The organism is Seonamhaeicola sp. ABD4_175, assembly GCF_056160885.1.
Genome location: NZ_JBSWYC010000005.1, coordinates 1 through 97,744, shown reverse-complemented (window position 1 = coordinate 97,744; position 97,744 = coordinate 1). Strand labels below are relative to the sequence as shown.

At 32.7% G+C, this 97,744-nt stretch carries 74 protein-coding genes and 1 pseudogene; 40 read left to right on the top strand and 35 right to left on the bottom strand.

Annotated features, from left to right (window positions below; genetic code table 11):
- Window positions 1–490 (top strand): hypothetical protein (locus tag ACXAG4_RS15170; RefSeq protein WP_475296939.1); only part of this gene is annotated, 490 nt, incomplete at its 5' end.
- Here ACXAG4_RS15170 and glmS read toward each other — a convergent pair.
- The 3 genes from glmS to ACXAG4_RS15155 all read right to left on the bottom strand — a co-directional run bounded on the left by glmS (window position 451) and on the right by ACXAG4_RS15155 (window position 4,935).
- Complete coding sequence (gene glmS / locus ACXAG4_RS15165; RefSeq protein WP_475296938.1) at window positions 451–2,298, bottom strand: glutamine--fructose-6-phosphate transaminase (isomerizing); 1,848 nt, start codon at window positions 2,296–2,298, stop codon at window positions 451–453. The two genes, ACXAG4_RS15170 and glmS, sit on opposite strands and share 40 nt — an antisense overlap.
- A 133-nt stretch (window positions 2,299–2,431) precedes the next feature.
- A complete protein-coding gene (locus ACXAG4_RS15160) occupies window positions 2,432–4,102 on the bottom strand; it encodes a DUF4270 domain-containing protein (RefSeq protein ID WP_475296937.1) in 1,671 nt (556 codons plus the stop codon).
- Between the two features lie 23 nt (window positions 4,103–4,125).
- Window positions 4,126–4,935: a glycogen/starch synthase gene (locus tag ACXAG4_RS15155; protein WP_475296936.1), complete on the bottom strand. Its 810-nt coding sequence runs from the start codon at window positions 4,933–4,935 to the stop codon at window positions 4,126–4,128.
- A 189-nt stretch (window positions 4,936–5,124) separates the two neighbouring features.
- Here ACXAG4_RS15155 and panC point away from each other — a divergent pair, with 189 nt between their 5' ends.
- The 10 genes from panC (at window position 5,125) to ACXAG4_RS15105 (ending at window position 23,469) form a co-directional block, all read left to right on the top strand.
- Window positions 5,125–5,976 carry a pantoate--beta-alanine ligase gene (gene panC, locus ACXAG4_RS15150; protein WP_475296935.1) on the top strand — a complete coding sequence of 284 codons (852 nt, stop codon included), beginning with the start codon at window positions 5,125–5,127 and terminating at the stop codon, window positions 5,974–5,976.
- A 13-nt stretch (window positions 5,977–5,989) separates the two neighbouring features.
- Window positions 5,990–6,340: an aspartate 1-decarboxylase gene (panD, locus tag ACXAG4_RS15145; RefSeq protein WP_475296934.1), complete on the top strand. Its 351-nt coding sequence runs from the start codon at window positions 5,990–5,992 to the stop codon at window positions 6,338–6,340.
- A 52-nt stretch (window positions 6,341–6,392) separates the two neighbouring features.
- Window positions 6,393–7,322 (top strand): lysylphosphatidylglycerol synthase transmembrane domain-containing protein, encoded by a 930-nt coding sequence (locus tag ACXAG4_RS15140; RefSeq protein WP_475296933.1) that lies wholly within the window; start codon window positions 6,393–6,395, stop codon window positions 7,320–7,322.
- 52 nt (window positions 7,323–7,374) lie between these two features.
- Window positions 7,375–8,523, top strand: coding sequence for an alpha/beta hydrolase (locus tag ACXAG4_RS15135; RefSeq protein WP_475296932.1), 1,149 nt, complete (start codon window positions 7,375–7,377; stop codon window positions 8,521–8,523).
- A gap of 41 nt (window positions 8,524–8,564) precedes the next feature.
- Complete coding sequence (gene radA, locus ACXAG4_RS15130; RefSeq protein WP_475296931.1) at window positions 8,565–9,923, top strand: DNA repair protein RadA; 1,359 nt, start codon at window positions 8,565–8,567, stop codon at window positions 9,921–9,923.
- A 234-nt stretch (window positions 9,924–10,157) separates the two neighbouring features.
- Window positions 10,158–14,540, top strand: coding sequence for a lectin-like domain-containing protein (locus ACXAG4_RS15125; protein WP_475296930.1), 4,383 nt, complete (start codon window positions 10,158–10,160; stop codon window positions 14,538–14,540).
- 414 nt (window positions 14,541–14,954) lie between these two features.
- Window positions 14,955–18,743: a LamG domain-containing protein gene (locus ACXAG4_RS15120; RefSeq protein WP_475296929.1), complete on the top strand. Its 3,789-nt coding sequence runs from the start codon at window positions 14,955–14,957 to the stop codon at window positions 18,741–18,743.
- A gap of 133 nt (window positions 18,744–18,876) precedes the next feature.
- Window positions 18,877–22,362, top strand: coding sequence for an isoleucine--tRNA ligase (gene ileS, locus ACXAG4_RS15115; RefSeq protein WP_475296928.1), 3,486 nt, complete (start codon window positions 18,877–18,879; stop codon window positions 22,360–22,362).
- A gap of 4 nt (window positions 22,363–22,366) precedes the next feature.
- A complete protein-coding gene (locus ACXAG4_RS15110; protein WP_475296927.1) occupies window positions 22,367–22,747 on the top strand; it encodes a TraR/DksA family transcriptional regulator in 381 nt (126 codons plus the stop codon).
- 101 nt (window positions 22,748–22,848) lie between these two features.
- Window positions 22,849–23,469, top strand: a complete 621-nt coding sequence (locus tag ACXAG4_RS15105) for a lipoprotein signal peptidase (RefSeq protein ID WP_475296926.1) — start codon at window positions 22,849–22,851, stop codon at window positions 23,467–23,469.
- Here the strand turns inward: ACXAG4_RS15105 and ACXAG4_RS15100 are convergent, their stop codons facing one another.
- From ACXAG4_RS15100 to ACXAG4_RS15080, 5 genes are all read right to left on the bottom strand, one after another.
- Window positions 23,470–24,456, bottom strand: a complete 987-nt coding sequence (locus ACXAG4_RS15100) for a PAS domain-containing protein (RefSeq protein ID WP_475296925.1) — start codon at window positions 24,454–24,456, stop codon at window positions 23,470–23,472. It lies immediately after the preceding gene.
- A 101-nt stretch (window positions 24,457–24,557) separates the two neighbouring features.
- Entirely contained in the window at window positions 24,558–25,124 is a 567-nt protein-coding gene (locus ACXAG4_RS15095) for a 5-formyltetrahydrofolate cyclo-ligase (RefSeq protein ID WP_475296924.1), read from the bottom strand.
- Window positions 25,111–26,088: a succinylglutamate desuccinylase/aspartoacylase family protein gene (locus ACXAG4_RS15090; RefSeq protein ID WP_475296923.1), complete on the bottom strand. Its 978-nt coding sequence runs from the start codon at window positions 26,086–26,088 to the stop codon at window positions 25,111–25,113. The genes ACXAG4_RS15095 and ACXAG4_RS15090 overlap by 14 nt, the downstream gene beginning before the upstream one ends.
- 22 nt (window positions 26,089–26,110) lie before the next feature.
- Window positions 26,111–26,986 carry a 30S ribosomal protein S6--L-glutamate ligase gene (rimK, locus tag ACXAG4_RS15085; RefSeq protein WP_475296922.1) on the bottom strand — a complete coding sequence of 292 codons (876 nt, stop codon included), beginning with the start codon at window positions 26,984–26,986 and terminating at the stop codon, window positions 26,111–26,113.
- Window positions 26,983–27,408, bottom strand: a complete 426-nt coding sequence (locus ACXAG4_RS15080; RefSeq protein WP_475296921.1) for an ATP-dependent zinc protease family protein — start codon at window positions 27,406–27,408, stop codon at window positions 26,983–26,985. The genes rimK and ACXAG4_RS15080 overlap by 4 nt, the downstream gene beginning before the upstream one ends.
- Before the next feature lie 101 nt (window positions 27,409–27,509).
- Here ACXAG4_RS15080 and uvrC point away from each other — a divergent pair, with 101 nt between their 5' ends.
- The 12 genes from uvrC (at window position 27,510) to ACXAG4_RS15020 (ending at window position 45,662) form a co-directional block, all read left to right on the top strand.
- Complete coding sequence (uvrC, locus tag ACXAG4_RS15075) at window positions 27,510–29,306, top strand: excinuclease ABC subunit UvrC (protein WP_475296941.1); 1,797 nt, start codon at window positions 27,510–27,512, stop codon at window positions 29,304–29,306.
- A gap of 43 nt (window positions 29,307–29,349) precedes the next feature.
- Window positions 29,350–31,596 (top strand): patatin-like phospholipase family protein, encoded by a 2,247-nt coding sequence (locus ACXAG4_RS15070; RefSeq protein WP_475296920.1) that lies wholly within the window; start codon window positions 29,350–29,352, stop codon window positions 31,594–31,596.
- Between the two features lie 208 nt (window positions 31,597–31,804).
- The gene (locus ACXAG4_RS15065; protein ID WP_475296919.1) at window positions 31,805–32,962 is read left to right on the top strand and encodes a homogentisate 1,2-dioxygenase; all 1,158 of its coding nucleotides are present in this window, start codon (window positions 31,805–31,807) and stop codon (window positions 32,960–32,962) included.
- Between the two features lie 112 nt (window positions 32,963–33,074).
- A complete protein-coding gene (gene hppD, locus ACXAG4_RS15060) occupies window positions 33,075–34,235 on the top strand; it encodes a 4-hydroxyphenylpyruvate dioxygenase (protein WP_475296918.1) in 1,161 nt (386 codons plus the stop codon).
- Between the two features lie 202 nt (window positions 34,236–34,437).
- Complete coding sequence (locus tag ACXAG4_RS15055) at window positions 34,438–35,217, top strand: DUF3108 domain-containing protein (protein WP_475296917.1); 780 nt, start codon at window positions 34,438–34,440, stop codon at window positions 35,215–35,217.
- A complete protein-coding gene (locus tag ACXAG4_RS15050) occupies window positions 35,217–36,140 on the top strand; it encodes a tryptophan 2,3-dioxygenase family protein (RefSeq protein WP_475296916.1) in 924 nt (307 codons plus the stop codon). Before ACXAG4_RS15055 ends, ACXAG4_RS15050 begins: the two co-directional genes overlap by 1 nt.
- The gene (locus ACXAG4_RS15045; protein WP_475296915.1) at window positions 36,122–37,417 is read left to right on the top strand and encodes a peptidoglycan DD-metalloendopeptidase family protein; all 1,296 of its coding nucleotides are present in this window, start codon (window positions 36,122–36,124) and stop codon (window positions 37,415–37,417) included. The genes ACXAG4_RS15050 and ACXAG4_RS15045 overlap by 19 nt, the downstream gene beginning before the upstream one ends.
- A 3-nt stretch (window positions 37,418–37,420) precedes the next feature.
- Window positions 37,421–39,040, top strand: a complete 1,620-nt coding sequence (gene pgi / locus ACXAG4_RS15040; protein ID WP_475296914.1) for a glucose-6-phosphate isomerase — start codon at window positions 37,421–37,423, stop codon at window positions 39,038–39,040.
- A 171-nt stretch (window positions 39,041–39,211) separates the two neighbouring features.
- Window positions 39,212–41,755, top strand: a complete 2,544-nt coding sequence (locus tag ACXAG4_RS15035) for a TonB-dependent receptor (RefSeq protein WP_475296913.1) — start codon at window positions 39,212–39,214, stop codon at window positions 41,753–41,755.
- A gap of 13 nt (window positions 41,756–41,768) precedes the next feature.
- Complete coding sequence (locus tag ACXAG4_RS15030) at window positions 41,769–43,439, top strand: hypothetical protein (protein ID WP_475296912.1); 1,671 nt, start codon at window positions 41,769–41,771, stop codon at window positions 43,437–43,439.
- 67 nt (window positions 43,440–43,506) lie between these two features.
- Window positions 43,507–45,132, top strand: a complete 1,626-nt coding sequence (locus tag ACXAG4_RS15025) for an Ig-like domain-containing protein (protein WP_475296911.1) — start codon at window positions 43,507–43,509, stop codon at window positions 45,130–45,132.
- Window positions 45,133–45,227: 95 nt separating this feature from the next.
- A complete protein-coding gene (locus ACXAG4_RS15020) occupies window positions 45,228–45,662 on the top strand; it encodes a hypothetical protein (protein ID WP_475296910.1) in 435 nt (144 codons plus the stop codon).
- A gap of 2 nt (window positions 45,663–45,664) precedes the next feature.
- Here the strand turns inward: ACXAG4_RS15020 and ACXAG4_RS15015 are convergent, their stop codons facing one another.
- Entirely contained in the window at window positions 45,665–46,717 is a 1,053-nt protein-coding gene (locus ACXAG4_RS15015) for an endonuclease/exonuclease/phosphatase family protein (RefSeq protein WP_475296909.1), read from the bottom strand.
- A gap of 130 nt (window positions 46,718–46,847) precedes the next feature.
- Between ACXAG4_RS15015 and ACXAG4_RS15010 the strand changes: the two genes are divergently transcribed.
- Genes ACXAG4_RS15010 through ACXAG4_RS15000 form a run of 3 tightly spaced genes read left to right on the top strand, consistent with a single transcriptional unit; the run spans window position 46,848 to window position 51,864 of the window.
- Complete coding sequence (locus ACXAG4_RS15010; protein WP_475296908.1) at window positions 46,848–49,646, top strand: carboxypeptidase regulatory-like domain-containing protein; 2,799 nt, start codon at window positions 46,848–46,850, stop codon at window positions 49,644–49,646.
- Between the two features lie 3 nt (window positions 49,647–49,649).
- Window positions 49,650–51,074: a DUF5689 domain-containing protein gene (locus tag ACXAG4_RS15005; RefSeq protein ID WP_475296907.1), complete on the top strand. Its 1,425-nt coding sequence runs from the start codon at window positions 49,650–49,652 to the stop codon at window positions 51,072–51,074.
- 7 nt (window positions 51,075–51,081) lie between these two features.
- Window positions 51,082–51,864, top strand: a complete 783-nt coding sequence (locus tag ACXAG4_RS15000; RefSeq protein ID WP_475296906.1) for a hypothetical protein — start codon at window positions 51,082–51,084, stop codon at window positions 51,862–51,864.
- 23 nt (window positions 51,865–51,887) lie between these two features.
- On the opposite strand, the gene ACXAG4_RS14995 is transcribed toward ACXAG4_RS15000, so the two are convergent.
- A complete protein-coding gene (locus tag ACXAG4_RS14995) occupies window positions 51,888–52,856 on the bottom strand; it encodes an endonuclease/exonuclease/phosphatase family protein (protein WP_475296905.1) in 969 nt (322 codons plus the stop codon).
- 75 nt (window positions 52,857–52,931) lie between these two features.
- On the opposite strand from ACXAG4_RS14995, the gene hflX reads away from it, so the two are divergent.
- Both hflX and ACXAG4_RS14985 read left to right on the top strand, forming a co-directional pair.
- Window positions 52,932–54,155, top strand: a complete 1,224-nt coding sequence (hflX, locus tag ACXAG4_RS14990; RefSeq protein WP_475296904.1) for a GTPase HflX — start codon at window positions 52,932–52,934, stop codon at window positions 54,153–54,155.
- 19 nt (window positions 54,156–54,174) lie between these two features.
- On the top strand, window positions 54,175–56,427 hold the full coding sequence (locus tag ACXAG4_RS14985; RefSeq protein WP_475296903.1) for a penicillin-binding protein 1A: 2,253 nt from the start codon (window positions 54,175–54,177) through the stop codon (window positions 56,425–56,427).
- A gap of 9 nt (window positions 56,428–56,436) precedes the next feature.
- On the opposite strand, the gene ACXAG4_RS14980 is transcribed toward ACXAG4_RS14985, so the two are convergent.
- The 16 genes and pseudogenes from ACXAG4_RS14980 to ACXAG4_RS14905 all read right to left on the bottom strand — a co-directional run bounded on the left by ACXAG4_RS14980 (window position 56,437) and on the right by ACXAG4_RS14905 (window position 71,237).
- The gene (locus tag ACXAG4_RS14980) at window positions 56,437–57,135 is read right to left on the bottom strand and encodes a hypothetical protein (protein ID WP_475296902.1); all 699 of its coding nucleotides are present in this window, start codon (window positions 57,133–57,135) and stop codon (window positions 56,437–56,439) included.
- Window positions 57,136–57,257: 122 nt separating this feature from the next.
- Window positions 57,258–58,187, bottom strand: coding sequence for a DUF3078 domain-containing protein (locus ACXAG4_RS14975; protein ID WP_475296901.1), 930 nt, complete (start codon window positions 58,185–58,187; stop codon window positions 57,258–57,260).
- 73 nt (window positions 58,188–58,260) lie between these two features.
- Complete coding sequence (locus tag ACXAG4_RS14970) at window positions 58,261–58,767, bottom strand: DUF2480 family protein (RefSeq protein ID WP_475296900.1); 507 nt, start codon at window positions 58,765–58,767, stop codon at window positions 58,261–58,263.
- A gap of 39 nt (window positions 58,768–58,806) precedes the next feature.
- Window positions 58,807–59,133, bottom strand: a complete 327-nt coding sequence (locus tag ACXAG4_RS14965; RefSeq protein WP_475296899.1) for an SUF system Fe-S cluster assembly protein — start codon at window positions 59,131–59,133, stop codon at window positions 58,807–58,809.
- 82 nt (window positions 59,134–59,215) lie between these two features.
- The gene (locus tag ACXAG4_RS14960; protein WP_475296898.1) at window positions 59,216–59,638 is read right to left on the bottom strand and encodes a SufE family protein; all 423 of its coding nucleotides are present in this window, start codon (window positions 59,636–59,638) and stop codon (window positions 59,216–59,218) included.
- Window positions 59,639–59,677: 39 nt separating this feature from the next.
- On the bottom strand, window positions 59,678–60,472 hold the full coding sequence (locus ACXAG4_RS14955) for an META domain-containing protein (RefSeq protein ID WP_475296897.1): 795 nt from the start codon (window positions 60,470–60,472) through the stop codon (window positions 59,678–59,680).
- Between the two features lie 146 nt (window positions 60,473–60,618).
- Window positions 60,619–61,833, bottom strand: a complete 1,215-nt coding sequence (locus tag ACXAG4_RS14950) for an aminotransferase class V-fold PLP-dependent enzyme (protein WP_475296896.1) — start codon at window positions 61,831–61,833, stop codon at window positions 60,619–60,621.
- Window positions 61,834–61,987: 154 nt separating this feature from the next.
- Window positions 61,988–63,301 (bottom strand): Fe-S cluster assembly protein SufD, encoded by a 1,314-nt coding sequence (gene sufD, locus ACXAG4_RS14945; protein ID WP_475296895.1) that lies wholly within the window; start codon window positions 63,299–63,301, stop codon window positions 61,988–61,990.
- Between the two features lie 90 nt (window positions 63,302–63,391).
- A complete protein-coding gene (sufC, locus tag ACXAG4_RS14940) occupies window positions 63,392–64,141 on the bottom strand; it encodes a Fe-S cluster assembly ATPase SufC (RefSeq protein WP_475296894.1) in 750 nt (249 codons plus the stop codon).
- A gap of 47 nt (window positions 64,142–64,188) precedes the next feature.
- Complete coding sequence (sufB, locus tag ACXAG4_RS14935; RefSeq protein WP_475296893.1) at window positions 64,189–65,637, bottom strand: Fe-S cluster assembly protein SufB; 1,449 nt, start codon at window positions 65,635–65,637, stop codon at window positions 64,189–64,191.
- A gap of 27 nt (window positions 65,638–65,664) precedes the next feature.
- Window positions 65,665–65,994, bottom strand: a pseudogene (locus tag ACXAG4_RS14930) (four helix bundle protein).
- Between the two features lie 84 nt (window positions 65,995–66,078).
- Window positions 66,079–66,408 (bottom strand): HesB/IscA family protein, encoded by a 330-nt coding sequence (locus ACXAG4_RS14925; RefSeq protein ID WP_475296892.1) that lies wholly within the window; start codon window positions 66,406–66,408, stop codon window positions 66,079–66,081.
- Window positions 66,409–66,802: 394 nt separating this feature from the next.
- Window positions 66,803–67,852, bottom strand: a complete 1,050-nt coding sequence (locus ACXAG4_RS14920) for a cytochrome-c peroxidase (RefSeq protein WP_475296891.1) — start codon at window positions 67,850–67,852, stop codon at window positions 66,803–66,805.
- 6 nt (window positions 67,853–67,858) lie between these two features.
- A complete protein-coding gene (locus ACXAG4_RS14915) occupies window positions 67,859–68,623 on the bottom strand; it encodes an MbnP family protein (RefSeq protein WP_475296890.1) in 765 nt (254 codons plus the stop codon).
- A gap of 7 nt (window positions 68,624–68,630) precedes the next feature.
- Window positions 68,631–69,965: a hypothetical protein gene (locus ACXAG4_RS14910; protein WP_475296889.1), complete on the bottom strand. Its 1,335-nt coding sequence runs from the start codon at window positions 69,963–69,965 to the stop codon at window positions 68,631–68,633.
- Window positions 69,966–69,971: 6 nt separating this feature from the next.
- A complete protein-coding gene (locus ACXAG4_RS14905; protein WP_475296888.1) occupies window positions 69,972–71,237 on the bottom strand; it encodes a choice-of-anchor B family protein in 1,266 nt (421 codons plus the stop codon).
- A 111-nt stretch (window positions 71,238–71,348) separates the two neighbouring features.
- Between ACXAG4_RS14905 and thiL the strand changes: the two genes are divergently transcribed.
- Window positions 71,349–72,395, top strand: coding sequence for a thiamine-phosphate kinase (gene thiL, locus ACXAG4_RS14900; protein WP_475296887.1), 1,047 nt, complete (start codon window positions 71,349–71,351; stop codon window positions 72,393–72,395).
- On the opposite strand, the gene ACXAG4_RS14895 is transcribed toward thiL, so the two are convergent.
- The 3 genes from ACXAG4_RS14895 to ACXAG4_RS14885 all read right to left on the bottom strand — a co-directional run bounded on the left by ACXAG4_RS14895 (window position 72,385) and on the right by ACXAG4_RS14885 (window position 73,811).
- Window positions 72,385–72,627, bottom strand: a complete 243-nt coding sequence (locus ACXAG4_RS14895; protein WP_475296886.1) for a hypothetical protein — start codon at window positions 72,625–72,627, stop codon at window positions 72,385–72,387. The genes thiL and ACXAG4_RS14895 overlap by 11 nt on opposite strands.
- Before the next feature lie 81 nt (window positions 72,628–72,708).
- A complete protein-coding gene (locus tag ACXAG4_RS14890; protein WP_475296885.1) occupies window positions 72,709–72,975 on the bottom strand; it encodes a hypothetical protein in 267 nt (88 codons plus the stop codon).
- Between the two features lie 56 nt (window positions 72,976–73,031).
- A complete protein-coding gene (locus ACXAG4_RS14885; protein WP_475296884.1) occupies window positions 73,032–73,811 on the bottom strand; it encodes an alpha/beta fold hydrolase in 780 nt (259 codons plus the stop codon).
- Window positions 73,812–73,983: 172 nt separating this feature from the next.
- Between ACXAG4_RS14885 and ACXAG4_RS14880 the strand changes: the two genes are divergently transcribed.
- Window positions 73,984–75,663 (top strand): FAD-dependent oxidoreductase, encoded by a 1,680-nt coding sequence (locus ACXAG4_RS14880; RefSeq protein WP_475296883.1) that lies wholly within the window; start codon window positions 73,984–73,986, stop codon window positions 75,661–75,663.
- 13 nt (window positions 75,664–75,676) lie between these two features.
- On the opposite strand, the gene ACXAG4_RS14875 is transcribed toward ACXAG4_RS14880, so the two are convergent.
- Entirely contained in the window at window positions 75,677–76,333 is a 657-nt protein-coding gene (locus tag ACXAG4_RS14875) for a hypothetical protein (RefSeq protein WP_475296882.1), read from the bottom strand.
- Between the two features lie 146 nt (window positions 76,334–76,479).
- Between ACXAG4_RS14875 and ACXAG4_RS14870 the strand changes: the two genes are divergently transcribed.
- Complete coding sequence (locus ACXAG4_RS14870; RefSeq protein ID WP_475296881.1) at window positions 76,480–77,802, top strand: aspartate kinase; 1,323 nt, start codon at window positions 76,480–76,482, stop codon at window positions 77,800–77,802.
- Window positions 77,803–77,881: 79 nt separating this feature from the next.
- Here the strand turns inward: ACXAG4_RS14870 and ACXAG4_RS14865 are convergent, their stop codons facing one another.
- Window positions 77,882–79,174 carry an aminopeptidase P family protein gene (locus ACXAG4_RS14865; protein ID WP_475296880.1) on the bottom strand — a complete coding sequence of 431 codons (1,293 nt, stop codon included), beginning with the start codon at window positions 79,172–79,174 and terminating at the stop codon, window positions 77,882–77,884.
- 197 nt (window positions 79,175–79,371) lie between these two features.
- Here ACXAG4_RS14865 and ACXAG4_RS14860 point away from each other — a divergent pair, with 197 nt between their 5' ends.
- The 6 genes from ACXAG4_RS14860 to ACXAG4_RS14835 all read left to right on the top strand — a co-directional run bounded on the left by ACXAG4_RS14860 (window position 79,372) and on the right by ACXAG4_RS14835 (window position 86,964).
- Complete coding sequence (locus tag ACXAG4_RS14860; RefSeq protein ID WP_475296879.1) at window positions 79,372–81,108, top strand: T9SS type A sorting domain-containing protein; 1,737 nt, start codon at window positions 79,372–79,374, stop codon at window positions 81,106–81,108.
- A 195-nt stretch (window positions 81,109–81,303) separates the two neighbouring features.
- Entirely contained in the window at window positions 81,304–81,975 is a 672-nt protein-coding gene (locus ACXAG4_RS14855; protein WP_475296878.1) for a succinate dehydrogenase cytochrome b subunit, read from the top strand.
- Between the two features lie 12 nt (window positions 81,976–81,987).
- Window positions 81,988–84,003 (top strand): fumarate reductase/succinate dehydrogenase flavoprotein subunit, encoded by a 2,016-nt coding sequence (locus ACXAG4_RS14850; RefSeq protein ID WP_475296877.1) that lies wholly within the window; start codon window positions 81,988–81,990, stop codon window positions 84,001–84,003.
- A 22-nt stretch (window positions 84,004–84,025) separates the two neighbouring features.
- Window positions 84,026–84,766, top strand: a complete 741-nt coding sequence (locus ACXAG4_RS14845) for a succinate dehydrogenase/fumarate reductase iron-sulfur subunit (protein ID WP_475296940.1) — start codon at window positions 84,026–84,028, stop codon at window positions 84,764–84,766.
- Between the two features lie 92 nt (window positions 84,767–84,858).
- A complete protein-coding gene (locus ACXAG4_RS14840) occupies window positions 84,859–86,037 on the top strand; it encodes a carboxypeptidase-like regulatory domain-containing protein (protein WP_475296876.1) in 1,179 nt (392 codons plus the stop codon).
- Between the two features lie 24 nt (window positions 86,038–86,061).
- Window positions 86,062–86,964, top strand: coding sequence for a M28 family peptidase (locus ACXAG4_RS14835; RefSeq protein ID WP_475296875.1), 903 nt, complete (start codon window positions 86,062–86,064; stop codon window positions 86,962–86,964).
- An 11-nt stretch (window positions 86,965–86,975) separates the two neighbouring features.
- Here ACXAG4_RS14835 and ACXAG4_RS14830 read toward each other — a convergent pair whose 3' ends face one another.
- Window positions 86,976–90,389, bottom strand: a complete 3,414-nt coding sequence (locus tag ACXAG4_RS14830; protein ID WP_475296874.1) for a hypothetical protein — start codon at window positions 90,387–90,389, stop codon at window positions 86,976–86,978.
- 251 nt (window positions 90,390–90,640) lie between these two features.
- On the opposite strand from ACXAG4_RS14830, the gene ACXAG4_RS14825 reads away from it, so the two are divergent.
- The 3 genes from ACXAG4_RS14825 (at window position 90,641) to ACXAG4_RS14815 (ending at window position 93,653) form a co-directional block, all read left to right on the top strand.
- Complete coding sequence (locus ACXAG4_RS14825) at window positions 90,641–91,408, top strand: exodeoxyribonuclease III (protein ID WP_475296872.1); 768 nt, start codon at window positions 90,641–90,643, stop codon at window positions 91,406–91,408.
- A 25-nt stretch (window positions 91,409–91,433) separates the two neighbouring features.
- Window positions 91,434–92,393: an OmpA family protein gene (locus ACXAG4_RS14820; RefSeq protein ID WP_475296871.1), complete on the top strand. Its 960-nt coding sequence runs from the start codon at window positions 91,434–91,436 to the stop codon at window positions 92,391–92,393.
- Between the two features lie 222 nt (window positions 92,394–92,615).
- Window positions 92,616–93,653 carry an aldo/keto reductase gene (locus ACXAG4_RS14815; RefSeq protein WP_475296870.1) on the top strand — a complete coding sequence of 346 codons (1,038 nt, stop codon included), beginning with the start codon at window positions 92,616–92,618 and terminating at the stop codon, window positions 93,651–93,653.
- A gap of 59 nt (window positions 93,654–93,712) precedes the next feature.
- On the opposite strand, the gene ACXAG4_RS14810 is transcribed toward ACXAG4_RS14815, so the two are convergent.
- The 3 genes from ACXAG4_RS14810 to ACXAG4_RS14800 all read right to left on the bottom strand — a co-directional run.
- A complete protein-coding gene (locus tag ACXAG4_RS14810; protein WP_475296869.1) occupies window positions 93,713–95,968 on the bottom strand; it encodes a response regulator in 2,256 nt (751 codons plus the stop codon).
- 79 nt (window positions 95,969–96,047) lie between these two features.
- Window positions 96,048–96,974: a PorP/SprF family type IX secretion system membrane protein gene (locus ACXAG4_RS14805; protein WP_475296868.1), complete on the bottom strand. Its 927-nt coding sequence runs from the start codon at window positions 96,972–96,974 to the stop codon at window positions 96,048–96,050.
- Window positions 96,975–96,977: 3 nt separating this feature from the next.
- A partial coding sequence (locus ACXAG4_RS14800) for a gliding motility-associated C-terminal domain-containing protein (RefSeq protein WP_475296867.1) occupies window positions 96,978–97,744 on the bottom strand: 767 nt, incomplete at its 5' end.

The window sequence follows — 97,744 nt, the reverse complement described above, 5'->3', positions numbered from 1 at the left end:
AAAAACTAAGACAACTATTGAAAGAGGTCTAGTAGAAATTGAATCACGGAATATATTACAAGAGTTTTCTTCTGAACAGGTTTATAAACTTTTAAAAAAAGACCTCGCCATAAAGCTTAAACAAGTCAAATTGAAGATTGAAGGTTTGAGAAGTAAACTGAGGCAATTAGGAACTGAACAGAAATGGTTTGACTGGGTTGACAATTTCTCAGAACATATCAAAACTCAAACCAATATTTCAGACGAGATGAAAAAGGAGTTTCTCAAGGTTATAATAGATAAAATAACAGTGAACTATGATAATGAGAATAAACTGCACCTTTTAAATATTAATTTTAAAATACCTGTCGTATTAGAAAAAGAAAAGGGTTCCGAAAACGGAACCCAAATATCTATTATGCCAGTTAAACGAGGTCGTAAAAAGTCAAATCAACTCACCCCCGTTCGTGACTACTCCACCGTTACAGATTTTGCTAAGTTTCTTGGCTGATCTACATTTTTATCAAGTAAAACAGCAATGTGGTATGATAATAATTGTAGCGGTATGGTTGTTAACAGAGGTGTTAAAGGTTCTAATGTTTCAGGAACTTCAATAACATGATCAGCAAGTTCTTTTACTTGTTCATCACCCTCAAAAACAATACCTATAATTTTTCCTTTTCTAGATTTTATTTCTTGAATATTACTTACAACTTTTTCGTAATGGCCTTTTTTTGTGGCTATTACAATAACAGGCATGTTTTCGTCAATTAATGCAATAGGGCCATGTTTCATTTCGGCAGCAGGGTAACCTTCGGCGTGAATGTATGATATTTCTTTAAGTTTTAAAGCGCCTTCTAAAGCAACAGGGAAGTTGTAACCACGCCCCAAATACAAGCAGTTTGTAGCTTCTTTATATATATCTGCAATGTATTTAATATGTGCATCAGATTTTAAAGCTTCTTCAACCTTATTTGGTATCAACTCTAATTCTAATAAATGATGACGATAATCTGAACTGCTAATAGTACCTTTTGCTCTGGCTAATCTTAAAGCCATTAAAGTAAGTACTGTTATTTGTGTTGTGAAAGCTTTAGTTGATGCAACACCAATTTCTGGTCCGGCATGTGTGTAAGCTCCTGCATGTGTTTCTCTTGCAATAGTTGATCCTACAACATTACAAACACCAAAAACAAAAGCGCCTTTAGATTTTGCTAACTTAATAGCTGCAAGGGTATCGGCAGTTTCACCTGATTGCGAAATGGCTATTAAAACATCATTTTCTGTAATAACAGGATTTCTGTATCTAAATTCTGAAGCATATTCTACTTCAACAGGAATTCTTGCTAAGTCTTCAAAAATATATTCGGCAACTAAACCAGCATGCCATGATGTACCACAGGCTACTATAATAATTCTGTTGGCGTTTAAGAATTTTTTCATGTTATCTTCAACACCTGCCATTTTTATAATGGCTTGGTCTCTTAAAAGTCTACCTCTATAGGTGTCTTTTATGGCCTTAGGTTGCTCATGAATTTCTTTAAGCATGAAGTGATCATAACCACCTTTTTCTATTTCTTCTAAGTTTAATTGTAGTTTTTGAATATAAGGATCTACTAAAGAGTCATCTTTAATTTTTCTTATTTTAATACCTTTATGGAATCTTAAAATAGCCATTTCTTCATCTTCTAAATAAATGGCATCTTTTGTATATTCAATAAAAGGTGAAGCATCACTGGCTATAAAAAACTCATCTTCACCAATACCAACTGCAAGTGGGCTACCTAATTTTGCAACTACAACTTCTTCTGGTTTATTTTTATCAAAAACAGTAATGGCGTAAGCGCCAATTACTTGGTTTAATGCAATTTGAACTGCTTTACCTAGTTTTACGCCTTCTTCTTTTTTAACATCTTCAATAAGGTTAACTAAAACTTCGGTATCTGTATCAGATTTAAATGTGTAACCTCTAGCTGTTAACTCTTTTTTTAAAGATTCATAATTCTCAATAATTCCATTGTGAATTAGTACTAAATCTCCTGAGTTTGAAACATGCGGATGTGAGTTAACATCATTGGGAACACCATGTGTTGCCCAACGTGTATGACCAATACCAACGTTACCTGTTTTTGTTATTGTTTCGTTTGAAAGCGCTTCAAGGTCTGCAACTTTACCTTTGGTTTTAGATATTTTTAAATCTGTTCCGTCAAATAAAGCTACACCAGCACTGTCATAGCCTCTGTATTCTAAGCGTTTAAGTCCTTCAATTATAATAGGATAAGCTTCTCTGTGACCTAAGTATCCAACTATTCCGCACATAAGTTTTTTTTAATTTGGGTTATTGATTAATAGCTGCACAAATATGTAAAATAAATACTAAAACACCCTAGTAAATTATATAAAGTAGGTGTTTTATACGATGAAATAACACAAAGCTTTAAAATACAGCTTACTATTGGTTTGGTTTAGTAGTAAATATTTTAAGTTTTAAGCGTTTTTCTTCGGGAACATTTGGATTACTACCATACAAAACAGTGCCTCTTGTGGTAATTATAGAGGCTGTTGGTACAGCTGTTACAGCATCATTACTTTTTAAGATATCAGAGCTTCCTGTTACGTTAACATTAGTTGATAATACCAAACCTAATTGTGTGTTTGTAGAATCTCTTAATAAAATATTGTTTAAATGCTCGGTTAAGCGTATTTTATATTTTTTATTAACAGTATCTCGTTGTGTAAGGTGAAATACAATAGAACTTACAGGTGAAGCTGAATTGCTTGTTGGATCTAGAGAATAATCTATTAGAGGTATGTTGTTTTTTACATCGTAAGCATAAATTCTGTCGTATTTATGGAAATCATCATTACCGCCAGTGTTTAAAGCATCATCTTCATATACTTCTAAATGAGCTTCATTGATAAGTTGTTTTAAAACAAAATCTCCTGTAGTACCCTCAACAATGTATTCGCCTTGGTCGTTTTTAGCTCTAAATCTGTTTTTAAAACATTCAAGAGCATCATCATCTACATTACCATCACCATCACAATCAACTAAACCATCAAATAAGTTAATTACAGCCATTGAACCTTCGGTGCCTTTTAGGTATAATTTCTCATCGCCTAAATTTTTATTACCGTTGGTTAATGTTTTAGTATAATTGTTAGAAAATGTATTTAATCTGTTACCAGAAAAGTTGAAAGTATAGGTTGCTTGTTCTTTTTCGCCTTCGCTATCAGTTTCATTATCTTTTTTATAGTAAATAGTGATAGAAGCATCGGTTGAAGCAAAATTTAAAAGCACCATATTACCGTTATTGTTAACCGGTTCTGCTTTAAAGTATAGACCTCTAAAATAATTTTTAAAGTTGTTTGCGTTAACCAATTCTGGCGTACCTTCTTTGTTTAGTATTGTATTTTGCCAAAAAAGCGAGTCTAGTTTTGCTCTAAAAGCTGGAATAAATCTTGTGGTATCTGTTGTGGTAGTTGTTATAATATTGTTGTTGCTTGGTGTAAATGTTGTGTCTAATAATTGTGCGCCGGCAAAATCATCAAAATTAATTAAAGTATTATCGGTTCTAGCAAAGTTATCAGTAGAAGCGTTACTTGCATGCGAATAGTATTTTTGGGTTTCGCCTAAATTATCTGGGTTAAAATCTCTTAAAAAATAAGTATTTTCAAAAATAGATAATTTTATAGGTGATACTTCATCACCAAACAAAGAGTCGCTAATGGTATATGTAGGGAATCCATCATCATCAAAGCCAACGCTTCTGTTAAAGTATGGAATGCTTAAAACAACAGAATCTAACTTAGGGTTGTTGCCAAAATCTGGGTTGTATGCGGTTGCGTTTATTTGTGTAATAACGCTTGCTGTGGTTGAACCAAATTCGGGGTCGTTATAAAAGCCTAATAGGTTTGATGTTAGGTTGCTTACTTGTAATGAGTCTAGTTTTTTGTTGTAACTTATAATGGGGTAAAAATCTAAACTTGTATCAAAATTTGCATTGTCTTCACCTAAAACATCACTTTCAATGGTGTAAAATTCTTTATCGCAAGCAATAAAAGAAGTTACAAGTAATAGTACAAGTGTAGGTGTAGTAAGGGCTTTTAAAATCTTTTTCATGTATACACTAAATGAATGTGTGGTTAACTTAAAACGGTATTATTAAAAAATGTTGTATAAGCTTCGCCAAATTCATCTTTGTTTTTATATTCTAAAATAGGTTTGTTTGCTGCTTCTAAATAATTTTGTAATTCTTCAGGTATGTTTTCAGAACCTATTATTAATGCATCAGAATAATCAATAGCAACTTTCATAAGGTTGTTGTATGATGGTTCATCTAACACTTTAACAGCATCTTCGTTTATGTTGTCAAATTTAATTTTATTAAGCATGTCTTTATTTAAAGTATTGTTAAAACTTTGGTTGTACACCGAAGTAACAATTTTACTTTCGTTAAATAAAGGTTCATCTTTATAATACTCTTTTAAATACACTGGTAATAATGAAGCTAACCAGCCATGTACGTGAATAACATCTGGAGACCAGTTTAGTTTTTTAACAGTTTCAATAACACCTTTTGCGAAGAAAATAGCACGTTCATCATTGTCTGAAAACAGTTCACCATCTTCATCGGTTAGTGTTGCCTTTCTTTTGAAATACTCATCATTATCTATGAAATAAACTTGAATACGCTCTTTAGGTATTGATGCTACTTTGATAATTAGAGGCATATCTAAATCATTTATCACCAAATTTATACCAGAAAGCCTTATAACTTCGTGTAATTGATGCCTACGCTCATTAATATTTCCATATCGTGGCATAAAAATTCTAATTTGCCCACCTTGTTGATTTACTAATCTTGGGGCTTCAAACGACATTGAAGAAATTTCAGTTTCAGGTAAATAAGGCACTACTTCAGATGATACATACAATATCCTCTTATCTTTCATATGTTTACTTTTATTTGGCTTTTATTAAGCCATTTTAATAATCGGGTTAACGATTTTTTTATTAGGGAACATTTTGTTAGCACAGGTTTTTACAAGTACTTTCAAAATAAAAAACACGCAAAAGTACAAAAATTTATGCAAATTGGCTGTAAAATCTTAAGTTTGCAGCCGTTAATTTTTTATTAAATAGTGGAAGTTTACAATAAAAAACAAGAAATATCAGCTAAAATAAAGGTTTTAAAAGCTGAAAACTTAAACATTGGTTTGGTGCCTACAATGGGTGCTTTACACCATGGGCATTTGGCTTTGGTTGAAAGAGCTTTAAAAGAAAATGATAAAGTTGTTGTTAGCATTTTTGTAAACCCAACACAGTTTGATAACAGTGCCGATTTAGAAAAATACCCTAGAACATTACAAGAAGATGTTAACTTGCTTAAAACACTTTCAGAAAATCACATTTTGGTTTACGCACCAACTATTGATGATGTTTATGAAGGAAATACAGTAGCAGAAACCTATGATTTTGATGGCTTAGAACATGAAATGGAAGGTAAATTTCGTCACGGACATTTTAATGGTGTTGGTACTATTGTTAAACGCCTTTTTGAAATAACTACGCCCCATAATGCGTATTTTGGCGAAAAAGATTTTCAACAATTACAAATCATAAAAAAATTAGTTGAAAAATATAATATTCCTGTAAAAATAACGGGTTGTCCTATTTACAGAGAATCTACAGGTTTGGCTATGAGCTCGCGCAACACACGTTTAAAACCAGCGTATTTACAAGCAGCGCCTTTTATTTATAAAACCTTAAAAAACGCTAAAAAACATTTTGGCACAAAAAGTGCTAGTAAAGTAACAGAATGGGTTGAAAATGAGTTTTCTAATCACGAAATATTAAAGTTAGAATACTTTATTATTGCCGATGCTAAAACCTTAAAACCCGTAACACGTAAGTACAAAAACAAAGCATATAGAGCGTTTATAGCCGTATATGCAGATGATATAAGACTTATTGATAATATAGCTTTAAATTAATTATCTTTGCCCCATGCAAATACAAGTAGTAAAATCTAAAATTCACAGAGTTAAGTGCACAGGTGCTGAACTAAACTACATAGGTAGTATTACCATTGATGAAGATTTAATGGATGCTGCCAATATTATACAAGGAGAAAAAGTGCAAATTGTTAATAATGATAATGGTGAGCGCTTAGAAACCTATTGTATTCCAGGACCAAGAAAAAGTGGTGAAATCACACTTAACGGTGCTGCTGCCCGAAAAGTATCAATTGGTGATACTTTAATTTTAATAACCTATGCTTTTATGGGTATTGAAGAGGCTAAGGTGTTTAAGCCTTCATTAGTATTTCCAGATGAGGCTACCAACCTATTAAAATAAACCGTTGCCATTAAAACTAAAAAACATACTTAAAATAACACTCCCACTTTTATTGGGAGTTTTTTTAGTTTGGTATTCATTATCAAAAGTATCGTTAACACAAATTTACGGGTATTTAAAAACATCCAATTATTCATGGATAATTTTAGGTGTTTTTTTGGGCTTGTTAAGTCATTTGTCGCGTGCATATCGTTGGCGTTTTCAGCTAGCACCATTGGGGTATAACATTAGATTTGGCAACAGTGTTATGGCTGTTTTTGCTACGTATTTAATAAACTATACCATTCCAAGGGCAGGTGAAGTTGCAAGAGCTTCTATTTTAACGAATTATGAAGATGTACCGTTTGAAAAAGGATTTGGTACCATTGTGGCCGAACGTATTGCAGATATGGTTGTTATGTTAGCTATTATAGGTATTACACTTTGTCTTCAATTCGATTTTATTTACAGTTTTTTTGCTGAAAAATTCAATCCTACTAAAATTATAGTAGCCATAGCAATATTGATAGCTTTTGGGGTTATTTTAATAGCTTTTATTAAAAAGAGTAAGTTAAAAATAGCTTTGAAAATTAAAGCATTTGTTAATGGTTTAATTGAAGGTGTTTTTAGCATATTTAAAATGAAAAATAAGTGGGCATATATTTTTCACACACTATTTATTTGGGGTATGTATGTACTTATGTTTTACGTAACATCATTTGCTATTCAGCCTTTGCAAGGTATATCAATGGGTGCTATTTTAATAGGTTTTATAGCAGCAAGTTTTAGTATTGCAGCAACTAACGGCGGTATTGGCTCATACCCACTAGCTATTTACGGCGCGTTTTCAATTTTTGGAATTGCCGAAGAACCAAGCATTGCATTTGGTTGGATTATGTGGGGAGCACAAACATTATTGGTAATTGTTTGTGGAGGCATTTCATTAATATATCTACCAATTTACAACCAAAAGAAAAACCGTAAAGCCAATAATAATTTTTAAAGCTGTTGCATAATTTCTTACCTTACGCTTTAAAACAAAAACCCCTTTAGCCATGAAAACATTTAGTACAATTTGTTTGTTTCTACTCTTATTTTTATCTGCGGAAGCTCAAGTTAAATATGAAAATTTTCAGTCTGCTACTTTAGGCGAAGAGCGCCAAATAAAAATACAATTACCACGCGGTTATAATTCAAATGAAGATAAAGTATTTCCTATTTTTATTGTGTTAGATGGCGATTATTTATTTGAAGCTGTAGCTGGAAATACAGATTATTACGCCTATTGGGAAGATATGCCAGATGCCATTGTGGTTGGTGTAAACCAATTAGGTAAGCGGTTTGATGACTGTTTGTACTCTGAACAAAACTCACTGCCTATTGAAACCGGTGCAGCCTTTTTTGAGTTTATTGGTACAGAACTTATACCTTATATTGAGAAAAATTATAGGGCTTCAAACTTTAAAGTAGCTGTTGGCCACGGAGAAACGGCTAATTTTATAAATTACTATTTATTAAAAGGCGTACCGTTGTTTCAAGCCTATATTGTAATTAGTCCAGAGTTAGCTCCAAATATGTTAGATTATATTCCAGAGCGTTTACAAAATGTAGAATCTAAAATATTTTACTATTTGGCAAATACTGAAAATGATAAAAAATCTATCATACAAATGACGGAAGCTTTACATAAAGACCTTTCGGTAATTGACAACAAAAATTTTACTTACGGTTACACATCATTTCAAGAAACCTCGCATTATTCAGTGCCAACACACGCAATACCCAATGCTATTGAAAAAATATTTAAAGTATTTCAACCTATTTCGAAACAAGAATATAAAGACACTATTTTAGAATTAGAAGGATCTCCTGTTGATTATTTAGTTGAAAAATATGAAACCATTAAAACGCTTTTCGGCCTAAATAAAAAGATTTTAATAAACGATTTTAAAGCCATTTCAGCAGCTATTGAAAAAACAGAGCAATTTCAATATTATGAAGCGCTAGGTAAAATTGCAAGAAAACAATACCCCGAAACACTTTTAGGAAGTTATTACATAGCTAGGTTTTATGAAGAAGGTGGCGAGCCTAAAAAGGCAATGCGCACTTATCAATCGGCTTACATGTTAGATGAAGCTGCTGGTATAACAAAAGATTTGGTGTTAGAAAAAGCCGAAGCAATTAAAAGTGATTTTGGGTATTAATAAAATTCAAAACAATAACTTAAAAGTTTTATAAAACATACATGGCAAAAGTAAAAACAGCATTTTTTTGTCAAAACTGTGGTGCGCAATATGCTAAATGGCAAGGGCAATGTAATGCTTGTAAAGCATGGAACACTATAGCCGAAGAGCTTATTGAAAAGCCTGAAAAAGCAGGTTGGAAAGCAACAACCACTACAAATAAACGCGTTTCAAAACCATTAAAAATTAATGAAATTGATACAACTGAAGATGCTAGATTAAATAGTTTAGATGCCGAGTTTAATCGTGTTTTGGGTGGCGGTATTGTTCCTGGTTCATTAACACTTTTAGGTGGCGAACCTGGTATAGGAAAAAGTACACTACTGCTTCAAATTTCTTTAAAATTACCATACAAAACACTATATGTTTCTGGCGAAGAAAGTCAAAAACAAATAAAAATGCGTGCAGAACGCATAAACCCAAGCAACAGTAATTGTTATATTTTAACTGAAACTAAAACACAAAATATATTTAAGCAAATTGAAGCTTTACAGCCCGATGTTGTAATAATAGATTCTATTCAAACACTGCACAGTGATTATATAGAATCATCAGCAGGCAGTATTTCGCAAATAAAAGAATGTACAACAGAGCTCATAAAATTTGCAAAAGAAACAGCAACTCCCGTAATTTTAATAGGTCATATTACCAAAGATGGCCACATTGCAGGACCTAAAATTTTAGAGCATATGGTTGATACTGTATTACAGTTTGAAGGCGATAGAAACCATGTGTTCAGAATTTTAAGAGCCAATAAAAACCGTTTTGGTTCTACTAATGAATTAGGAATTTACGAAATGCAAGGTGCTGGTTTGCGTGAAGTATCAAACCCTTCTGAGATTTTAATTTCAAAAAAAGATGAAGACTTATCGGGTAATGCCATTGCTGCCACTTTAGAAGGCATGCGCCCATTAATGATAGAAGTACAAGCTCTTGTTAGTACTGCTGTTTATGGCACGCCACAACGTTCTGCCACAGGTTTTAATGCTAAAAGATTAAACATGCTTTTAGCTGTTTTAGAAAAACGCGCAGGTTTTAGGTTAGGCGCTAAAGATGTTTTTTTAAATATAACGGGTGGCATAACAGTAGATGATCCTGCAATAGACTTAGCGGTTATTGTAGCTATACTATCATCAAATGAAGATGAGCCGCTACAAAACAATTTCTGTTTTGCAGCCGAGGTTGGTTTATCTGGTGAAATAAGACCCATTCAGCGTGTTGAACAGCGTATTTTAGAAGCTGAAAAATTAGGATTTTCAACTATTTTTGTGTCTAAATACAGTAAAATATCATTAAAAAATACCGTTATAAAAATTCAATATGTATCTAAAATTGAAGATTTGGTTAGTTTGATTTATTAACCTGTAAATCAATATTTTGTATGTTTATTGAATTTTTTTCATTTGCATTTCATCGATTTTTTGAGTTGTTTAATCGATAAAAAATGAAATTTTATTAGGTTTTCTTCTGCCTATAGTTTAATATTGCCTTGTTAATTGCTTTTTCTCTCAAAAGTATATTAATCCATTTGGAGTAAAACGTAGTGGTTGTTTAGTGTTAGAAAATTAGGTTCTAATACAATTAACAATTAATCTATGAAAACAGTATCTTTTTTAAGAGTAGTGTTTTGGGCTGTATTCTTAACAACAGTAAATTTACACGCACAATATTGTACACCAAGTAATATTGGTAGGTTTAACACTAACTATATTTCTAAAGTAACATTTGGAGGTGTAAATAACACTTCAGCAGGCTCAACGGGAGGTTATACATACTTCTCAAGTCTTCCAACAGAAAATATTGAAATAGGCCAAACTTTAACAGGAACCGTTAGTGTTACCCTCAATAAATGGAACGATCAAAATAATACGGTAGCTATTTGGCTTAATTTTAATGAGAATTCAGATGATGATTTTGAAGATAGCGGAGAGCGTTTCATATTCAATATAAGAGGTAATAGAAATGGATGGCGAGGAAGTAAAACCTTAGATGTGCCATTTTCAATAAATATTCCTCAAGGCGCCGATGTGGGTAATTCTAGAATGCGAGTAGCCTTTAGAACGGGTACTAACACCAATTTTTCTTCTTGTAATTTTAATTGGCAAGCTGGAGAAATTGAAGATTATAACATAAAATTTATTTCAAATTCTGTACCGCTTATTGATACAGATAGTGATGGTATTGCAGATGTTGTTGATGTTGATGATGACAACGATGGAATTTTAGATTGTGTTGAAAAAGGTATAACATATGGCACAATATCTGAAGTCTTTTTACTTAGTGGAACAGCCGTTGAAGTGTCAGATGATGAGTTTCAATTAACAACATCAACCAACTATCAAGCAGGAGCTGCCACAATTAAAGAACGTATTAACTTTGATACAAGTTTTTCGTTTTCTTTTGATGCTTTTTTAGGAGCCTATGATTATGGGGCAGATGGTATTGCTATTATTTTTCATAATGATCCCGCAGGAGCATCGGCAGTAGGAGCATCAGGAAATGGCTTAGGTGCTAAAGGAATTAAAAATGGAATTGTACTAGAGTTAGATACATATTACAACGGATCTTTTTTAGGTGATATATCTCAAGATCATGGCATGATTTGGGATTCAGACAACCAAACCAGCTCAGGTTTTTTAACGGCTTCTACTAATTTAGGGCAGTTAGAAGACAACCAGTGGCATACCGTTACCATTTCATGGAATGTAAATACAAAAACCATAAGTTATTATGTTGATAGCACTTTAGCTGGAATTTATACCGGAGATTTAATAAACAATTATTTTGGCGGTAGTAACCTAGTGTATTTTGGCTTTTCAGCATCTACTGGGGGTTTAAATAATCAGCAAAAGGTTAGATTTAACAGTGTTTGTGATATTCCTTTGTTTGTAGATACTGATAATGATGGCTACCCCAATAGCTTAGATATTGATAGTGATAATGATGGTATACCAGATAATGTTGAAGCTCAAACAACTTTAGGTTATAATTTACCTAGCGGAACAGTAAATACAACAGGAGCTTATAAAGGACTTTGGAGCAACTATGGTATAGGCATTATACCTGTTGATACTGATGCTGATACAATACCAGATTATAAAGATTTAAATAGTGATGATGATGATTTTAATGATATTGAAGAAAATGGTATGCCAAATAGTATTTTAGGTACAGATACTGATAAAGATGGATTAGATGATGCATTTGAAACTAATGGTGTAAATGATACAAACTGGGACGTTAATGAAGCTATTGAAAACCCTTCTAACGCATCTATTTTACCAGATTCAGATACCGATGTTAACACCGGAGGAGATCTAGATTATCGTGATGTGCCCGTAACCGTTGTGTACCCTTCAATAGCATCAGTAGATTTTGATGGTGTTGATGATTACCTTCAGGGAGACAGCGTATTAAATGGCCTAGGCGAATTAACCATTATGGCCTGGATAAAACTTGAAGAAGATGTTAACGGTAATACAAAATTATATGTTCTTGGAGAAGATACAGGGTGTAGGCTTTTTGTTAAAGATGGTAACAAAGTGCAATTTGGTATAAAAACATCAAAAGGTGTTTCAAAAAACCTAAATACAGGTTCTATTAATAAACATGAATGGCATCACGTTGCAGGTTCATTTTCAAACGCTTTGGGTACTGTAAACATATATCTAGATGGTGAAAAGGTTAAAACCTCGCGCAGTTTATTGCTATCAGGCGCTAAAATTAAAACCACTTCTAAATGGAATGGTAATTTTGAAATAGGCCGTATTTCTAGAGATATTACTAATAAACAATATTTTAAGGGTGAAATTGATGAGGTTAGGGTGTTTAATAAAGCATTAACTGATACACAAATTCAAACTATGGTATATCAAGAAATTCAAAACAATAATGGCAATGTTAGAGGTGTGGTTGTGCCAAAAGATATTGTTGATTTTGATACTAAAACTACTGTACCTTGGAGTAGTTTAGTTGCATATTATCCTATGACTGATATTGCATCAAACAAAGTGTTAGATTATTCAAACAATAACAACAATCTAACAATGTTTAACATATCAACAATACAGGAACAAACAGCACCAATGCCTTATGAAACCATTTCAGATGGTAATTGGAGCTCACAAAGTACATGGTTACATGGTAATCTTTGGGATGTTGAATCTGTTCCAAGTGACAGAGAGTGGACTATAGTTAAAATTGAAAACGATATTGAAATAGCATCATCATTTTCTTCATATGGTTTAATAATAAACAATAGAAAAACATTAACTGTAAACGGAAATAATGTTATTAAAAATACAGGGTATTTTGAGCTTAACGGTGCTTTAGATTTAATGAACGATTCACAATTAATTCAAACCAAAACAAGTGATTTAGTAACATCGGCAGATGGTAAAGTGTTAAGAAGGCAAGAAGGTACCCCAAGTGCTTTTTGGTATAACTATTGGGCGTCTCCTGTAGGGAAAGCAAGTGTTACCACCTTGGAAAATAACAATGCTTCAACAAATAACGTAAACAATACACCATTTCAAGTAGGTATGTTAAAAGATGATGCAGGATTTAATATGCAGTTTACATCAAATTACACGGCTAGTGGTAATATTAGTTCATACTGGATGTATACATACAAAAACGGTAAAACCTATTGGGATTGGGCCCGCGTAACACCCACTACAAATATAGAGCCAGGTGTTGGTTACACACAAAAAGGAACCGGTGTGCCTTTTGAATCTCAACAATACGTTTTTGAAGGTAAACCAAATAACGGTACCATACTTGTTGATGTTAAAGATGTTGGTGGACCAGGTTCTGTGCCAGAGGTTTCAAGAACAAATTACTTGTTAGGTAATCCGTATCCTTCAGCTTTAGATATCCATCAGTTTATAAGAGATAATAGAGGTGTTATAAATGGTAATATTCAATTATGGCAGCAATGGAGCGGAAGTTCACATAACTTAAGTGAGTACAACGGAGGTTACGCACAGGTTAGTTTATTAGGTGCAACAAGAGCTTATCAGTTTTCGGGTATAAGCGGTTTAATTAATTTACTGCTGCCTGGTGGTAATTTATTGGCAACTAAATATTTGCCGGTGGGTCAGGGTTTTGTTGCCGAAATTGTTTCAGACGGTAAGGTAGAATTCAATAATGCACAAAGAGCATTTATTTTAGAAAAAGATGCCAGAGGTAGTTTTTACAGCGGATCTGTGTTTTTTAAAAACAATTCAAAATCAAACAAATCATCACAAAATGCTATAGTTGAAAATGTAATAGAAGAAGATAGCCCGTTTAAAAAAATACGATTAGCATTTACAACCGTTACAGGGCCTGAAACAAACCGAGAATTATTATTAGGATTTAGTGATGAAACTACTGATGGGTATGATTACGGGTATGACACTAAATGTGATGAAATTAACAACAACGATTTAAATCTAGCTTTTGAAGGCGAAAACATGAATATGCAAGCATACGCCAATGTAACGCCAGATAAAGTAGTGCCATTAAACTTTAAATCTTCAGGGCAAAACGCCTTTAAAATTAAAATAACCGAATTGATAAATTTTGAAGAAACTGATGAAATTTACATAAAAGATAATTTTACCGGTGAGTATTTTGATTTAAAACATAACGATGCATTTAATTTCACTTCAGAACAAGGGAAATTTAATGACAGATTTCAAATAGTATTTCAATCTCAACAACAATCACTAAGTACAGAAGAAGCACAGGTTGAAGAAAACTTTATTTACTATTTAAATAAAGAACGTAAATTATATGTAAAAAAATCAACCGCACCAGTAAAAAGAATGGCCTTAGTAAGCATGACAGGGCAAACCATTTTAGAAATGAATAATGTTTCACCCGAAACATTATTAAACGGTATTGATGTGCCCAACGTAGCAACAGGAGCCTATGTGGCTTATTTAAGAACCAACGATAACCAAGTGCTTACCAAAAAACTCATTATAAATTAAGCAACCAAAGTTTCCTAAATACATATCAACCAAAAACCATAAAGCTCAAAAATGTTTATTCTGTTTTTGAGCTTTATTTTTTAAATTAAAAATTAGCTAAAACCTTGCTGTTATTCATCTGTTTTTTTTGTGTTTCATATTTTAAAACATACGTAATAACCGTTTTTTACACTGCTTTATCGAAATGAACAATAGTTCTTTTTAATGTATGATTTTTAAGATTACTTTTGAAGTAAATATTTGGTTTATAAACAAAACGTTTTAATCAAGTATTTTATTCCCTCTTAAAATAAATAATCCATTTAACTAAAATTTAAGTGCGTTTTTTCGCTTAAACACTAGCTTTTATCGTTAAGTGTTAGTGACAGTAACGTTGCTTTCGTGTCTAAATAGTACCACAACAAATGAAAGACCATGAAAAACAAATTTTGGATTATTATAGTATTTTGCCTTTGTATTGTTATTAACAACAATGTTTATGCTCAAGATACTGATGGCGATTCTATTGCTGATTCAGCAGATTTAGATGATGATAATGATGGTATTCCAGATTCACAAGAAATTAACTGTGCTGCCTCTTATATAGATCTAAGTCAAACTTTTAATGATAGAACATCAAACCCAGGTGTTGTAAATAATATATATCCTCACGGTGGTGTTACAGTAGACTTTACATATTCATTAGTAGGTACGGCAACATGGGCTTCAGGGGTTAGAAGTATTACAGGCGCAGGTATTAGTGGTAGTTATATACAAACACAGGTTAGAAATTCAGATTTTCCAAATGGAGATGTAGCAGTATACAGGTTTAGTTTTTCAGAGCCAGTTTATAACTTGTCTTTCAAAATGGGTGGTTTTGATAACCAAGATAGAGCCGATGTTTATGCAAATAATAGTGGTGCTAGTAAAACGGTTTCAATAACCGATATAAACTTAAGTGGTGGTGCTGTTTCAGGAAATTCTGCATATGATATTAATGGTGTTAATGGAAATGCACCGTTAAATAGTGTGCAAGTAAATATTTATGGGCCATTAAATGAACTAATTATTGAAATTGCAAAAGATGATGGCGAATCTGCCAATGCAACCATTCAAATGTATGAGTGGCAGTATTGTGCAGCAATACATTCTGACAGTGATGGAATTCCAGATCATTTAGATATTGATTCAGATAACGATGGAATTCCTGATAATGTAGAAGCACAACCAACCATAGGCTATGTGGCACCTAGCGGAAATGGTACAGCCATGACAGATGCCAATAATGATGGTGTTGATGATAATTACGGAGCAGGTTTATTAACACTTGAAGATACAGATAGAGATGGTATTCCTGATTATATTGATCTTGATGCTGATAACGACGGAACTCCTGATATTGAAGAAAACGGTATGCCAAATACAATTTTAGGTGCCGATGCCGATAATGATGGTTTAGATAATGCTTTTGAAACAACCAACACAAATGATGCGGTTTTAGATGCTAATGAAGATATTGAAAATCCATCAGATTTATCAATTCTTCCAGATGCTGATGGTGATTTAGCCTCAGGTGGTGATTTAGATTATCGTGACGTTTTTACACCCAATCCTCCAGTTTCTGCAACTATTGATTTTGATGGAGTTGATGATTATTTGTCTACAACAGCCTTTGTTGGTGGGCAAAATAACATTACAATTATGGCTTGGATAAAGTCTGATTTAGGTAATTCAAGAGATATGATTATTGCAGGCGAAGATACTGGCTGTAGTATTTGGCTTAAAGATGGTGATATTCCAATGTTTACAATTAAAACTACAGCTAATTCAGCTGTAACACTTAGTGCGTCATCTGCTGTTAACTGTAATGAATGGCACCATGTGGCAGCATCTTATAATAGTTTAACAGGTTTAGTGTCATTGTATGTTGATGGTAATTTGGAAACATCTTCAAACTTAAGTGTCATTGGTTCAGCTATTCAAAATTCTGTAAACAGTAACGGTAATTTTGAAGTAGGACGCTTGTCTACAACCTTAGCCGATAAAAAATATTTTAAAGGTGATATTGATGAGGTTAGAGTTTTTAATACAGCCTTAACAACAAGCCAAATTCAAGGTATGGTTTATCAAGAAATAAATGAAAGTGCTGGTAATGTGTCAGGTGCTGTTGTTCCAAAAAATATTCAAGACACCCAAACCAATGCTACTGTTTCATGGGCTAGCCTTATTGCGTATTACCCAATGACAAATATAAAAACAGATAGAACAACAGACTATTCAGGGCATAACAGGTTATTGTATTTAAATAACATAACAACTGTACAAGAACAAACAGCGCCAATGCCATATAGAGCTGTGTCTTATGGGAATTGGAATTCAGTGTCAACATGGGCACATGGTGGTGTTTGGGATATAGAAGATGTTTCAAAAAACAAAGCATGGAGTATAGTAAAAATAGAAGAAGATGTAGTAACAAACAATTCGCATACTAACTATGGTTTAATAATAGATGCAGGAAAACGTTTAACAGTTTCAGGCGATAATTTAATAAAAAACACATGGTATTTAGAACTCAACGGCACCATAGATTTATTAAATGACTCACAATTAATACAAACAGAACAAAGTGATTTGGTTACCACAGCCAATGGTAAAATATTAAGGCGTCAACAAGGAGAGTCCAACCCATATCGATACAATTATTGGTCTTCACCAATTGGGGCACAAAGCGCAACCAGTTTATCCAACAATAACGCATCAACAAATAATACAAACAATACGTCGTACAGATTGAACATGATTAAAGATGATGCTGGTGCAAATTGTTTGTTCACATCAAATTATACAGCAAATGGAAACATTAGTACCTATTGGATATACACTTATAAAAATGGCGTAACATATTGGGATTGGGAGCGCGTAAGTACTTCTAGAGACTTAACTCCAGGTATAGGTTATACCCAAAAAGGAACAGGTATTGCGGCTTCAGAACAGGAATATATTTTTGAAGGAAAACCTAATAACGGCACTATATTGGTAGATGTTGAAGATAAAGGTGGTGCTGGTTCAGAGCAAGATGTTTCAAGAACTAATTTTTTATTAGGAAACCCATATGCTTCAGCTATAGATATTCATAAATTTATTGATGATAACCAAGGCGTTATAGATGGCACACTTCAATTATGGCAACAATGGAGTGGAGATTCTCACAATTTAAATGAATATAACGGAGGTTATGCACAGGTAAATAAAACAGGAGGTGTAAGGGCATTTCAGTTTGTTGGTATTAGTGGTGCGCACAATGGCTCACAAGATGGTACTTTAGTGCCGTCAAGATACTTACCAGTAAGCCAAGGTTTTGTGGTAGAAGTAGTTGCTAATGGCCAAGTAGAATTTAATAATACGCAACGTGTATTTGTAAAAGAAGCCGACGCCGATGGAACTTACAATAACGGATCGGTGTTTTTTAAAGGCGGAAATTCAAAATCAAAAATATCAAAAGCTGTCGCGCAACCTGAAACAGAAAAACCTGTTATGCAAAAAATACGCTTAGAGTTTAGTGCGCTTTCAGGGCCATCAACACATCGTGAATTGTTACTAGGGTTTAGTGATTTTACTACAGATGGTTACGATTATGGTTATGAAGCCAAATCATCAGAAAGCAATAACAACGATTTAAATTTATCGTTAGAAGGTGAGAATATGAACATACAAGCCTACGGTCCAGTAACCGAAGACAAAGTAGTGCCGTTAAATTTTAAGTCTTCGGGAAGCAATAGTTTCGAAATAAAAATTTCTGATAAAGAGCATTTTTCTGAAGAGCAATCAATTTACATTCGTGATAATATGTTAGGCGTTTATTTTGACTTGTCAGAAGGTGAAGCATACAGTTTCACATCAGAACAAGGTAAGTTTAATAATAGGTTTGAAATTGTATTTCAATCTGAACAACAATCACTAAGTACAGAAGAAACGCAGGTTGAATCTAATTATGTGTATTATACAAATACAGACCATAAATTGTATGCAAAAAAATTAAATGATACTGTAAAACGTTTAGCTTTAGTAAGCATAACAGGGCAAATAGTTTTAGAAAAACAAAATGTGTCTCCACAAGTTTTACAAAATGGTATTACTGTACCAAAGGTGGCATCAGGCGGATATGTTGTGTATTTAAGAACAGATGATAACCAGGTAATTACCAAAAAAATTATTGTAAATTAAATTATAACACTTCAAAATAATTATACAAAACAATAAGAAGTCAAAACATAAGGTTTTGGCTTTTTTTGTGTTTTAAAACCAACCTTTTCAGGATAAATTCTTAAATTCGCATCCTTATATGAATTTCGAGTAAATGAGCGCTAAATTTCCTGAATATAAAGGACTTGACTTGCCAAATGTAGCAGACCAAATACTGCAATATTGGCAAGAAAACAATATTTTTGATAAAAGTATAACCTCAAAAGAAGGCAAAGATACCTTTGTGTTTTTTGAAGGACCACCATCTGCAAACGGTTTACCTGGTATTCACCACGTAATGGCACGAGCTATTAAAGATATTTTTTGTAGATATAAAACCCAAAAAGGGTATCAAGTTAAGCGTAAGGCAGGTTGGGATACTCACGGGTTGCCTATTGAACTTGGTGTTGAAAAAGAATTAGGCATTACCAAAGAAGATATTGGTAAAACTATTTCGGTTGAAGATTATAATGCCGCGTGTAAAAAAGCCGTAATGCGTTATACAGATGTGTGGAATGACCTTACTGAAAAAATGGGCTATTGGGTAGATATGGATGACCCTTATATAACCTATGAGCCTAAATATATGGAGTCTGTTTGGTGGTTACTAAAACAAATTTATAGCAAAAATTTACTATATAAAGGGTACACCATTCAGCCATATTCACCAAAGGCAGGAACTGGTTTAAGTTCGCATGAACTTAACCAACCAGGTACATATCAAGACGTAACTGATACTACTATTGTAGCTCAATTTAAAGTTAATGTAAGAGATAAAAAAGCATTAAAGTTATTCAATAATCCTTTCTTTGGAAAGGAAATAAGAACTGTTGGAGATCAATTCTTGAGTAAGGCTAATGTTGAAGTAGGAAAGAATGTTTACTTTTTGGCTTGGACTACAACGCCTTGGACTCTTCCAAGTAATACAGCTTTAACGGTAGGGAAAAATATTGATTATTTGTTGGTGAATACAAAAAATCAATACACTGGTGAAGAAACGAATGTAGTTTTGGCTAAGAATTTGTTTGGAAAGTATTTTGATGCTCCTGCTAATAAAGAACTTATTGCAGTTGGGGGCTACGCAGCTAATGAATTGGTAAATAAAGGTAAAATTTCTCAATATGCAATTCTTGGGGAATTTAAAGGGGCAGATTTAGTTGGAATTACGTATGAGCAATTATTACCTTATGTATTGCCAAATGATAATCCTGAAAATGCCTTTAGAGTAATTTCTGGAGATTTTGTTACTACCGAAGACGGTACAGGTATTGTACACACAGCACCAACATTTGGAGCAGATGATGCCTTGGTAGCAAAACAAGCTACACCAGAAATACCACCACTATTGGTAAAAGATGAAAACGATAATTTAGTACCTTTAGTAGATTTACAAGGACGTTTTCGCCCAGAATTAAAAGAACTTGGTGGCAAGTACGTAAAAAACGAATATTATAATGAAGGTGAAGCACCAGAGCGTTCTGTTGATGTTGAAATTGCCATTAAATTAAAAGAAGAAAATAAAGCCTTTAAGGTTGAAAAATATAAACATAGTTATCCGCATTGTTGGCGTACAGATAAACCAATTCTATACTATCCGCTAGATTCTTGGTTTATTAAAGTAACCGATGTTAAAGACAAAATGTTTGCCCTAAACCAAACCATAAATTGGAAACCAAAAAGCACTGGCGAAGGCCGTTTTGGTAATTGGTTGGCAAACGCAAACGATTGGAATTTATCGCGCTCACGCTATTGGGGTATTCCACTACCAATTTGGAGAACCGAAGATGGTAAAGAGGCGCTTTGCATTGGCTCTGTTGAAGAGTTAAAAACTGAAATGCAAAAAGCTGTTGAAGCAGGAGTTTTAGCTGAAGATATTTTTGCCGATTTTGAAGTAGGCAACATGAGTAATGAAAACTACGCAAAAGTAGATTTACATAAAAACATAGTAGATCAAATAACATTAGTATCGGCTTCAGGAAAACCAATGAAACGTGAAACCGATTTAATTGATGTTTGGTTTGATTCTGGTTCTATGCCGTACGCGCAATGGCACTATCCGTTTGAAAATAAAGATTTAATTGATGAAGGCACAACCTATCCAGCAAATTTTATAGCTGAAGGAGTAGATCAAACACGAGGTTGGTTTTATACGCTTCATGCCATTGGCACAATGGTGTTTAATTCTGTGGCTTACAAAAACGTGGTGTCTAACGGTTTGGTGTTAGATAAAAACGGCCAAAAAATGTCTAAACGTTTAGGTAATGCCGTAGATCCGTTTACAACACTTTCAAAATACGGGCCAGATGCCACACGTTGGTATATGATTAGTAATGCCAACCCATGGGATAATTTAAAATTTGATTTAGAAGGTATTGAAGAAGTAAAGCGTAAATTCTTCGGAACACTTTATAATACGTACTCGTTCTTCAGTTTATATACAAATCTAGATAATTTTAAATATACTGAAACTGATATTCCATTAGCTGAAAGACCAGAACTAGATAGATGGATTTTATCTGAATTACACACTTTAATTAAAAAAGTAGATGCTTTTTATGCTGATTATGAACCTACAAAAGCAGCTAGAGCTATTTCAGATTTCACACAAGATTATTTAAGTAACTGGTTTGTACGTTTAAGTAGAAGACGTTTTTGGAAAGGCGATTACCAAACCGATAAAATTTCGGCTTACCAAACACTATACACTTGTATGCTAACCATAGCAAAGTTGGGTGCGCCAATAGCGCCTTTCTTTATGGATAAATTATACCAAGATTTAAATGCTGTAACTAAAAAAGAAGCCTTTGAAAGTGTGCATTTAGCAGATTTTCCGGTGTATAACGAAAGCTTCGTTGATAAAAGTTTAGAGCGTAAAATGGAAAACGCGCAAACAATATCATCATTAGTTTTATCGTTACGTGCTAAAGAAAAGATAAAAGTGCGCCAACCACTTCAAAAAATAATGATTCCAATTGATAATCTTCAACAAAAAGAAGAAATATTAGCGGTTTCAAACTTAATAAAACATGAAGTTAATGTAAAAGAAGTTGAGCTTTTAGAAGACGCCTCTGATATTTTAGTAAAACAAATTAAGCCTAATTTTAAAGCTTTAGGCCCGCGTTTTGGTAAAGATATGAAGTTGGTGGCCAACGCCATTAAAGATTTTGATGCAAATGATATTAAAAAAATTGAAAAATCTGGTGAATTAGCGCTTGACATTAATGGAAAAAATATTACTTTAGGCCTTGAAGATGTAGAAATTACATCACAAGACATTGAAGGTTGGTTGGTAGCCAATGAAGGCGCATTAACTGTAGCCTTAGATGTTACAATTACTGATGATTTACGTAGCGAAGGCATAGCCAGAGAGCTTATTAATAGAATTCAAAACTTACGTAAAGATTCAGGCTTTGAAGTTACTGATAGAATTGACGTAAAACTTCAAAAAAATGAACATATAGTTAGTGCAATAGACACAAACAAAGCTTACATAAAAACGGAAACATTAGCCGAAGAGCTTGAAATTATTGATAATTTAGAACAAGGTATTGAAATTGCTTTTGATGATATAAATACCAAGTTGTTTATACAAAAACATTAAAATTATGGGATCCACAAGTGCAAGATATTCTGATGCAGAATTAGAAGAGTTTAGAGTTTTAATTCAAGAAAAAATTGATAGAGCACAACACGATTTAGAGCTTATAAAAAGTGCGTATATGAATGACCATAATAATGGTACTGATGATACATCACCAACATTTAAGGCTTTTGATGAAGGTAGTGAAGTTATGAGTAAAGAATCTAACTCGCAATTAGCCATTCGTCAAGAAAAGTTTATTCGAGATTTAAAAAATGCCATTATAAGAATTGAAAATAAAACCTATGGTATTTGCAGGGTTACGGGTAAGTTAATAAATAAAAAACGTTTAGAGCTTGTACCACATGCTACACTTAGTATTGAGGCCAAAAACATGCAAAAATAATTAGTCCTTTATTTAATTAAAGGAGTTTTAAAAAAACGCCAATCATAAATTTAAATGAGTGGCGTTTTTTTTATAAAAACAATTATATAATAATTACTCTAATGTCATTAAAAAAATCTGCTATAATTATTGTTTTAATTTTACTTGTAGACCAAGTTAGTAAACTTTATATAAAAACACATTTTCAGCTTCAAGAAAGTATAAAGGTTTTTAATTGGTTTCAAATATATTTTATTGAAAACGATGGAATGGCTTGGGGTACTAAAATTAGTGATTTTGTAAGTTTTATAAATGATAGAACTGCAAAAGTAGCTCTAACTTTATTTAGAATTGTAGCAATTTGTGGTATTGGGTATTGGCTGTTTGATGTTACTAAAAAACAAAAACCTAAGGTGCTAATTTTGGCGTTAGCTTTTATTTTTGCCGGTGCTTTAGGTAATATTATAGATTCTGTTTTTTATGGTGTTTTGTTTAGTGATAGCCTTATTGATGTAGCTACTTTTATGCCCAATGAAGGCGGATATGATGGTTTACTGCACGGTAAAGTTGTAGATATGCTTTATTTTCCGTTGTGGAAAGGGTATTTGCCACAGTGGTTACCGGTAATTGGTGGCAAATATTTTACGTTTTTTGAGCCCGTTTTTAATATTGCCGATGTAGCAATTAGTACAGGTTTTGTTATGCTTATTGTATTTAATAAAAAAGCGTTTCCAAAAAAATAATTATAAAAATATTTTAAAAGTAGTTGCTATATCTTTTTTGCTTTCAATTACTAAAATATCTTGCATTTTTGTTAGTGTTGCTGTACTCAATTCATTCAAATTAACATTAATACCATTATCTGTAATCTCTAAAACCGATTTGTTGTTTTCTAAATAACTTTGTATTTGTATTTTAGGGTGTTTGTGTGAGTGCCTGTTTTTTATGCCGTTAGTAATTAAATTTAGCAATATGCGCTCAATATATTCTGCTTTTATGTTTATAGATTTAAGTTTTGAAAAATCTGAATCTATTTTCGCATTAGTGTCTATAATTACAGGGCTAATAGATATTAAAACTTGACAAAGTACGTTATTAAAACTAATAGCATTATATGTTGGGGTGTGTTTTATCTCACTTAAAACACTTAAGGTTTCATTAATTACTTTATTAATATTTTTGCGGCTGTTGGCTGTATTATTTTTTTCTTCTGAAATACTAAAGGTGTTAACCAATTCAGACACTAAATTTAAATTATTTATATGCGATTTTACATTATGTAAAGCAATTTTATTATAATTTCTAGGCTTTTTTGGTTGCTGTTTAAAAACATTTGGTGTAGCGTGAGAAATTAAATTATCAATGTAATCTGATGTGTTTTCAGCTTGTTCATAAAAAAACAAATATCGTGAAGTATTGTTGGGTTTTATAAAAAAGGTGTGTTTGCTAGAGCATATAAAATAAGTATAACTGCCAGCGCTGTTTTTTAAACGTATGCGTTGTTTAAAATGGCTATTATTTTTCGCATAATTTATAAAGTTATGTTCAAAACTTGAAGCGTCTTCAAAATGAATAATTTTGTTTAAAAAGATTTCTAACGTTTGATTTGCTTGCAATGAAAAACCTAGATTTGATAAAAAAACTTCAGACCAAAGTAGTTTATCATTATCCTTAAGTTCCCAAAATGCAATATCACTTACTTGTTTATTGATACTGTTATTTAATAGCATTTTACTTTAAGTTATTGAGAGAAATGAGAGTAACTTATTGTAAACATACTAAAAAAAAAGCATTGTAAACAAATAAAAATGTATTTTATCGATTAAAAACATCATTTAAACGCATACGTGTGCGTTTTGGTAACACAAAAGTCTAGTTTAACATCTGTTGGAAAGATGTCTTCAATTTGAGCTTCAGCATCAAAAAAAGACAGTCCAATTTTTATTGTTTCCGGTTTACATTTGGCTAAAAACGTATCATAAAACCCTTTTCCGTAACCAACTCTATGGCCTTGTTCATCAAAAGCTAATAAAGGTATAAAAACTACATCAATGTTATTGGCATCAATTTCAATACCATCAACAGGCTCGGGTATGTTGTAATGGTTTTTTTTAATGGTTGTGCTATCAGTTAATAAAAAATGTGTCATTTCACCAGTATCAAAATGACTTTTTGGTACCACAATGTTTTTGTCTTTACCAGCTAAAATGCTTAAAATAAATTCGGTATTTATTTCTTTTTGTTCTTCAATAGGTAAAAAAATATGATAGAATTTATGTTGCCAAATAGGCATTTTTATTGCATTATTAGCAATGGCAATACTAAATGTTTCAATATCATTTTGAGATAAATTATTGCGAAGCGTTTTGTGTTTTTTGCGTAGTTCAGCTTTTGTCATTTAATTTTGTGCTTATATGAAAAAGCGCATCACCTTGATATACAATAGGCGATTCGTTTACATTAATTATATAACCGGTATTAGGTGCTTTTACAAAAAAATTAAGTTTACCATAAGGGTCTGTAATGTTACCTAATAAATCTCCTTTTTGAACTTTTGAATTTATTTTAGCACTGGCTTTAAACATACCCGAAAATTTGGCTCTAACCCATTTACTGTCTTTAATAAAAACACAGTCTTTTTTTGGGGTTGAAGCTTTAAAAGATACGTTTAACATACCCAAATGTTTTAATACACGTTTAGCGCCATTAACACCAGAGTTTGTAACTACATCGTCAATATGTACAGATTTGCCTCCTTCAAAAAGTAAAAGCGGTTTATTTAGTTTGAAACAAGTGTTTCTAAACGATTTATTTAAGTTTTTTGAATACAAAACAAAGGGAGCGCCAAATATTTTAGCAAGTTGTTTAAGCTCAATTTCACCTTCAATAATTCTAATTTGGGGTGCATTAAATCTACCTGAACCACCTGTGTGAAAATCCATAATGTAATCTACGTGTGGTATAATTTCGGTAACTAATTTATGGGCTACTCTACTGGCTAATGAGCCCTTTGGGCTACCAGGAAACATGCGGTTTAAGTCTCTGCCATCTGGAAATTCACGGGTTAAATTTAAAAAGCCAAAAATGTTAATTACAGGTATGCAAATAATAGTGCCAATTTTAGGTTTGTTAATGCCTTTGGCAATAATTTGGCGTACAATTTCAATACCATTTACTTCATCACCGTGTATGCCTGCGGTAAATAATACTGTTGGGCCAACACGTTTTGAGCGTTCAATAATAATAGGAACATTTACAGGAGTACTGGTGTGTAAGTTGGCAACATCAAAATTTACTTCTTTACTTTCTCCAGGGGCAATGGTTTCATTTAAAATGGTAAGCGTTTTTTTTTCTAAAGTCATAAATCGTCGTCATTTAAAAAACTTAATGTTTGTTGCGTTCAATATACGTAATAATGCTTTTTGCTATGTTTTTACCTGTAGCGGTTTCAATGCCTTCTAAACCGGGTGTAGAGTTTACTTCTAAAAGTAATGGCCCGCGTGCAGATTGTAAAATATCTACACCGCAAACAGGCAGTTTTAATGCACGGGCAGCATTCATGGCAACTTTAATCTCAGCCTCGTTAAGTTTTATAATTTCGGCGCTGCCGCCTCTGTGAAGGTTAGATCTAAATTCGCCTTCTTTACCTTGGCGTTTCATGGCGCCAACCACATGGCCATCAACAACCAGCGCTCTAATATCGGCCCCTTTAGCTTCAGCAATAAATTCTTGCACCAATGCACGTGCTTGTAGGCCGTTAAAGGCTTCTAAAACAGATTCTGCGGCGTTTTTGGTTTCGGCTAAAACAACGCCTAAACCTTGAGTACCTTCTAATAATTTAATAATTACAGGTGTGCCACCAACGTGCGATAGTACTTTTTCAATATCGCGTGAGTAATTGGTAAAAACTGTTTTTGGCATGCCAATTCCTGCTTTTGATAGCCTTTGGAAACTGCGTAGTTTGTCTCTAGATCTAATAATAGCATCTGAGGTTACAGAGGTAAACACATTCATCATTTCAAACTGGCGCACAACGGCACAACCAAAAAATGTAACAGATGCACCAATTCTGGGTATAATAGCATCAACGTAATCTAAATACCTGTCTTTGTAAAAAATAGATGGTTTTTGTTTTTCAATTATTAAATCGCATTTAAGCGGATCAATAACTTCAATTTGGTGTCCGCGTTTTTCGCCTTCTTCAATAAGTCTTTCTGTAGAATAAAGGTTGGTGTTTCTAGACAGTATTACTATATTCATGGTGTTTTTGAGTTAAAAGAAACGTTTTCTAAATCTACATCAACTATAAATTTATGGCTTAAAAATTGCCTGCCTATTAAAACAGGAAACTTCATATCGTCTCTGGTGCTTAAAGTTAAGTTAATCTTATAAGTTTTACCAAAAAATATGACTTCAGATTTTACTTTGTATCTATTTTCTTTGTAGCCATTGCTACTTTTTACGTTAGTTAGTGAAAACGAATCAAAAATAATTTCGGTTTTACCAAAGTTTTGGTGTACATCGCTGTTAAAAATACACAGTAATGCGTTGTCTATTTCTATGATTTCAGAGCAATGAATTGCAGAAGTGTACGCGCCTGTATCTATCTTAACATCAATGTTGTAGAGTTCCAGTTTTGGGAAATCTATTTTGTCTATTCTTCCAATTGTTTTTTTATTCATTTGCTTTTTTAAAAAGAGGCGCAATGTAGTAAATAAGTTAATTCAAATTTTTAGTTTATTAAAATTTAACCATAAAATATTTAATAATTACCTTTGAGATGATGGATGTACCTGCTTTAGAAATACAATTACAAACACTGCCCAATCAACCGGGTGTTTATCAGTACTTTGATAAAGACGATACCATTATTTATGTAGGCAAAGCCAAAAATTTAAAAAAGCGCGTAAGTTCATATTTTACAAAAACTCATGATAGCGGCAAAACACGTGTGCTTGTTAAAAAAATTGCACGTATAAAACATATTGTTGTAGAAACTGAAACCGATGCCTTACTGTTAGAAAACAACTTAATTAAAAAGCATAAACCACGCTATAATGTGTTGTTGAAAGACGATAAATCTTACCCATGGATTTGTATAAAAAACGAACGATTTCCACGTGTATTTTCAACAAGACGTGTTTTTAAGGGTGGCGGCGAATATTTTGGGCCTTACACAAGTGGTAAAACCGTACACACACTACTAGATTTAATAAAAGGCTTGTACCCGTTGCGTACCTGTAATTATGATTTGGCCGAAACAAAAATTGAAGCAGGTAAATATAAAGTGTGTTTAGAGTATCACTTAAAAAACTGTAAAGGTGCTTGCGAAGGTTACGAAACTGAAGAAGCTTACAATGAAAACATAAAAGCCATTAGGCAAATTTTAAAAGGCAATTTTAAAGATTCATTACAACAATTTAAACAGCAAATGAAACAACTTGCTGAAGATATGTTGTTTGAAGAAGCTCAAAAAATAAAAGAAAAAATTGAAGTTTTAGAAAACTATCAAGCACGCTCAACTATTGTAAATCCTAAAATTAGCAATGTTGATGTGTTTTCAATTATGAGTGATGAAACCTACGGTTATATTAATTTCTTGCAACTATCATACGGGTCCATAATTAGGTCTCATACATTAGAAATTAAAAAGAAGCTTGATGAAACTGATGAAGAATTACTAACCTTAGCAATTACCGAAATTAGGCAACGTTTTCATTCAAAATCAAAAGAAATTTACGTGCCTTTTAAAGTGCAATTAGGCGAAAATATAAAGGTTACAGTGCCAAAACTTGGTGATAAAAAGCATATTTTAGATTTATCACTACGCAATGCCAAGTATTACCGTATGGAGCGTTTTAAACAAGATAAAATTGTGGATCCAGATAGGCATGCAAACCGCATTATGGCACAAATGAAAGCCGATTTGCGTTTACATGAAGAACCGCGGCATATTGAGTGTTTTGATAATTCAAACATACAAGGAACAAACCCCGTGGCGGCATGTGTGGTATTTAAAAACGGTAAACCAAGTAAAAAAGATTACAGACATTTTAATATAAAAACCGTTGAAGGGCCAGATGATTTTGCATCTATGGAAGAAGTGGTTTACAGGCGTTATAAACGTTTGTTAGATGAAGATAAGCCTTTGCCGCAATTAATTATTATTGATGGCGGAAAGGGGCAGCTTTCTTCGGCATTAAAAAGTTTAGATGTTTTAGGGCTACGTGGTAAAATTGCTATTATTGGTATTGCAAAACGTTTAGAGGAATTGTTTTATCCAAATGACCCAATTCCACTATATTTAGATAAAAAAAGCGAAACCTTAAAAATAATTCAGCAATTACGTAATGAAGCACACCGTTTTGGTATTGAGCATCATAGAAATAGGCGCAGTAAAAATGCGTTAAATACAGAGTTGGAAACCATTCCTGGTATTGGCGAAAAAACAGTTGTTGAGTTGTTAAAACATTTTAAATCGGCTAAACGTGTTTCTAACGCAAAGTTAGATGAGCTTGAAGTTGTTATAGGCAACTCAAGAGCTGAAAAAGTGTATAATTACTATCATGAAAAGAAATAATTAAAAATTGTCATTACAATAAGGCAAATAAAATGTTACTCACTTGAAAAGAACACTAGCCATATCATTCGTATTTATAATCGCTTTTATTTCCGCGAAAGCGCAAACAGATACACTAAAATCTAAAAAACCTAAAATAGGTTTAGTGCTAAGTGGTGGTGGTGCAAAAGGTTTGGCTCACATAGGTGTGTTAAAGGTTATTGATAGCCTTGGAGTAGAAATAGATTATGTAGCAGGTACAAGTATGGGTGCTATTATTGGCTCTTTGTACGCGGCAGGTTATTCGGGTAAACAGCTTGATTCTATTTTTGTTGAAGCAGATTTTGATAAAATTATTACCGATGATTTACCAAGAGCATCAAAAGATTTTTTTGAACGTAATAATGACGAACGATACGCCATAAAATTACCTTTTAACGATTTTAAACTCAAACTACCGTCAGCGCTTTCAAGAGGGCAAAATGCCTATAATTTACTGCTAAAGTTACACTTGCATGCCAATGAAATTGAAGATTTTACCAAACTGCCAGTGCCGTTTTTTTGTATTGCAACCAATATGGAAACAGGTAAGCAAATACAGTTAGAAACCGGAAATCTTACCCAAAGTGTTATGGCAAGTGGCGCATTACCAACCTTGTTTCAGCCAGTAGCTTTAAATGATAATCTTTTAATTGATGGCGGTGTGGTTAATAACTATCCAATTGATGAGTTAAGAGCAAAAGGAATGGATGTTATTATTGGTGTTGATGTGCAAGATGGTTTAATGGATAGAACTCAATTAATATCTGCACCAGATGTGTTGCTGCAAATAAACAACTTTCGTACCATTAAAGACATGGAGGTTAAAAGCAAAAAAACCGATATTTATATAAAACCTGATATTAAAGATTACAGCGTAGTTTCTTTTGATGCAGGTAAAGAAATTATTGCCAGAGGGCAAACAGCTGGTAATAAAAAAATAAATGAACTAAAAGCTTTGGGTAATTTAAAATCTAATCAATACTCAAAAGCAAAAATAACACCTCATGCTAAAGACAGTATTTTTATAAATAATATAAAAATTAACGGCCTAAACAATTACACCCGTGCGTATGTAAAGGGAAAGTTAAAAATTAAAAGTTTTGAGAAAATTAGCTATGAAAGATTAACAAATGGTATAAATAATATTATAGCTACCAATAATTTTGATGCTTTTGAATATCAATTAAAAACCTCAAAAAACAAAAAAGGTTATGATTTTTTTGCCAACGTAAAAGAAACCAAAAACACCACATTTTTAAAGTTTGGTGTGCATTATGACAATTTATACAAAAGTGGGGCGCTTTTAAACGTTACAAAAAAACGGTTACTTTTTAATAATGATATAGCGGTTTTTGATCTTGTTTTAGGTGATAACATTAGGTATAAATTTGACTATTTAATTGATAAAGGTTTTTATTGGAGTATAGGTTTGCGGTCTAGTTTTAACCATTTTAACAAAAATATTTCAGCTTCATTGTTATTAAATGATACTGAAATTGATGCTATGGGCTTAAATAAAATAGGTGTAGACTTACAAGACCAAACTAATCAATTTTACTTACAAACACTTTTTAGAAAAGACTTTGCTTTAAGTGTTGGTGCAGAACATAAACGTTTAGAAATAACATCTGAGACTTTGGCAACCAACAATGTAGATGAAGAGTTTGTTTTTGAAAATACCGATTATTTTAGCTTATACAGTAATTTAAAACTAGACACCTATGATGATAAATATTTTCCTAAAAACGGTGTCTATTTTAACGGCGATTTGCACTGGTATTTATACGCATCACATTTTAATAAAACATTTGATGCTTTTAGTATTGCAAAAGCAGATATAGGGTATGCTTTTAGTATAACCGATAAATTGGCTGTTAATTTAAAATCTGGAGGCGGCTTTAAATTAGGCGATAAAACTACCCAAACGCTAGATTTTGCCTTGGGTGGTTACGGTAATAATTTAATTAACAATTTTGTGCCGTTTTTAGGGTATGATTTTATTTCTTTAACAGGAAATAGTTACGTAAAAGCTTACGCAGGTTTAGATTATAATTGGCTAAAAAAGCACCACATAACTTTAGAGGCTAATTGGGCAAATATTGAAGATGATATTTTTGATACAGGCGAGTGGTTTACACTACCAGATTACCGTGGTTATGCTCTAGGTTATGCTATTGATACGTTTGTTGGTCCAATACAAGTTAAGTACAGTTACTCGCCAGAGCAAACCAAAGGTTTTTGGTATTTTACGCTCGGTTTTTGGTTTTAACTAATTTTTTTGGAAAAAATATCGGTTTTTTTACGATATTTGTAATTGTATGATACTTTATTTTGAAGATTTATTACAATTTCTACACTATCTTATCAAGAGAAATCCTGAATAAGCACACTTTTTTGTATATTTAAAGGTAACTGAAAATTAAATATTTACAGTTAACCAACAAGCACTAATTTTTTCACATTTTAAAAATTAAAGTATGCCTTTTTATCATAAATTAGGAAGCATTCCGCATAAACGTCACATACAATTTAAAAAACCAGATGGCAGTTTATATTATGAGCAGCTTTTTGGCACTATTGGTTTTGATGGTATGTCAACCAATAGTTATCATGAGCAACGCCCAACACAAGTAAAAGCAATAAAAAAACAATACAGTGTAACACCCAAAATAGCTTTAAAAAACAATATAAAATCATACCGTTTTAAAGGTTTTCAAGTAACGCCTGAAAACGATTTTTTAGAAAGCCGTAAAACCGTATTAATTAATTCAGATTGTGCTATCGTGTTAGCAGCACCAAAACAATCTACCAAAAATTATTTCTACAAAAATACCGATGCTGATGAGCTTATTTTTGTGCACAAAGGCACTGGTAAATTACGCACTATGCTGGGTAATTTAAACTTTAAGTACGGCGATTATTTGCTAATTCCACGCGGAGTAATTTATAAAATAGATTTTGATACTGAAGATAACAGACTTTTCATTGTAGAATCTCATCGGCCCATTTACACACCCAAACGTTACCGCAATTGGTTTGGGCAACTCCTAGAACATGCGCCATTTTGTGAGCGCGATATACGCAGGCCACAAGAGCTTGAAACCTACAACGAAAATGGAGATTTCACAATAAAAGTAAAAAAGCAAGGTGATATTATAGAAATGGTTTACGCATCGCACCCATTTGATGTTGTTGGGTATGATGGTTACAACTATCCGTACGCCTTTTCAATTCATGATTTTGAGCCTATAACAGGCCGTATACACCAACCGCCACCAGTGCATCAAACCTTTGAAACAGATGCCTTTGTGGTGTGTAGTTTTGTACCGCGTTTGTATGACTATCATCCGCTGTCAATTCCAGCGCCATACAATCACAGTAACATAGATTCAGATGAGGTTCTATATTATGTTGATGGCGATTTTATGAGTAGAAATGATGTAGAAGCTGGCCATATTTCACTACATCCGGCAGGTATTCCGCATGGGCCACACCCAGGCGCCACAGAGCGCAGTATAGGTAAACAAAAAACCGAAGAATTAGCCGTTATGGTTGATACGTTTAAACCTTTAATGGTAACAGAAGAAGCCATGAAAATTGCCGATGAAAGCTACCATAAATCATGGTTAGAGTAAAATTATTAGAAGCTATTTCCCGCTATCCGCTGTATCTTTTTCTCGTGCCTCAAAAAAGGATGCCGCTACTATCGGGGCTAAAAACAAATCAACAAAAAACAGATAAATAATTATGAGTAAACATATAGAATCAGTAAACTACGGTTTAGAAAAAATATTTGATGGCGCACAAGATTTTTTGCCACTTTTAGGTACAGATTATGTAGAGCTTTACGTAGGTAACGCAAAACAAGCAGCGCATTATTACAAAACAGCATTTGGTTTTCAATCTTTTGCCTACAAAGGTTTAGAAACCGGTAGTAAAGACACCGTTTCATACGTGTTAAAACAAGATAAAATTCGTTTGGTTTTAACCACACCACTAAATTCTAAAAACACAATAAATGAGCATATTGTAAAGCATGGCGATGGTGTAAAAGTAATAGCGCTTTGGGTAGAAGATGCCAGAAAAGCTTATGAAGAAACAACTAGCAGAGGCGCAAAATCATACATTGAGCCTTATGTTGAAAAAGATGAACATGGCGAGATTGTAAAAGCAGGTATTTACACCTACGGCGAAACCGTGCATATGTTTGTTGAGCGTAAAAATTACAACGGTATATTTATGCCGGGTTTTGTAGCGTGGGAGTCTAATTATAAACCAGAACCTTTGGGTTTAAAATACGTAGACCACATGGTTGGTAACGTAGGTTGGGGCCAAATGAATACCTGGGTTAAATGGTATGAAGATGTTATGGGGTTTGAAAACTTTTTATCATTTGATGATAAACAAATACACACAGAATATTCTGCACTTATGAGTAAAGTTATGAGTAATGGTAACGGACGTATAAAATTTCCAATTAACGAGCCTGCCGAAGGAAAAAAACGTTCTCAAATTGAAGAATACCTAGATTTCTATGAAAGCGCAGGTGTACAACACATAGCCGTGGCTACAGATGATATTATTAAAACCATAAAAGGTATGCGTGCAAGAGGTGTAGAGTTTTTATCAACACCACCCGATGCGTATTATGAAGCTGTGCCAGAGCGTTTGCTAACACACAACCATGAGTTACGAGAAGATATTGAAACCTTAAAAAGTTTAGGAATCATGATTGATGCTGATGAAGAAGGTTACTTACTTCAAATTTTCACAAAACCAGTACAAGATAGACCAACCTTGTTTTTCGAAATTATTCAGCGCATGGGCGCACGTGGTTTTGGTGCAGGAAACTTTAAAGCACTCTTTGAGTCTATTGAAAGAGAGCAAGCAAAACGCGGTACTTTGTAAATTTTTCAAAATAAATACCTTAAAAAGCGCCTTCAAAAAATATATTGAAGGCGCTTTTTATGTAACAAATTATCGTTAAGAACTTCTTACATAAAACAAGCTGTATTGTTTTTTTTATATTTTTGGAATAGTAATTGTAATTTCAGTAGATATAACAATAAAAAATGCTTTAAAAAGTTAATAACATAACCCCACAGTCATCATGAAAAAAACACTACTTATTATAATTACAATATGCAGTTTGCAAATGGTAAAGGCGCAAGAATCGTCATTTGGTGATGGCGAGTGGTTTAAATTTAGAATGAGTTATAGTAATTTTTTAAAAGCAGGTAACGCCACACTTACTGTAATAGATACTAAGCTAGATAACAAAGATGTTTACCATGTTGTTGGTAAAGGCTGGACAACCGGTATGATAAAATGGTTTTTTAAGGTAAAAGATAGATATGAAAGCTATTTTGATAAAAAAACATTATTACCTTACAAATTTGTTAGAAATATTGATGAAGGTGGCTATACCAAAGATATTGAAATAGACTTTGACCAAGTAAACCATAAAGCACACGTAAACGATAAAAAACACAGTAAAAAATATGTTTTAGATACCAGACCAAACATACAAGATATGGTATCAACATTTTATTACTTAAGAAATAATTTAAAAACAGATACCTTAAAAATAGGCGATGAGGTTAGGGTAGATATGTTTTTTGATAAAGAAAACTATGGTTTTAAATTAAAGTATTTAGGCGAAGAAATTATAGATACAGATTTTGGAGAGGTTGAATCGTTAAAATTTAGGCCCTATGTTATGGCAGGTCGTGTGTTTAAAGAGGAAGAAAGTTTAACACTTTGGGTTTCAAAAGACAAAAATAAAGTACCTTTGCGTATAAAAGCAGATTTGGCTGTAGGATCTTTAAGAGCAGATTTAGATGCTTTTAAGGGTTTAAAGCATCCCTTCAATATAGTAGTAAAAAATTAATGGGTTCAGAAAAAAATATTACCAACAAACTTAATGAAAAATATAAGGCTATAGACCAAGATTTAGATGATCATTTAGAAGGTCTATTACACAGCAAACCTATTACTTACTGGGATTATATACATACTGATGCGCTTTTAAATTTACAACTGCCGCGTACTAATTTTCCTGATGAAATGGTATTTATAATGTACCATCAAATCACCGAGTTGCTCTTTAAAATGATACTTACTGAAATAGAGCAAGTAGCAAAAAGCAACCAAATAACCGAAGCTGTTTTTACTGATAAAATAATGCGTATTAGTCGTTATTTTGATGTGCTTACATCATCATTTAGCATTATGAAAGATGGCATGAGTATAGAACAGTACAACCAATTTAGGCAAACATTAATTCCGGCAAGTGGTTTTCAAAGTGCACAATACCGTAAAATAGAGTTTGCTTCAACAGAAATTATTAATCTTATTGATAAAAGATTTAGAGCAAATTTTGATACAGAAACATCTTATGAAAATGCTTTTGAATACTTATACTGGCAAGCTGCAGGTAAAGATTACAAAACAGGAAAAAAAACCTATACTTTAACAGTTTTTGAAGAACAATATAAAGAAGAGTTTCTTAGATTTAGCAAATTTTACAAAACAAACAATCTTTGGTCTAAATTTAAAAGTTTACCCCAAAAATCTCAGCAAAATAAAGCACTAGTAGAGGCAATGCGTCATTATGATTTTACGGTTAATGTAAAATGGGTAATGGCACATTACAATACCGCAAGTCACTATTTAAACATAGGAGGCAAAACAGCCGAAGCTACAGGCGGTAGTGAGTGGGTAAAATACATGCACCCAAAGTATCAAAAAAGAATATTTTTTCCAGAATTATGGACAACAAAAGAAATAGAAGCGTGGGGAACAAATATTTAACATTATTAAGTTTATTATTGCTCATTTTAAATGCTTGCAAAAATGAGCCAAAAGAAGTTACAAAAGAAGACATTGCCGAGGTTGAAGAAGTACAATATGTTTACGAATTTGGCTTTAAACTAGACGATTACATTGTAAAAAGAGATACTATAAAACGAGGCGATACATTTGGTGTTATTCTAGAACGTAACAATATTGGGTATCCTAAAATTTTTCACATTGCCGAAAAAGCAAAAGACACTTTTGATATTAGAAAACTGCAAGTAGGAAAACCTTATACCATTTTATGCTCAAAAGACTCATTGGAGTTGCCAGAATCTTTTATATACCAACCCAATAAAGAAGAATACGTTGTTATAAATTTTAAAGATTCTATTCATGCATTTACAAGCCGTAAACCCATAAAATATATTGAAAAAACAGTTACCGGTGTTATAAACAGCAGTATTTCTGAAACTTTAGATGAAAAAGGTGTTAGCGCCGTATTAACTAATAAATTGGCTGATAATATTTATGCATGGACCATAGATTTTAGAAGACTTCAAAAAGGCGATAGGTTTAAAGTTATTTATACCGATAAATATATTGATGATACTATTTACGGCGGAATACACGATGTAAAAGCGGCTTTTTTTGAGCATAACAAAGAGCCTTTTTACGCCTTTCAATTTGAAACAGATTCTGTTAAAGGTATTATAGATTATTTTAATGAAGACGCTAAAAACTTACGTCGCGCATTTTTAAAAGCTCCAGTTAAGTTTAGCAGAATATCATCACGCTATAATTTAAGAAGAAGAATTGCCGTATATGGCTTTAAAGTGCGCCCACACAAAGGTACAGACTTTGCTGCGCCAATAGGCACGCCCATTATGGCAACTGCAAATGGTACCGTAACAAAATCTGAACGTAGAGGCGGAAACGGAAATTACGTTAAAATACGCCACAATGCCACTTTTGAAACCCAATATTTACACATGAAAAAACGTAATGTAAAAGTAGGGCAGTTTGTAAAACAAGGCGATGTTATTGGTTGGGTTGGCATGACGGGTAATACTGGTGGACCACACGTGTGCTACCGTTTTTGGGTAAATGGCAGACAAGTTGATCCGTTTAAGCAAAAATTACCCGAAGCTAAACCAATATCAGATTCTTTAAAAACAAAATATTTAGAGTTTATAAAACCAATTAAGGCGCAGTTAGATAGTATACATTTTGAAAACCAAGCGTCTCAAGAAAATTTGAACCAAAACCAAAATTTAATTACACAGAATTATTAACACATGGCACTACCAACAGTTAACCCAACCCAAACCCAAGCCTGGAAAAAGCTTCAAGACCATTTTAATAAAGTAGAAAATTTACATATGAAAGATTTATTTGCTCAAGATGCAAACAGAGCAGATAAATTTACCATTAAATGGCAAGATTTTTATGTAGATGTTTCAAAAAACAGAATTACAGAAGAAACATTTAAACTATTATTAGAATTAGCCGATGATGTAAAACTAAAGGAAGCAATAAAAAGTCAGTTTTCAGGAGAAAAAATTAACAAAACCGAAGGAAGAGCGGTGTTACATACTGCTTTAAGAGCTCCAAAAACAGCCATTGTAAATGTAGATGGCGTAAATGTAATACCTGAAATTTACAGTGTTAGAGAAAAAATAGAAGCTTTTACCAATGAGGTGGTAAGTGGTTCAAAAAAAGGGTATACAGGTAAAGCATTCACACATGTTGTAAATATTGGTATTGGCGGTTCAGATTTAGGGCCAGCTATGGTAGTAGATTCACTTCAGTATTACAAAAACCATTTAACAACCTATTTTGTAAGTAATGTTGATGGTGATCATGTAAACGAAGTAATTAAAAAATTAAATCCTGAAACTACGTTATTTGTAGTAGTTTCAAAAACGTTTACCACACAAGAAACCTTGTCAAACGCTAACACCATAAAAGAATGGTTTTTACAATCGGCATCACAAGATGATATAGCAAAACACTTTGTAGCAGTATCAACAAATTTAGAAGCGGTTAAAAGTTTTGGTATAGCTTCAGAAAATATTTTCCCAATGTGGGATTGGGTTGGTGGACGTTTTTCACTATGGAGCGCCGTTGGGCTTTCAATAAGTTTAGCTGTTGGTTATAACAATTACGCTAGTTTATTAGAAGGAGCTCATGAAATGGATGAGCATTTTAAAAATGAAGATTTTGCATCAAACATTCCGGTGGTTTTAGGTTTAATAAGTATTTGGTATAATAACTTTTTTAAAGCTGAAAGTGAGGCTGTAATTGCATATTCGCAGTATTTAAACCAGTTTGCTACCTATTTGCAACAAGGCATTATGGAAAGTAATGGAAAAAGTGTTGATAGAAATGGTAATTTTATAGATTACCAAACAGGTACATTAATTTGGGGAGAACCTGGTACAAACTCGCAACACGCGTTTTTTCAGCTAATTCACCAAGGAACCAAGCTAATACCTGCCGATTTTATTGGGTTTGCAAAATCATTACATGGTAATCAAGATCATCAAGATAAATTAATATCAAACTTTTTAGCACAAACCGAAGCTTTACTTAATGGTAAAACAAAAGAACAAGTAATAGAAGAAGGAACTTCAGAAACTATTTTACCTTTTAAAATATTTGAAGGAAATAAACCAACTAACACAATTTTTGTAGAAAAATTAACAGCTAAAAGTCTTGGGAAACTAATAGCCATGTACGAACATAAGATTTTTGTACAAGGTATTATTTGGAATATTTTTAGCTACGATCAGTTTGGAGTTGAACTAGGAAAACAGTTGGCAACAAAAATTTTACATGAATTTAACAATTTGGTGACAAACAGTCATGATTCTTCAACTGTTAATTTACTGACATATTACAAAAATATGAAGTAAAAAAAATACATTCTCATAATATTTACTTAAAAAAAGGTGCTAATTTTAATAGGTTAGTGCCTTTTTAGCTATAAAACTGTTATAGTTTTCTTAATATTTTCTTAATATTAAAACCTTACTCAAGGAGTAATTTTGCAAGACTAATTAAAAAAATTAATCTTTTTAAAAATTATGAGAAGAATTACTCAAAATTTAATAGTTGCTGTAGCACTTTTAGTGTCTGCTGTAGCTATGGCACAAAGTACCATTAGTGGTACTATTTTGGAAGCGGGAAGTAACATTCCGTTACCAGGAGCAAATGTTGTTGAAAAAGGTACTACAAACGGTGTAGTAACAGATTTTGATGGAAATTTTACTATCAACACAAAATCTAGCTCAGGTGAATTAGTAATTTCGTTTGTTGGTTACAATTCTAAAACTGTTCCTTTTTCTACAGGAACCAATTTGGGTTCAATTACTTTATCGGCTAGTCAAGTAGGTTTAGAAGAAGTGCAAATTATTGCATCGGTAGCTGTTGATAGAAAAACGCCTGTAGCGGTTTCAACAGTAAAATCAGCCGATATTGAGCTTAAATTAGGAACACAAGAGTTTCCTGAAATTTTAAATTCTACACCAGGAGTTTATGTAACAAAAACAGGTGGTGGTTACGGTGATGCTAGCGTTAGAATTAGAGGTTTTCAATCTGAAAACGTTGCAGTAATGATTAACGGTATTCCTGTTAATGACATGGAAAACGGCGCTGTTTACTGGTCTAACTGGGCAGGTTTAGCAGATGTTACTTCAACAATGCAAGTACAAAGAGGTTTAGGAGCATCAAAAGTAGCTGTGCCTTCTATTGGTGGTACTATTAATGTTATTACTAAGACTACTGATGTTGAAGCTGGAGGAGATGTTTTTACATCAATTGCAAATGATGGTTATAAAAAGTTTGGTGCTACGTATTCTACTGGTTTAAATGATAAAGGTTTTGCAGCAACAATATCTGCAGCTAAAACCGAAGGCGATGGTTACGTAGACGGAACTGAGTTTACAGGTGTTTCGTACTTCCTTAATCTTTCAAAAGAAATTAATGATTATCATAAATTAGCTTTTACAGTTTTTGGTGCAAAACAACGTCACGGACAAAGACAAAACAGACAATTAATTTCAACTTACCGAAATTCAGAAAGAGGAAGAAAATTTAACGCAGATTGGGGTTATAAAAATGGGCAAGTTACGCACCAAGAAGATAACTTTTATAATAAACCACAAATGTCTTTAAATCACTACTGGGATTTAAATGATAACACAAGTATTTCTACCGTAGCATATGCCTCTTTTGGTACTGGTGGTGGTGGTGGTACTGCTGGTGATGCAACAAAATTCACTTTTGACTCAAATGGATTTAGTGAATATAGAGATGGTTTATATGGCCCAATAAATTTTGATAAAATAGTTGAAGAAAATATTGCCGCTGGAGATAGTGGTTCAGAAACTATTTTAAGAGCTTCTCGTAATGATCATAACTGGTACGGTATATTATCTACATTAAAAACTAATTTAACAGATGATTTAGTGTTATTAGCAGGCTTAGATTACAGAAACTATAAAGGGGAACACTTCCAAGAAGTTACAGATTTATTAGGAGGTCAATATCATTTAGATGATAGTAACGTTAACAACCCTAATGCAATAACTAGAGTAGGAGATAAAAGAAGTTATTATAATGATGGTTTAGTAGGTTGGATAGGTGCATTTGGCCAATTAGAATATGATGTAAACGAAAAATTAAATACATATTTATCGTTAGCAGTTTCAAACACATCATATAAAAGAGTTGACTACTTTAATTACTTAGATAGTGACCCATTACAAGAAACAGACCGTTACAACTTTATAGGCTTCAGCACAAAAGGTGGCGCTAACTACAGAATTGACAATAACCATAACGTATTTGCTAACATAGGTTATTTTGAAAGAGCTGCAGATTTTGATGCGGTATTTCAAAACTTTGATAATGAGCATATTAATGAGAATGCTGAAAATCAAAAAATTGTTAGTTTTGAGTTAGGTTACGGTTACCGTAGCGAAAAAATATCTGGTAACTTAAACTTATACAGAACTACTTGGAAAGATAGAACTGAAACAGTTAGTTTCCAACAACCTGATGGTACAAACGCTTTTGCTAATATTTTGGGTGTTAACGCAATTCACCAAGGTATTGAGTTAGATTTTATTTATAAAGCTACAGACAAGTTAAAAATAAACGGTATGTTATCTATAGGTGACTGGAGATGGGATAGCAACGTTACAGATGTAGATATTCTTAATGAAGACCAAGAAGTAGTTGAAACTGTAAACTTATTTATTGAAGATTTACACGTAGGTGATGCTGCTCAAACAACATTGGCTTTAGGAGCTAATTACAGCATTAACGCTAAAACAAAATTAATTGTAGATTATACTTACTTTGGTGACATTTATGCAGAATTTGATCCAAGTGGTAGAAATGAACCAGGACCAGATGCTTACAAATTACCAAATTATGGGTTATTTGATGCAATTGTAACACATACATTTGATTTTGGACCATTTGAAACTACTTTAACAGGTAGAATGAACAACGTACTAGATACTGAGTACTTTACTGATGCTTTTGATGGTACAGACGATACTGTAGTTGGTTACTACGGTTTTGGTAGAACTTTTAGTATTGGAGCAAAATTTAATTTTTAAAAAAAAACTGAAAATGAAAAAAATAGTTTATTATTTAGCAATCTTAGGAGCCATCTTCACTGGGTGTAATCCTATGGATGACATATATGACAAAATGGATTCTAAACCTATTTTAGGTAAAGATTTCATCCAAGGAGCACAAATGTATACATTCACATCTGATGATTATGAAACTTACGAAGGTCAGTTAGATTCTGTAGAGTACTTCATGAATCAAGATTTAGCTGATGTTGTTATTCCTGATTTCTTAGCAGATAAATTTCCAGTTTTTGGAGAAGGTTCTTTAGTAAATGTTACCTACAACTTATTTGATGAAACCGTACCTGTAGCTATGACTGCTTCAGAAACATTATCTTCTTTAAGTAATATAAATGCTTATTTAGATTCTGAATTTGAAACCGCAACAAACGGAACATTTGTAGAATTAACACACAATGCTGCTTTATTAGCATATACACTATCTGATGATGATATTGTAACTATAGCTAACAGATTAAGTTCTAAATACCCAGAACCGGCAAGTAGTGCTTCAAGATTTGAAAACTTTGAAAGAAGATCATCAAGCAATAGTTATTGGTCTGATGATATGATTGTAGAAGGTTTAAACCTTTTATTAGGTGAAGATTATAATGCAGGCCAAGTAATTGCTATGTCATTTGCAATTTATGATGGTGGTACTAACTTTTCTGAAACATTTGTAGTACAACATAATGGTTATGGCTTCATAAAATTAGATGTTGAAGCAAGTGCTTCTTCTGCTACAGAGTATACTTTATCAGATTCTGATTATGATGATATTGAAGCAGCATTAGCAGCAGATTACCCTGGTCCAGCTGCAAACGCAGGTAGATTTGGTAGTTTTGATGTAAGATCAAGTAGTCCTAATTACTGGAGTAATGATATGCTTATTGAAGCATTTAATGTTGTTTTACCGGCAGCTACCGAAGGAGATTTGTATGCGGTAACGTATGCCATTTATGATGGCTCAGTAGGTACAGCTACTCAAACGTTAAAATACGAATCTGGTGCATATGTATCTGGTGAAACTGTTATAGAAATAACATCTACAGTTGCAAAAAATAACGGAGATTGGGAGTTTCCTTATATGTTTACAAGAGCAGATTATGACGCTTTCGGTTTCAGATTTCCTAACTTCAGTAGCAGTAATATTTATATTTTAGATATCTTTTTAGAAGATTTATTCCCATTTGCTCAAGCTGGTGATGTAGCCATGGTACAATATGCATTTTATAACGGAGATGCTACTGTTACAAAATATGGCCATAGTAATTTTGATGGTGATAAATGGAAGTTAACTCCAGACATTATTGAAACATCATTTCAATATGGTTTTGAAGACGGTGTTTGGGTACCAGACAATACCATAGCATACATGTTTTTAAGTGCAGATGTTGCATTAGTTGAATCTACTTTTATTGGTATATATCCAGGACCTGCCGAGAACGTTGGTTTCTTTGGAAGTTTTGACAGACGTAGTGGTAGTAGTAATTACTGGACAGATGAAATGCTATTAGAAGCGTTTAATGTTGTATTAGACAAAATAAACCCTAGCGCTGAAGAAGGTCAAAAATATGCCGTAACAATTGTAACATATACTGGTTCAACAGTAAATGAAACATTATATGTTGTTAAAGAAGGTGGTGTTTGGGTATACCAAGAGTAAATTAAAAATAACCATAATAAAAAAACCTCTCAACACCGAGAGGTTTTTTTATCTATAATTAAGTTTTATGAAATATACATATATATGTTTAGCTTTAATGCTATTTGCCTGTGGTAGCAGTGATGATGGGGCAACCGTAGAGCCACCAATAGCAAATAATGACGCCATAAGTACTTTAGAAAACACAGCAGTAACAATTAGTGTTTTAGATAATGATACACTTAAAAATAATGCTTCTTTAGATAGTTTTGATAATAGGTCTGTAAATAATGGTACTGTTGTTGAAGCTTCAAATAAATTAATATACACCCCAGCAGCAAATTTTATAGGTACAGATACATTTACGTATACAATTTGTGATGGTTTAAGTACACCTAATTGTGCAACAGCTACAGTAACTGTAACAGTAACAGATTTGGGAGACCCTGTTGCTGTAAATGATGCTATACAAGTTACTGAAAATACATCAATAGATATTACTACGCTTTTAGATAATGATACCTTGGCTGATGGTGCAACTTTAACAGCAGTTAATGATGCTTTAACCAACGGAACAGTTGTTTTAAACACTAACGGAACTGTTACTTACACGGCTGCAAATGGTTTTTCAGGTGATGATACTTTCACATACACCATTTGTGATAATGATCCAACGCCAACATGTTCAACTGCAACTGTAACTGTGTCTGTTGAAGATGAAGGTAGTCCTGTTGCGGTTAATGACGAAATTTCAGTATTAAGTAATCAAGAAAGTTCAATCACTAGCATTTTAAATAATGATGATTTAACTGATGATGCTGTTATTTCATCAATAAATAATGCAGCTACTCAAGGTAATATTGTGTTAAATAATGACGGCACAATAACCTATACTCCACAAACAAATTTTACAGGGCAAGACACTTTTACATATACCATTTGTGATGATGATACCCCAACAGCAACTTGCTCTACAGCAACTGTATCAATAAATGTTGTAGCTTCTGTAGCTTTTAATATTCCGTCAAACCTTCAAGATTATTATAAAGATGTACTTTTTGTACAAGACACCAATATTATGTTTGATGAGTTAGAAGAAGTTACACAAACCAAACACACCACCTTTTTATCATATGGGCAGCGTCATAATTACTTATATAATGCCGATGAAGATTTATCTAACGTTGATAACGTAATTTTAATGTATTCTGGTGAAAGTAGGTATTGGGAAGAATATGCCTCACCAACCAACCCACATACACCACAAACATTCAACACAGAACATATTTATCCTCAATCACTATTTGAAGGTGGTGAAGGAGGTGATGCTAAAGACGAAATTGTTAGAGCAGATTTACATCATTTAAGGGTTTGTGATGAAAATGTAAATAGCCAAAGAAGTAACTACCCATACAGAGATGGTAGCGGTGGTTATTTGTTAACAAACCAAGAATGGTTTCCAGGAGATGAATGGAAAGGTGATGTAGCACGTATGATACTTTATTTAAATGTACGTTATGGCGAAACGTTTAACAAAGTAGGTTCATTAGAATTGTTTTTAAAATGGAATATAGAAGATCCTGTTTCTGCTTTTGAAATGCAACGTAATGAGGTTATTTATGCAGCACAAGGTAACCGTAACCCATTTATTGATAATCCGTATTTAGCAACCCTTATTTGGGGTGGTAATGACGCCCAAAATACATGGCAATAAAATTATTTTTGTAATTAAACCGCTTCTTTTAAAGAAGCGGTTTTTTTATGAATTAAAATCACTATTTTTGATGCTAAATTAAATGCTAATAAATCATGTATAATACCGTACTTAATTTACATTCATATTGGGCCTTTTTGGTAATAGTTGTTTTAGTAATTGCCGTTGTTAACGCTTTAATAAAATCGGCAGGCGCTAAAGAGTATAGTGCTAAAGATTTTAGAATTTCATTATTCACTTTAATAGTGTCACATATTCAACTATTAATAGGTATAGTTTTATACTTTGTGTCTCCAAGGTTTCAACTTTGGGGTGAATTAGGTGGAGGTGTTATGGGTGATAGTTTAGCCAGATTATATTTAGTTGAGCATCCGTTTGTAAATATTATTGCTATTGCTTTAATAACTATTGGCTATTCTAAACACAAAAAGAAACTAACCTCAAAAGGAAAATTAAAAACAATAGCAATTTTTTATACTATAGCATTAGTGTTGTTGTTATCTAGAATTCCTTGGAGTACTTGGTTTTAATGCTACTCTTTTATTTCTTTAATTAAATAAATATATACTGGAAAGTGGTCACTATAACCATTGGTAAAACCCGCCTTAGTAAAACTTCTGTAAGGGTAACCTTTATAAGCGCCTGTACTATTTATTAAGTACTGTGCGTTAAAAATGCTAGCTTTGTATAATTTTAAACCTTTAGTGTTTGTGTCAATTAGTGGTTTTGTAACCATTATTTGGTCAAATAAACTCCAAACATCGCGGTAGGCAACGGTGCCTAAACCATTTTTGTAAATTGATGTAAACGGATTGTAAATACCTTTTAACTCCACATCATCCTTGTTTTCTTTGGCATTTAAAATCTTTTTAACACTGTTGTTTGTAGGGTTGTCATTTAAATCGCCCATAATAAAAATTTTGGAGTAGGGGTCTTCAGTTTGTAAAGAATCAATAATACGTTTATTCAATTTAGCAGCTGCAATACGTTTGGGATTACTACGGGCTTGTCCGCCACGTCTTGATGGCCAATGGTTAACAATAACATGAATTAATTCATTTTCTAACAAACCACTAACTAAAAGTTGATCTCTTGTTTGCACGCGTTCACGTGTTTTATCATCATAAATTTTAAGCTCAAATGTTTTTGAATTTAAAGGTTTAAATACGCTTTTTTGGTATAGTAAACCAACATCAATACCACGAGCATCGGGGGCATCATAATGTATAATACCATAATCATTTTTAATTAAAGCAGTATTGTTTATTACATCTTCAATAACTTGCCTGTTTTCAACTTCGCATATACCTATAATACTTGGTGTGTTTTGTGTTTTTTGGCTCCCAATATCAGCTAAAACCTTCGCCATATTATTTACTTTTTGTTTGTAAATAGTGTCTCTGTTACCTTTAATTTCCATTATTGGGCTATATTCATCAAGTTTAGTTGGGTCGTTTATAGTATCAAATAAATTTTCAAGATTATAAAAAGCAATGGTGTGAATTTTATAGTTTTTTTCTTGGGCTTCAACTATATTAATTAAAGTGAAAGCTAAAAGTAAGGTGTAAAGTTTTATTAATGTCATTGGTCTGTAATATAGATATAAAAGTAGTGAACAAAAGCTAAGCCAAAGTTAATAGTTTAAACTAAAAGCTTTTAATTTTGTTTTTAATAAGAAATGGTTTACTTTAACACATGTAAATTGTTTATTTTTAATGAATAAAGTTTTACTACTTTGCTGCTTTTTCATCCATGCTTTTTGTGCGTCTCAAAACACATTAGTAAATGGTAGTGTAAAAGAAACCTTTACGTTTAAGCCCGTTGAAGGCGTTTTAGTAAGTATTGAAAACACAAACCTTAAAACATTAACTAATAAGCTTGGAGTTTTTGAATTCACACAAAACTTACCTTTAGGTGAGCAAGTACTTACGGTTTCAAAAACAGGTTATTTGCCAAAGCGCTTTCCTATTGTAATAAATGAAGGTGAAAAAGTTAATATTTTTGATATAACTTTAGATAGAGATACTTCGGAAATTGAAGATTTATTCACCATAACACTTTCTGATGATGAGTTGAATGATGACACTAGTGGAGCCGATAATATTTCAGGACTTTTAGCCTCATCATTAGATGTTTTTCAACGTACAGCGGCGTTTGAATTTAGTGCTTCTTTTTTTCGCGTTCGCGGATTAGATTCTAATAACGGTACCGTATTAATTAATGGTATTGAAATGAATAAAGCCTTTAACGGAAGACCACAATGGAGTAATTGGGGTGGCATTAATGATGTATTACGCAACCAAGAATTAGCTTTAGGTTTAGCGCCTTCAAACTATACTTTTGGTGGTGCAATGGGCAGCACAAATATAAATATTAGGCCAAGTGAAGCAAGACCTGGCGGAAGAATAACGTATTCATCATCAAACCGAAGCTATACCAACAGGCTTATGGCAACGTATGCTACAGGCTTACTTAAAAATAATTGGGCATACACAATTTCTGTTGGAAGACGTTGGGGTAATGAGGGTTATCAAAATGCAACAAGCTACAACGCTAATTCTTTTTTTGCGGCTGTTGAAAAGAAATTAAACAGTAAGCACAGTTTAAATTTTGCAGCTATTTATACACCTAACAGGCGCGGAAAATCTTCACCAAACACACAAGAAGTTTATAATTTAAAAGACATAAAATATAATGAATATTGGGGATGGCAAGATGGTGAAAAACGAAATTCTAGAATTAAAGAAGTTAATGAGCCAATTGTAATGCTTAATCATTACTGGAGTTTAAACAATAAAACTACTATAAATACAAATATTGGTTACCAATTTGGTAAACTTGGTAATAGTAGATTAGATTACAATGGCACCGATTTAATTGATAATTTCCCAATGGGTGGTGGTGCAAATCCAAGCGCAACATATTATCAAAAATTGCCTAGTTATTTTGAACGTAATTTTCCTAATGATTTACAATTTGCTTACACTGCTTTAAAGACCTTTCAAAATGATGGGCAGATAGATTGGAATGCCATGTATCAAGCCAATATAAATAATACAACCAATGGCGGTAATGCTATTTATGCGTTGTATGAAGATAGAGTTGATGACACGCAGTTTTCAATAAATTCAATTTTAAATAACACATTAAATGATAATATAGTTTTAAATGCATCTGTGGGATATCAACATTTAAAATCTGAAAATTTTGCCGAAGTTTTAGATCTTTTGGGCGCTAAAACCTATTTAGATGTTGATGGATTTGCTACCGAAATTAATGAAGCTCAAAACAATTTACTAACTCCAAATAGATTGGTTGGTAAAGGAGATGTTTTTAAATACCATTACAACATTTTAGCACAAACAATTAGTGGTTTTGCTCAGGCACAATTCAACTATAATAAGCTAGATTTTTATGTGGCAGCGCATATTAAACAAACCCAATACCAAAGAGAAGGTATTTATCAAAATGGAGGTTTTCCAAATAACTCATTAGGAAAAGGCGAGCGTTTATCTTTTACAGGTTTGGGAGCAAAATTTGGTGGTACTTATAAAATATCTGGCAAGCATTTATTTAATGCAAATGCAGGCTATATTTCTAGAGCGCCAACGGTGCAAAATACATTTTCAAATGCGCGTGAAAACCATAATGTTGTTCCAAATATTTCAGAAGAAAAAATAATAACCGCCAGTGCTAGTTATATTTACAGATCACCTGTTATTAATGCAAAAGCCACAGGATATTATACAAAAATAACTGATGCCAGTGAAATTTCATTCTTTTTTGCCGATGGTATTGGAGGTGATAATGCAGTATTTGTTCAAGAAATTTTACAAGGCATAGAAAAACAACATTTGGGCGTAGAGTTGGGTGTAGATGCACAAATTACTTCTACCATTAAATTAAAAGGTGTTGCCGCTTTGGGGCAATTTACATACGCTAATAATCCTAATTTATTTTTGTCTACAGAACCTGATGCTGATGCTGAAAACGCAGGTTTTGTAAACGGTTTTAAAAGTTTTGGGCAATCAAAACTTAAAAATTATAAACTAGCAACTGGTCCGCAAACAGCATGTTCAATAGGTTTTGAATATAGAGACCCAGAATTTTGGTGGTTTGGTGCAACTGCAAACTTTTTTGATAATACTTATGTAGATGTGAGCCCATTAACACGCTCTTCAAATTTTAATACAGATTTTGATGGTAATGCGTTTAATGATTACAGTGAAGAATTAGCCCAAGAATTACTAAAGCAAGAACGTTTTGATAATTATATGGTTGTGAATTTAGTGGGCGGTAAATCATGGAAAATAGATAAATACTACGTGGGTTTTTTTGCTAGTGTAAATAACCTTTTAGATGCCATTTATAAAACTGGAGGTTTTGAACAAGGGCGTAATGCCAATTACCGAGAGTTAAGAGACGATAAAGCATTACAAACACCAGTTTTTGCACCAAAATACTGGTACGGAAGAGGCACTACGTATTTTTTAAATTTGAATTTAAGGTTTTAAAACATGAAAAAAATAGTAACATTTTTAATAGCAACAGGCATTTTGTTTTGTGCATGTGTGAAAGATGAAGATTACGGTATTCCTGATGTTTCAATTACAGAACCTGAAATTTCACAAAATAAAATAACCACATTTAAAGCCATAAAAAGTTTATATGAACAAGCGGTAAATGGCGGTAATACAACCGTTTTAATTAGAGATGATGTGTATATTGAAGGCTACGTGGTATCAACAGATAAAGCAGGTAATTTTTTTAAAGAACTCATAATTCAAAACAAAACCAATGCTGATAATCCAGATGATAACCCAAGACTTGGTTTTAAAATAGATATTAATAAAAGTAACTTGTCAGACACCTATCAATTTGGCCAAAAAGTATATGTAAAACTTCAAAACTTAACAATTGGCAATAACAATGGTGTAATTACTATAGGGCAAGGAGATGGCGTAAACGTTAAACAAATTCAAGCTTCAGAATACAAAAATATTGTACTTAGAAGTAACACCATAGCCAATATTGAACCTAAAGAAGTAGCTTTAGAAAATTTAACCGAAGCCGATGAAAACACACTAATTAAATTAAATAATATGCAGCTCAATAGGTTTGAATTAGGCGCTACATTTGCCAGTGAGTCTTTTGATGAGTTTGATGGTTTGCGATTGCTAGAAAGTTGTGAATCTGGCATACAAATGTTAATGCAAACAAGCACGTTTTCAGATTTTAAATCGTTGTTAGTGCCACAAGGAAGCGGCAGTATTACGGGTGTTTTTAGTAGAGATTTTGGAGACGATTTTAACGTTATTTTACCATTAACTTCTGAAAGTGTAAATTTTGAAAACACTGAACGTTGTGACCCAAGTGAGCAATCTTGCGGTATTGCCGATGCTTTTGGAAATACTAATTTATTTTTTGAAGATTTTGAAGCGCAACGTAATAACAGACTTATTGAGGGCAACGGGTGGACTAATTTTATTGAAGCAGGTTTAGAGGGTTGGGAAGCATGGTCATCAACATCTACCAATGCTTCTTTGGGGCGTTCAGCTAGATTTCAGTCGGCTAGTTCGGGCGATATTAAAAATATTGGTTGGCTTATAACACCGGCTATAAATTTAGATGCTCAAGATGGCGAAACACTTCGTTTTAAAACATCAAACAGTAGAGCCGATAGTAGCTTTATGGAAGTTTTAATTTCAAATAATTGGGATGGTATACAAGAAAACGTTACAGCAGCTACGTGGCACGTTTTAACCAATGCTTATGTGGTGAAAGATACCGATGCTTTTGTTGAGTGGTTTCCATCTGGCAATGTAGATTTATCGTGTTTATCGGGTACGGTTTACATTGCTTTTAAATATACCGGCGGCGGACAAGAAAGTTTTGATGGTGTTTATGAATTAGATGATGTTAGTATTGATTATGTACAATGAAAAGTTTATGAAAGGATTAATTAAAATTTGTATTTCATTTGTAATATTTGTGATTTTTGGCGCTTGTGAAAGTATAAAACCTACTAATAATAATGTAGTAAGTGGCAAGGGGTCTGTGTTATTAGAGTTACAAGATTCGTTAAAATATTACATGGAATTTAGAGAGATAAATACAAAATATGATGTATTATCAGGTGAAAAACAATGTAAAGGTTATGGCTTAGGCTTTAGTAAACCTGATGAAATTTATCTTTATGGTTTTAATATAAGAAATGCAATAGCTGTAGTATTTAATATGTCTAATAAAGATGTTTATTGTGAAGATAAAACCTTAGATAGATATTTTTTTGAGTATAACTATAAAATTAAAAACACTAACGATACTGTAAATAAGAAAGAGGTAGTTAATAAATTATTAAATAGGTTTAATTTAAAAATGAGCGTAAGTTATGATAAGGTCAAAGCTTACAACATTAAAATCATAGATTCCTTAAAACTTAAAAAATTCGCTTCAGAAAACACAACACAATATGAATATAGCTATAACAATTTTGAGGCAAATTTAAAAGGACTTTCAGTTATCCACTTGTCTAATTACTTAAATCGTAACAATAATCATCATCATTTCTTTTCCAAAGAAAAAGAAAGTGATGTTTATGATTTTAAAATTTTTCCAAATTCTAATATCAATTTTTTAAATGAGAAACTTCAAGAAATATACGGGCTTTCTTGTGTTGAAGATAGTCTTGTGGTAAAAACTATAACTTTAGCAAAAAAAACTCAAATCTAAATAGATAATACTTTTAAAAAATCTTACCTCTTAAAAACCGCATAAACAGGAAAGTGATCACTATAACCACCATTATATTTTTTTCCAACATAGGTTCTAAACGGTGATCCTTTGTAGCGCCCTTTAAAGGTTTTTAAAAAATCTTCATCAAAAATATTAGCTTTATAAAACTCAAAGGCATTTTGTGAGTTTTCAAAAAAATTGGTGGTAAAAAATATTTGATCAAATAAACTCCATTGCTTAAAACGGCTAACTGTACCGCGGTTGTATGAGCGCAATGTTTCAAACGGATTGTATAAATTATAGTTTTGTATTAAATTAATAATACTATTGTTTTGGGGTTCATCATTAAAATCGCCCATAATAATAATTTTAGCATTGGTATTTTCTTCTTTTAAATTTGAAATAATAGCGCCCACTTTTTTTGATGATGCCATACGTTTAGGTTCACTTTCTAAAGTGCCCTCTCGTCTAGAAGACCAATGATTTACAATAATATGTACAGGCTCATTATCTAACAAACCGCTTACTAAAAGTACATCGCGGGTATAATCTGGCATGCCATCATCATCCATTAAAGGCACTACAAAATTATCAGAGTGCGTTACTTCAAAAGCATCTTTATCATAAATAAATGCTACGTCAATGCCACGTTCATCCGGAGATTCGTAATGCACATAACTGTAGTTGTAAAATTCTAAATGTTTTGATGCCAATAAATCTTCAATAACTTTGGCGTTTTCAACTTCGGCTAAACCAACAATAGCAGGGTGTTTTCCAGTTTCGCGTCTTCCAATATTAGAAATGGCAAAACCTAATTTTCGTAATTTATTTTTATAGCGTTTTGGTGTCCATTTTTTAGCAGAATATGGCAAAAAATCATTGTCGTTTGTATGTTTATCATCATCTAAATCAAACAAATTTTCAAGATTATAAAATGCCAATGTTTGCATGTTATCTTGCACAGGAATATCATCAAATAAATCGCTCATAAATAAAAAATTGAGTCTAAAAATATAAAAATTAATATGATAACAATTGTGTAACTTTGCACAATATTAATTTATATGATAGAAAAGAAAGATATAGCTTTAGAAAAAGCTGTTTTAATAGGAATTATTACCAAAGACCAAGATGAAGTTCAATCTAAAGAATATTTAGATGAATTAGAGTTTTTAACCTATACAGCTGGTGGCGAAGTTGTAAAACGCTTCACACAAAAAATGGAAAGACCAGACCCCAAAACCTTTATTGGTTCTGGTAAAATGGAAGATGTACGCCAGTTTATTGATGAACATCACGTAGGAACTGCTATTTTTGATGACGAATTATCTGCAGCGCAAGAACGAAACATAAGTAAAATACTTAACGTAAAAGTATTAGATAGAACCAATTTAATATTAGATATTTTTGCGCAACGTGCCCAAACAAGTTATGCACGTACCCAAGTAGAATTAGCACAATGCGAATATTTATTACCGCGTTTACGTGGTATGTGGACGCACCTTGAACGCCAAAAAGGTGGTATTGGAATGCGTGGACCTGGTGAAACTGAAATTGAAACTGATAGACGTATTGTACGCGATAAAATTTCATTACTAAAACAGCGCATAAAAACCATTGATAAGCAAATGGCTGTGCAACGTGGTAACCGTGGTAAAATGGTACGTGTAGCATTGGTTGGTTATACAAACGTTGGTAAATCTACACTCATGAATGTGGTAAGTAAAAGTGAGGTGTTTGCTGAAAATAAATTGTTTGCCACACTTGATACTACCGTGCGTAAAGTGGTTATACAAAACTTACCGTTTTTATTAAGTGATACAGTTGGTTTTATTAGAAAGCTACCAACACAATTGGTTGAGAGTTTTAAAAGTACTTTAGATGAAGTTAGAGAAGCAGATTTGCTACTGCATGTAGTTGATATTTCGCACCCTAATTTTGAAGAACACATTGCTTCAGTTAATAAAATTTTAGGTGAAATTGATAGTAGTGATAAACCTACCATTATGGTTTTTAATAAAATTGATGCGTACAAGCCAGAACCCATTGACGAAGATGATTTAGAAACCGAGCGCACCAAAGCTAATTACACTCTTGAAGAATGGAAAAAAACCTGGATGAACAAAATTGGAAACAATGCTTTGTTTATTTCGGCGTTAAATAAAAAGAATTTAGACGATTTTAAAAAGCGCGTGTATGATGAGGTTAGAGATATTCACGTAACACGCTTTCCGTATAACAACTTTTTGTATCCAGATTATAACGAATTTGATGTAGATGATGCATAAAAACCCCTTAAAACGCCACATGAACTCAAAAATTTTAAAACAAAAATGGGTAAAATGGCTGTTTGTTTTTGGGGCTGGCGTTCTTGCCTTCTTTTTTAGCATTTATTTATGTGCACTTTGGGGTGTTTTTGGTAAACTACCTACAACCCAAGATTTAAAAACTATTGAGCAAGCACAAGCTACTCAATTGCTTGATTGCAATGGTAAACTTATAGGTAAATATTATATTTATGATAGGCAGCCACTACCGTTTGAAGCTTTTCCTAAACACCTTATTAATGCCTTAATTGCTACTGAAGATGTGCGTTTTTTTGAGCATAACGGCGTTGATAATATAAGTTTATTGCGGGTGTTTTTTAAAAATATTTTATTAGGAAATAAATCGGCAGGCGGTGGTAGTACCATAACATTGCAATTGGCAAAAAACCTTTACGGAAGAAAACAGTATGCTATGTTTAGCATGCTCATAAATAAATTTAAAGAGTCTATTATAGCCAAGCGTATTGAGCGGGTATATTCAAAAGAAGAAATACTTACTTTATATTTTAATACGGTGCCTTTTCCAGATAATACTTATGGTGTTGAAAGTGCAGCGCAAAAGTTTTTTAATAAAGCCGCAAAACATATAACTGTTGAAGAGGCAGCCACATTGGTTGGTACGCTAAAAGCAACTACTTATTACAACCCAAGAAAGCATTTAGAGCAAAGTGAAAATCGGCGTAATGTAGTTTTACAGCAAATGTTAAAGTATAATTATTTAACTGAAGCTGAAACCGATTCTTTAAATAGTTTGCCACTAGTATTAAACTACAAATCATTTAGTCATGATGTTGGTTTGGCACCTTATTTTAGAGAAGCTGTTAAGAAGGAAGTTTTAACCATTTTAGATACTTTAAAAAATGAAAATGGAGAACCTTACAACCTGTATAAAGATGGTTTAATAGTACACACTACTTTAGACTCTACTATGCAAGCTATGGCAGAATCTGCTATGAAACTACACCTTAAAAAACTTCAAAAAACGCATGAAAATGCTTTTGGTAAATCGGCGCCGTGGTTATCAAATTCAAAACTAATTCAATCTGAAATAAAAAAACTAGCACGTTATAAGGCTTTAACAAAACAAGGTTTAAAAGCATCTCAAATTCTAGATTCTCTTGCAATAAAACAGCCTATTGAATTATTTAGTTGGGAAGGAGATACCGTTAAAAACATTTCAACTATTGATAGTTTAAAGTATTATTTGAAATTTTTAAACACAGGTATGTTAGCTATAGAACCGTCAACTGGAGCCATAAAATCGTATGTTGGTGGTATAGATTACAGGTTTTTTAAGTATGATCATGTATCGCAAAGCGAACGACAAATAGGTTCAACATTTAAACCTTTTGTATATACGGCTGCTATTGAAAATGGTATGAAACCATGTACTTATTTTCCGCTATCGGCTGTAACTTATACTAATTTTGATAATTGGACACCCAAAAATTCCGGTAGTAAAAATGAAGATCCATACATAAATTACACACTTGAAAAGGCATTAAGCAATTCTGTCAATACCATTGCAGTTAAAGTGTTTAACGACGTAGGAATACCAAAAGTTATTGCCCAAGCAAAAAAACTTGGAATTACAAAAGACTTACCTGAAGAGCCTTCATTAGCATTAGGCGTTGCCGAAATTAATTTAAAAGAGCTTACTGGTGTTTACGCCAGTTATGTTAATAATAGTAAGCCTGTAAAGCCATATGCCATTACTAAAATTACCGATAAAAATGGCAACGTTATAGTTGATTTTAAACCCGAGGTTTCAAATGAAAAAGCTTACAGTGATTACACAAGGCAAGTAATGCTAGAAATTATGCAAACAACAGTAAACTCTGGTACTGCCTCTAGGTTACGCAATGTATATGGTTTGCAAAATGCCATTGCAGGAAAAACCGGTACAACACAAAATAATAAAGATGGTTGGTTTGTGGCTTTAACACCAAAATTGGTAACGGTTACTTGGGTTGGTAATGATAATCATGCCATTGGTTTTAAAACCACAGGCATAGGGCAAGGCGCTAATTCTGCATTGCCCATTTTTGCTAATTTTTACAAGCAACTAAATACCAATTCTAAATTTAATACAATAACAAAAAGTACTTTTGAAAAACCAACAGCACAGGTTTTACAAGATTTAGATTGTGAACCAGAGAAAAGAGATGGCTTTTTAAAGCGACTGTTTAAAGGAAAAAAACAAAAGAAAAAGAAGTTTGATGTAAGGAATTAACTGAAAATATTAGTTACTTTTTTTAAACATACTGCTTACATTATCTAAAACATCACCCTTAACCAACCATGAAATACCAAAAGGAATAATGGCTGTGGTTTCAAAAACAAAAACATAATAATCTGTAAAGCCAATATGTATTTTCAGTTTTTCAAAAATTATTAAAACAATAATTAGTGCAATAGATAACCAAACTAAGTTACCGCATATTTTGTAAATTTTATTGTTAGTATCATTAGCGCTTCGGGTAAATTTGTATTTTGACATCCACCCCATGGTGAACATAAATACTCCAGCTGCTACTAAATGTATGGTGTTTTTAAAATCGTTATTATGACCTAATAACGGAAAGCTTTGGTCTCTGCAAATAATATCAATTGAAGCGCTTAAACTACCATTACAACACGTTGGGATGAAAACCACAATTAAAGCAGCTATACCGCCTATATTGGTAAGGACATCATCACTAATTTTTTCAGAAGTTGTATCTATTGTATAACCTTTGTATGATAGTAAAAATAAACCAAAAGCAGATAATATTATGATGAAAATAAGCGAAGGTAATGGTTTGTAGTAATAATGACTTATAGAAGCCAATAACTCACCTTCAGTGAAATAGAGTAAAATAGGAAGAAATAACCCTAAAAACCCAATAAGTTTTCTAATTCTGTAATCGGCAATTTTTAGGTCTTCGTTTTTAGGCTTCATTTTTATTTTCTTAAATGGACACTTTAAAATTAAAAATTAAATATAGAATGTTATTGTTTTATAAATAAAAAACCTCTTAAATAATTTAAGAGGTTTTTTGTAAATAATTTATTTATAATGTTTTAAAACTTATAGCTTAAACCAAGTGTCCAGTAAGTTTGTAAATCGTTATCAACATCATCAAATCCAGTTGCTGTAGCTGGGTCTTGCGCCAATGCATAGTTTAAAGCTTCTTGTTTGTTGCTACGTAAACCAAAATCAAAACCAACACCAATCATTTTCCAAAGTGTGTAGCTAAATGAGTTTGTCCACGTCCAGTTTGATAAATCGCTAGATTTGTAGCTTTGAAAAGCAGATAGGTTTGTTTTAAAGTTTATAGCACCAATTTGTCTTGTGTAGTCTGCAACTATTTTAGCACCCATAGAAGAATCAAAAACAGCATCATTATCAGCAAATACAAAGTTGTAGTTTAAAGGGTGAATTACTACTATTAGGTTTTGAATAGGCGTCCAAGTAGCACCAACACCAACATCTAAATAACCTGGGTCATTAAAGTTGTTTAAAAGGGTTGTTCTGTATTCAAGTAAACCAGAAACAGCCAATGTTTTAGTTAGGTTTCTACCGTAAAGCGATGAAAGGTTAAAAACATCAGTAGTTGGTTCAAAACTATCATCGGCATCAGTACCGTTATCTTTATCATCTAACTTTACCCAAGCTAAGTTTGTGTTTAAAGAGTTTCTCCAGAAAAATTTCTCTTCAATTAAGTTAGCAAATGCATTAAAAGTAAAACCAATATTACCAGAGTTGTTGTTTGGCTTATCTTGTGCGTACCAATTGTTAAAACCAGATAAACTTCCTCCAATAGTACCAAATGCACCAGTTCTCCATCCTGGAAGAGCATCAATTTTAGCCTGAATAGCGTTTGCTTCTGCTTGTGCTTTATCAGCTATAGCTTGTTTTTCAGCTTTTTGTGTTTTTAATTCTTCTTTGGTTTGTGCGTTTATAGAAATAACTCCTAAAAACATCATACCTAATACTAGTACTTTTTTCATGTAACGTAATTTTGTTTTGTTTATGCAAATATACGTGTTAGACCCAAGTTTTGGTTTAGGTCACAGAAAAATATTACTTTTTTTTATAAAGTGGTACTGCTGAACATGCTTCACCATACATTATAGATTTAGCTATAGGTTTAAGTTTGCTAATAGCCATTAAATAAGCGTTTTGTGGTACAGGTTTGTTGGTGCAGCCTTTTATAATAACGGGTGTGTTTTTGTATATTGAAGTGTCTAGATTATTGATAATATCTTGATAAATAACAGTTTCTAAAGTCTCTAAACTACCAACTATTGTTTTTTTTGTAAAGGGCTCTAAGTTTATAGTAATTAGCATGTAAGCCCAACCAGGTATGATGGCGTCTGTACTGCAAGTTAAAGCAACATAAGTGTCTTTGTATTGTTCCCAATTATGGTTTTTAACTTGCTCTCTAAAATCTTTTTCGCGTAAAACGAAGCCTTCAAAAAGCCAATCTTTAATATCAAACACTATGCGCTCACCTTTCGGATAAAAATCTTCAAGATCAAATGTAATTAACTTGCTATTTGCAACACGATTTATAATTTCGTCAGCCATTGTAACTATTTAAAAAGTTAAGTGTATTTTAAAATACTGCTATAACATTCCTAACTCTAACTTAGCTTCTTCACTCATTAAATCTTGGCTCCAAGGCGGATCAAAAGTAATTTCAACTTCACAGTTGTTCACATCGTTTAAAGATTTTACTTTTTCTTCAACTTCTAAAGGTAAAGTTTCTGCCACAGGGCAATTAGGTGTTGTAAGAGTCATTAAAATTTTAACGTCGTAATCTTCATTTACAAAAACGTCGTAAATTAATCCTAATTCGTAAATATCTACTGGAATTTCAGGATCATAAATAGTTTTTAAAACGTTTACTATTTTTTCACCTAAGGCATTTGTATCTATTGTTGTATCACTCATAAATGGTATTCTTTTAGTATTTCTGCTAAAGCGAAAATAAAATTGTTACTATATTTATACTTTTATAAGAATATGAATACAGTTATTTTAATTGTGTTTGGTACGCAATAGCGTACATTTTTAATTGTTTAACCATACTCACTAAGCCATTTGCACGGGTAGGAGATAGGTGTTCTTTCAATCCTATTTTATCAATAAAATTGGTGTCTGCATCAATAATATCTTTTGGGTGCTGATTTGAAAAAGCTCTAATTAAAATTGCAATTATACCTTTTGTAATAATAGCATCACTATCTGCAGTGAAAACTAATTTATCATTATCCATTTCGGCATGAACCCATACTTTACTTTGGCAACCCTTAATAATATTGGTGTCAGTTTTATATTGGTCGTTAATTAGGGGTAATTCTTTCCCTAAATCAATCATATATTGGTAGCGTTCTTCCCAATCTTCAAACATTGAGAATTCGTCTATTATTTCATTTTGAATATCTTCAATCGTCACGGTGTCAAATTTTAAGCAAAAATACAACAAGAAAAATTGCTATTCAATGTTTTGAGCTATTGATAAGATTTCTTTAACAACTTTTGCAATTTCTGGATGCGGATTTCCATGGTCAAAAGCTTGTGTTTCATATATTTTGCCATTTAAAGTAATGGTTAGTTTAGCCAGTGAAGCACCATCAAATTGATGTTTTTTACTTGGAGGTTCTAGGTTTGAAAGGTTGTTTAAATTAAAATTTTCAACTAAGTTTTTTATAGTTTTCCATTTAGATTTTGAAAAGCGTTCATTTTTACCTTTTACACCACGCGTAGTGCTAATATTTGTAAAATCATTATTTACTATAATTTGCTTAAAGGTGCCTCTAGAACTTTGGGTGTATTGCACCGTTAGCGCATGTTTTTGAGTGAAAATAATGGCCTTGAGTACAGGTTTTTTGGCATCATTGTAAAGTGTTAAATAATCACTTTCAGCAGTAATTCTTTTGCCGCTTTGAAGTGTATTTAGTAGTTCTTTTTCTACGGAATTTTTATAAGGAGGACACATTTTTCTGGTAGACGCTAATGGCCCTATGGTTATAAGAGTATTCGTGATATCATAGTTTCCGAAGAAATTATTACAACCCGAAAAACCAGATATCTGTTTAGTATCTGTATTAAATTCTATAAACAAACGGTGTGCAGTTACATCATTTCCGTTTAAAGTTTGAATGCTATATTTTTTTTGAAGTGTTATATTTTGAATGTTTTTACTTTTAGAAATGTTTAAAGTTGTTTTTGTTTTTGGCGTTGCACATTTTAGTACAAAAAAGCAGAAAAATAAAAGTGCATATTTCATTGTGTTATTTTGAATTTACTCTTTAAAATACAAAAAATATACCGTAATTATTTAAGGCAAGTTTTCTTTAACTAAAAATATTTAATTAAGATATATTCTGAAAATAATTCAGAATTAAAAACGTTTTTTTGGAACTTATTTAGATGCTAAGATAACATCATTTTAGCTTTTTTAACACCTTCAACTAAAGCATCAATTTCGGCTTTGGTATTGTAAAAAGCAAACGATGCGCGCACGGTACCAGGTATTTTATAAAAGTCCATAATAGGTTGTGCACAATGGTGGCCAGTTCTTACAGCAATGCCCAATTTATCTAAAATAGCACCAACATCATACGGGTGAATACCTTCTAAATTAAATGATAATACCGATGTTTTTTGTTTTGAAGTGCCATAAATTTTTAAGCCTTCAATATCTAAAAGCTTTTTGGTGGCGTATTGCAATAATTCGTTTTCATAATTTGCAATAGCTTCAAAACCAATATTATTCATGTAGTCAATGGCAGTGCCAAAAACAATGCCACCAGCAATGTTTGGTGTGCCGGCCTCAAATTTATGAGGTAAATCGGCGTAAGTAGTTTTTTCAAAAGTAACTTCGGCAATCATTTCACCACCACCTTGGTATGGTGGTAGTTTTTTTAACCACGCTTCTTTACCATAAAGCATACCAACACCTGTTGGTCCGCACATTTTATGAGCCGATGCTACATAAAAATCTACATTTAAAGCTTGAACATCTGCCTTTATGTGTGGGCATGCCTGTGCGCCATCAATTAAAACGGCAGCACCAACGGCGTGTGCTTTTTCTATGATGGCTTCAATAGGGTTTATAGTGCCCAAAGCGTTTGAAATATGGTTACAAAAAACCAATTTTGTGTTTTTTGAAAGCAGTTTATCATATTCAGCCATTACCAATTCGCCTTCATTATTCATTGGAATAACGTTTAATGTGGCACCGGTACGCTGGCACAACATTTGCCATGGCACAATATTACTGTGGTGCTCTAAAGCTGAAACAATAATGTTATCGCCTTTTTTTAATAACGAAGAAAAACCGTTGGCAACTAGGTTTATACCATGAGTTGTACCCGATGTAAATATGATTTCATGCGAAAATTTAGCATTAAAATGATCTTGTATCTTTTTGCGGGATTGTTCATATAAATCTGTGGCTTCCTGACTTAAAGTGTGTACACCACGATGTATATTTGCGTTGTAATTTGAATAATAATCTACAATAGCATTTATTACTTGTTGTGGTGTTTGCGAGGTAGCAGCATTATCAAAATATACTAAAGGTTTACCGTTTACTTTACGTGAAAGTATTGGGAAATCTTTTCTTATGTTTTCAACGTTTAACATGGTTATTTTTTAGACCCGATAGTAACGGCATCCTTTTTTGTTTTGGTTAGAACCTTTATAGTTTAGCTCTTAAATATCATAAAACAAAAAAGATACAGTGGATAGCGGGAATTAGCTACTAATAAAATTATTTATACTGAAAACTACTTCAGTATTATAAATCGAAACCTATATTTACACCTAATTGGTTTGCTATTATTTTAGTGATACGTTGTTTTAATTCTGGTATTTTAACTGAACTTAAAACATTATTACTAAAGGCAAACATTAGTAACGCTTTGGCTTCTTTTTCAGGAATACCGCGCGAGCGCATGTAAAATAAAGCACTTTCATCTAACTGGCCAATGGTGCAACCGTGAGAACACTTAACATCATCTGCAAAAATTTCTAACTGTGGTTTTGTGTTTATTGAGGCTTTATCACTTACTAAAATGTTGTTGTTGGCTTGAAAAGCGTTTGTTTTTTGTGCTTCTTTTTCAACTACCACTTTACCGTTAAATACACCTGTGGCACTATCTGAAAATATACCTTTATAATCTTGATGACTTTCGCAATTTGGCTCAATGTGGTGTACTAGCGTGTTGTGGTCTACATGTTGTTTATTGCCAATTATTGTTACACCTTTTAAGGTTGAATCTATACGCTCACCTTCTTGATAGAAGTTAAGGTTATTACGGGTTAATTTTCCGCCAAATGAGAAGGTATGTACTGATGCAAAACTTTCTTGTTTTTGTTTGATGAAGGTGTTATCAATTAACGACGCGCTTTGGGCATCATTTTGAATTTTATAATAATCTACAATAGCACGTTTTTTGGCAAAAATTTCGGTAACGCTGTTGGTTAAAACTGGGTTACTTGTTAAGCTTTGATGGCGTTCAATAATTTGAACGTGTGCGTTTTCTTCAACAACAATTAAATTACGTGGTTGTAGCATGCTTGCACACTCTAAACCTGTTGAAAAATGTATTATTTGAATAGGCTTATCGGCTATTTTATTTTTTGGTATGTGTATATAGGCGCCTTCTTTTGAAAATGCTGTGTTTAATGATGATAAACCATCTGTTGTAGCCGCTTTGTTAAAATAATTTTCAATTACTAACCTGTATTTTGGCTTTGTTAAAGCAGCAGACATTAGGCAAACATCAATGCCATCATGCGTGGTTGCAGATAGGTGCGATGAGTATTTACCATCTACAAATACAATTTTATAGGTATCTATATCATGAATGAAATACTTTTTTACATCTTTATAATCTAGAGCATCTTCTTTTTTTGGGAAAACACTGTAGTCTTCTTTTAAAATTTTGTTTAAAGATGTGTATTTCCAAGCTTCATCTTTTTTTGTAGGAAAGCCTTTTGTTTCAAAGGTTTTTATGGCTTCGTTACGTACATCGTTAACGTAGGCATTACCTTCGGTTTGGTTTTCAAAAACTATGAAAGATGATAATAATTTGTCTTTTAAATCCATTCTTTTAAGTTGAAATGTTTAAACGTTTAAAAGCAAAAAGTTGATGTTAACTTTAAACCTTGCAAACTTTTACTTTTAACTTAGAATTGGTTATGCCAACTCTTGTTTAATCCAATCGTATCCTTTTTCTTCAAGCTCGTGAGCTAGTTCTTTGGTGCCCGATTTTACTATTTTACCATTATGTAAAACGTGTACAAAATCAGGAACAATATAATCTAATAAACGCTGGTAGTGTGTAATTACAATAACAGCATTGTCTTTGCTTTTTAGTTTGTTTACGCCGTTTGCTACAATACGAAGCGCATCAATATCTAAACCAGAGTCTGTTTCATCAAGAATAGCTAGCTTAGGCTCTAACATGGCCATTTGAAAAATTTCGTTACGTTTTTTTTCACCACCAGAGAAGCCTTCGTTTAGTGAACGCGATAAAAATTTACGGTCTATTTCTAATAAATCAGATTTTTCACGTATTAGTTTTAGCATGTCTTTTGCAGGCATGTCTTCTAAACCTTTAGCTTTGCGTGTTTCGTTAATAGCTGTTTTTATAAAGTTTGTTACAGAAACTCCAGGAATTTCTACAGGGTACTGAAATGATAAAAATATACCTTTGTGTGCGCGTTCTTCGGCTGCTAACTCTTCAATATCTTCACCGTCAAATATGATGCTTCCTTCAGATACTTCGTATTCTTCTTTTCCAGCAATTACCGATGAAAGTGTACTTTTACCAGAACCATTTGGCCCCATAATAGCATGTACTTCGCCTGGTTTTACTTCTAGATTTATACCTTTTAAAATGCTTTTATCTTCAACACTTGCGTGTAGGTTTTCTATCTTTAACATATGTATTGGCTTCGTTTTTTGTAATATTTTAATTTGAAATTATTGGTTTAACCAACGCTTCCTTCTAAACTAATTTCTAATAATTTTTGTGCTTCAACAGCAAACTCCATAGGTAATTTATTTAGTACTTCTTTACTAAAACCGTTTACTATTAATGCAATGGCTTTTTCAGTATCTATACCACGTTGGTTACAGTAAAAAATTTGGTCTTCGCCAATTTTACTGGTAGTTGCTTCGTGCTCTATTTGTGCTGTTTTGTTTTTAGCTTCAATGTAAGGGAAGGTGTGCGCACCACATTCATTACCCATTAATAAACTATCACATTGCGAAAAGTTACGTGCGTTTTCAGCTCTAGAATGAATTTGTACCAATCCGCGGTATGAGTTTTGCGATTTTCCTGCTGAAATACCTTTTGAAATGATAGTTGACTTGGTGTTTTTTCCAAGGTGAATCATTTTTGTACCCGTATCGGCCTGTTGGTAATTATTGGTTACGGCTATGGAATAAAATTCGCCCACAGAATTATCCCCTTTTAACACGCACGATGGGTATTTCCAAGTAACAGCACTACCGGTTTCTACCTGTGTCCAAGATATTTTAGCATTGGCTTCGCATAAGCCTCTTTTGGTTACAAAGTTGTAAACACCACCTTTTCCTTCGGCATCTCCTGGAAACCAGTTTTGTACTGTAGAGTATTTTATTTCGGCATCATCAAGTGCAATTAGCTCAACAACAGCTGCGTGTAGTTGGTTTTCATCTCTGCTTGGTGCTGTACAACCTTCTAGATAGCTTACGTAGCTGCCTTCATCGGCAATTACTAATGTGCGCTCAAATTGACCTGTTCCGGCTTGGTTTATACGGAAATATGTAGATAATTCCATTGGACACCTAACACCTTTTGGTATGTAGCAAAAACTACCATCACTAAACACAGCGCTGTTTAAAGCGGCATAAAAATTATCTTTTTGTGGCACTACGGTACCTATATATTTTTTTACAAGATCTGGATGCTTTTTTATGGCTTCAGAAATACTCATAAAAATAATACCTTGTTCTGCTAGTGTTTCTTTAAATGTTGTTGCTACCGAAACAGAATCTACAACCACATCCATGGCTACACCGGCTAATTTTTTTTGCTCGTCTAATGAAATACCAAGTTTATCAAAAGTTGCCAATAACTCAGGGTCAACCTCATCTAAACTATCATATTTTGGTTTGCTATTTGGAGCAGAATAATATGAAATGGCTTGAAAATTGGGTTTTTCATAATTTACATTGGCCCATTCAGGTTCAGTCATGCTTTCCCAAACACGAAATGCTTCTAAGCGCCATTCAGTCATCCATTCTGGTTCTTCTTTCTTTTTAGAAATAGCGCGTACAATGTCTTCGTTTAAACCATTTGGAAACGTTTCAGATTCTATGTCTGTGTAGAAGCCATATTCGTATTCTTTGGTTTTTAATTCTTCTCTTAAATCGTCCTCTGTATATTTGCTCATATTAGTTTAAAGTTTAAAGTATAAAGTTTATAAAGTAGAGTTTAAGTATTTAATTAACCCGCTTATTAACTTTGACACTTCATTTACTTCTGACTTTAATTTCTCAAATTGTTCACTGGTTATGTAGTTTAAATCAAAAGCTAAATACAATTGAGATCTAAATTCTCCTGCTGATGCTTTTGCTATTTACAAAAACCTGATGAATTCTTTTGTTGTTTCTCTTTCAAAACCTTCTGCTATATTTGAAGAAATTGATATACAAGATCTTCTTATTTGATCTCGTAATCCAAAATCTTTCGCAAAAGACTCGTTACTATTTGTTATTGTGTAAATGACTTTGTTTAATTCTCTTGATATTTGTCATGATTTTATGTCTTCAAAAGAATTAAATTTTGCCATAGACTTTTTTACTTTTTAACTTGTTACTTTAAAAACTTAGTTTTAAAGCGAAAATGATTCACCACAACCACAGGTTCTGTTGGCGTTAGGGTTGTTAAAAACAAACCCAGTGCCGTTTAAACCGCCCGAGTATTCTAGTGTTGTACCAATTAAGTACAAAAAGCTTTTTTTGTCTACAATAATTTTTACACCATTGTCTTCAAAAACTTTATCATCATCTTGTTGTTGTTTATCAAACTTTAAATCGTATGACAACCCTGAACAACCACCACTTTTAACACCAACGCGAACAAAATCTGTAGTAGCGTTATAACCGTCTTCGGTCATAAGCTCTATCACTTTTTTCTTTGCTGTTTCTGAAACTTTAATCATACCTTTTGTGTTTAGATTTGCTCTAAATTGACTGCAAATATACAATATAAGTCAGCGATAACCATGTTACCTAACATTATATTAATAAATGTTCTAATAAGTTTTTCTTATATAGGTAAAATGATGTTTTTTTATGACTTTTTCTGAAGTTTTCGCAACAGGAACAATTTCATCATTAGAGTTATATGTGAAATGTTGTTTGCAATTTTTACAGATAAGGTGGGGCGAATCATCTACACGAAAAAAATTATGCCCATAGGCATAACAATACAAGTTTGCTGTAGATTTATTTTTCATTCTGTGGGATTATACCACCAAAATATAAAATTGAATGAAAATTTTGCTGCGTAAAAACCGTAGTTTATTAAAAAAATGTGGTTTTTATTAAAGAAAATCAATTGTTTGTAAAGCTATAATCATTTAATGTGAGTAAAAAAGCTTTTAAATTGGCTTTGTCTTCGTTGGTAAGTTGTACGCCTCCTTGAGCAATTTTTTTCATAAGTGGGTCTATGGTTGGCGAGTTTTTTAAACCTTCGCTGTAGTGGTTAATTACCTCTTCAAGGGTGGTAAACCTGCCATCATGCATGTAGGGTGCTGTAAATGATAGATTTCTAAGTGAAGGGGTTTTAAATTTTCCGTTATCAGCAGGGTCGCCTGTTACTGCGCCCAAACCTAAATCTGTAAATTCAGTATCTAAACCATTATTGTGAAATAGATTATCGGTCCAGAGCGGATTGTTTTCACTGCCATGACAATGAAAACAATCGCCTTTGTTTTCATCCATAAAAACATTAAACCCGTTTTGTTCTTCGGGTGTTAAAGTAGTTAAACCCAAAAGAAATTTATCAAATTTTGAAGTGGCTGAAATTAAAGTACGCTCAAATTGGGCAATGGCTTTTGTAACTAAAGTAGAATCTATTTTTGAGGTTCCGAAGGCTTGTTTGAATAATTCTGGATATTCAGGGTGACTGTTTAAGCTTTGTTCAACGTTTTGCCAAGTGTTTCCCATTTCGTTAACATCAATAACTGGCTGAATTGCTTGGTGTTCTAAACTAAAAACACTGCCGTCCCAAAAGAATTTTTCATCATAATTCCAAGCAAGGTTAAAAAGTGGCATAGCATTGCGGAGGCCTAAATTTTGGTTTACGCCACTGCTAAAGCGGTTATTATCTGTAAATGCATTTTTGGGCGCATGGCAATTGGCACAAGCTATGGTATTGTTAATTGATAGAATAGGATCAAAAAATAGTTTTTCGCCTAATGCAATACCTTCTTTAGTTTGTGGGTTGTTTATGGATGCTGTAGGGTTTAGTATGCGGGTTTCAAACAATTGAGGAATTTGTAAAGGGCTTGGTGTTGGTTTAAAATTATCAACGGTTTCTGTATTACATGCTTGTAAAGCCCAAATTAATAACAGGATAATATGTTTTAGCCCTCTTTTCAAAGTAAATTAGTTAGTAGATTTTAAACTAAAAACATTTTGTCCGTTGTCGTACATCATAATTTGTGCGTTTGCATTTGGCATTAGCATTTGGTGTAGCTGATTTAAATTCCAGGTATGCGGATTTTTAAACCACTCGGCAATATTCATTTCAATATTAAATGTTGTATTATTTGTAATTGAAACAGGGCCTAAATTTACTTTTATAAAAGTGTCTTGAGGAAAGGTTGGTGTGCCGCTAGAAGCATCAACAGCTCTAATGGCATGAAAGTTATAACCAATAGTTTCATCGCTTTCATTTTTAAATTTCCCGTCTAATTGCATGTAGTGGTAGCCGCCACCAAGCATTTGTGGAACATCAAAAATTGCGGTGTTTAAATCTTCATAAGCAGCACTTATATTTTTTTCGTTTTTAAAGCCGAATATAAATGATAAGTTCGTGTAATTACCTGTTAATATTGGTGCCGTTGGTGCAAAAGTTAAGTTTTTATTATTGGTTACATCAACTAAATTATGCGCGTTTATTACTATGAATTCGCCGTTTGATGTTTCTAAAGTCACATCTGATATTACATAACGCAAGCGTTCAATCTTTAATTGTTCACCGTTTTCGGTGGTGAATTTAAAGGTGTTAAAATCTGCGTTTGTAACGGGTGCTCCATTCCAAGTGTGTGAGAAATTAAGAGCAATGGTTGTGCTTTCTATTGTGTCTTCAGAACTGTTACAAGACATTAATGTTAATGTTATGAGTAATATAAAAAGTATGTTTTTCATTTTGAAATTATTTTAATCTGAAAATTAAAAGATCTGTAAAACCTTGGTTTGTTATATTAAAGTCTGAACTGCTAGATTCTCCAACAACAATTACCTCGCCATTAATTAATTCAATACTGCTGTAGGCTAAATCTACATTACTACCGCCAACGGTTTGTTGCCAAATTATATTGCCGTTGCTATTTAGTTTTACAACCCAGGCATCATTTTGTCCGTTGTTTTTTGAAACATCAATATTGCTGCTTCTGGTGTTTCCTGCAATTAAAAAACCATTGTCTGCTGTTTTAGTTATGGAGCGTGCTGCATCAAAGTTTGTACCGCCTATGGTTTTTTCCCAAAGTAAATCGCCATTAGTATTAATTTTAATTGCCCAAATATCTGCTGCGCCGTTGTTTTTTGTAATATCAATATCGTTACTACGTGTATCGCCTATAATAATAAAATTACCGTCGTTAGTTTTGGTGATGCCTCTGGCTTCGTCAATTTGTGAGCCACCAAAAGATTTTTCCCATAAAAAATCACCATTTTCAGATATTTTAACCACCCAAAAATCATAAGTGCCTTTGTTGTTTTTCACATCAAAATCAAAACTATCAGATGAGCCAACAAGTATAAAATCATTGTTGTTAGTTTGGGTAATGCCGTAGAGTGTATCAGTAAATGTACCACCAAAATATTTACTCCATTGTATGTTGCCGTTAGCATCAAGTTTTATGGCCCAATAATCGCCACCGGCATGTCTTTTGGTAGTAATTTTTGTGTTGCCTTGGCCATTTGAGGCAGAAACATCTAAAACACCGGTAATTAAAAAGCCATTATCATTGGTTTGAATTAGCGCAGTACCAGTATCTGCACCATCAAACCCAAAAGATTTTTCCCAAATAATATCACCAGAGTTATTGGTTTTAATCATCCAAAAATCATCAAAACCATTGTTTTCTGTAACATCAAAATCATTGCTTTTGCTAGCGCCTAAAATAGCAAAACCACCATCGTGGGTTTCAACAATGCAATTTCCACGGTCGTCATTTGTGCCGCCATAGGTTTTTTGCCATTGTAATTCATGTTTGTTGTTAAATTTTAGCAACCAATAATCAAACGACTCGTTTGTTTTTAAAGTAACATTACCATTGGTGCTTTGTGTATAGCCTAAAATAGCATATCCACCATCTTGAGTTTGCGTAATAGAGCGTGCACTTTCGTTTTTAGAGCCACCTAATGTTGTAATTACTCTGGTTTCTGTTGGAGTATTTGTGTTGTTTTCTTGGTTGTTTTCTGAACAGTTGAAAACAAAGATTAGAAAAAAAATATAAACAAAATATGTTTTTGCGGTGTGAAGCATTTGTAATTAAGTACCAGATTTTCTAACTATAAAAAGACCGTTAGCGCCATCGCTAATAATTATATTGCCGCTTGGTAAATATGGGTAAACAGTCCAAGCGCCATCAAAACCAGTGTTGTCGTCATCAGGATATGTATCAAAAAAACCAATTTCAGTAAATGATTTGTTTTCTATTGCCGAAATATCTAAAACGCGCATACCAGCGTTATAGTTGGCAAGATAGAATTTGTTGTTTAAAACATACCCGTTATGGTCAATGGCAGTTGTGGGGCCAAAATAATCAAAGTGCACCAATGGGTTGTCTAAATCTGTGAAATCAAAAACAATAGTTTTGGTGTCAATGCCTAGTCTTAGCTCATCAAGTTCATCGCCTAAAATAAAATATGTCATATCTGAAGTAAACCAACCTTGGTGCGCATATCTTACGTTATTATAAGTAATTCTAGAAATAATAGTGGGGTTGTTTTTATTGGTTACATTAGCAATAACCACCTCGTTTTCGTTACTGCCAATTAAAATTTCGTCTCCAAAATAATCTGCATCTGGCCCGTTATAAGTTACAACTTGAGCATCATGCGAGTAGCCACCGGCACCAAAACCACCTTCCATAACAGGGTTTTTAGGGTCTTGAATATTTATAAAAATAGGCCCGCCAGCAAAAGCATTGCTTCTGTTGCCGCCAACAATATAGGCATATCCGCTTGTTTCGTTTATAACAATATTGTGGGCTCTACCAAAACCTGTAAAACGGGTATCGGCAGTAAAAGTTTCGGGTGGGTTGGTTACGTTTCGTAATCTAGTTAAATCAAAAACTTGCATGCCATGGCTGTCTTCGCCTACATTATTATCGGCTACAATAAAGGCATGGTTATTATATACTTTAACATCGCGCCATGGGCTAGCTATAGTTGCTGTTGGTAGTTTTCCTAAATAAATAGGGTTTAAAGCATCAGTAATATCTACAAAACCAACACCGTTATCTGTGCACATAAGCGCGTATTCTTTGTTTGTTTGTGTGTCAACCCATCCCCAAGAATCATTTCCTGCATTGGCGTTAAAAATGCTTAATGGTAAATTAGCCATTAAATCATAATCATTGCAAGGATAAATATCAGCAAAGCCATTGGTGCAAGCAGCCAAAACTTCGGTGTTTGAGCTAGTATCATTATTTATGGGTAAATTATTATCTCTTTCACAAGAAAATAAAAGACCAAAAGCACATGCGATAACTATAAAACAATTGAAATTATTTTTTTTTGTGAAGTTAAACATACTAAGCGTTTTTATTTTGAAAACGTTTTAAAGGTTGTTATTATTTTTGCAACTATTAAAACTATTTGTAAAGTAACAAATTTAACCTAATAAAACTATTATTTTTGCATTATGATAGAGGATAAAAACCAACAGCGAACACAATTAAGTGATTTAGGAGAATTTGGGCTTATTGACCATTTAACCAAAAATTTTAAAGTTAAGCAAACATCAACCATTAAAAGTATTGGTGATGATGCTGCGGTGTTAAATTTTAATAATAATAATGTTGTAGTTTCTACAGATTTACTAGTTGAAGGTGTGCATTTTGATTTAAGTTATATGCCGCTTAAACATTTGGGGTACAAGGCAGTAATTGTTAATTTGTCTGATATTTATGCAATGAATGCAACGGCTACCCAAGTAACGGTTTCAATTGCTGTGTCAAACAGATTTCCCTTAGAAGCTTTAGAAGCAATTTACGCCGGTATTGAAACAGCTGCCAAAATTTATAATGTTGATGTTGTTGGTGGCGATACTACCTCTAGTAAAACAGGTTTATTAATATCTGTAACCGCTATTGGTGAAGTTGAACCAAAAAATGAAGTTTACAGAAATGGCGCAAAACCTAATGATTTGCTAGTTGTTTCGGGTGATGTTGGTGGTGCTTACATGGGCTTACAGGTGCTTGAAAGAGAAAAAGAAGTGTATAAAGTAAACCCTAACAACCAGCCAGATTTAGAACCCTATACTTACATTGTTGAGCGTCAATTAAAACCCGAAGCTCGAAAAGATGTTGTACAACTTTTAAAAGATTTAGGTGTAAAACCAACAGCAATGATTGATGTAAGCGACGGTTTGTCTTCTGAAATTTTACATTTATGTAAACAAAGTAATGTTGGTTGCGATTTGTATGAAAACAAAATTCCTCTAGATCCACAAGTTATTTCTACTTGTGAAGAATTTAATATTGATAGCACAACGGTAGCCTTAAATGGAGGCGAGGATTACGAATTACTTTTTACAATTTCGCAAGAAGACTACCCAAGAATAAAGGGAAATCCAAGTTTATCGGTTATTGGTTTTATGAGAGAAAAAGAAGCAGGTACACACCTTGTTACAAGAGCTGAAACAAAAGTTGAAATTAAAGCACAGGGTTGGAAAAATTTTAATGCCTAAACACAAGTAATTCCGGATTAAGTTTTTGATATCTAAGTTGGCGGCGGTAATGTATGTTTTCTAAAACACGGTTTATTTCTTTAAACTTAGGTGTTAGCTCTGTTAAATTACCATTACCACTTGTGGTGAATTCTTTTCCGCAGTTTTTGCAGGTGTATTCTTTCACGTGGAATGTTACGTTTTTACTTACTCTTAAATCGTGTCCAAATACTTTGCAATGAAGTTGTTTCATAAAATTTTAGCTATTAAAAAATCTGTTCTGGGGGAGACTTCTTAAAAGTAAAAAATCACAATAAAAAATATTAATGAAATGTTAATAAATCGATGAAAGTGTGTTTTTTCTCTTTAAACGTTGCGTTTTTGAGAGGTGCACTTTTTCTAAAATTGAGTTAATTTCTTTAAACTTAGGTGTTAATTCAATTAAATTGCCATTGCTGTTAGTGGTTAACTGTTTTTTACAATGCGAACATGTGTACTCTTTAACATGGTAGGTTACATGTTTTGTTATTTGGTAATCATGACCAAAAATAGAGCAGTACACCTTGGGAAGTAAAGCTGTTTTTTTAATATTTTCATTCATGGTATTGGGGTTATGAATATAAACCTACAAAAAAAATATTAAACATCGACAAATTGTTATTTATTTTCGATGAAACGCATTATATTTTCCAAACATTCGTTTTCATTTTCAATAAAACTCATGTGTCCACCATCTAAAACCACAACGCTTACATTTGTTCCTTTAGTTTGATACATTAGGTTTTTGTAATTCAAAATAGGGTCGTTTTTACCAATAATCATCATTTTTTTATATGGTGAAAAATGGAGTAAAACTTCACGGTCTTCGCGTATTTTCATACCTTCTAAAGCAGCAACAATACCCTGTAAAGGTGTTTTTTGGCAATCTTTAATAAGTTGTTTTATTTGGCTAGCAAACTTTTTATGATTTTCTGGTACAAATAAATTTGAAACAGCTAGCCTAATAAATGTTTTATGGTTTTGTTTAACAGCAACAATACCGCGTTCTCTATTTTGTTTTTTTTCGGGAGTATCTGCACTTGTTGTAGAGTTTAGTAAACACAGCCCTTTTACATTATCTGGGTTTTTTTCAGCAAACGCTAAAGCTACATAACCACCCATGGAATGCCCAATGAATGTAGATTTTCTAATTCTTAAATGTTTTAGTACAACTTCAATAGCTTCTGCCATGAGTTCCATGGGATGAATGTAACCTAAGCATTCCGTTTTGCCATGGCCTAATAAATCTATACAAACAACTCTGTTTTTTTTAGCTAGTATAGGTACAAATGTGTTCCAAATTTTTGAGCTTTCTAAAAAACCATGAAGTAAAACAATGGTGCTACCTTTGCCTTTTTCAGTATAAAAAATGTTTATGCCCTTGTGTTTTAAAATCATTACCAATATTTTTTAGCAAACAATTCAATGTTAAACAAAATTAAATATCATATTATAATTTAACTGGTAGTTAATTAAAATAGTTTAATGTAAGTACGAAATCGTTTAAGTGACAAATATTACATTCTACTTTAAAAGTTTCATTGAAATTTGAATATAAATTAAGTTTTAGATGAAAAAAATTATAGTAATTGGAGGCTTATCTGCAGGACCATCGGCAGCTGCAAAAGCCAGACGCGAAAATGAACAAGCAAATATTATTTTGTTTGAAAAAGGGGCGAATATTAGTTATGCTACTTGTGGAATGCCTTATGCTTTTTCTGGAATAATTGAAACAAGAGATAGATTAATGGTTGTAAAACCAGAACTACTTGAAACTAGATTTAATATAGATGTACATTTAAATGAAGAGATTGTTAGAATAGATACTAAAAGTAAAACGGTATATTCTAATTTAAGAAGTTACCAATATGATGTTTTAATTTTTGCCACTGGCGCTAGATCTATTGTGCCTCCAATTGAAAATATAAAATTAGCAAACAATTGGTCTACTTGTAGATCTATGCCAGATTTTGATAAAATAACTAAAGAAGGACTTACCACTTCTTCAGAACATATAACAGTTATAGGGGCAGGATTAATTGGTGTTGAAGTTGCAGAAAATTTAAAACATGTTGGTAAAAAAGTAACTTTAATAGAAGGGTCTACGCATGTATTAAATATGTGGCAAAAGAAATTTGGAGATTTTGCAGCAAATATTTTAGAGTCTGAAGGTGTTGAAGTTTTTACTAACACTTTGGTAACAAGATTTAATATTAATAAAGAAGGCAAGATTTTATCTGTCTCTACAAATGATGGAAAAACAATTGAAACAGATTTTGTAATACTAAGTGCAGGAATTAAGCCGAATACCAATTTATTAATTGATGAAGGAGCAGAGGCTATTAAAAATGGGGCTTTAAAAGTAAACACTGCCATGGAAACCTCTATAAAAGATGTTTATGCTGCAGGAGATAATGTTTCTGTAAGAAATTTACAAACAAATAATTATGATTACTTTCCTTTAGGAACACACTCTAATAAAGGAGGAAGAACTGCCGGTGCTAATGCTGTTGGATGTAATTTGTCATTTAAAGGAGCATACAAAACAGCTATAGTTAAGATGTTTGATTATACACTAGCCAGAACAGGAATGAATGCTACAACTTTAACTCAAAAAGAAATACCATTTAAAACTGTTTTATCTGTTGCGGGTTCAACGCCAGGGTATTATCCTGGGCAAAAAGATTTAATTACAGAGATTTATTATAATCCAACAACAGAAGAAATATATGGTGCAGAATTATTTGGAGAAGTAGGAGTTGATAAGCGTATAGATGTTTTAAGTACTGCTATTTATGCAAAATTAAAAATCACAGATTTGGCACAGTTAGATTTGGCGTATGCACCACCATTTTCACCGGCAAAAGATCCCATTGTTGTATCTGGATATATAGCTGAAAATATTTTAAATAAAAAAAGTGTGCAGATTTCGGTTGAAGATTTACAAACACTTATAAATAGTAAGCAAGATTTTTTGTTAATTGACGCTAGAACACCAATGGAATTTCAAAAAGGAACTATTCCTGGAGCCATAAATTATTCATTAGACTTGTTAAGGAATAATGTTGAAGAAATAAAAGGTGCTAATAAAAAAGTTGTTGTGTTTTGTCAAAAAGGTTTAAGGGGTTATTTAGCCGAATTAATTTTAAGAAATAACGGTATTAGTAATATTTCAAATGTTGCAGGTGGCTTCAAATTGTGGGAAATGTTTAGTAAAAATATTGAAATACCTAAAGAAGTTGTTAAATAGTAATATAAAAAAATTAAGTTTTCACCCTTTTTATGGCGGCAAATGCTTTGTCTACATATTCATCTTCTACCAAAATGGTAAACTCGTTTGTGGTTGAAAGTACCTCATAAAGTACAATGCCTTCCCAAGCTAAACGTTTGAAAAAATGATAATACAAACCGGCAATTTTAGAGTTGTCTTGCGGTAGGTTGATACTAATGGCAGACAAGCCGCTTTGTACAGCTAAAAAGGTTTCGTTGTTAAGATTGGTTTCTACAAAATCTTTTAAACTACTTGAAATTATAATGTTGCTTTCATGAATACCTCTTGTAAACGTATAAAAAAGCTTGTTTTCTGCATTAATACGTTCTAGAATTTTTGAGTGGTTATCAATTAAAGTGTCAGAGTTTTTTACTGTAAAATCAGTTAAATTTGAGCGCACAGTAATATCACCCAGGTTTTTAATAACACGCTTCATTTTAACCGAATTACTTAATGCTGGCGGTGGGCTGTAACGTCTTAAAGCCATCATTATAGCACCCGGTTTTACATCCTTTTTAAGCATTTTGCTTATGGGTTCAGTTAACTCTACAGCTAAGGCGCTGTAATTAATTATATTTCTAGATAAAGCTTCTTCTAAATAAGGTTGTGTAATTAAAATATCTTCAACACAGTTTGATACAGTCTTCATGTTAATTATTTAACAATTTGTGTAAAAGTAAACATTTTTTTATAAAAATAAGTTTTTAGCGGGTTTCTATTTTAGTTTTGTACTTCAAAATAATGAAAATGAAATAAATAGATGATGCATCTATTGTAATTTATAATATTATAAATATGAAAGTTTTAAAGTTTGGTGGTACATCAGTTGGTTCGGTTAAAAACATGAACAATGTAAAATCTATAATTACTGATGGTGAGAAGAAAATAGTAGTATTATCTGCTATGTCTGGCACTACCAATGCATTAGTGAGTATAGCAGATAAATTAGCTGCATCAAATGGGGCAGAGGCTATTTCAGAAATTAATAATTTACACGCAAAATATGTTGATGTTGTAAATGAATTAATAATTGAAAAAACCATTAAAAGTGATGTTGAAGCTTATGTTAAAGAGCGTTTTGATTTCTTAAGGTTATGTGTTGAAAATTCGTTTACTAAAACCTTAGAAAACGAAATTCTTGCACAAGGTGAGCTACTTTCAACTTTTATGTTTACTAAATTTTTGCAACAAGAAGGTGTAAACGCTCAATTATTGCCAGCCTTACAGTTTATGAAAACTAACGCTGTAAAAGAACCTGCAATTGAAGCTATAAATGAAGCTTTGCAAAGTGTAATGAACAATACACCAGCTGCCGATATTTATATTACGCAAGGTTTTATTTGTTTAAATGACGAAGGCCAAGTATCTAACCTACAACGTGGCGGTAGTGATTATACAGCTACTATAATTGGAGCGGTTATTAAAGCTGAAGAAGTGCAAATTTGGACAGATATTGATGGCATGCATAACAACGATCCTAGATTTGTTGAAGGCACTAAACCAATTTCTAACTTGTCTTTTGATGAAGCTGCGGAGTTGGCCTATTTTGGCGCTAAAATATTACACCCACAAACTGTTTTACCAGTACGAGAAGATGGTATACCAGTACGATTGAAAAACACTATGGATCCTGCTGCTTTTGGTACATTAATTAGTGGAAATCATGTAGAAAATGGTATTAAAGCTGTGGCTGCAAAAGATAATATTACTGCTATTAGAATTAAGTCTGGAAGAATGCTTTTAGCACATGGTTTTTTAAGAAAAGTATTTGAAATTTTTGAAACCTATGAAACATCAATAGACATGATTACAACATCAGAAGTTGCGGTGTCTTTAACTATTGATGATGATAGAAATTTAGATAAAATTATTGCAGAATTAGAAACTTTTGCTTCTATTGAAATTGATAAAAACCAAAGTATTGTATGTTTGGTAGGGCATTCAATTGCAGACCACCAAGATACCTTTAAGTTATTTCAAATTTTGCAAGATGTGAAAATTAGAATGATTTCTTATGGCGGAAGCCGAAATAATATTTCGTTGTTAATTGATACTAAAAATAAAGTAGAAACCTTGCAAAAACTAAATGCATATTTATTTGAGTTAGTCGCCATTTAAAAAACATAAATGTTAAACACAGTTTTTGCAAAATAGAAAGAGGGATTTTTTAAAAAATCCCTCTTTTGCTTTTTATAATTTATTGATTCATTAAATCTTCAATTTCATCAGCTTCAATAGGTATGTTTTTCATTAAGTTTATTGGCGCTCCGCTTTTTTGAATAACTACATCATCTTCAATTCTAATGCCAAAACCTTCTGCAGGATTATAAATTGCGGGTTCTACAGTAAACACCATGTTTTCTTGCATAGGTTCTGTTAAAATACCATAATCATGGGTGTCTAGTCCCATGTGGTGGCTAGTACCGTGCATAAAGTATTTTTTATAAGCAGGCCAATCAGGGTTTTCGTTTTGTACATCGGCTTTGTCAAGTAATCCTAGGCTAAGTAATTCTGAGGTCATTATTTTACCAATTTCAATGTGGTATTGTTCCCAAAGTGTTCCCGGAACTAACATTTTTGTGGCTTCGTTTTTTACTCTTAAAACGGCGTTGTAAACGGCTTTTTGTCTTTCAGAAAATTTACCAGAAACAGGAATTGTTCGTGTCATGTCACTAGAATAGTTGGCATATTCAGCGCCAACATCCATTAAAAGTAAATCGCCTGCTTTACATTGTTTGTTGTTTTCAATGTAGTGTAATACATTGGCATTGTTTCCGCTGGCAACTATTGGTGTGTAAGCAAACCCTTTAGATTTGTTTTTAATAAACTCATGAATATATTCTGCTTCAATTTCATATTCCCAAACACCTGGTTTTACAAAGTTTAAAATACGTTTAAATCCTTTTTCAGTAATGTTACAAGCGTGTTGTATTAAATCTATTTCAATGCTGTCTTTAACAGAGCGTAAACGTTGTAATATTGGTGCGCTTTTGGCAACACTATGCGCTGGGTATTTTTGCTTTAGCCATTTAGTGTATCTGTCTTCGCGGGTTTCAACTTCAACATTGGCGCGGTAATGCTCATTTGTGTTAATGTAAACGGTGTCGCACTGTGTCATAATTTCAAACATAACACGTTCCATGTCTTGTAGCCAATAAACAGTTTTAATGCCACTAACTTCAAAAGCTTTTTCTTTAGTTAGTTTTTCGCCTTCCCAAACGGCAATGTGGTCATTGGTTTCTTTAAGAAAAAGAATCTCTCGGTGTTTTTCTTTAGGGCAATCAGGAAAAATAACTAAAATACTTTCTTCTTGGTCAACTCCACTTAAATAAAAAATATCTCTGTGTTGCTGAAAAGGAAGTGTGCTGTCTGCACTTATTGGGTATATATCATTTGAATTAAAAACGGCCAAACTATTGGCTTTCATTTTTGAGGCAAAGTTTTTACGGTTTTTAACAAAAAGGTTGCTATTTATAGGTGAGTATTTCATGTTAAATACATATTAAGTTTTTAATTATGTAAAAGTAAAAAGAAAAAGTAGAATAATTATTGGTTATATTTGCAGCTATTTTAAATGTTTGATTTATAATTAATTAAGTTGTTATGAAAAATATAAGTAAGAAACTTCTTTCGGGGATTTTGTTTTTTACAATCATTATAGGTAAGAAATTAGAGGCGCAAATTCACATGAAAAAAGCCTCTTTAGAAAACCAGTTACAAACAAGTGATTTGGTAGTAGAGGGTAAAGTTATAAATAAGTACGCTACTTGGAATGCTAACAATAGTTTAATTTACACAATAAATACAGTTGAAATTTATAAAGTGTTTAAAGGAAATGTGGCAGAATATGTTGATGTTGTAACTGTAGGAGGTGTTGTTGGCCTAAGTGCTGTGGTTGCAAACCCTGGTTTAAAATTACAAACGGGAGATGTAGGTTTATTTATTTTAAATGCTAACAATGCTACGTTTTCAAAAAAAGGAAATAACACTAAATTTAAGCCAAATGCATTAAATCAAGGGTTTTATAAGTATAACTTAATAGATAATGTAGCAGCAAACACATTAACTAAAAAAAAGAATATAACTAAATCTCTATACAGTGAAATTACCAATTACACTAAAAAACCTTATACCGAAGTAAAATCTTTTAATGTTGAAGCTATTTTGGCAAAAAACAAAGCTGCAAAAAATAGTCTATTAGCGCCAAGTAGTTTGGTTTTAAATAAAACTGTTGTAACCGCAGGTAATAAAGATGTTTTAACAATTTCTGGATCAGACTTTGGAAACACCCAAGGTATAGTTTGGTTTAGTAATGCTAATGATGGCGGCTCTACTTTTATTAGAGCTTTAGATTCTCAGGTTTTAAGTTGGAATGATACGCAAATTACTGTTGAAGTGCCATCATTTGCAGGAACTGGTAATATGTATGTTGAAGATGCGGCTGGAGATCCTTCACCCCAAACAACTATTACTGTAAGTTATGCCGAGTTAAATGTAGAATACGATGTTGACGATGCTACGCAAAACAACCCGCCAGGAACAAACGGGCCAGAGCCATTAATAGCTTATCAAGTACAACATTCTTCTTACTCTGGCAATGATAATAACATAACTTGGCGCATGGAAACAGATTTTAATAATGATGCTCAAGTTTCTGGTGCTAAAGCAGCTTTTCAAAGAGCTTTTGATACCTGGATATGCGATACAGAGCTAAATTGGACTATTGGTTTAAGTACCACTACCGATGTTATTGCTGATGATGGTGTAAATATAATACGTTTTGATAATGGCGAGTTAGATGAACCTACATTAGGTGTTTGTTACACGTATTATGCAGGTTGTGTTGATGGGGGTGTTATAAACTGGTATGTTAGAGGGCATGATATAGAGTTTGATGCCGATGAACTTTGGTATACGGGTTTAGGTTTGCCAGATTTAGGAGAATTTGATTTTCAAAGTGTGGCACTGCATGAATTAGGGCATGGGCATCAACTAGGGCATGTAAATGATACTAATGATTTAATGAACTATGCATTATCTGTTTCCGAAGATCAAAGAGTAATAAGACCAATTAACAGCACTGCAGCTAATGTTATACAAGACAGAAGTTTGTCTAGCGTTTGTAATAGAGTAGCTTTGGTTGATAATACTTCTTGTCCATTAAGCACTGAAGAAAACCAATTGCAAGAAGGTATATCACTATATCCTAATCCTTCAAAAGGCACATTTCAAATACACAATGATTCGCATGTTAATTTAACCAAAGCAATTATTTATGATTTAAGTGGGCGTAAAATATCAACTCATAAATTAAATAATAAACATACAATAGAAGTTAATATGTTAAAGGCTTCTTCAGGTGTTTATTTTGTTAATATTCATTCAAATTTTGCTACAATTACTAAAAAACTCATTATAGAATAAAAACATATTTTTTTGAAGAAATTATAAAAAGAGATGTGCAATACATCTCTTTTTTGTTTTAATGATAAATATCATAGTTTAAAAACTAAGTATTATTACTTAAAATAATTCTAAATTAGAAAATAAGCAAATTACTTATTGTCTATCAAGTATTAGTAATTTACCTTTGTATAACACTACTAAATTATAAAAATAATGAGCGGATTTTTAAAATCTTCAATAGGGAGGAAAATAGCCATGGCGCTTTCAGCATTCTTCCTAATGTTTTTCCTTATCATTCACTTAGCGGTTAATATCACTTCCATTTTTAGTGAAGATTTGTTCAACCAATTATCTCATTTCATGGGAACCAATCCACTGGTACAATTTGCTTTGCAACCTGTATTAATTTTTGGAGTTGTTTTTCATTTTGTTATGGGCTTTGTTTTAGAATTAAAAAACCGAAAAGCAATTGGTGTTTCGTATGTTAAAAACAACGGAGCAGCAAATTCTACCTGGATGAGTAGAAACATGATTTACAGCGGATTGGTAATACTAGCTTTTTTAGTATTACATTTTATTGATTTCTGGATTCCTGAAATGAATGTTAAATATATTCAAGGTGATATGACAGGAATGCACAATGGCGAGTTTAGGTATTTCCATGAAATGGCCCAAAAATTTGTTAGCCCTTTAAGAGTTGGGGCATATGTGCTATCTTTTGTTTTATTGGCATTACATTTAATGCACGGCTTTACATCGGCATTTCAATCTATGGGTTCTACGGCAGGTAGAAAAAAAACATTACAAACCATAGGCAAGGCGTATTCTATTGTTATTCCTTTAGGATTCATTATTGTAGCCGTTTATCACCATTTTAATCACTAATAATATACAAGTATGAGTGTTTTAGATTCAAAAGTACCAAAGGGGCCTCTTAAAGATAAGTGGACTTCTTATAAAGATAAAATTAACCTAGTAAACCCAGCCAATAAACGTTCAATTGATGTTATTGTAGTTGGAACAGGATTAGCAGGAGGCTCAGCTGCTGCTACACTTGCAGAGTTGGGCTACAACGTAAAAGCATTTGCTTATCAAGATTCTCCGCGTCGTGCACATTCAATTGCAGCACAAGGAGGTATAAACGCCGCCAAAAATTATCAAGGTGATGGCGATTCAACTTACAGATTGTTTTATGATACCGTAAAAGGTGGCGATTACCGTTCGCGTGAGGCAAACGTATACCGTTTAGCTGAGGTGTCTGCAAATATAATAGACCAATGTGTAGCACAAGGTGTACCTTTTGCACGAGATTATGGTGGATTGTTAGATAACCGTTCGTTTGGAGGTGTATTAGTTTCTAGAACGTTTTACGCTAAAGGGCAAACGGGGCAGCAATTATTATTAGGTGCATATTCGGCAATGAACCGCCAAATAGCGCGTGGTAAAATTCAAATGTACAACCGTCATGAAATGCTTGATGTTGTTATTGTTGATGGTAAAGCAAGAGGTATTATTGCCAGAAACTTAATTACTGGTGAAATTGAACGACATTCGGCACATGCTGTTGTGGTAGCTTCTGGTGGTTATGGTAATGTGTTTTTCTTATCAACAAACGCCATGGGCTCTAACGTATCGGCTGGTTGGAAAATTCATAAAAAAGGAGCGTTTTTCGCAAACCCATGTTATACGCAAATTCACCCAACATGTATTCCGCGTTCAGGAGATTATCAGTCTAAACTGACATTAATGTCTGAGTCTTTACGTAATGATGGCCGTATTTGGGTGCCTAAAAACATGGAAGATGTGTTGGCTATTAGAGAAGGACGCAAGAAACCTACAGATTTGTCTGAAGATGAAAGAGATTACTATTTAGAAAGACGTTACCCTGCATTTGGTAACTTAGTACCTCGCGATGTTGCATCTCGTGCAGCTAAAGAACGTTGCGATGCTGGTTACGGTGTAAATGCAACAGGAGAAGCGGTGTATTTAGATTTTGCTTCGGCAATTCAACGTTACGGAAAAGAGCAGGCTAAAATTCATGGTATTGCAAATCCTTCAGAAGCTAAAATATATGAGCTTGGACAAAAAATAGTAGAGGCCAAGTATGGAAACTTATTCCAAATGTATGAGAAGATTGTAGATGAAAATCCATACGAAACACCAATGATGATTTATCCAGCAGTTCACTACACAATGGGCGGTGTTTGGGTAGATTATAACCTAATGACAACAGTACCTGGTTTATATTGTATTGGTGAAGCCAATTTCTCAGATCACGGTGCCAACAGGCTAGGGGCTTCAGCACTAATGCAAGGTTTAGCCGATGGTTATTTTGTGTTGCCTTACACTATTGGAGATTATTTGTCTGATGATATTAGAACAGGCAAAATACCAACAGATACACCAGAATTTGACGCTGCTGAAAAAGAAGTGAAAGATAGAATAGATTTCTTTATTAACAATAAAGGAACAAAATCTGTTGACTATTTCCATAAAAAACTTGGTAAAGTAATGTGGGATAAATGCGGAATGTCTAGAAACGAACAAGGCTTAAAAGAAGCTATGGTTGAAATAAAAGCCATACGTGAAGAGTTTTGGAAAGAAGTATCAGTACCTGGAGCTGCTAATGAAATGAATCCAGAATTAGAAAAAGCAGGACGTGTTGCAGATTTTTTAGAATTGGGAGAGCTATTTGCTAAAGATGCTTTAACAAGAGAAGAGTCTTGTGGTGGACATTTTAGAGAAGAATCTGCTGAAGAGTCTGGACCTCAAAAAGGTGAAGCAAAACGTAATGATAAAGACTTTGCGTTTGTATCTGCTTGGGAATATAAAGGAGAACCAGCCGATGCTGTACTTCATAAAGAAGAATTAGAATTTAAGGATATTGAATTAAAACAACGTTCATATAAATAATAAAGATATGTCAGGAAAAGGAATGAATTTAACATTAAAGATTTGGCGCCAAAAAGATGCTAAATCAAAAGGTAAGATGGAAACTTACAAGGTGAATGATATTTCAGAACATATGTCTTTTTTAGAAATGATGGATGTTTTGAATGAGCAATTAATTGCCGAAGGGCAAGAGCCAGTTGCTTTTGACCATGATTGTAGAGAAGGTATTTGCGGTATGTGTTCTATGTATATTAATGGAGAAGCCCATGGCCCAGATAGAGGTGTAACTACATGCCAATTGCACATGCGTATGTTTAAAGATGGCGATACTATTACAATAGAACCGTTTAGAGCAGCTGCATTTCCTGTAATTAAAGATTTAGTTGTTGATAGAACCTCTTTTGAGCGTATACAACAAGCAGGTGGTTATATTTCTGTTAACACATCTGGTAATACACAAGATGCCAATGCGCTTCCAATTTCAAAACATGCTGCAGATGAAGCTATGGATGCGGCAACCTGTATTGGTTGTGGTGCATGTGTGGCTACTTGTAAAAACTCATCTGCTATGTTATTTGTTGGTGCTAAGGTTTCACAATATGCTTTACTGCCACAAGGGCAAGTTGAAGCTGCAGATCGTGTTAAAAACATGGTAGCGCAAATGGATTTAGAAGGTTTTGGTAACTGTACAAATACAGGTGCATGTGAGGTTGAATGCCCTAAAGGAATTTCATTAGATAACATTGCAAGAATGAATAGAGAGCTAATTAAGGCTTCTATTTAAGAAAAAAATATAAATATTTCGAAAAAAACCATACCTTGTATTAGGTATGGTTTTTGTTTTTAATACAAAACGTTAACTGAAAATTACTGAATATGAAAAAAACTACAATAGTTAAATATGTATTTGCTTTCTTTTTTATGTGCTTTTTATCTGGTTTCTCACAGCAGGAAAAAGTAGTTTTAGAAGGTTTGGTAAAAGATGAAAATAACTATGAAGTGCCTTATGCAGCCGTAGGTATTCCAAAAAAATATTTAGGTACAGCCACTACCGAAGACGGTAGTTTTTATTTACAACTTAGTAAAAGTAATCTAGCTGATAGTCTAGAAGTATCTAGTATTGGATATTTAACCTATAAAATCAAAGTTGAAGATTTTTTAAACTTAAGTGAAAAAGTTATTGTTTTAAAAGAGGATATTGTATCGTTAGATGAGGTAAACATTTTAGCAGCATCAGATTATATTAAAACAGCTCTTAAAAATATAAAAAATACATCTTTAAGTAGCAATCATCAGCTCAATATACTATACAGAAGATTTTCAACAGAAGCTGAAAAAGCTTGCTTTCTAGTTGAGCATTATATAAAAGTGCTAGATAGAGGTTTAAATTCACCACAATACACAAGAGTTGAAGTTATTGAAGGGAGAAAATCTGCAGATTACAGGTTTGTTAAAGATAAATATCCTGGGCATCAAGTACTTAATGTAGCCAATACAAATCCTGTTAGAAAAGGTATAAACAAAAATAATTATAATTGGACTAAAATAGGAGATACTTCATATGACGGTGAAGATATTGTAATTATTGAGGGTAAAGGCAAAAAAAATAAATGGCAATGGTTAAAACTATATATTGGTGTTGATACTAAAGGTATCTATAAAATAGAATCATCAAATTTAAATTCTATATGGATATATAAAAAAGGCCCTAATGGAAAATTAATTTTAAGTTACCATAATAGAGTTTGGGCAAAAGATATGTCTATTAATGCTATGCAAAAAAAGCTGTTACAAACAACTAGTAATAAGGTTCCAGTGTCTTACAGGCACGAGGTTTTTGTGTTAGGAATTGAAACCAACAAAAAGAAAATTAAAGTTGGAAATTATGAAGGTTATAAAAAAGATATGGGTGATATTGATATAAAATTTAATCCTAGTTTTTGGAACAACCTTAGTTTACCCCCAGAAACAGCCTTTTATAAAAAAAGCGTCAAGCAGTTAGAGTCTATTTATGGTGTGCCTCTTGAGCAGCAATTTAAAGCCGTAAACCAATAAATTGCTTAAACCCAAGCCACCTAAATGTTTAAAATTAAGTTTTTATTAGTGTTTTTCGTGTTGTTTAATACAGTATTTGGCTACTCTCAAAATGAAAAGAATATATGTTTTAGTCACGAAAATTTATTAAGGCATATAAAAGCATTATCTTCTGATGCTTTTGAAGGCAGGCAAACAGGATCACGCGGTGCAATAAAAGCTAAAAAGTATATTATTAATCAGTTTCATTCTTTAGGTGTAAAGCCTTTTAAAAAATCATATCAGCAATCTTTTTTATTTTACAAAGGGAAAAAACAATATAGCGCTACAAATGTTATTGGTTATGTTAAAGGTACATGCATACCTAATAAGTACATTGTAATTAGTGCGCACTATGATCATGAAGGTATTAAGAACGGAAAAATTTACAATGGTGCAGATGATAACGCTTCGGGCTTGAGTGCATTATTCAGTTTTGCTGAATATTTTAAAACGCATCCGCCAAAGCACTCGGTTATTTTAGTTGCTTTTGATGCTGAAGAATTAGGGCTAAAAGGTTCTAGTTACTTTGTAAATAATTTAAATATTCCGCATCATAAAATTTTGCTAAACATAAATATGGATATGATTAGCAGAAGTAATACTAATACGTTGTATGTTTCTGGTTCAAACATTTATAAACAATTTATACAAGCGGTTTGTTGTGTTTCAAATGATAGCTTTACACTTAAAAGCGGGCATGATGGTTTTGATGAAAACGATAGTTGGGTATATGCCTCAGATCATGCAAATTTTCACAAAAAAGATATTCCGTTTTTATATTTTGGAGTAGATGATCATGATGATTACCATGAACCTACTGATGATTTTGAAAACATTCACCCAACGTTTTACATTGAGGCTGTAAAAACAATAATTTCAGTATTTAATAAAATTGATTCACAATAATATTTTAATTTTTAAAAATAAGCTTTTAGCTGTACAGCACCTGTGTGTATAGTATTACTTGTGGGTGTTTTTCTGCCAAAGTAGCTCAAATTTAAATCTAAAAATTTAGTTAGTTTTTTTTGAGCAAGCAGTGTCCATGTAAAATTTTTACCAGGTTGTAAACCTTCTAACATTTGGTAGGCTATAGGTGTGTTTGCATTGCCATTGTATGTGTTTGAAAAATAATTAAATTCACCATTAATGGCACTTTTTACGTTTTTTGAAAACATGAAAGAAACACCGTATTTGTGTTGTTTGAGCGTTTCAAAGCTACTAATAGTATTTTCTTTTTTTGAGTATTCATAAAACACATCAAAACTAGAATTATCATTAAATAAATACGATAATTTTGGGTTTAAACTTTCTTCTTTAAAATTATAATTTTTGCTTGAAAAGTTTTGGCTTATACTTTCATTATTGGCAAAAGTGGTTAGCGTACTAAATAACCAATTGTTAGTTATTTTATGATTGAAGTTTATTTGATGGCTTTTTAAATTATTTTCAATAAAGCCAACAGATAGTATGTTTCTGGTTTGATTGTTTAAATAGGTATATGATGTTGTGTAATGTTGTTGCCCGCGGTTAAAAAATAGTACGTTTCTAAAGTTTAATTGTAAGCCTAATTGATTGTTAGTATCGTTTTCAAACGGATTAATATTAAAAGCATTGCCTTCACGCTTAATTTTTCTATCTATTAAATAACTGGTTTGATTGTAAAAATGAGACCAAAATTGTTGTGATTTATTTTTACTAACATGCCATTGTTGCGGGTTAATAGTTAAAGTTTGGCTTAAACGGTTTTGGTGTGTTTTTATAAAAATGCGGTTTGGTAAAAGTACTCTAATATATTTACCTTGATCTTGAAATTGTGCTGTTTCAAACTCTTCTAATTCCTGTATGCCGTTTTCATTATAATCTATCCAAGTATAATTACCTTGGCCAGCTTCAACCTCAACATACGTAAAATCTTGTTGAGGTAAAGTGCCCGAATTGGTTTCAAAAATAGTGTTCCATTGCACAATATTTTTAAATAATTTTTGGTTGAATTGTAGTCTAGAGTTTACAGATTGCTCATTATCAATGCCTGTTTCTTCACTTTTTAAATGTCTATAATTGGCATATAATGATAAATTGGTGTTTTTATTTTGAACCAATTTAGAGTTTAAATAGTAGGTGTGCGATGTGTTTACTTTTTGTAATTGGTTGTTTCTAATACTATCATTAGCTCTGTTTTTAAAGCCAACTTCAACAAACACCTTACTACTATCTCCAACGCCAATATACGTTTGGTATGATGTGAATTTTTGGCTTAAAGCGGTTAATGTATTTGTGCTATCACGTTGTTTATTGTCTTCAATAGCTATTTTTGTACCAATCCATGCTTTTTTTAAGCTGTAGTTTATAGTGTTGTATGAGCGAAAAAAAGTAGATGCGTTTATGTTTGAAGTTGCCTTTAAATAACTACTGTTTGAAGCTATTGATAACTTATTTAAAGTAACATTAGCATTAGTAACATGCCTGTTACCGTTAAAACCATTTGAAAAGTTTAAATGCTCAAATTGATAATTTATAGTGCCTTTTTTATGATGATTAAATTGCACACCCGAAAATAAAAGGGTTTGGTTGCCCGTAACATTAATAGTTGTATTGTTGGTTGATAATAAGTTCCAATCGCGTGAAAACTCTGCATTATACAAGCGTTCAATAGTTTTAAAGTTTTCTTGAATATAATCTGTATTTGCAAAAACGATCACATTCCAAACGCTATCGTTTTTTGTTAATTTGTGGTTAATATTAAATTGGCCAGCAAACCCATTATTATCACTATCATCTAAATTTGAAAATAAGTTTAAATCGTTTTTACTGCCAGCCAATTCAAAATTCATTAAGGTGTTATTGCTAGGTTTGTAACTGCCATTAATAACAGCTAATTGTAACTTTGTGGGCGCTACAAGTTGTACAATAGGCTCATAATTGCCTTGGCCAATGCCAACATATTCGTAAATATTATTAATGGCGTTGCTATTGCTTATAACATAGCTGCCTAAATTGTTACCTACCTGTGTAAATGTAACGCGGTATAATACATCATCGGGGTTGTTTGAAAACACAAAAGCTTCAACACCACTAATGAGTTCTTTTTTATAAAGAATACGGTTTTCGTTAGCCGATTCTTCAATTTCTGAAGGCGCAACCATAAGCGTTCTATCATCGCCTGCTCCTGATAAAATTTGTACTTGTTCTTCGGATAGGTTTTGTTGTAGCGGTTGGTTTTTAGCATCGTTTTCAGAATATACAGAAACACCAATATTCAATTTTTTGTTTTCAATACGGCCGCCACCATAGGCCACAAAACGCGAGTAATTACGCTCGCTAAACTGATAATCTACAGTAATACGCATTTCAGAAGTAATAGGAAATGTAGCGTTAAAAATAATTTCGCCAGCATTATAATCAATAATATAATCTTGGTCTTCGCCACGTTTTACAGCTACACCATTAACGTAAACGGTTTCACTACCAGATACTATAAGCACAAAAAGCTCGCCGTTAGGGCCTTGTAATTTATAAGGGCCTTGGTTGCCCTCTTGTGCGGTAAACTGGCTACGGGTAAATTGCCCGCGTACTATTGCGCCAGCAGCAAACAGGTTGGTTTTGGTATTTTGGTTTCCTATGTTGGCATTTACTGATAGCCCTTGTACACGTTTAGAAAAACTTGCAAAAGTAGAATTACTGTTTTGCAAATCAATATCGCCCGCTCTTATGTTCCAACTATTACTAAATAACTCAATAAACACTTGGTCAAACTCATCTAAACGTTGGCTATAACCGCTTTCTTGTAAAGGTATGTTAGCATCTTGTATAGATGCCCTAAGTGATACTTTTTCGTTTAACTTTCCTGTAATTTGTAAATCTAATTCACTATTAACTACAGCGTTTTGGTTATTTCCAATGGTTACACCTCTAGAAATACTGCCCGATGTTGTTAAACCATCAAAAGGTGTAAACGTATTTTGTGTATTAGGTTGGGTAAGCTTGTAAAGTGTTTGTGTATTGCTATTATTTACAATAACAGATTCATTGAGTTGCTGGTAGGTTTTAGTTAAAAACTCTGGAAATTTCAGGTAATTTATAACTAAAGTATCAGTATCAATAGGCTTTTTAAACGTTATTAAAGCTTCAGAGAAGTTTACTTTGTAAAAAGTGCTATCTAGTAAATTACCATGCTTTGTTTCTACCTTAAACCAACTAGAGTTAATACTAACACTATCTATTTTAATACTATCTGTTACCGCTACTTTTATGCGCTTGTAGTTAGATTTAGGTTGTTGCGAAAACCCAAACAAGCCAATAAATAATAAAAGTGTTAGTAAAAAATATTTCATTTGATATTTAAACTGTAATACGCTTAAAATATTTTGTTAATAGATTTGTATAAAATGCATATACAAGTATAGCGTAAAAGTAATGTATTATTTATTTTAGCTGAAACGACCAAAAACATATTCTTAAATAGTTTTGTGTTAAACTAGGCATTTGCACTTTATACAGTAAAAGTGTTGTTTTGGTTTTATTAAAATATTAATAAATAAATTGATGTTATTCTAAAATGTATTCAGAATAACAAATTGAAGACATGAAAATTATATCATACAACGTAAATGGCATAAGAGCAGCAATAAACAAAGGGTTTATAGATTGGTTAAAAGCAGCAAACCCAGACGTAATTTGCTTACAAGAAATTAAAGCATTAAAAGAACAATTAGATTTAAGCGTTTTTGATGAAGCCGGATATAAATACCATTATTGGTTTAGCGCCCAAAAAAAAGGCTACAGCGGTGTTGCTATTTTAAGTAAAACAGAACCAAACCATGTAGAATACGGTACAGGTATTGAATCTATGGATTTTGAAGGAAGAAATATTAGAGCAGATTTTGATGGTGTGTCAATTATGAGTTTATATTTACCTTCTGGCACAAATATTGATAGGTTGGAGCATAAGTTAGAGTACATGGATATGTTTCAAAACTACATTGATAACTTAAAAAAAGAGCTACCAAATCTTGTTATTTGTGGCGATTATAATATTTGCCATGAAGAAATTGATATTCACAACCCAAAAGGATTAAAAAACGTTTCAGGATTCTTACCAGTTGAACGTGAGTGGATAGGTAGTTTTATAAACAGTGGTTTTATAGATTCTTTTAGGTATATAAATCCTGAAAAACAGCAATATAGCTGGTGGAGCTACAGGGCCAATGCACGTGCCAACAATAAAGGTTGGCGGTTAGATTATGCCATGGTAGCAAAACCATTACAAGAAAATATAAAAAGAGCCGTTATACTCACTGAAGCAGTACACAGTGATCACTGCCCTATTTTAGTAGAAATAAATAACCAATAAACAAACAAAAACAAAACCAAGCGTAATGATTAAAAAAATCGTTCTATCAGTTGTAACAGTATCCGTTTTAGCATCGTGCGTATCTCCAAAAGTTTATAAGGAATTAGAAGCTAAATACAATAACTTGAAAAAAGAAAACAGAAAGCTTTATGATGAAAACGAAGAACTTCTGTATGAAAAAAATCAAGCAAAAAACGAGTTAAAACAGCTTAAAACAGCTTATGATGAAGCTGTTGCAGAACGCGATAAACTTCAAGCAGATTATACAGCAACCAAAGCAAATTATGATGCATTAAAGGCCTCATATGATGCTTTAGAGAAAAATAGTTCGGCTGCAATTGCCAAAAATTCACAAAAAAACAGAGAATTATTAGCAGAGTTAGAAGCTAAAGAACAAGCCTTAGCTGCTGAAAATGCTCGATTAGAAAAACTTAAAAAAGAACTAGAAGACCGCTCAAACAGAGTGGCAGAATTAGAAAAAGTTATCGCCGATAAAGATGCCGCTATGGGCGCTTTAAAAGATGCCATTTCTAGAGCATTAACAGATTTTGAAGGCAAAGGTTTAACTGTAGAACAAAGAGATGGAAAAGTTTACGTTTCAATGGAAAATAAACTCCTTTTCAGTTCAGGAAGTTGGGCAGTAGGCTCTGAAGGTCGTAGAGCCGTACAACAACTAGGTAGCGTATTAGCCGAAAACCCAGACATTGCCGTTTTAATTGAAGGCCATACTGATAATGTACCTTACGGCGGAAACAGCGTGCTAACAAACAACTGGGATTTATCAACAAAACGCGCCACATCAATAGTTAATATTTTAAGAGAAAATGCCAAAATAAACCCCGAAAATTTAACCGCTGCCGGTAGAGGAGAGTATGCGCCAGTGGCCACTAATGATACCGCCGAAGGTAAAGCAAAAAACAGACGTATTGAAGTTATTTTAACACCTAAGTTAGATGAGCTTTCAAAGCTTTTAAACGATAATTAAAATGTGGGCGTTACACCAAAAGAAAAATTTGGTGTCGCGCTTTCGGCAGTCGCTCCCTCCTGCGTCGGGGAGCTTCAACAAAGCCTCAATCGCTAACGCAATAAAAACCTTTCAGAAAACAAAAATAATTCTGAAAGGTTTTTATATTTACAAACACTAATTAGCAAATAAGCTATAAATCTAAAAAGTCTAACAATTCTAAGTTAGTCCAAACAATCTCAAATGAAATACACAACACTACCCAATACCAACATAAAAGTTAGTAAAATATGTTTAGGTTCCATGACTTGGGGAAACCAAAACACTGAAGCAGAAGGACATGAGCAAATAGATTACGCCCTAGAACAAGGCGTTAATTTTATTGATACAGCCGAATTATACCCGGTGCCAGCAACCGCTGAAACCAGTGGTAGAACCAGTGAAATTATAGGGTCTTGGGTGAAAAAATCTGGCAAAAGAAATGATGTAGTAATAGCATCAAAAATAGCAGGCCCAGGAGATTACACAGCACATATTAGAACAACAGGTTTTAGCCCAAAATCTATTCAAGAAGCTATAGAATTAGAGCTAAAAAGACTTCAAACAGATTATATTGATTTATACCAACTACATTGGCCAGAACGCGATACAAATAAATTTGGATTAAGAAATTTTCCGCACGAAACTAGTTTACAATGGCAAGAAAATTTTAATGAAGTTATTGAAGAACTTAATAACCAAGTAAAAGCAGGTAAAATAAGGCAGTTTGGTTTATCAAATGAAAACTCTTGGGGCACCATGCGTTATTTACAAGAGGCTAAAGATAAAAACTTGCAGAGACCAGTAACTATTCAAAATGCGTATTCATTACTTAATAGATTATTTGAGTATGAGTTGGTTGAGGTTGCAATGCGAGAAAAGGTTGGTTTATTAGCATATTCTCCAATGGCATTTGGCGTACTTTCTGGTAAATATATAAAAGGTACAGCAGCCGAAAATTCACGCTTAACCTTACACCCGCGTTTTGCACGTTACAGTAGCGAGCAAAGTACAGAGGCTACAAAGCGTTATTTAAAAATAGCTGAAGATAACGGATTAACTTTGGCACAAATGAGTTTAGCGTTTATTAACCAGCAGCCATTTGTTACAAGTACTATTATTGGTGCAACTACAATGCAGCAGTTAAAAGAAAATATAGAAAGTATAAACGTTACCCTTAGCAGTGAAGTTTTAGAGGCCATAAACAGCGTACACAATGCTATGCCAAATCCGGCGCCATAGTTCATAAAATAACAACAAACATTAAAAATTCCTGTTTTTTTAAAGCAGGAATTTTTCTTTTAAGCTATTACTGGTTTTTCTCGTGTTTCAGGGTTTAAGGAGTACTTAATAAGTAAATCGTGAAGTTTTTTTACTTCAATAGGTTTTGATATAAAATCATCTATACCACATTGGCTCGCTTTTTTTCTGTCGTCTGTGTAAGCACTAGCAGATACTGCAATTATAGGGTACGGGTTTTCTTTAAACTTTTTTGAAGCTTTAATTTTTTTAGTAGCTTCTAAGCCATCCATTATAGGCATTTGAATATCCATGAAAATAATATCATAAGCTTTGTTTTTTGCACTTTCAACCGCTTCTAAACCATTGTTAGCATAATCTATATTCAAATTGAATTTTTTAAGCATTAAACCCAGTACTTTTTGGTTCATTATATTATCATCAACAATTAGTACGCTTATTTCATTTCCAATTTTAGGAAGGTTTTTAAATAAATTAGCACTATTGTTATTATAAATTTTGGTATCAGCCCTTTTAAGTTTTACTGTAAAATAAAAACAAGAGCCATCAGTGTCTGATGGTTTATATTTTAATTCGGTATTCATTAATTTAGCCAAATCATTTGATATGGTTAAACCTAAACCTGTACCGCCGTATTTTCTGGTTGTAGAAATATCTTCTTGTTCAAAGGCTGCAAATATTTTAGAAACCTTATTTTTTTCAATACCAACACCTGTGTCTTCTACAGTAAATAAAAATTCATCTTCAAATTGGTTATACTTCTTTTGAATAATATTAAACTTTACCCAACCAGAATCTGTAAATTTTATGGCGTTATTTAATAGGTTTATTATAATTTGATTTATGCGTATAGCATCACCATAAACAAGTTCTGATGCTTCAGTTGTTTTATTAAATGAATAAAGTAAATCTATGCCTTTTTCATTGGCCTGAAATTGAAATATTTTAATAAGATTGCTTAAATCTTTTTTAAGGTTTACTGGCCTAATTTCAAGTTCCATTTTTCCTGCCGTAATTTTAGAATAATCTAGTATTAAATTAATTAGGCCTAGTAAATGGCTTGATGAGTAATTGGCTATTTCTAAAAGTTTTACTTGTTCTTTATTTAAATTAGATTGGTTTAAAAGGTTTAATACGCCAATAATACCATTTAAAGGTGTTCTAATTTCATGACTCATATTGGCTAAAAAACTAGATTTATAGGCGGTGGTGCGTTCTAATTCTTCAATAGTTAATTTTAAGCCATCAATGTTTTTTAATAGGTTTTTTTTAAGTAAACCGTAGGCTTTGTATAAAAAATTAATTTCAAGAATTTTAGATTTATCGGCATTGGGGTCTACCTTCTCTTTAAAACCAGATTTTATAAACTGATGCATTGATAGTTGGAGTTTTAAAATATCTCTAGTCAACATTCTAGATAGGTACAGAATTACCAAAATTATGAAAAGCACCATTAATGTAAATGATATTTTTACATATTGATCTATATCTGTATTTTTTCGTAGTATACCTCTTTGCGCAATAGCTTCAAGTTCATAAAGCTGATTTTTTATGGTTTTGTTGAGCTCAAAAATTCGTCCGTATAAACCACTATTAGTACTGTTTCCAATGTTTAAAGTTAATTGAGCTACATTGTTAAAAGCTTTTTTATACGTTTTTAGTGCATTTTTAACAGTAGCACTATTTTTTTTGTCTTCAATAATACTATTGGCTAGTGTGTTAAAAGCATTTATGTAATGTTGCTCTGTACGAAGCAGAAAATCTTTTTCATGACGCCTTAATTGCAGTATACTTTCGTTTTTTATAATGTTGTCATCTTCAATTTTATGGGCAATTTTTCGCATATTACCAATGCCGCCAAAATCTTTATAACCTAACAAAAAGCGTTGTTCTTTTAAGTTTTTTGAAATTGAATCTAAAGCATTAAAACCAGCCGTTACATCATTAGCAAAAAGGCTGTGTGTGTTAATATTGTTAATTTGAAGTTCTTTAACTATAGCGTTAAATTCATTTTTAAGCGTATTAGTATTGCTTATAAAATTGTCTATTGTTTCTTCTTTTTCATTTAGATAAAAACTATCAGATTTATAACCGTATAATAAAAAAGATTGTAAATGTTTTTCGTTGTTAGAAAAATCAGCTTCTAAATTATATATTCTATTAGTTATATTTTGAAGATTTTTACTCTTAGATTTAAAATAATTATAACCAATAAATATTAAAATAGTAGGAGCTATTATTAATAAAAAAGACAGGACAATCCTGAATCTGTAAGAATTGTAAAAATTAAATTTCATTAGGGCCTTAGGGAATTGGCCTCAAATTTATTTAATATTTAATGCTAAAAAGTTATGCTTATGTTAAATATTGTGAAGTTTATAATTGCGTGTACCCTTCATTAAATTTAATACTTAACGCTAAACCATGGCTATTACCTAAAGGTGAATTATTTGTAGCCACATTGTAGTTGTAAATAACTCTTAAATTTTTAATAAGATAAATTCCAGCTAATACATTAAAACTAGACGATGTTCTGTAGCCAGCACCAACTTCAAATTTATTTTTAAAACTTACAGCAATATTAAAATCGGCTTGCATAGGAGCACCTTCTTCATGTTTTATTAGCATATTAGGCTTAATCATGATGTTATCAAACTTATTGCTAAAAAAACGATAGCCTAAATAGGCGTAAACAGGACTAGAAAGTCTTATATTTTGCTCAGTAGCTAGTTTATCGCCTGCAATATTTGGTGCCGAAACACCCACATAAAATGATGCGTGATTATATAAAAAACTTAAACCAATAGTTGGTATACTTGCATTAACATCTTGTGCAAAACTGGGGTCATTAGGTATATTTAATTCGGTTAAATTATCTTGAAATTGTTGCAAACCAGCTGTTAAACCAAAAGAGAGTACATTAGGTGCATAATGTTGCCAATATGGGCGATTTCCATTAAAATCAAAAAATATTTTATATGAAAAGGCGGCGAACACACTTGTAGAATTGGTTACGCCAATTTCATCTCTAACAATGCCTCCGCCTAAGGCTATTTTTTCGTTGTTTAAATTACCGTGACCACTAAACGAAAGTGTGCGCGGGCTGCCATCAAAATCGTTAAAATAACCGTTATTGCTTAGTGTAATTTCAGTATTTCCGCTAAGTCCAGCATAAGCGCTATTTATAATAAACGGATTATAGTTATATTCTGCAAATAGCGGACTCTGTTGTGCCTTAACGTGCATAATAACTAAAAGAAACGCTGCTGTAAATAGGGGTTTTAAAGTATTTAATTTCATCATTTTTTAGCGTTTTATAACTACAAATCCTTTTAGTTTTTTCAAATTATGTGTGCCTGATATTTTTATATCAAAAAAGTAAGTGCCATCAGGTAATTTGCCAGCACCAGATTTACTCATACGGTTGGCTACTCCTCTAAAAACGTTTGAGGTGTTATTGTAATTAGTAATACTAAATACTAAATCGCCCCAGCGGTTATAAATATTAACCGTATTATTTGGGCTATTTTCAATACCTACAATTTCCCAAAAATCGTTTATGCCATCATCGTTTGGAGAGAACCCGTATTTAGATTCTACTAAAGGAATAGGAAGCGTTTCGGTAGTGAAAGATTCTTCGCTGCAACCTGTAGCATTGCCAACTGCGTTGTATGGCACAATGCTCACAAATATTTGGGTGTTTTCTGGTAAATCTGTAGGTAAATCAAACGTAGTTACATTGCCTACATCTTGGTTGTTTATAATATCAGTTCCGTTTGAAGTTGTGCCTGCCGTTAGTCTGTAACCTGTGGCATCTGCAATGGCATTCCATGTTAAATCTGTGGTTACTGAAACATTTGTAGCGCCATCTAGCGGACTTGTTAAACTTGTACAGGTTGGTGCTGTTGGAAGTGTTTCGGTAGTGAAAGATTCTTCGCTGCAACCTGTAGCATCGCCTACTGCGTTGTATGGCACAAGGCTCACAAATATTTGGGTATTTTCTGGTAAATCTGTAGGTAAATCAAACGTAGTTACATTACCTACATCTTGGTTGTTTATAATATCTGTTCCAC

Bases quoted from the DNA above. Each gene is read 5' to 3' on its own strand.
- glmS (WP_475296938.1), bottom strand. From the start codon at position 2,298: ATGTGCGGAATAGTTGGATACTTAGGTCACAGAGAAGCTTATCCTATT.
- ACXAG4_RS15160 (WP_475296937.1), bottom strand. From the start codon at position 4,102: ATGAAAAAGATTTTAAAAGCCCTTACTACACCTACACTTGTACTATTA.
- ACXAG4_RS15155 (WP_475296936.1), bottom strand. From the start codon at position 4,935: ATGAAAGATAAGAGGATATTGTATGTATCATCTGAAGTAGTGCCTTAT.
- panD (WP_475296934.1), top strand. From the start codon at position 5,990: ATGCAAATACAAGTAGTAAAATCTAAAATTCACAGAGTTAAGTGCACA.
- ACXAG4_RS15135 (WP_475296932.1), top strand. From the start codon at position 7,375: ATGAAAACATTTAGTACAATTTGTTTGTTTCTACTCTTATTTTTATCT.
- radA (WP_475296931.1), top strand. From the start codon at position 8,565: ATGGCAAAAGTAAAAACAGCATTTTTTTGTCAAAACTGTGGTGCGCAA.
- ACXAG4_RS15125 (WP_475296930.1), top strand. From the start codon at position 10,158: ATGAAAACAGTATCTTTTTTAAGAGTAGTGTTTTGGGCTGTATTCTTA.
- ACXAG4_RS15120 (WP_475296929.1), top strand. From the start codon at position 14,955: ATGAAAAACAAATTTTGGATTATTATAGTATTTTGCCTTTGTATTGTT.
- ileS (WP_475296928.1), top strand. From the start codon at position 18,877: ATGAGCGCTAAATTTCCTGAATATAAAGGACTTGACTTGCCAAATGTA.
- ACXAG4_RS15110 (WP_475296927.1), top strand. From the start codon at position 22,367: ATGGGATCCACAAGTGCAAGATATTCTGATGCAGAATTAGAAGAGTTT.
- ACXAG4_RS15105 (WP_475296926.1), top strand. From the start codon at position 22,849: ATGTCATTAAAAAAATCTGCTATAATTATTGTTTTAATTTTACTTGTA.
- ACXAG4_RS15100 (WP_475296925.1), bottom strand. From the start codon at position 24,456: ATGCTATTAAATAACAGTATCAATAAACAAGTAAGTGATATTGCATTT.
- ACXAG4_RS15095 (WP_475296924.1), bottom strand. From the start codon at position 25,124: ATGACAAAAGCTGAACTACGCAAAAAACACAAAACGCTTCGCAATAAT.
- ACXAG4_RS15090 (WP_475296923.1), bottom strand. From the start codon at position 26,088: ATGACTTTAGAAAAAAAAACGCTTACCATTTTAAATGAAACCATTGCC.
- rimK (WP_475296922.1), bottom strand. From the start codon at position 26,986: ATGAATATAGTAATACTGTCTAGAAACACCAACCTTTATTCTACAGAA.
- ACXAG4_RS15080 (WP_475296921.1), bottom strand. From the start codon at position 27,408: ATGAATAAAAAAACAATTGGAAGAATAGACAAAATAGATTTCCCAAAA.
- uvrC (WP_475296941.1), top strand. From the start codon at position 27,510: ATGGATGTACCTGCTTTAGAAATACAATTACAAACACTGCCCAATCAA.
- ACXAG4_RS15065 (WP_475296919.1), top strand. From the start codon at position 31,805: ATGCCTTTTTATCATAAATTAGGAAGCATTCCGCATAAACGTCACATA.
- hppD (WP_475296918.1), top strand. From the start codon at position 33,075: ATGAGTAAACATATAGAATCAGTAAACTACGGTTTAGAAAAAATATTT.
- ACXAG4_RS15055 (WP_475296917.1), top strand. From the start codon at position 34,438: ATGAAAAAAACACTACTTATTATAATTACAATATGCAGTTTGCAAATG.
- ACXAG4_RS15050 (WP_475296916.1), top strand. From the start codon at position 35,217: ATGGGTTCAGAAAAAAATATTACCAACAAACTTAATGAAAAATATAAG.
- pgi (WP_475296914.1), top strand. From the start codon at position 37,421: ATGGCACTACCAACAGTTAACCCAACCCAAACCCAAGCCTGGAAAAAG.
- ACXAG4_RS15035 (WP_475296913.1), top strand. From the start codon at position 39,212: ATGAGAAGAATTACTCAAAATTTAATAGTTGCTGTAGCACTTTTAGTG.
- ACXAG4_RS15030 (WP_475296912.1), top strand. From the start codon at position 41,769: ATGAAAAAAATAGTTTATTATTTAGCAATCTTAGGAGCCATCTTCACT.
- ACXAG4_RS15025 (WP_475296911.1), top strand. From the start codon at position 43,507: ATGAAATATACATATATATGTTTAGCTTTAATGCTATTTGCCTGTGGT.
- ACXAG4_RS15020 (WP_475296910.1), top strand. From the start codon at position 45,228: ATGTATAATACCGTACTTAATTTACATTCATATTGGGCCTTTTTGGTA.
- ACXAG4_RS15015 (WP_475296909.1), bottom strand. From the start codon at position 46,717: ATGACATTAATAAAACTTTACACCTTACTTTTAGCTTTCACTTTAATT.
- ACXAG4_RS15010 (WP_475296908.1), top strand. From the start codon at position 46,848: ATGAATAAAGTTTTACTACTTTGCTGCTTTTTCATCCATGCTTTTTGT.
- ACXAG4_RS15005 (WP_475296907.1), top strand. From the start codon at position 49,650: ATGAAAAAAATAGTAACATTTTTAATAGCAACAGGCATTTTGTTTTGT.
- ACXAG4_RS15000 (WP_475296906.1), top strand. From the start codon at position 51,082: ATGAAAGGATTAATTAAAATTTGTATTTCATTTGTAATATTTGTGATT.
- ACXAG4_RS14995 (WP_475296905.1), bottom strand. From the start codon at position 52,856: ATGAGCGATTTATTTGATGATATTCCTGTGCAAGATAACATGCAAACA.
- hflX (WP_475296904.1), top strand. From the start codon at position 52,932: ATGATAGAAAAGAAAGATATAGCTTTAGAAAAAGCTGTTTTAATAGGA.
- ACXAG4_RS14985 (WP_475296903.1), top strand. From the start codon at position 54,175: ATGAACTCAAAAATTTTAAAACAAAAATGGGTAAAATGGCTGTTTGTT.
- ACXAG4_RS14980 (WP_475296902.1), bottom strand. From the start codon at position 57,135: ATGAAGCCTAAAAACGAAGACCTAAAAATTGCCGATTACAGAATTAGA.
- ACXAG4_RS14975 (WP_475296901.1), bottom strand. From the start codon at position 58,187: ATGAAAAAAGTACTAGTATTAGGTATGATGTTTTTAGGAGTTATTTCT.
- ACXAG4_RS14970 (WP_475296900.1), bottom strand. From the start codon at position 58,767: ATGGCTGACGAAATTATAAATCGTGTTGCAAATAGCAAGTTAATTACA.
- ACXAG4_RS14965 (WP_475296899.1), bottom strand. From the start codon at position 59,133: ATGAGTGATACAACAATAGATACAAATGCCTTAGGTGAAAAAATAGTA.
- ACXAG4_RS14955 (WP_475296897.1), bottom strand. From the start codon at position 60,472: ATGAAATATGCACTTTTATTTTTCTGCTTTTTTGTACTAAAATGTGCA.
- ACXAG4_RS14950 (WP_475296896.1), bottom strand. From the start codon at position 61,833: ATGTTAAACGTTGAAAACATAAGAAAAGATTTCCCAATACTTTCACGT.
- sufD (WP_475296895.1), bottom strand. From the start codon at position 63,301: ATGGATTTAAAAGACAAATTATTATCATCTTTCATAGTTTTTGAAAAC.
- sufC (WP_475296894.1), bottom strand. From the start codon at position 64,141: ATGTTAAAGATAGAAAACCTACACGCAAGTGTTGAAGATAAAAGCATT.
- sufB (WP_475296893.1), bottom strand. From the start codon at position 65,637: ATGAGCAAATATACAGAGGACGATTTAAGAGAAGAATTAAAAACCAAA.
- ACXAG4_RS14925 (WP_475296892.1), bottom strand. From the start codon at position 66,408: ATGATTAAAGTTTCAGAAACAGCAAAGAAAAAAGTGATAGAGCTTATG.
- ACXAG4_RS14915 (WP_475296890.1), bottom strand. From the start codon at position 68,623: ATGAAAAACATACTTTTTATATTACTCATAACATTAACATTAATGTCT.
- ACXAG4_RS14910 (WP_475296889.1), bottom strand. From the start codon at position 69,965: ATGCTTCACACCGCAAAAACATATTTTGTTTATATTTTTTTTCTAATC.
- ACXAG4_RS14905 (WP_475296888.1), bottom strand. From the start codon at position 71,237: ATGTTTAACTTCACAAAAAAAAATAATTTCAATTGTTTTATAGTTATC.
- thiL (WP_475296887.1), top strand. From the start codon at position 71,349: ATGATAGAGGATAAAAACCAACAGCGAACACAATTAAGTGATTTAGGA.
- ACXAG4_RS14895 (WP_475296886.1), bottom strand. From the start codon at position 72,627: ATGAAACAACTTCATTGCAAAGTATTTGGACACGATTTAAGAGTAAGT.
- ACXAG4_RS14890 (WP_475296885.1), bottom strand. From the start codon at position 72,975: ATGAATGAAAATATTAAAAAAACAGCTTTACTTCCCAAGGTGTACTGC.
- ACXAG4_RS14885 (WP_475296884.1), bottom strand. From the start codon at position 73,811: ATGATTTTAAAACACAAGGGCATAAACATTTTTTATACTGAAAAAGGC.
- ACXAG4_RS14880 (WP_475296883.1), top strand. From the start codon at position 73,984: ATGAAAAAAATTATAGTAATTGGAGGCTTATCTGCAGGACCATCGGCA.
- ACXAG4_RS14875 (WP_475296882.1), bottom strand. From the start codon at position 76,333: ATGAAGACTGTATCAAACTGTGTTGAAGATATTTTAATTACACAACCT.
- ACXAG4_RS14870 (WP_475296881.1), top strand. From the start codon at position 76,480: ATGAAAGTTTTAAAGTTTGGTGGTACATCAGTTGGTTCGGTTAAAAAC.
- ACXAG4_RS14865 (WP_475296880.1), bottom strand. From the start codon at position 79,174: ATGAAATACTCACCTATAAATAGCAACCTTTTTGTTAAAAACCGTAAA.
- ACXAG4_RS14860 (WP_475296879.1), top strand. From the start codon at position 79,372: ATGAAAAAAGCCTCTTTAGAAAACCAGTTACAAACAAGTGATTTGGTA.
- ACXAG4_RS14855 (WP_475296878.1), top strand. From the start codon at position 81,304: ATGAGCGGATTTTTAAAATCTTCAATAGGGAGGAAAATAGCCATGGCG.
- ACXAG4_RS14850 (WP_475296877.1), top strand. From the start codon at position 81,988: ATGAGTGTTTTAGATTCAAAAGTACCAAAGGGGCCTCTTAAAGATAAG.
- ACXAG4_RS14845 (WP_475296940.1), top strand. From the start codon at position 84,026: ATGAATTTAACATTAAAGATTTGGCGCCAAAAAGATGCTAAATCAAAA.
- ACXAG4_RS14840 (WP_475296876.1), top strand. From the start codon at position 84,859: ATGAAAAAAACTACAATAGTTAAATATGTATTTGCTTTCTTTTTTATG.
- ACXAG4_RS14835 (WP_475296875.1), top strand. From the start codon at position 86,062: ATGTTTAAAATTAAGTTTTTATTAGTGTTTTTCGTGTTGTTTAATACA.
- ACXAG4_RS14830 (WP_475296874.1), bottom strand. From the start codon at position 90,389: ATGAAATATTTTTTACTAACACTTTTATTATTTATTGGCTTGTTTGGG.
- ACXAG4_RS14825 (WP_475296872.1), top strand. From the start codon at position 90,641: ATGAAAATTATATCATACAACGTAAATGGCATAAGAGCAGCAATAAAC.
- ACXAG4_RS14820 (WP_475296871.1), top strand. From the start codon at position 91,434: ATGATTAAAAAAATCGTTCTATCAGTTGTAACAGTATCCGTTTTAGCA.
- ACXAG4_RS14815 (WP_475296870.1), top strand. From the start codon at position 92,616: ATGAAATACACAACACTACCCAATACCAACATAAAAGTTAGTAAAATA.
- ACXAG4_RS14810 (WP_475296869.1), bottom strand. From the start codon at position 95,968: ATGAAATTTAATTTTTACAATTCTTACAGATTCAGGATTGTCCTGTCT.
- ACXAG4_RS14805 (WP_475296868.1), bottom strand. From the start codon at position 96,974: ATGATGAAATTAAATACTTTAAAACCCCTATTTACAGCAGCGTTTCTT.